Annotated in this window: 96 protein-coding genes and 2 pseudogenes (2 of these 98 cut by a window edge); 61 read left to right on the top strand and 37 right to left on the bottom strand. The window is 37.6% G+C overall.

Features of this window, described 5'->3' with window-relative positions:
- Nucleotides 1–904, bottom strand: partial view of a DUF368 domain-containing protein gene (locus L0B53_RS01060; RefSeq protein WP_235059469.1) — the 5' portion only. It extends 26 nt beyond the left edge of the window; the window shows 904 of its 930 coding nt (coding positions 1–904); it begins with the start codon at nt 902–904; its stop codon lies beyond the left edge, outside the window.
- A gap of 711 nt (nt 905–1,615) precedes the next feature.
- Between L0B53_RS01060 and fdhF the strand changes: the two genes are divergently transcribed.
- Nucleotides 1,616–5,812: a formate dehydrogenase subunit alpha gene (fdhF, locus tag L0B53_RS01055; protein WP_235059468.1), complete on the top strand. Its 4,197-nt coding sequence runs from the start codon at nt 1,616–1,618 to the stop codon at nt 5,810–5,812.
- 86 nt (nt 5,813–5,898) lie between these two features.
- Here the strand turns inward: fdhF and L0B53_RS01050 are convergent, their stop codons facing one another.
- The 3 genes from L0B53_RS01050 to L0B53_RS01040 all read right to left on the bottom strand — a co-directional run bounded on the left by L0B53_RS01050 (nt 5,899) and on the right by L0B53_RS01040 (nt 7,564).
- Nucleotides 5,899–6,447 (bottom strand): RNA-binding S4 domain-containing protein, encoded by a 549-nt coding sequence (locus L0B53_RS01050; protein WP_235059467.1) that lies wholly within the window; start codon nt 6,445–6,447, stop codon nt 5,899–5,901.
- A 188-nt stretch (nt 6,448–6,635) separates the two neighbouring features.
- Nucleotides 6,636–6,881, bottom strand: a complete 246-nt coding sequence (locus L0B53_RS01045) for a hypothetical protein (protein WP_235059466.1) — start codon at nt 6,879–6,881, stop codon at nt 6,636–6,638.
- 179 nt (nt 6,882–7,060) lie between these two features.
- Nucleotides 7,061–7,564 carry a M48 family metallopeptidase gene (locus L0B53_RS01040; RefSeq protein WP_235059465.1) on the bottom strand — a complete coding sequence of 168 codons (504 nt, stop codon included), beginning with the start codon at nt 7,562–7,564 and terminating at the stop codon, nt 7,061–7,063.
- A gap of 154 nt (nt 7,565–7,718) precedes the next feature.
- On the opposite strand from L0B53_RS01040, the gene norR reads away from it, so the two are divergent.
- A complete protein-coding gene (gene norR, locus L0B53_RS01035; protein WP_235059464.1) occupies nt 7,719–9,242 on the top strand; it encodes a nitric oxide reductase transcriptional regulator NorR in 1,524 nt (507 codons plus the stop codon).
- 136 nt (nt 9,243–9,378) lie between these two features.
- Here norR and L0B53_RS01030 read toward each other — a convergent pair whose 3' ends face one another.
- On the bottom strand, nt 9,379–9,894 hold the full coding sequence (locus tag L0B53_RS01030; RefSeq protein ID WP_235059463.1) for a DUF2062 domain-containing protein: 516 nt from the start codon (nt 9,892–9,894) through the stop codon (nt 9,379–9,381).
- Nucleotides 9,895–10,005: 111 nt separating this feature from the next.
- On the opposite strand from L0B53_RS01030, the gene L0B53_RS01025 reads away from it, so the two are divergent.
- The 6 genes from L0B53_RS01025 (at nt 10,006) to L0B53_RS01000 (ending at nt 17,397) form a co-directional block, all read left to right on the top strand.
- The gene (locus tag L0B53_RS01025; RefSeq protein ID WP_235059462.1) at nt 10,006–12,312 is read left to right on the top strand and encodes a DNA internalization-related competence protein ComEC/Rec2; all 2,307 of its coding nucleotides are present in this window, start codon (nt 10,006–10,008) and stop codon (nt 12,310–12,312) included.
- A 34-nt stretch (nt 12,313–12,346) separates the two neighbouring features.
- Nucleotides 12,347–14,131 carry a lipid A ABC transporter ATP-binding protein/permease MsbA gene (msbA, locus tag L0B53_RS01020; RefSeq protein WP_235059461.1) on the top strand — a complete coding sequence of 595 codons (1,785 nt, stop codon included), beginning with the start codon at nt 12,347–12,349 and terminating at the stop codon, nt 14,129–14,131.
- A 25-nt stretch (nt 14,132–14,156) separates the two neighbouring features.
- Nucleotides 14,157–15,191, top strand: a complete 1,035-nt coding sequence (gene lpxK, locus L0B53_RS01015) for a tetraacyldisaccharide 4'-kinase (protein WP_235059460.1) — start codon at nt 14,157–14,159, stop codon at nt 15,189–15,191.
- The gene (locus L0B53_RS01010) at nt 15,172–15,351 is read left to right on the top strand and encodes a Trm112 family protein (RefSeq protein ID WP_235059459.1); all 180 of its coding nucleotides are present in this window, start codon (nt 15,172–15,174) and stop codon (nt 15,349–15,351) included. Before lpxK ends, L0B53_RS01010 begins: the two co-directional genes overlap by 20 nt.
- Nucleotide 15,352: 1 nt before the next feature.
- Nucleotides 15,353–16,105 carry a 3-deoxy-manno-octulosonate cytidylyltransferase gene (kdsB, locus tag L0B53_RS01005; protein ID WP_235059458.1) on the top strand — a complete coding sequence of 251 codons (753 nt, stop codon included), beginning with the start codon at nt 15,353–15,355 and terminating at the stop codon, nt 16,103–16,105.
- Nucleotides 16,106–16,488: 383 nt separating this feature from the next.
- On the top strand, nt 16,489–17,397 hold the full coding sequence (locus tag L0B53_RS01000) for a sigma-70 family RNA polymerase sigma factor (RefSeq protein WP_235059457.1): 909 nt from the start codon (nt 16,489–16,491) through the stop codon (nt 17,395–17,397).
- Nucleotides 17,398–17,659: 262 nt separating this feature from the next.
- Here L0B53_RS01000 and L0B53_RS00995 read toward each other — a convergent pair whose 3' ends face one another.
- The 3 genes from L0B53_RS00995 to L0B53_RS00985 form a co-directional block, all read right to left on the bottom strand.
- Nucleotides 17,660–18,274, bottom strand: coding sequence for a hypothetical protein (locus L0B53_RS00995; protein WP_235059456.1), 615 nt, complete (start codon nt 18,272–18,274; stop codon nt 17,660–17,662).
- 381 nt (nt 18,275–18,655) lie between these two features.
- A complete protein-coding gene (locus L0B53_RS00990; RefSeq protein WP_235059455.1) occupies nt 18,656–19,480 on the bottom strand; it encodes a DUF2797 domain-containing protein in 825 nt (274 codons plus the stop codon).
- A 7-nt stretch (nt 19,481–19,487) separates the two neighbouring features.
- Nucleotides 19,488–20,360, bottom strand: coding sequence for an NAD(P)-dependent oxidoreductase (locus tag L0B53_RS00985; protein ID WP_409202788.1), 873 nt, complete (start codon nt 20,358–20,360; stop codon nt 19,488–19,490).
- Between the two features lie 365 nt (nt 20,361–20,725).
- Between L0B53_RS00985 and L0B53_RS00980 the strand changes: the two genes are divergently transcribed.
- Nucleotides 20,726–21,964 carry a peptidoglycan DD-metalloendopeptidase family protein gene (locus L0B53_RS00980; protein ID WP_235059454.1) on the top strand — a complete coding sequence of 413 codons (1,239 nt, stop codon included), beginning with the start codon at nt 20,726–20,728 and terminating at the stop codon, nt 21,962–21,964.
- Between the two features lie 358 nt (nt 21,965–22,322).
- Nucleotides 22,323–22,895 carry a murein L,D-transpeptidase catalytic domain family protein gene (locus tag L0B53_RS00975; protein ID WP_235059453.1) on the top strand — a complete coding sequence of 191 codons (573 nt, stop codon included), beginning with the start codon at nt 22,323–22,325 and terminating at the stop codon, nt 22,893–22,895.
- 189 nt (nt 22,896–23,084) lie between these two features.
- On the opposite strand, the gene L0B53_RS00970 is transcribed toward L0B53_RS00975, so the two are convergent.
- Nucleotides 23,085–23,519, bottom strand: coding sequence for a DUF3069 domain-containing protein (locus L0B53_RS00970; RefSeq protein WP_235059452.1), 435 nt, complete (start codon nt 23,517–23,519; stop codon nt 23,085–23,087).
- A 463-nt stretch (nt 23,520–23,982) separates the two neighbouring features.
- On the opposite strand from L0B53_RS00970, the gene L0B53_RS00965 reads away from it, so the two are divergent.
- The 8 genes from L0B53_RS00965 (at nt 23,983) to L0B53_RS00930 (ending at nt 31,932) form a co-directional block, all read left to right on the top strand.
- Nucleotides 23,983–24,921 carry a diguanylate cyclase domain-containing protein gene (locus L0B53_RS00965; protein ID WP_235059451.1) on the top strand — a complete coding sequence of 313 codons (939 nt, stop codon included), beginning with the start codon at nt 23,983–23,985 and terminating at the stop codon, nt 24,919–24,921.
- Between the two features lie 42 nt (nt 24,922–24,963).
- Nucleotides 24,964–25,608 (top strand): YceH family protein, encoded by a 645-nt coding sequence (locus L0B53_RS00960; protein WP_235059450.1) that lies wholly within the window; start codon nt 24,964–24,966, stop codon nt 25,606–25,608.
- Nucleotides 25,609–25,789: 181 nt separating this feature from the next.
- Nucleotides 25,790–26,113, top strand: coding sequence for a GIY-YIG nuclease family protein (locus L0B53_RS00955; protein WP_235059449.1), 324 nt, complete (start codon nt 25,790–25,792; stop codon nt 26,111–26,113).
- A gap of 302 nt (nt 26,114–26,415) precedes the next feature.
- Nucleotides 26,416–27,603 carry an amino acid aminotransferase gene (locus L0B53_RS00950; protein ID WP_235059448.1) on the top strand — a complete coding sequence of 396 codons (1,188 nt, stop codon included), beginning with the start codon at nt 26,416–26,418 and terminating at the stop codon, nt 27,601–27,603.
- Between the two features lie 550 nt (nt 27,604–28,153).
- Complete coding sequence (locus L0B53_RS00945; protein WP_235059447.1) at nt 28,154–28,885, top strand: glycosyltransferase family 2 protein; 732 nt, start codon at nt 28,154–28,156, stop codon at nt 28,883–28,885.
- A gap of 6 nt (nt 28,886–28,891) precedes the next feature.
- Complete coding sequence (locus L0B53_RS00940) at nt 28,892–29,551, top strand: TVP38/TMEM64 family protein (protein WP_235059446.1); 660 nt, start codon at nt 28,892–28,894, stop codon at nt 29,549–29,551.
- 131 nt (nt 29,552–29,682) lie between these two features.
- A complete protein-coding gene (locus L0B53_RS00935) occupies nt 29,683–31,269 on the top strand; it encodes a glycosyltransferase family 39 protein (protein ID WP_235059445.1) in 1,587 nt (528 codons plus the stop codon).
- Nucleotides 31,270–31,623: 354 nt separating this feature from the next.
- The gene (locus L0B53_RS00930) at nt 31,624–31,932 is read left to right on the top strand and encodes a hypothetical protein (protein ID WP_235059444.1); all 309 of its coding nucleotides are present in this window, start codon (nt 31,624–31,626) and stop codon (nt 31,930–31,932) included.
- Nucleotides 31,933–32,176: 244 nt separating this feature from the next.
- Here L0B53_RS00930 and L0B53_RS00925 read toward each other — a convergent pair.
- Nucleotides 32,177–33,393, bottom strand: a pseudogene (locus tag L0B53_RS00925) (threonine/serine exporter ThrE family protein).
- A gap of 317 nt (nt 33,394–33,710) precedes the next feature.
- Between L0B53_RS00925 and ftnA the strand changes: the two are divergent.
- Nucleotides 33,711–34,232, top strand: a complete 522-nt coding sequence (gene ftnA / locus L0B53_RS00920; RefSeq protein ID WP_235059443.1) for a non-heme ferritin — start codon at nt 33,711–33,713, stop codon at nt 34,230–34,232.
- Between the two features lie 64 nt (nt 34,233–34,296).
- Here ftnA and L0B53_RS00915 read toward each other — a convergent pair whose 3' ends face one another.
- Nucleotides 34,297–35,196: a DnaJ C-terminal domain-containing protein gene (locus L0B53_RS00915; protein ID WP_235059442.1), complete on the bottom strand. Its 900-nt coding sequence runs from the start codon at nt 35,194–35,196 to the stop codon at nt 34,297–34,299.
- Nucleotides 35,197–36,111: 915 nt separating this feature from the next.
- Between L0B53_RS00915 and L0B53_RS00910 the strand changes: the two genes are divergently transcribed.
- On the top strand, nt 36,112–37,077 hold the full coding sequence (locus tag L0B53_RS00910; RefSeq protein WP_235059441.1) for a pyridoxal-phosphate dependent enzyme: 966 nt from the start codon (nt 36,112–36,114) through the stop codon (nt 37,075–37,077).
- Here L0B53_RS00910 and L0B53_RS00905 read toward each other — a convergent pair.
- Nucleotides 37,074–37,556, bottom strand: coding sequence for a GNAT family N-acetyltransferase (locus L0B53_RS00905; protein ID WP_235059440.1), 483 nt, complete (start codon nt 37,554–37,556; stop codon nt 37,074–37,076). The genes L0B53_RS00910 and L0B53_RS00905 overlap by 4 nt on opposite strands.
- Nucleotides 37,557–37,805: 249 nt before the next feature.
- On the opposite strand from L0B53_RS00905, the gene L0B53_RS00900 reads away from it, so the two are divergent.
- Nucleotides 37,806–37,985: a hypothetical protein gene (locus L0B53_RS00900; RefSeq protein WP_235059439.1), complete on the top strand. Its 180-nt coding sequence runs from the start codon at nt 37,806–37,808 to the stop codon at nt 37,983–37,985.
- A 688-nt stretch (nt 37,986–38,673) separates the two neighbouring features.
- Here the strand turns inward: L0B53_RS00900 and chrA are convergent.
- Entirely contained in the window at nt 38,674–39,834 is a 1,161-nt protein-coding gene (gene chrA, locus L0B53_RS00895; RefSeq protein ID WP_235059729.1) for a chromate efflux transporter, read from the bottom strand.
- Between the two features lie 199 nt (nt 39,835–40,033).
- Between chrA and L0B53_RS00890 the strand changes: the two genes are divergently transcribed.
- The 3 genes from L0B53_RS00890 (at nt 40,034) to L0B53_RS00880 (ending at nt 42,548) form a co-directional block, all read left to right on the top strand.
- A complete protein-coding gene (locus L0B53_RS00890) occupies nt 40,034–40,939 on the top strand; it encodes a LysR family transcriptional regulator (RefSeq protein WP_235059438.1) in 906 nt (301 codons plus the stop codon).
- A 217-nt stretch (nt 40,940–41,156) separates the two neighbouring features.
- Nucleotides 41,157–41,453, top strand: coding sequence for a PTS fructose transporter subunit IIB (locus L0B53_RS00885; protein ID WP_235059437.1), 297 nt, complete (start codon nt 41,157–41,159; stop codon nt 41,451–41,453).
- A 273-nt stretch (nt 41,454–41,726) separates the two neighbouring features.
- The gene (locus tag L0B53_RS00880) at nt 41,727–42,548 is read left to right on the top strand and encodes a PTS sugar transporter subunit IIA (protein ID WP_235059436.1); all 822 of its coding nucleotides are present in this window, start codon (nt 41,727–41,729) and stop codon (nt 42,546–42,548) included.
- Nucleotides 42,549–42,682: 134 nt separating this feature from the next.
- Here the strand turns inward: L0B53_RS00880 and L0B53_RS00875 are convergent.
- Nucleotides 42,683–43,527: pseudogene (locus L0B53_RS00875) on the bottom strand (helix-turn-helix transcriptional regulator).
- Nucleotides 43,528–43,847: 320 nt separating this feature from the next.
- On the opposite strand from L0B53_RS00875, the gene L0B53_RS00870 reads away from it, so the two are divergent.
- Together L0B53_RS00870 and L0B53_RS00865 are read left to right on the top strand one after the other, a co-directional pair.
- Entirely contained in the window at nt 43,848–45,743 is a 1,896-nt protein-coding gene (locus tag L0B53_RS00870; RefSeq protein WP_235059435.1) for a fructose-specific PTS transporter subunit EIIC, read from the top strand.
- 439 nt (nt 45,744–46,182) lie between these two features.
- On the top strand, nt 46,183–47,268 hold the full coding sequence (locus L0B53_RS00865; RefSeq protein WP_409202802.1) for an NADH:flavin oxidoreductase: 1,086 nt from the start codon (nt 46,183–46,185) through the stop codon (nt 47,266–47,268).
- 245 nt (nt 47,269–47,513) lie between these two features.
- Here the strand turns inward: L0B53_RS00865 and L0B53_RS00860 are convergent, their stop codons facing one another.
- The 3 genes from L0B53_RS00860 to L0B53_RS00850 form a co-directional block, all read right to left on the bottom strand.
- The gene (locus L0B53_RS00860) at nt 47,514–48,380 is read right to left on the bottom strand and encodes a hypothetical protein (protein WP_235059433.1); all 867 of its coding nucleotides are present in this window, start codon (nt 48,378–48,380) and stop codon (nt 47,514–47,516) included.
- Nucleotides 48,381–48,394: 14 nt separating this feature from the next.
- Nucleotides 48,395–48,838: a redox-sensitive transcriptional activator SoxR gene (gene soxR / locus L0B53_RS00855; protein WP_235059432.1), complete on the bottom strand. Its 444-nt coding sequence runs from the start codon at nt 48,836–48,838 to the stop codon at nt 48,395–48,397.
- Nucleotides 48,839–49,036: 198 nt separating this feature from the next.
- Nucleotides 49,037–50,557 carry a PTS transporter subunit EIIC gene (locus L0B53_RS00850; RefSeq protein WP_235059431.1) on the bottom strand — a complete coding sequence of 507 codons (1,521 nt, stop codon included), beginning with the start codon at nt 50,555–50,557 and terminating at the stop codon, nt 49,037–49,039.
- Nucleotides 50,558–51,250: 693 nt separating this feature from the next.
- Here L0B53_RS00850 and L0B53_RS00845 point away from each other — a divergent pair.
- Nucleotides 51,251–52,150 carry a 1,4-dihydroxy-2-naphthoyl-CoA synthase gene (locus L0B53_RS00845; RefSeq protein WP_235059430.1) on the top strand — a complete coding sequence of 300 codons (900 nt, stop codon included), beginning with the start codon at nt 51,251–51,253 and terminating at the stop codon, nt 52,148–52,150.
- Nucleotides 52,151–52,254: 104 nt separating this feature from the next.
- On the opposite strand, the gene L0B53_RS00840 is transcribed toward L0B53_RS00845, so the two are convergent.
- Nucleotides 52,255–52,914, bottom strand: a complete 660-nt coding sequence (locus L0B53_RS00840; protein ID WP_235059429.1) for a nitroreductase family protein — start codon at nt 52,912–52,914, stop codon at nt 52,255–52,257.
- A gap of 229 nt (nt 52,915–53,143) precedes the next feature.
- Here L0B53_RS00840 and L0B53_RS00835 point away from each other — a divergent pair, with 229 nt between their 5' ends.
- The 9 genes from L0B53_RS00835 to L0B53_RS00795 all read left to right on the top strand — a co-directional run bounded on the left by L0B53_RS00835 (nt 53,144) and on the right by L0B53_RS00795 (nt 66,614).
- The gene (locus L0B53_RS00835; protein ID WP_235059428.1) at nt 53,144–53,629 is read left to right on the top strand and encodes a VOC family protein; all 486 of its coding nucleotides are present in this window, start codon (nt 53,144–53,146) and stop codon (nt 53,627–53,629) included.
- Nucleotides 53,630–54,020: 391 nt separating this feature from the next.
- Nucleotides 54,021–54,809, top strand: coding sequence for a sulfate reduction electron transfer complex DsrMKJOP subunit DsrO (gene dsrO / locus L0B53_RS00830; protein WP_235059427.1), 789 nt, complete (start codon nt 54,021–54,023; stop codon nt 54,807–54,809).
- On the top strand, nt 54,799–55,872 hold the full coding sequence (gene nrfD / locus L0B53_RS00825; protein ID WP_235059426.1) for an NrfD/PsrC family molybdoenzyme membrane anchor subunit: 1,074 nt from the start codon (nt 54,799–54,801) through the stop codon (nt 55,870–55,872). Before dsrO (L0B53_RS00830) ends, nrfD (L0B53_RS00825) begins: the two co-directional genes overlap by 11 nt.
- 14 nt (nt 55,873–55,886) lie before the next feature.
- Complete coding sequence (locus tag L0B53_RS00820) at nt 55,887–59,000, top strand: molybdopterin dinucleotide binding domain-containing protein (RefSeq protein ID WP_235059425.1); 3,114 nt, start codon at nt 55,887–55,889, stop codon at nt 58,998–59,000.
- 323 nt (nt 59,001–59,323) lie between these two features.
- Complete coding sequence (locus L0B53_RS00815; RefSeq protein WP_235059424.1) at nt 59,324–59,533, top strand: hypothetical protein; 210 nt, start codon at nt 59,324–59,326, stop codon at nt 59,531–59,533.
- A 340-nt stretch (nt 59,534–59,873) separates the two neighbouring features.
- Entirely contained in the window at nt 59,874–61,322 is a 1,449-nt protein-coding gene (modF, locus tag L0B53_RS00810) for a molybdate ABC transporter ATP-binding protein ModF (RefSeq protein ID WP_235059423.1), read from the top strand.
- A gap of 324 nt (nt 61,323–61,646) precedes the next feature.
- Nucleotides 61,647–62,408 (top strand): sulfate reduction electron transfer complex DsrMKJOP subunit DsrO, encoded by a 762-nt coding sequence (gene dsrO, locus L0B53_RS00805; RefSeq protein WP_235059422.1) that lies wholly within the window; start codon nt 61,647–61,649, stop codon nt 62,406–62,408.
- 3 nt (nt 62,409–62,411) lie between these two features.
- A complete protein-coding gene (gene nrfD, locus L0B53_RS00800; RefSeq protein ID WP_235059421.1) occupies nt 62,412–63,506 on the top strand; it encodes an NrfD/PsrC family molybdoenzyme membrane anchor subunit in 1,095 nt (364 codons plus the stop codon).
- 15 nt (nt 63,507–63,521) lie between these two features.
- Entirely contained in the window at nt 63,522–66,614 is a 3,093-nt protein-coding gene (locus L0B53_RS00795) for a tetrathionate reductase subunit A (RefSeq protein WP_235059420.1), read from the top strand.
- Between the two features lie 285 nt (nt 66,615–66,899).
- On the opposite strand, the gene L0B53_RS00790 is transcribed toward L0B53_RS00795, so the two are convergent.
- Nucleotides 66,900–68,114 (bottom strand): MerR family transcriptional regulator, encoded by a 1,215-nt coding sequence (locus tag L0B53_RS00790; RefSeq protein ID WP_235059419.1) that lies wholly within the window; start codon nt 68,112–68,114, stop codon nt 66,900–66,902.
- A 216-nt stretch (nt 68,115–68,330) separates the two neighbouring features.
- Here L0B53_RS00790 and L0B53_RS00785 point away from each other — a divergent pair, with 216 nt between their 5' ends.
- Nucleotides 68,331–68,894: a dihydrofolate reductase family protein gene (locus L0B53_RS00785; RefSeq protein WP_235059418.1), complete on the top strand. Its 564-nt coding sequence runs from the start codon at nt 68,331–68,333 to the stop codon at nt 68,892–68,894.
- A gap of 93 nt (nt 68,895–68,987) precedes the next feature.
- Here L0B53_RS00785 and L0B53_RS00780 read toward each other — a convergent pair whose 3' ends face one another.
- On the bottom strand, nt 68,988–70,043 hold the full coding sequence (locus L0B53_RS00780; RefSeq protein ID WP_235059417.1) for a M48 family metallopeptidase: 1,056 nt from the start codon (nt 70,041–70,043) through the stop codon (nt 68,988–68,990).
- A 238-nt stretch (nt 70,044–70,281) separates the two neighbouring features.
- Here L0B53_RS00780 and L0B53_RS00775 point away from each other — a divergent pair, with 238 nt between their 5' ends.
- A complete protein-coding gene (locus L0B53_RS00775) occupies nt 70,282–70,590 on the top strand; it encodes a helix-turn-helix transcriptional regulator (protein ID WP_311197295.1) in 309 nt (102 codons plus the stop codon).
- A gap of 74 nt (nt 70,591–70,664) precedes the next feature.
- On the opposite strand, the gene L0B53_RS00770 is transcribed toward L0B53_RS00775, so the two are convergent.
- The 8 genes from L0B53_RS00770 to hutW all read right to left on the bottom strand — a co-directional run bounded on the left by L0B53_RS00770 (nt 70,665) and on the right by hutW (nt 81,248).
- Nucleotides 70,665–71,243, bottom strand: a complete 579-nt coding sequence (locus tag L0B53_RS00770; RefSeq protein WP_235059415.1) for a hypothetical protein — start codon at nt 71,241–71,243, stop codon at nt 70,665–70,667.
- The gene (locus tag L0B53_RS00765) at nt 71,243–74,254 is read right to left on the bottom strand and encodes a molybdopterin-dependent oxidoreductase (protein WP_235059414.1); all 3,012 of its coding nucleotides are present in this window, start codon (nt 74,252–74,254) and stop codon (nt 71,243–71,245) included. Before L0B53_RS00765 ends, L0B53_RS00770 begins: the two co-directional genes overlap by 1 nt.
- The gene (locus L0B53_RS00760; protein ID WP_235059413.1) at nt 74,254–75,243 is read right to left on the bottom strand and encodes a hypothetical protein; all 990 of its coding nucleotides are present in this window, start codon (nt 75,241–75,243) and stop codon (nt 74,254–74,256) included. Before L0B53_RS00760 ends, L0B53_RS00765 begins: the two co-directional genes overlap by 1 nt.
- Nucleotides 75,243–76,022, bottom strand: coding sequence for a sulfate reduction electron transfer complex DsrMKJOP subunit DsrO (gene dsrO, locus L0B53_RS00755; RefSeq protein WP_235059412.1), 780 nt, complete (start codon nt 76,020–76,022; stop codon nt 75,243–75,245). The genes L0B53_RS00760 and dsrO (L0B53_RS00755) overlap by 1 nt, the downstream gene beginning before the upstream one ends.
- A 499-nt stretch (nt 76,023–76,521) precedes the next feature.
- On the bottom strand, nt 76,522–78,399 hold the full coding sequence (locus L0B53_RS00750; protein WP_235059411.1) for an ABC transporter ATP-binding protein: 1,878 nt from the start codon (nt 78,397–78,399) through the stop codon (nt 76,522–76,524).
- Nucleotides 78,400–78,540: 141 nt separating this feature from the next.
- The gene (gene hutZ / locus L0B53_RS00745) at nt 78,541–79,098 is read right to left on the bottom strand and encodes a heme utilization protein HutZ (RefSeq protein ID WP_235059410.1); all 558 of its coding nucleotides are present in this window, start codon (nt 79,096–79,098) and stop codon (nt 78,541–78,543) included.
- 119 nt (nt 79,099–79,217) lie between these two features.
- Nucleotides 79,218–79,733 (bottom strand): heme utilization cystosolic carrier protein HutX, encoded by a 516-nt coding sequence (gene hutX / locus L0B53_RS00740; RefSeq protein WP_235059409.1) that lies wholly within the window; start codon nt 79,731–79,733, stop codon nt 79,218–79,220.
- Between the two features lie 15 nt (nt 79,734–79,748).
- Nucleotides 79,749–81,248 carry a heme anaerobic degradation radical SAM methyltransferase ChuW/HutW gene (gene hutW, locus L0B53_RS00735; protein ID WP_235059408.1) on the bottom strand — a complete coding sequence of 500 codons (1,500 nt, stop codon included), beginning with the start codon at nt 81,246–81,248 and terminating at the stop codon, nt 79,749–79,751.
- 190 nt (nt 81,249–81,438) lie between these two features.
- On the opposite strand from hutW, the gene L0B53_RS00730 reads away from it, so the two are divergent.
- The 7 genes from L0B53_RS00730 (at nt 81,439) to L0B53_RS00700 (ending at nt 87,049) form a co-directional block, all read left to right on the top strand.
- Nucleotides 81,439–82,317, top strand: a complete 879-nt coding sequence (locus tag L0B53_RS00730) for an energy transducer TonB (protein ID WP_235059407.1) — start codon at nt 81,439–81,441, stop codon at nt 82,315–82,317.
- Between the two features lie 3 nt (nt 82,318–82,320).
- The gene (locus tag L0B53_RS00725; RefSeq protein ID WP_235059406.1) at nt 82,321–83,067 is read left to right on the top strand and encodes a MotA/TolQ/ExbB proton channel family protein; all 747 of its coding nucleotides are present in this window, start codon (nt 82,321–82,323) and stop codon (nt 83,065–83,067) included.
- Nucleotides 83,064–83,477: a biopolymer transporter ExbD gene (locus L0B53_RS00720; RefSeq protein ID WP_235059405.1), complete on the top strand. Its 414-nt coding sequence runs from the start codon at nt 83,064–83,066 to the stop codon at nt 83,475–83,477. Before L0B53_RS00725 ends, L0B53_RS00720 begins: the two co-directional genes overlap by 4 nt.
- An 11-nt stretch (nt 83,478–83,488) precedes the next feature.
- Entirely contained in the window at nt 83,489–84,433 is a 945-nt protein-coding gene (locus L0B53_RS00715) for a hemin ABC transporter substrate-binding protein (protein ID WP_235059404.1), read from the top strand.
- An 8-nt stretch (nt 84,434–84,441) separates the two neighbouring features.
- Nucleotides 84,442–85,494: a FecCD family ABC transporter permease gene (locus tag L0B53_RS00710; RefSeq protein ID WP_409202801.1), complete on the top strand. Its 1,053-nt coding sequence runs from the start codon at nt 84,442–84,444 to the stop codon at nt 85,492–85,494.
- On the top strand, nt 85,491–86,288 hold the full coding sequence (locus tag L0B53_RS00705) for a heme ABC transporter ATP-binding protein (RefSeq protein ID WP_235059403.1): 798 nt from the start codon (nt 85,491–85,493) through the stop codon (nt 86,286–86,288). The genes L0B53_RS00710 and L0B53_RS00705 overlap by 4 nt, the downstream gene beginning before the upstream one ends.
- Before the next feature lie 113 nt (nt 86,289–86,401).
- Nucleotides 86,402–87,049 (top strand): SDR family NAD(P)-dependent oxidoreductase, encoded by a 648-nt coding sequence (locus tag L0B53_RS00700; protein WP_235059402.1) that lies wholly within the window; start codon nt 86,402–86,404, stop codon nt 87,047–87,049.
- 97 nt (nt 87,050–87,146) lie between these two features.
- On the opposite strand, the gene L0B53_RS00695 is transcribed toward L0B53_RS00700, so the two are convergent.
- Complete coding sequence (locus L0B53_RS00695) at nt 87,147–87,398, bottom strand: hypothetical protein (protein ID WP_235059401.1); 252 nt, start codon at nt 87,396–87,398, stop codon at nt 87,147–87,149.
- A gap of 181 nt (nt 87,399–87,579) precedes the next feature.
- Entirely contained in the window at nt 87,580–89,736 is a 2,157-nt protein-coding gene (locus L0B53_RS00690; RefSeq protein ID WP_235059400.1) for a TonB-dependent hemoglobin/transferrin/lactoferrin family receptor, read from the bottom strand.
- A 204-nt stretch (nt 89,737–89,940) separates the two neighbouring features.
- Between L0B53_RS00690 and L0B53_RS00685 the strand changes: the two genes are divergently transcribed.
- Nucleotides 89,941–90,423: a DUF1456 family protein gene (locus L0B53_RS00685; protein WP_235059399.1), complete on the top strand. Its 483-nt coding sequence runs from the start codon at nt 89,941–89,943 to the stop codon at nt 90,421–90,423.
- A gap of 111 nt (nt 90,424–90,534) precedes the next feature.
- Here L0B53_RS00685 and L0B53_RS00680 read toward each other — a convergent pair whose 3' ends face one another.
- The gene (locus tag L0B53_RS00680; RefSeq protein ID WP_235059398.1) at nt 90,535–93,045 is read right to left on the bottom strand and encodes an MMPL family transporter; all 2,511 of its coding nucleotides are present in this window, start codon (nt 93,043–93,045) and stop codon (nt 90,535–90,537) included.
- A gap of 258 nt (nt 93,046–93,303) precedes the next feature.
- Here L0B53_RS00680 and L0B53_RS00675 point away from each other — a divergent pair, with 258 nt between their 5' ends.
- Nucleotides 93,304–93,588 carry a hypothetical protein gene (locus tag L0B53_RS00675; protein ID WP_235059397.1) on the top strand — a complete coding sequence of 95 codons (285 nt, stop codon included), beginning with the start codon at nt 93,304–93,306 and terminating at the stop codon, nt 93,586–93,588.
- A 148-nt stretch (nt 93,589–93,736) separates the two neighbouring features.
- On the opposite strand, the gene L0B53_RS00670 is transcribed toward L0B53_RS00675, so the two are convergent.
- Nucleotides 93,737–94,732: a hypothetical protein gene (locus L0B53_RS00670; protein WP_235059396.1), complete on the bottom strand. Its 996-nt coding sequence runs from the start codon at nt 94,730–94,732 to the stop codon at nt 93,737–93,739.
- 248 nt (nt 94,733–94,980) lie between these two features.
- On the opposite strand from L0B53_RS00670, the gene L0B53_RS00665 reads away from it, so the two are divergent.
- The 12 genes from L0B53_RS00665 to L0B53_RS00610 all read left to right on the top strand — a co-directional run bounded on the left by L0B53_RS00665 (nt 94,981) and on the right by L0B53_RS00610 (nt 108,961).
- Nucleotides 94,981–96,012, top strand: a complete 1,032-nt coding sequence (locus tag L0B53_RS00665) for a glyceraldehyde-3-phosphate dehydrogenase (protein WP_235059395.1) — start codon at nt 94,981–94,983, stop codon at nt 96,010–96,012.
- Nucleotides 95,967–96,182 (top strand): hypothetical protein, encoded by a 216-nt coding sequence (locus L0B53_RS00660; protein ID WP_235059394.1) that lies wholly within the window; start codon nt 95,967–95,969, stop codon nt 96,180–96,182. Before L0B53_RS00665 ends, L0B53_RS00660 begins: the two co-directional genes overlap by 46 nt.
- A gap of 112 nt (nt 96,183–96,294) precedes the next feature.
- On the top strand, nt 96,295–96,570 hold the full coding sequence (locus L0B53_RS00655) for an HlyU family transcriptional regulator (RefSeq protein WP_235059393.1): 276 nt from the start codon (nt 96,295–96,297) through the stop codon (nt 96,568–96,570).
- 338 nt (nt 96,571–96,908) lie between these two features.
- On the top strand, nt 96,909–98,459 hold the full coding sequence (locus tag L0B53_RS00650) for a Re/Si-specific NAD(P)(+) transhydrogenase subunit alpha (protein ID WP_235059392.1): 1,551 nt from the start codon (nt 96,909–96,911) through the stop codon (nt 98,457–98,459).
- Nucleotides 98,460–98,470: 11 nt separating this feature from the next.
- A complete protein-coding gene (pntB, locus tag L0B53_RS00645) occupies nt 98,471–99,844 on the top strand; it encodes a Re/Si-specific NAD(P)(+) transhydrogenase subunit beta (protein ID WP_235059391.1) in 1,374 nt (457 codons plus the stop codon).
- A gap of 230 nt (nt 99,845–100,074) precedes the next feature.
- Nucleotides 100,075–101,103, top strand: coding sequence for a dihydroorotase (pyrC, locus tag L0B53_RS00640; RefSeq protein WP_235059390.1), 1,029 nt, complete (start codon nt 100,075–100,077; stop codon nt 101,101–101,103).
- Nucleotides 101,104–101,445: 342 nt separating this feature from the next.
- Entirely contained in the window at nt 101,446–102,861 is a 1,416-nt protein-coding gene (locus L0B53_RS00635; RefSeq protein ID WP_235059389.1) for a DUF3404 domain-containing protein, read from the top strand.
- The gene (locus L0B53_RS00630; RefSeq protein WP_235059388.1) at nt 102,854–103,513 is read left to right on the top strand and encodes a response regulator transcription factor; all 660 of its coding nucleotides are present in this window, start codon (nt 102,854–102,856) and stop codon (nt 103,511–103,513) included. Before L0B53_RS00635 ends, L0B53_RS00630 begins: the two co-directional genes overlap by 8 nt.
- A complete protein-coding gene (locus L0B53_RS00625; RefSeq protein WP_235059387.1) occupies nt 103,513–104,391 on the top strand; it encodes a DUF2861 family protein in 879 nt (292 codons plus the stop codon). Before L0B53_RS00630 ends, L0B53_RS00625 begins: the two co-directional genes overlap by 1 nt.
- A 95-nt stretch (nt 104,392–104,486) precedes the next feature.
- Complete coding sequence (locus L0B53_RS00620) at nt 104,487–105,695, top strand: NnrS family protein (RefSeq protein WP_235059386.1); 1,209 nt, start codon at nt 104,487–104,489, stop codon at nt 105,693–105,695.
- A 430-nt stretch (nt 105,696–106,125) separates the two neighbouring features.
- Nucleotides 106,126–108,720 carry an ExeM/NucH family extracellular endonuclease gene (locus L0B53_RS00615; RefSeq protein ID WP_311197281.1) on the top strand — a complete coding sequence of 865 codons (2,595 nt, stop codon included), beginning with the start codon at nt 106,126–106,128 and terminating at the stop codon, nt 108,718–108,720.
- Nucleotides 108,721–108,790: 70 nt separating this feature from the next.
- Nucleotides 108,791–108,961 carry a YoaH family protein gene (locus tag L0B53_RS00610; RefSeq protein ID WP_235059385.1) on the top strand — a complete coding sequence of 57 codons (171 nt, stop codon included), beginning with the start codon at nt 108,791–108,793 and terminating at the stop codon, nt 108,959–108,961.
- A 135-nt stretch (nt 108,962–109,096) separates the two neighbouring features.
- On the opposite strand, the gene nadE is transcribed toward L0B53_RS00610, so the two are convergent.
- Entirely contained in the window at nt 109,097–109,927 is an 831-nt protein-coding gene (gene nadE, locus L0B53_RS00605; RefSeq protein WP_235059384.1) for an ammonia-dependent NAD(+) synthetase, read from the bottom strand.
- A gap of 130 nt (nt 109,928–110,057) precedes the next feature.
- Here nadE and L0B53_RS00600 point away from each other — a divergent pair, with 130 nt between their 5' ends.
- Nucleotides 110,058–110,576, top strand: coding sequence for a nicotinate-nicotinamide nucleotide adenylyltransferase (locus L0B53_RS00600; RefSeq protein WP_235059383.1), 519 nt, complete (start codon nt 110,058–110,060; stop codon nt 110,574–110,576).
- A gap of 6 nt (nt 110,577–110,582) precedes the next feature.
- Here L0B53_RS00600 and L0B53_RS00595 read toward each other — a convergent pair whose 3' ends face one another.
- The gene (locus L0B53_RS00595) at nt 110,583–111,188 is read right to left on the bottom strand and encodes a hypothetical protein (RefSeq protein ID WP_235059382.1); all 606 of its coding nucleotides are present in this window, start codon (nt 111,186–111,188) and stop codon (nt 110,583–110,585) included.
- A 338-nt stretch (nt 111,189–111,526) separates the two neighbouring features.
- Between L0B53_RS00595 and L0B53_RS00590 the strand changes: the two genes are divergently transcribed.
- Nucleotides 111,527–112,633: a 1-acyl-sn-glycerol-3-phosphate acyltransferase gene (locus L0B53_RS00590; protein ID WP_235059381.1), complete on the top strand. Its 1,107-nt coding sequence runs from the start codon at nt 111,527–111,529 to the stop codon at nt 112,631–112,633.
- A gap of 144 nt (nt 112,634–112,777) precedes the next feature.
- Here L0B53_RS00590 and L0B53_RS00585 read toward each other — a convergent pair whose 3' ends face one another.
- The 3 genes from L0B53_RS00585 to L0B53_RS00575 all read right to left on the bottom strand — a co-directional run.
- Entirely contained in the window at nt 112,778–113,827 is a 1,050-nt protein-coding gene (locus L0B53_RS00585) for an outer membrane beta-barrel protein (RefSeq protein WP_235059380.1), read from the bottom strand.
- Between the two features lie 125 nt (nt 113,828–113,952).
- Nucleotides 113,953–114,903: a LysR family transcriptional regulator gene (locus L0B53_RS00580; protein ID WP_235059379.1), complete on the bottom strand. Its 951-nt coding sequence runs from the start codon at nt 114,901–114,903 to the stop codon at nt 113,953–113,955.
- A gap of 114 nt (nt 114,904–115,017) precedes the next feature.
- Nucleotides 115,018–115,343, bottom strand: partial view of an isochorismatase family cysteine hydrolase gene (locus L0B53_RS00575; protein ID WP_235059378.1) — the 3' portion only. It continues 244 nt past the right edge of the window; 326 of the gene's 570 nt are visible here — the last part of the coding sequence; its start codon lies beyond the right edge, outside the window — the gene reads right to left on this strand; the stop codon is at nt 115,018–115,020.

Below are 115,343 nucleotides of genomic sequence, written 5' to 3'. Positions count from 1 at the left end.
CAAATAACTCTAAAGAGCCAACGATAACAATACCTGCAACCATCGCAATAACTGCCCAACCGATAAGGGCTGGTTGACCCGTTACTTGTTCGAAAGTATGAGGCATTAGATTTTGCTCAACTAAAGGCACCTCAACACCTTTAGAGTTTGTTCTCCAAGTTAATACTTCTTTCCATGGCCACATTTTACCTAAAGTGCCAACCATTAACCCGGTTAAGAAGCAGAGGGCGTAATCTCGAGCATGCTTTAGTAACCAAGAGAGAAGATGCGAGAAGCTTAATAGCCCAATAATACAACCGGATAAGAAAAGCAGTAATGTCGTTCCATCGAATGCTTTTACTGCACCGATAACCGGCCCATATAAGCCAAGTAATAATAGGATAAAGCTACCAGAAATACCGGGCAAAATCATTGCACAGATAGCTAATGCACCACCAAACAAAATATTAATATTGGTTGGCTCTAAAGTAATAGGGCTAATAATTGTGATTGTCCACGCAAAGATAGCGCCAATAATCAAAACAACAGCCTTAAAAGCTTGCCATTTTTCAACTTGTCTAAGCATGAAAATGACTGAAATGATAATGAGACCAAAAAAGAATGACCAAAGAGGGATTGGATGTGTCTCTAATAACCAAGTAATCAAACGCGCTAACGTGAAGATGCTGGTAATTATGCCGCCAAAAACAGCAATAAGAAATTTAGCATTAATATGGGTTAAAACAGCGTTTAATCCTTGTTTCTTCCAAAGGCCAAATATGCTTGGATTTACACGGCGAATACTCTCAAGTAGCGTGTCATAGATCCCTGTAATAAAAGCAATCGTTCCTCCAGATACACCTGGGATAACGTCGGCGGCACCCATTGCCATGCCTTTGAAAAATGTTTTAAGGTATTGATTCATTATTTTTTATCGTTGTGGAAAGTTATATTAATTATACAGCGCATTGTTATTTTTTTAATGGTCAATCGTTGGATATTTTTGTCGATATCCATTTTTTATCTAAATTTCAAAAGAAAACAGGCTGTTTGTTGATCATTATTTTGACCATAACGTTAATTTATACTTCTATACCTAAAATAATTGGCGTTGCTAGTAGGCGGTCAATGAGTGCAGCCTCAAGTATAAAGAACGCAAGATGAACGAAATGGGTCGAGATTAATTTAGTGAACAATAAAATATTTTACTTTTTTTGAGTGCCATGGATCACTTTTTTTGGATATGAGTGTTGTTGTGCAATGGTATCAATCGCTTTTTTTTGAATTACTTTCCTTTAAATCACAGTAGTAAGTTTGCAATATTGCGACTCTCAGAGTGATATTTATCTCATATTGATAGCGTATAATGGCTGAGGATGTTGTAAGCGTCACGTTATAACTTTTATACAAGTCACAAATTTATCAATACTTTATCTAAATCAACGTTTTTGGCATTAATTTCGTATAGCGTAGATTAAATATAAAAATAGGCTCCGGCTTATGCTCGTGCTAATGATGCGAGAAAGCCTATATGATTACTTTAAAAAACAGCTAACTAGCATTGATATGCACTGGTTTGCATGTTTCTAATAAGTAGGTATTGAGCTTTCCATAATAACTAAAAATTGAGGCTATCATGGTTCAAGTCGTACTCGATGGAACACAGATTCAGGTAACAGAAAATACAACACTATTAAAAGTGGCAACTGACAATAATATAGAGATCCCTTCTTTATGTGGTCAAAATAGAGATGGGGAAAAAATTCCTTGTGATCTTTGTGTTGTCGAGGTGGAAGGACAAGGAAAAGTCAGAGCTTGTGAGTTTGATTTAAAAGCAACCACAGAGACTTCTGACATTATCAATGTTATTACTCATTCAGAGGCACTCGCACTGCACCGTAAAGAAGCATTAACTCGTATTATGAGTGACCACTATGCAGACTGTCAGGCACCTTGCCAAACAGCTTGTCCAGCTGGTGTAGATATTCAATCATACCTATTTCATATCGCTCAAGGGGATAATAAAAAAGCCCTTGAAGTGATCACTAAAACGCTACCAATGCCACTCTCTATTGGTCGAGTTTGTCCTGCTTTCTGTGAAGCCGAGTGTCGTCGATCTGCCGTTGATGAGCCTATCGCTATTCGTCAATTAAAACGCCATGCGGCTGATGTTGATCTTGAAGGTGGAAACCCTTATGTGCCACCAAAAGGTGAAGAAAAAGGCAAATCTATTGCTGTTGTGGGTAGTGGGCCAGGTGGATTAACCTGTGGTTATTATCTATCCAATGAAGGTTACAACGTCACGGTTTTTGAGTCAATGCCAGAAACGGGGGGTTGGTTACGTTACGGTATTCCTGAGTATCGTCTTCCTAAATCTATTTTGGATAAAGAAGTTGAACATATGTGTGCCAACGGTATGGAGATCAAAACCAATGTGAAATTGGGGCAAGATATCCAGTTAACCGATCTTTCAGCTGAATATGATGCAGTTTGTTTGGCTGTTGGTGCATCTCTTGCTGTAGAGATGAACTATACCGGTAGTGAGCTAGGTGGTTGTTATTTAGGTGTCGATTACTTAAAAGATTATGTGACTGAACAAACCATGGTAACAGGTAAGAAAGTCGCAGTGATTGGTGGTGGTAATACGGCAATTGACTGTGCGCGCACCGCAGCTCGTGCGGGTGCAGATACCACGCTTATCTATCGTCGTACTCGTGAAGAGATGCCAGCCGAAGATTATGAAGTCGATGAAGCTGAACATGAAGGTGTTAAATTCCACTTCCTAACCAACCCGGTAGAAAATATTGCGGATGAAAATGGCAATGTTAAAACCGTGAAGCTTGAGATTATGGCCTTAGGTGCGCCTGATGATTCTGGTCGTCGTCGTCCACAAGCGACGGGTGAATATATCTTTGAAGAATTTGATACGGTTATTGCCGCGGTATCGCAAAAGCCAGATCTAAGCTTCCTTGATGATCAAGATCTGAACATTCCACTAACTCGATGGAATACGGCAGATGCGCATCCATTAAGTATGCATTCCCCTTGTGAGGATGGTAACGCGAATAACTTATTCTCGATTGGTGATTTCCGTCGTGGTCCGGCTACAGCGATTGAAGCGATTGCTGATGGCCGCCGTGCCGCGGTTGCGATTGATCACTTCTTTGCAGGAAAAATGGAAGATATCCCACAAACGCCATTCAATGCTCAAAAAGAGAAAAAGTTAAAGCAAGTTGATACAACCCAACTCAACCATATTAAAGAAGTGGCTCGCGTTATTATGCCAGAGCTGACAACAGCGCAGCGTGAATTGAGCTTTGATGAAGTTGAGTTAGGGTTTGGCAGCGATGAAGCGATGAAAGAAGCCGCTCGCTGTCTAGAGTGTGGCTGTCAGGCTAATACCGACTGTAAACTTCGTGATTATTCAACTGAGTATAAAGTTGAAGAGGGCGCAGCTGAACTCTTTAATGAAGAGCGTCAAAAATTTGTTGTTGATGATAGCAGTGAATTTATTACCTTTGATGCGAACCGCTGTATCAGTTGTGGTCAGTGTGTTTCCGCTTGTGGTGAAGATGCCGCTCACGGTATTTTCAAATTTAAAGCCGGTGAGCCTCAATGCCGTCCAAACTTTGTTGATGGTCATCAAATGGCGGATTCTAGCTGTGTTCAGTGTGGTGTTTGTGTTCAGGCTTGTCCAACCGGTGCATTGGTGGATAAACGTGATAAATCACAAGGTCGTCTAGAGGTATTAAAGCCTGTTGAGACGATTTGTACTTACTGTGGTGTTGGTTGTAAAGTGACCATGTTTATCGATGAGAGCAGCAATCAGATCCGCTATATTGAAGGAACAGATGAGTCTCCGGTCAACGAAGGGATGTTGTGTGTTAAAGGTCGTTTCGGTTTTGACTTTATCACCAGCGAATCTCGTTTAAAAACGCCATTGATTCGCAAAAATGGTGAGCTTGTTCCTGCGACATGGGATGAAGCGATTGAGAAAATTGCCGCTAAATTTGGTGAGATCAAAGAGCAACATGGTGGAGATGCATTGGCTGGTTTCTCTTCTGCGAAAACCACCAACCAAGATAACTATCTATTCCAGAAGTTTATTCGCCGTGAATTAGGTACTAATAATGTCGACCATTGTGCGCGTCTTTGTCACGCCTCGACAGTAACTGGTCTAGAAGCATCGTTAGGTAGTGGGGCGATGACCAATGACATTCCAAGTATTGAACATTCTGATTTGATCTTTATTATCGGTTCAGATACCACATCAGCACACCCTATTATTGGCTCTCATATTAAACGAGCGGTTAAAAAAGGGGCGAAGCTGGTGGTTGCCGATCCAAAACGAATCTTAATCGCCGATGATGCCGATCTTTATGTCGCGCAACGTCCAGGTACCGATGTGATGTTAATCAACGGTATTATGCAGCAGATTATTAAAAATGGCTGGCAAGACAGTGAGTACTTGGCAAATCGAGTTGAAGGTTATGATGACTTTCAGCTAGAGGTGATGTCTGAGCGTTATGCCCTTGATAAAGTCGCTGTTGTCACCGGTGTATCAGAGCAAGATATCATGCAGATGGCAAGAATGTTCGGGCTGTCTGAAAAAGTGGCTGTATATTATTCAATGGGGATCACTCAGCATACGACAGGTCATGATAATGTTCGTTCTATTGCTAACCTACAGTTGATTTTGGGTAACATTGGTATTGAAGGCGGTGGTATTAATCCATTACGTGGCCAATCTAATGTACAGGGTGCCTGTGATATGGGTGCACTGCCGAATAACTTCCCAGGTTATCAGAAAGTTTACAATCCAACCGTACATCAGAAGTTCGTTGATGCTTGGAATGCGCCACATCTATCAAAGGAGTCTGGTTTAACACTAACTGAAATTATTGATGGCATGTGTGATAAGTCTGTTCGTGGCCTTTATGTGATGGGTGAAAATCCGGTATTATCGGATCCTGACCAGCATCACGTATTAGAAGCGATTGATAAAGTGGATTTCTTAGTCGTTCAAGATATTTTCTTAACAGAAACAGCGCAATATGCAGACGTCGTGCTACCATCTTTCTCATTTGCAGAAAAAGAAGGGCATTTCACTAATACAGAGCGTCGTGTTCAACGTTTACATAAAGCGTTAGATGCACCGGGTGAAGCGCGTAATGACTGGGAGATTATCCAGCAGATTGCTCAAGCGATGGGAGCTGATTGGAATTACCAAAACGAACAACAGATCACCGATGAAATCTGTCAAGTTACTCCTCAATATGGCGGCATCAGTTGGCAGCGTGTTGAAGGTGCGGGTCTCCAGTGGCCTTGTCCTGATGATAACCATCCAGGAACGCGAGTGATGCATCAAGAGAAATTTATTCGTGGTAAAGCGGAGTTAGTGCCTGTGGCATTCCGTTATGCTGCGGAATTACCTGATAGTGATTACCCAATGATCTTAACAACAGGTCGTCTATTGGAACAGTTCCATACAGGAACGATGACCCGTAAGACAAAAGGTTTGGAGAACATTGCTGGCCCTCGAATCATGATTTCTGTTGCGGATGCGGAACGACTAAATGTAACTAACAGTCAGCCAATTAAAGTGACGACGCGTCGTGGTAATATTACTGCGCCTGCCTTTATTACTAAACGAATGCAAGCAGGGGTGGTGTTTGTTCCCTTCCATTTTGCCGAAGCACCAGCGAACCGTTTAACGATTGCAGAAGTTGATCCAACAGCGAAGATCCCTGAGTTTAAAGTTGCGGCTGCCAAAGTGGAAGTTGCTGTCGAAGTGGTTGTAGAAAAAGCGACGACTGAGAGCGCATCAGTTTAGTTTTAATACTCTGATATGACATAATAAGAGAAAGTCCACAACATGAATTGTTGTGGACTTTTTTTGTCTAGTTTGAAAAAAAGTAACTAAAAAAAGCTGATTGACTTTCGACCATCGTTGTCAGATTGAGCGTGCTCTTTTTTCTGTTCAGGTTTTGATGTTTGACTGGCTGTCTTTTTTGACTTATCCGTTTTTTGTTGTTTATTTTTGGTTTGTGAACGGTTTTTACTATTACTGGTATTTTTTTTGCTCTTATTGGCTTTTTTCTTTGCTTGTTGAGTTTTTTCTCTCTCTTCAGCTTGAGCATGCATGTCGAGAGCATGTTGTTCTAACAACTCTTCTGACTCTTCAATTGAGACAGGACAGATAACAACAAAATAATCTTGGTTAAACTCGATGACATCACCATCGTAGATTTTACAGCGCTTACGTTGTTCGACTTGGCCATTGACGGCAACATAACCATCAGCAATCAGATTTTTTGCTTCACCACCGCCGCCAACAACATTGGCGATCTTTAATACTTTATAAAGTTCGATTGGCTGGATAGATACCTCAACACCAAGTGCCTCAACTTCAATCTCTTCACCTTCAAATTCTTGTTCTTCAAACTCTGGATAATTATCCATACTCATTCATTCTCGCTGTTTATTGAGTACGACATAATGGAAGTCTTGTGAAAGAGGTATCACGAGTATCAATAGCCCATTGATGTCATTTGACCACAAAGCCTATATATTTGTGTCTAAGGAGTCAAATAACAATTTAAGAGGAGAGAAGAGGGTTGTAATCAGGATTATCGCGTTGGTAGAGGCGATCATTGTCATGAATTTGCTTGATTGACCGATACCGTGAATAGGGTTGCGGCTTCTTTTGAAATAAACTTAGTTAAAAGAGTGGCATGATTATTATCAGAAAGCATTAACAGGTATTCAGAAGGCTGTGGGTACTCTTGATGTTTAACCCAATGAATAATTAATTCTCTGTTTGGAGATAATGCAGTTTCAGTCAACAGAGTCTGTTCACCATTCTTGAGCATAAAGAGTTTTATAAATCCAAATCTGTTCATATTACATTAACACTTATGAAAATAATCTATTGATAAAAAGTTGCTTAACCTTAATATACCACCAGTTTAGGTATTTATTTCACGCTTCGTAAAATATATGGATTTAATTATCTTAATTGTGATGGAGAGCAACAAAACCAATATGCTCTACCTTTCACTTTGCGATTAACCGGCGTTTTTTAGTAAAGATCTGCATGATTCTCAAGGTAAGTGAGAAAAAGGCGAGTATCTAGTTCTAATTGGTGGTATTGAGGTTGCATATGTTGACAAAGTGAGTAGAACGCTTTGTCGTGTTGCTTTTCTTTGATATGAGCAAGTTCATGAACAACGATCATCTCTAATAAGGGTTCGGGCAATTTTTTAAAAATTGTGGCAATCCTGATCTCGTTTTTGGTTTTGATCTTATTGCCTTGGCGTCTAGATACATAACTATGAGTGCCTAATGCGTGATTTATTACTTGAATCTTACTGTCAAAACAGATTTTGGTAATTGGCGCCGATTTCTTCAAATAGCGATTCTTAATTTCGGTGACATATTGATATAAAGCTTTTTCGGATTGAATTGTATGAGCTGTTGGGTAACGTTTGAGCAACCAAACACCCAATTTATCTTGTTTGATTAATGGTTCCACTTGCTCAATAATTTGTTGAGGGTATCCGGCTAAATATTTTAAATTCGACATAAGGTGGTTGATCTAAGATTAAAAATAGAGTGGTATAATACAACAAAATAGAATGAGAAGTCTCACTCACTTGCTGTCTACTAGCAACTCCAATTACTTTAGGTATACTCAACAATAGTGAAAGAACATAACAATTATATTGGATCAATCTAAGATGAAATTATCGACAAGTCGCGTTTTGTTAAATATTGCCCTCGACCTCAGTATTAATATGCCTGAAGGTGAGCACTATCAACGATTAATTGAATCTTTACAGCAAGTATTCCCTTGTGATGCAAGTAGTTTGCTGGTTTTTCATGACAATGGATTATTAACTCCTGTTGCGGTGAGTGGCCTACCATCGACCGTGTTAAGTGCGCAGTTTGACCCTTCTGAACATCCTCGATTGTCTGCAATTTTAGCCTCGAAAAAACCAGTACGTTTTCCTTCAAATTCCGATCTTCCCGATCCTTTTGATGGATTGTTATTAACGGAGGAGCAACAAGCGATTGATATTCATGACTGCATGGGTTGTAGTTTATATGTTGAAGATCAGCTAGTGGGATTGATGACGTTAGATGCTGCTGATGTTGGTGTATTTGATGAGATAGATGATCTCACGTTAGCGTTCTTTGCTGCCTTAGCTGCGGCAACGATTCAAAACCGCTCAATGATAGAAGCCTTACAAAAAGCGAATCAGAAGCAGCAATCGATTAATAAGCTATTGATTGAAGAGGCTCGACAAAAGGGCGGTGAAATGGTCGGTCATAGCCCTAAAATGCTCCAGTTAAGAAATAATATTGAAACGGTCAGTTATACCAACTTTGCCGTGTTAATTAGTGGTGAAACGGGCACAGGAAAAGAGTTAGTCGCGCATCAAGTCCATAGCCATTCGACGCGATCCGATAAACCGATGATCTATATTAACTGTGCTGCACTTCCTGAATCTATTGCTGAAAGTGAGCTATTTGGTCATGTTAAAGGCGCATTTACAGGCGCAACCTCACATCGTGCGGGTAAATTTGAATTGGCGGATGGTGGAACGTTATTTTTAGATGAAATAGGAGAGCTTCCCTTAATGTTACAAGCTAAATTGTTGCGTGTAATTCAGCAAGGTGAGGTTCAACGTGTTGGTTCCGATAAACATTTAACCGTTGATGTGCGGATTATTGCGGCGACTAATCGAGATTTACTGAAAGAGATTGAAGAAGGGCGCTTTCGTTCTGATCTTTATCACCGACTGAATGTCTTTCCGATTGCGGTTCCGCCATTACGAGATAGGGTGATGGACATTACGATGTTAAGTCATCATATTGTCGATAAATTCAAACAGCAATTTAATCAAACCCAACTTTCACTTTCGCAGAATGCGTTAGAAGCGTTGGAGAGTTACTCGTGGCCGGGAAATATTCGGGAATTAGAACATGTTTTGATGCGAGCGAGTTTAAAGGTGATCCAGTCGGGCTCCTTTGTTATCTCTGCTTTTGATGTCAATCTAGATGATAATGAACAACAAGAGCATCTAGAGGTTGTGATTGAACCTGCACAGTTAGATATGAAGGGAGCGGTAGAGCAATGTCAAAAACAGGTGATTAAGCAAGCTCTCGAACAAAGCAATGGAATTTGGGCTCAAGCCGCTAAGTTATTGAAAATGGATAGAGGAAATCTTTATCGTTTAGGAAAGAAATTAGGCTTGTAATTAAAATTAGCTTCAAATAAAAAAAGAGAAATGGAACCGGCTTCTATTTCTCTTTTTTATTTTAATATCTTATTACAAAAACTATCGGCAAAGTTAACAGATATAAATTTGTAACCTTACCAACGGTTTTTAAATCTCATCTCAAGCGTAAACTTCTCTTTTGCCAGCTTCGAACTACTGAATAGCGCCATAATCCTTTAATACCAAAGTAGCCAATAAGAGCTGAAATAGCACCGGTAATACCACAACCAATTAAAAGGGGAACACCAATATGTTGCATCTGATGGATGAGATACTCAATAGAGAGTTCAAAATGGAACGGTTGAGGTGGGGTATGAATAACCCAAGTACCCACCTTGTAAGCGCCATAGAATAGAACTGGCATAGTAAGAGGATTACTGATCCAAACTAAAGTGACAGCAAGTGGAAGATTGACGCCAAAAAGAATCGCGCCTCCTGCTGCAAGTAACATCTGGCTTGGTAGTGGGACAAACGCAATAAATAGTCCAACAGCAAAAGCTCCAGACGCGGAACGACGGTTCAATACCCATAAATTCGCGTTATAGAGCAAGTTGCCAAAGATACGTAAAGCTTTTTGTTCCCGAATTTTGTCGGGATTTGGCATAAAGCGTTGGAGAAATTTTCTAGGCATCTGGAGTTTTGAATAATCCTAATGGTTAAATATCTAGTCGTTGCCTCTCTAACAATAATAAGTTTGCCTTGGTGGCCTGAATTATTGTCTATAAACAACAGCAACTATATAATGTTAATCGCTATCTTACTCAGTTATTACCCAGTCACTCGGTTATCAGCTTTGTTGCTTACCGCAATCCTTGTCGCTAACTTTTCAGCTATACAGTACAAACAAAATTTGGAAAAAATATCTGTTCTACCTAAATATAATATCATAATTGGTAAAATTAATAATATTTATAGATTAAATGATCAAGATAAGCCAATTATTTTTGTTGTTGATCAGTTAAACGATACTATTTTAACTGAAAATAATAAATTAATTTTAAAACTTTATTGGAAACAGCGACCTATTTTAGCTGACGGCCAATATTGGAAGTTAGTCGTTAAGTTAACGCAGCGAAGAGGGTTAAATAATGGGGTGGGTTTTGACCGGGAAATGTTGTTTTTATCACAACAGATTAATGGCTCTGGAACTGTTTATCAGGGCACGTTAATTTCATCGGAAATGTCCGTCAGACAAAAATTATTTAGCGATATAGTATTAAAGACGGATCAACTCTCTCATCAAAGTTTTTTATTAGCGCTTAGTTTTGGCTATAGGCAGCTGATTAGCGACAAACAATGGCAATCTTTAAAGGAGAGTGGAACCATCCACTTGATTGCTATTTCGGGTCTTCACATTGGTTTTGCGATGTTTATTGGTCTTATGATTGCACATTTTATTATAAGAGTGGTTAAACCAAAAGCGGAGTTAATCTATTATCAATGGTTATTATCGATTCTATTTGGTTTTGTTTACTGTTGGTTAGCCGGTTTCTCTATCCCTGCAGTAAGAGCATTAATCATGGCAACGTTAACGCTGATATTGTGGAATAACAGAGCCAAAGCTAAAGGGAGAATGATTTTATTATCTACTTTTACTCTATTACTTGTCGCTGAGCCATTAAATCAATTTTCTGCGGGATTTTGGCTCTCTTTCGGAGCGGTAGGGATCTTGATTTTTAGCCAATATTGGCGCACTTTTCAGGTCTCATATCAAAGTCGTTACCATCAAGTCATTGGAGTGCAACCACGCGATGATGGTTTTCCAGCGCCGATAATTCGCTCAATTATGATTAAACTATTTGATTTGCATAAAGAAGGAATCCGTTATTTATTTGGTAAAATCATCTTATTATTAAAAGTTCAATTGTTATTACTGATTTGCATGTTGCCACTTCAATTAATTTTCTTTTCTGGTTTTGCGCCACTTTCACCGCTTTTCAATTTAATTATTGTGCCTTGGCTCACTTTAATTACCGTTCCATTGATTCTTTTATCATTATTAACACACTTTTTTCCCTTATCTGACTATCTATGGATTATCGCTAATTATTCTTTGTATCCTGTTGTTAAATTAATTAGCCTTTCTGAAGGCTGGTGGTTTGAGGTATTCGACATGACAATAAAAAGTAACATTATTTTATCGCTATTGCTGTTGTTATTTTCTGTTGTTGTTGGGGTTTTGGCTAAAAAGTGGATATCGATATTAATCATGTTGTTAACCTTCGTATTTATCTATTACCGATCGAATCAAGAACAGCCTATTTGGCAAGTGACTATTTTGGATGTGGGGCATGGGCTTGCGGTGGTGATTGAAAAAAATCATCGTGTCATCGTGTATGACACAGGAAATATTTGGCCCGGAGGTTCGATAGCGCAATCCGTGATTAAACCGTTCTTAAAGCGTCAGGGGATTAAAAATATTGATGGGATCATTATTAGTCATGGTGATGGGGATCATGCGGGTGGCTTGCCATTCCTTTTAGATAATTACAAACCGACTTGGGTTAGACAAAGTCAATTTGACCCAGATTCAATGGTTGGAATATCATTACCCTGCAAATCTGGAGAGGCGTGGGAGTGGCAAGGGTTAAGATTTAAAGCGTATTGGCCTCCTAAATTATCGGAACGTGCGGATAATAATCACTCTTGTGTTATTCAGGTGAGTGATGGTCAGTTTAAATTGTTATTAACCGGTGATATAGAGCAGCTAGCGGAGTTTCTTCTCTTACAAAATGACATCGATATTATGAGTGATATTGTTGTTGCACCACATCATGGTAGTCAAAGTTCATCTAGTCAAAAGTGGGTAAGGAGGATAAATGCAAAATTGGTGTTAAACTCTATAGCTAAGGGGAATCAATGGAACTTACCAAGCCAAGATGTTGTCGACCGTTATCGACGCCAAGGTGCCTTTTGGCTAGGTACAGATGAAGTTGGAGCCATTAATATTCAATTTTATCATGATGATTGGCGTTATTTTAACCAAAAGAACCATAAACAGCCCTATTGGTATCGTCACCTAGTTGGTGATATCTCTGGATCAGAGTAGAATAAGCTTTAATAGCTAACAATAAATTAGGTTTATGAAAAATAATAAACAAGCAAAACCAAATGTAGATGTTATTGACCAAGATGAGTCGACCTATCAAACTTTCAAAAAGTTATGGCCGATGATAAAGCAATATAAAGCGGGGCTGATTGTCGCGATTATTGCTTTAATTATAAATGCCTTGGGTGATACTTATATGATTTCATTGTTGAAGCCTCTACTTGATGAAGGCTTTGGCAATACGGGATCTGACTTCCTTAAAGTACTTCCCTTAATTATATTCGTGCTGATGTTAGTTCGAGGAACCAGTGGCTTTATTTCGACGTATTGTCTATCTTGGGTCTCTGGCCAAGTAGTGATGAAGATGCGTCGTCGTCTGTTTCAACACTTTATGCACATGCCAGTGAGCTATTTTGATCAAGAGTCAACAGGGGCGTTACTGTCACGTGTAACCTATGATTCTGAGCAGATGGCAGCCGCAACCAGTAAAGCCCTCGTCACCATGGTACGAGAAGGCGCGAGTATTATTGGCTTATTAAGTTTGATGTTTTGGTATAGTTGGCAGTTATCTTTAATTCTTATCGTTATTGCTCCTGTTGTGGCACTTTTGATCCGAATCATCTCTAAGCGCTTTCGAAAAGTCAGTAAAAATATTCAACAAGCGATGGGTGCAGTAAGTACTTCGACTGAACAGATGCTTAAAGGTCACAAAGTGGTGTTAAGTTTTGGTGGCCAAGAGGTCGAAAAGAGCCGTTTTGATAAAGTGAGCAACGTGATGCGCCAACAGCAGATGAAATTAGTCTCTGCTCAAGCGATTGCTAACCCAACGATTCAGCTTATTGCTTCGTTTGCTTTAATTACGGTGCTTTATTTAGCCAGTTTTGATTCAATTAAAGATCAATTAACAGCGGGTACATTTACGGTTATTTTTTCTGCGATGTTTGGTCTATTACGCCCATTAAAATCATTAACCAATGTAACTTCTCAATTCCAAAAGGGGATGGCGGCTTCTCAAACTTTATTTAAAATTTTAGAGTTAGAGCCAGAAAAAGATTCTGGTATCCATGAAGCTAAAAAAGTTGTTGGTGATCTTCGTGTTGAAGATGTTACGTTCACTTATCCGACCAAAGATACACCCGCGCTTAAGAATATCTCGTTTACTGTACCAGCGGGGAAAACGTTAGCGATGGTGGGGCGTTCGGGCTCGGGTAAAAGTACGATTGCGAATCTATTTACTCGATTTTATGACGTTGATAGTGGTGAAATTCGCGTTGATGATTGTGAAATAAGAGATTATAAATTAACTAATCTTCGAGAACACTTTGCATTAGTCTCTCAAAATGTACATCTGTTTAATGATACCGTGGCAAATAATATCGCTTACGCAACAGATGGACGTTATAGTCGAGAAGAGATCGAGAAGGTCGCTGAGTTAGCTTATGCGATGGATTTTATTAAAAACCTAGATAACGGTTTAGATACGGTGATTGGAGAAAATGGAATTAGTTTGTCCGGTGGACAGCGTCAACGTATTGCCATTGCTCGCGCGCTATTACGTGATGCTCCTATTTTAATTCTCGATGAAGCGACATCTGCACTGGATACCGAATCAGAGAGAGCAATTCAATCGGCACTCGATGAACTACAGAAAGACCGAACCGTAATTGTGATTGCTCATCGTCTTTCAACAATCGAACATGCAGATGAAATTTTGGTTATTGAGGAAGGTGAAATCGTTGAACGAGGCAATCATAAAACATTGTTGAGTCAAAATGGTGCATATTCCCAACTTCACCATATTCAATTTGGCGACCAATAATTACTGATTTAAAGAGATACCTGTCATGGTTGAAAAAATCTGGTTCGAGAGACACTTCTTTTACTATCTGTTGTGGCCTTTATTGTGGCCACTGAGTAAAATTTTTGCTGTGATTAGCCAGCGTCGTCGTAAAGCCTATCAGCAGGGTAAAAAACCGAGCTATCGAGCGCCAGTGCCTGTGATTGTTGTTGGCAATATTACAGCAGGAGGCAATGGGAAAACACCGGTAGTAGTTTGGTTGGTTGAGAAGCTGGTAGCTGAAGGTTTTCATCCTGCTGTCGTCTCTCGAGGGTATGGGGCGAAAGCTCCTTATTATCCATTTATTGTCCAATCAGATTCCAGTAGTGAACAAGTGGGCGATGAGCCCTTACTCATCAAACAGCGTACTGGGGTTCCAATTGCCGTTGCTCCTGTCAGAGCGGATGCTGTTAAGGCTTTATTGGCAGAAAACAGTACGATCGATATTATTATCACCGATGATGGTTTACAACACTACGCACTACAGCGAGATATTGAGTTTGTGGTTATTGATGGCAAACGTCGTTTTGGTAATCAGCAATTTATTCCACTTGGACCTCTACGTGAATCATTACACCGCCTTGATGAGGTTGATTTTTTAATTCGTAATGGTGAAACTGATATCAATAAATTCAACTCGATCTCTGACTCAGAAATTGAAATGAGATTAGCACCAAATCAACTTGTTAATATAAAAACCGGTGAAAAGAGGATGCCAGATAAATTTTCTAATTGTTCTGCAATTGCAGGAATTGGTCATCCTCCTCGTTTTTTTAACACATTAAATGAACTAGGGATTTCATTGGTTTATCAGCAAGGCTTTGCAGACCATCAACAATTTGATAAACAAGAGTTAGCGTCTATTGCTGCGAAAGGTCGTTTCTTATTAATGACAGAAAAAGATGCAGTTAAATGTCGTGAAATAGCCCAAGATAATTGGTGGTACCTTCCCGTTTCAGCAGAGATCTCCTCTGAGAAAGAAGCAATCATTATTACTAGAATAAAAGAGGTTAAAAAAGATTATGGATCATCGTCTACTTGAGGTAATTGCTTGTCCAGTATGTAAAGGCAAATTGAATTACAACAAAGAGAATAATGAACTTGTTTGTAAATTTGATCGTATTGCTTTCCCTATAAAAGAAGGGATACCAGTGATGATTGAACAAGAAGCTCGCCATATGTCCGTTGATGAGGTGATTTAATATGTCTTTTGTTGTTGTGATACCGGCTCGTTATCAATCATCAAGACTTCCAGGAAAACCTTTGGCAGATATTGCTGGTAAACCGATGGTTCAATGGGTTTATGAGCGTGCGTTACAGACAGGAGCTGAAAAGGTTATTGTCGCAACTGATGATCAACGTGTCTTTGATGCGGTGACTGCATTTGGTGGTGAAGTCTGTATGACATCGACAACACATACGTCAGGAACCGAACGTTTAGCTGAAGTGGTAAATCATTATCAGTTTCCAGCCGATAAAATTATTGTCAACGTTCAAGGTGATGAACCCTTAATTCCGCCAAGTATTGTTCGTCAAGTTGCAGATAACCTTGCAAACGTTGAAGCACCAATGGCAACGTTAGGTGTTGAGATCGATTCTGCTGAAGAAGTTTTCAATCCGAATGTTGTTAAAGCTGTTGCCGATAAGAATGGCTTTGCTCTCTATTTTAGTCGAGCAGCGATACCTTGGAATCGTGATGCATTTGCTGAAGATAACAGCGTGATTCATCATAATTTATTACGCCATATTGGTATTTATGCTTATCGTGCTGGTTTTATTAATACTTACCTTGAGTGGGACAGTTGCGCCCTTGAGAAAATAGAGTCTCTCGAGCAGTTAAGAGTACTTTGGCATGGTGAAAAGATTCATATTGATGTTGCTTTAGATCCGCCACCTATTGGGGTTGATACACCCGAAGACCTTGAACAGGTACGAGCTTTAGTGAAAAAGCTGTAATTTTATCGACTTGTCGTTTAAATGCCTTAAATTAAAAAGACCAATCTTTGATTGGTTTTTTTGTTACGTGATTGTTAAATTCCCACTTTTATAATTCGGCCGCCTATATTTATTGAGTTTTTACTCTATTATTTTTGTTGGTATATAAAATTCAAAATTAACCCCCTATTCATTGATTTAAATCAAGTTAATTTATTGGTGGTTGCTTTATGGGGGTTTTTAGTCTTGTAATTATTTCTTTACATTATCTAGTGGAGCGGTTTTTTTTAACTTTTTTTTAATAAATAGCTTGCAGGATGCTATTGAATGATAATATTATGTTAACAAATAAGAATTAATCTTAAAAAATAATATGTTTTACCTATTTATTGAGGAGTAGCATTATGGAAAATACATTGCGTGAATTACCTCTAGAAGAAGTTAATGAACAGACTGAAACTGAAGTCGCTGGTTTAGGAGCCGTTGAGCTTTATTTAAAAGAGATCGGGGCATCAGCATTATTAACTGCGGATGAAGAAAAACTCTATGCCCGACGTTCACATCGTGGCGATATCAGCGCTAGAAAAAAGATGATTGAATCAAATCTACGTTTAGTGGTTAATGTAGCAAATAGATACCGTAACCGCGGTATGGATTTTCTAGATTTAATTGAAGAAGGTAATATTGGTTTAATCCATGCGGTTGAAAAGTTTGATCCAGAAAAAGGTTTTAGATTTTCGACTTACGGCGTGTGGTGGATAAAACAGTCGATTGAACGTGGTATTGCTAACCAAGCTCGTACAATCCGTCTCCCAGTGCATATTACCAAAGAGTTAAGTGTTTATATGCGTGCAGCGAAAGAGCTGTCAAAAAATAACACTGGCGAAGCTTCATATGGAAATATTGCAGATAAAGTTGAGAAGAGTGAAGAACGAGTGAAGAAGGTTTTAAACTTTGACACTTCAGTTTCATCTATTGACCTGCCTATCTACAATGAAGAAGGTTCTGTTTCAATTCAGAATATTATTCCAGATAATTGTCATGTTGAACCTGAACAGGCACTCTCTGGTATGCAATCACACTCTTTAATTGATCAACTACTGTTAGAGCTGCCTGAACGAGATCGTATTGTTGTTGCAAGCCGTTATGGCCTAATGGGACATTCGCCGGCAACATTAGATAGCGTTGCAGAAGAGATTGGTGTTACTCGTGAGCGAGTTCGTCAGATCCAAATTGCAGCGTTGAAAAAATTAAGAGCGATTGCGGACTCTAGAAATATTGACAAAGAAGCTTTCTTTAGTGCATTTGTGTAAATAATTATCAATAATCAGTTATAAAAAAAGCGGTCAACATTGAATACTTTTAAGTTATTTAATGTTGACCGCTTTTTTATCTGAACGTTTCATGGAACAACAACGATTGAAGATTGAGTGTTGAATATATACGCTTCTTACTTGAAGTTGCTAGGTTGTTGGCTGTGTTCATTCGCCCCAATCATATAGAAAACCTAGACTCATGGAGCCTCATTCACTTGCCGCCTACTAGCAACTCCAATTACTTTGGGTATAGGTTGAATTAGCTAAAAGCCAGTTGTGACCAATCACCGAAGTAAGGAAGAATTAATTCATTGCCACTTTCTTTATCATGAATAATCGCTTGATCTGCATTAAACTCAAAGTCTAATTGTGTTAATAATTGATTTAAACGTTGGTTATTATTTGCATTAACAAAAGAGAGTGAATCAAGATCGAGTGTGCTATTTGTATCGAGAGGCACAAGTAACTGCTTAATTTCCTTTTCTGCTTGTTGTATTGCTATCGGCGTAAATAGGTCACGATATTCATCTTGATATTGATAAGCCATTTGCGGTGAGACACCGGTAATTTTAGTGATCACTAAATTAGTTAATGGGGAAAGATTAAACGTTTGATTATCTTTCATCTCATCCATAAATATATTGTACAGAGCATGACCTTCACTACACTCTGGATTTTCTAACTTAATAATTGATCCAGAAGATAACCCATCAAGTGCAATAGAATTAGCATTTTCGCTATTTGATTTAACCAGCACAGATGACGTTGACTTATCGTTAGTCACAATATCTATTGCAGCATTGACATTATATGATGAAAATAAAAACACCAAGGATGCTGCAACAACCGTATTTTTATGAGAATTTAAGGACATAATTATTATTGTTATTCTATTCAATTAAGTGAGTAAGATAATGGCAAATAATTTTTTGGCTGTAAATCAAATTTTAACAACTGAGATCACACTCTGATCAAATAATGACAAAGATTATAAGGTTGGTTAATTATTGAAACTTTTTATAACTATCCGCTTCATACTTGAAGTCGCTAGGTTGTTGGTTGTATTCGTTCGCCCCAATCATACGTCTATACTCATGGGGCTTCACTTACTTGCCGCCGATTAGCAACGCCAATTATTTAAGGTATATTCTTAATCTGTGAGATCTTTTCAATAAGGCAAAAATAGATTAGCACGATTGAATATAGATAAAAAGGAAGCAAAAAATTTTACTTCCTTGAAATAAAAGGGGATATCTTAATCTGTATCTGTGGTGATTTCATAAGAACTGAATTTACGAATATTGATGACACCGGTATCTAAAAGTAAATACTGTCCTTTAATTCCTTGAAGTACGCCTGAAACAACCGGGTTTTTATCAAAATTATGGGAATTGATTTTAGTGGGGAATGCTTCTACAGGGAAGTCGATATCGACAACATTGAGGTCGAGCCGTGTTACTGCATCATTACCCTGTGTTTCTATAATTTCGGTGAGTGCATCTTCAATTTGTGGCATTAGCTCTTCAGCTTGAGCAATCAGATCCATATTGTCATTATTGCCCTTTAGCATAGCGCGCCAATTGGTTTTATCTGCCACCAGCTTTGCCAAAGCTACTTCCACTAAACCAGAAATATAGCGTGTTTTAACTTTAAATATTGCAACGGCTTGTGTCGCACCTTGATCAATCCAACGAGTTGGGATCTGAGTATGACGAGTAATCCCGACCTTTAAACCTGACGTATTTGCAAGATAGACATAATGATCAACCATGCAGTTCTTTTCACCCCACTGAGGTTCTCTGCACGTCCCTGCATCATAGTGGCAAGTTTCCGGCTTCATAATACACATATCACAACTGGCGAGCTTTCTCATACAGACGAAACAGTGACCTTGTGAATAGCTTTTTTTTGTTTTCTTACCACAACTACTACAAAAAATATTTCCCGTGTGTTCTAGAGTGATCGTTTGGCCAATCTTATGGTTTAGATTAATCCTTTCTTCACCAACAGGGAGGTAGTAAGTTACCGTCCCTTTCAGTGATGATTCCATTTTCTTTAATGTTCCGGTGATCGTGCTCATAGTTACCTTATTTTTTGTCAAATTGCTTAATTAGTACTGAAGTATCGCAACGGTTCAATCCGCGTTGTTGTAATTTTTCATATGTCTCATTAACTTGTTTTGTTAATGGTAATTCGACATTGAGATTTTTTGCTTCATCTAAGCAGATATCGAGATCTTTTCTCATCCAATCAATGGCAAAACCAAAGTCAAATTGATCTTGATCCATGGTCGCTGCACGATTTTCCATCTGCCAAGATCCTGCCGCGCCGTGTTTGAGGACATTACTCATCTGTTCGATATCTAACCCGGCGGCTTGAGCTAATTTAATCGCTTCTGAGAGACCTTGTAAAATACCTGCGATACAGACTTGGTTTGCCATTTTACATTGTTGTCCTGCACCATTTTCACCCATTAAACTAATGGCTTTTGCATAGCTATTTATTGCAGGTGTTGCTTGCTCCAAAACAGTTGGATTACCACCGACCATTACAGTGAGTACGCCATTTTCAGCACCAGCTTGACCACCCGAGACGGGGGCATCTAAGAAATGAGAGTGCTGTTTATTTGCTGCTTGAGCTAACTCTTTCGCTAATGTGGCGGAGGTGGTTGTATGATCGACAATAATGGTGTCTGGTTTTACTGTTGAAAGTAAACCGTCATTACCATAAAAGACTGAGCGGACATCATCATCATTACCGACACAGACAAAAACGATATCAGCATCTCGAACGGCGATAGCGGGTGTTTTTGCCCATGTACCTGTAAACTCTTCGCACCATTTTTGTGCTTTTGACGTTGTTCGATTATAAACAGTCGTATTGAACCCTTTTTGTGAAAGATGGCCTGCCATTGGGTAACCCATGACGCCTAACCCGATAAATGCAACTTTAGTTGTCATAATAAACCTTTCTCTTTATGTAATGATTTTGATCTAAGCCTATCATGAATTTAGACTAAGTTAAGCGCAAGTTTAAATCTCATCAATATGCATGGTTATGAATATTTCTTGCGTGACGATAATTAACGTAATAAAGTGTTTGGCTATCTCTTTTCTAGCATAAATGAGTCAATAAAAGAGACTTGACTGTTTTTTCATTAAAATATGAGATTAATTGAATAAAATATTGAATTTTTATCATGATCTTGAGTCGAAGTCATTGTTAATTATAAACCTCTTATTTGCAAAAAACAGATTATAGATTTGTATGATAAGTATTTGTTAGTGAAAAGTAAATTTTTTTAAATGTTGTCAAGGTGAGTAATGTGAGTCGTAAGCTACTTTTAGCCATTTTTGTCGTTATCTTAGCCACCGCTGTTATATTTGGGTTAAGTGGACAAAAGAAGAGCCCAGAATTAAAAAATATCCCGCTAAAAATGGACTCTAGCTTATTATTAAATCAGCGTGGGGATAGTGTTGAATCGGAGGTTGGTACGCCTATATCTACAAGCCATAAGTCAGAGTACATTATAGGTAAAGGTGATACTTTAAGTTCGATATTTTCTAATTTCAGTATCAGTCAACAGCAGATGTATCAAGTATTAGAGGCTGATCTGAATGTGTTGGCTTTAGATACCTTACAACCGGGAAATAAATTAATCCTTACGATTGATAAAGGGGTATTAACAACACTAGAACTCTATTTTAATGCTGCCGATCAAGTCGTGTTTAATCGTGTATCTGAGACCCATTTTGAATATCAAGTGATTAACAAAAAGGGGCAATGGTTTAGTCAACCCTTGGCTGCAACTATTACAGATAATTTTTATAACTCAGCTAGACGAGCAAAGATTACATCGAGTGAAATTTATCTGATCCAGAGCTTATTAAAGAAAAAAATTAATTTTTCACGTGACTTCCGTAAAGGTGATCATGTTGAGATTGTACGTAAAACTCAATATATTCATGGTGTAGCAACCGGTAATAGTGAAGTCACTGCGGTACGAATTCAAAATAGAAAAAGGGTATTATCCGTCTATTTAGCTAGTGATGGTAACTATTATGATCAAAAAGGGCAAAGTTTATTGCAAGCTTTCTCTCGCTATCCAACTAAAAAGCACTACAGAATTAGTTCTCCATTTAACCCTAAACGACGTCATCCTGTCACTGGCCGTATTTCACCACATAATGGTGTCGACTTTGCAACACCAGTCGGAACACCAATTTATGCTACGGGTGATGGTGTGGTGACATTGATACGAAATCATCGTTATGCGGGTAAATATATTGTGATTCAAAACAGTAATAAATATAAAACGCGCTATTTGCACTTGTCAAAATTCCTGGTTAAGAAGGGACAAAGAGTCAGTCGAGGTCAGAAGATTGCATTATCTGGTGCAACAGGTCGAATTACTGGGCCACATTTACATTATGAATTCATTATTAATAATCGACCAGTGAACCCGATGACAGCGAAAATCCCAATGGCGAGTTCAGTGAAAAATAAAAAATCATATAATACATTGATTAAAAAAAGAAATGGCATGATGGATCTTCTCATTTAATCGATGTCATTATCAGTATTAAAATAAAAAATAAACGGTGAGTACCTTTTCTAGCATAGAAAATGTGACTTGCCGTTTTTTTATCTCTAAAAAAGGAAAAAAGCTTTAGTTTCTTAAAAATGTGACAGATAAAGATTCATGCTTATTTATAATCATTATTCATCTTTATTAATAAGTAAGAGGAATTAACGTGACAACTTTACACTTATTGAATAAGACGTTTTGTCTTTTCTCTGCAATGGTATGTAAAATAAAAATAGGTGTGACAAGGTGTATTGGGACAATAGTTAGAGAAATAACTCGTTGCAGATTCAGTTATCGTTTACTCGTAAGCATCGTTATATACACCGCCTCACAAATGGTTTTCTGCCAACAAGTCTTTGCTAAAGAGGAACAATTCCGTCAATTGTTTAATCAGTTAGAGAATAGAAATCAACTCTCTTATCTCGCTTTTTCTGAAGCGATGGAGAACTTAGAGATAGTGGATATTAAAAATCGACGTTGGTTAACGATTATTGATTATCAACAGTCTTCAAAAGATAAGCGATTTTACCTTATCGACTTGAATGATCGTGAAGTTGTCTATAATACGCTCGTTTCTCATGGGGTGAATTCAGGTGATGAATATGTCGATTCCTTTTCAAATCGTTTAAATTCAAAAAAGAGCTCAAAAGGGGTATTTAAAACGGCTGAAAGCTATTATGGAAAAAATGGTTATTCATTACGTCTAGAAGGTTTAGTCAACGGTGTCAATGATAATGCAAGAATTCGAGGTGTCGTTATTCATGGCGCTGATTATGTTTCACAGCAGATAATTGAAAATACGGGCAGGCTAGGTAGAAGTTGGGGTTGTCCTGCGTTACCCATTGCGATGAATAGAGAGATTATCGATATTATCAAAGATGGCAGTTTACTCTATATTCATGGTTAACAAGTTATCCTGTTCATATTTGAAGTTGCTCGGTTGTTGGCTTCGCTCATTCGCCCCAATCATATAGTACACCTATACTCATGGGACCTCATTCACTTGCCACTTACTAGCAACTCCAATTATTTTAGGTATATTTAAGCGTTTAACTTTTCAGCTTAAATAATAATGGTGTCATGTTTGATTTATATTTTATTTTTCAAAAATTTCACGGAATTCACGTTTCATTAATGGTTTAAGACGAGCTTGTTTCATCTGCTTACAAAGGTCTTTTATCGAAGATTGTAGGATCTGATCGAGCAGTTGTGCTTTATACTCTTCTTTTGCTTCATCTGTCATATCTTCAGACAGTTTTAATGTTTCAAATTCAGATAGACAATCGATACCAGCATAACTTTGACTTAGTGCCGCCAAAGCATGGAACTGCTCAAAGTTATCTAAGATATTTTGTGCACTGCGAGGAAGTGCTTCCCAAGTTTGGTAAAGTACCGGCTCAGAGACTTCATAAACAGAAACTAGCATTGGTAATACTTCTGTTGGGACTTGTTCATACGCGATTACTTGCTGTAATTCAGGTGCAAGTGTGGTGATATCGATTGGTTGGTTATTTTCTGTTGATTCTGTCATGATTAATAATTTTAAATAGGAATGATAACTAGATCCTATGTAGCCAAGTGATGGCTGTCAATCATTACTCACTCTTTTTATTTTTAATTCCAAAAAAATCTTTTACCTGACCGTTATTAACGTTATTTTATAATAAACAGATAAAGATAGATTGATTTTTAACCAGTCTTTTATTGGTTATTTTTATAGCTTCTTTATTTGAAATTGTTAAATTGCTGGCGACATTCATCCATCATCATTAAATACCCCCTTATACCCTTCTTATTTGAAGTTGTTAGGTTGTTGGCAGCACTTAATCACCCCAATAATAGAATAATTCTATACTCGCGGCAGCTCACTCGTTTTAATCTTTCTGTGACTTCAATTTCTTTCGGTGCATTAAGGATAAAATGGGCATTAAAACCTCAAAAAATTTAATTGTGCTAGATTTAAAATAGTTGAATTAATTAGCTTAAGGATCTTTATGCGAATACTGCTTGTGGATGATATTAAATTGGAACGTGAATCACTTCGATTACGTTTATCCAAAATGGGACATAAAGTTTTACCTTGTGCAAGTGGTAAAGAAGCGATAGAGCAGTTTTCTGAATTTGTGCCTGATGTGGTTTTGCTGGATATTGCAATGCCTGAAATGGATGGGTATCAAGTTGCAAAAATATTGAGACAAAATAATAGTGGTTGGACACCGATTATCTTTCTTAGCGGCTATGATTCCTCTGATGTTATTGCAAAAGCGATTGATTCAGGTGGAGATGATTATCTTGTTAAACCGGTTGATCGTCTTGTGTTGATCTCTAAAATGAAAGCAATGCAACGTATCGCTCACATGCGAAATGAATTACAAATCGCTAAAAATCAATTAGAACATGCCAACGACCAACTCAGATTATTAGCCAGTGTTGATAGCTTGACGGGGATTGCTAATCGTCGCCATTTAGATCAGTACTTACTAGAAAAAATCCAAGAACATGGGCGTGAAGGTAAGTGCCTGTCTGTTATTATGATCGATATCGATCATTTTAAAGCTTACAACGATACTTATGGTCATATTCAAGGTGACTATACCTTACGACTGGTGGCGCAAACATTGAAGTCTCAATTTAATCGAAGTGGAGAGTTAGTGGCAAGATATGGTGGAGAAGAGTTCTTTGTTGTTTTAAGTCACTGTAATAAAGAGAAGGCTACTCAAGAAGCGGCTCGATTACAAACCTCAATTCATAAACTTAATGAGCCGCATGAAAGCTCGACTACGGCTGATCATATTACCTTAAGTTTAGGGGTGTTATCTTGGCCTACAACCGGTTTAGAAAATGTTGATGAAATCTATAAACTAGTCGATCAACCGTTATATCAAGCTAAATCAGAGGGAAGAGATCGCTTTGTAGTCGCTGATATTGAGTAACTCTGTTATGCTAGATTTTTTCATTAATTTGAGAGCTTTATTATGGAACTGACAAATTTAGATACACGTGTAATAGGTTGTTTATTAGAAAAAGAGAAAACAACGCCGGAGCAGTATCCATTAACGTTAAATGCATTAACCACCGCTTGTAATCAAAAAAGCAGCAGGGAACCGGTAATGGCATTAACGGATGCAGAAGTGTTAGACGTTATCGAAGAATTAAAAGAGAAACGATTAGTTACAGAAGTAACAGGCTTTGGTGCTCGAGTTGCAAAATTTAAGCATCGTTTCTGTAATACTGAATTTGGTAATTTGCAATTTAGTGAACAAGAGCTAGGTACAATTACCATCATGTTACTTCGGGGCCCTCAATCTCCCGGTGAGATTAGAACTCGAACTAATCGTTTAGCTCATTTTAATGATGTCTCTGAAGTTGAAGCCGTATTAACGACTTTAATTGAACGAGGTTTTGTTGTTAAGTTGCCTAAAGAGTCAGGCAAACGCGACTTCCGTTATATGCATCTTTTCAGTGGTGAAGTTGACGTTGAAGCATTAATGGCCACCAGCAGTCAAGAATCTGTTGCAACGACCCCAACTAATCAACGAATTAGTCAGTTAGAAGAAGAAGTTGAGCAGTTAAAAGCTCAATTAACACGACTTCAGCAACGTTTTGATGAGTTCCTATAAGACTTCATTTTATATATACCCAAAGTCATTGGAGTTGCGAGTAGGCGGCAAGTGAATGAGACCCCATGAGTATAGGTGTACTCTATGATTGGGGCGAATGAGCGACGCCAGCAACCTAGCAACTTCAAGTAAGAAGGGTATAAGTATTGCGTTATTAATCATCTGATTTAAAAATACTATTATGCTTCAATTTTCCGATAAATCAGCACAAGTCTGGTCTGTATATTTAATTAAAACCAAGCTAAATACTCTCTATTGTGGCGTTTCTACGGATGTCGCACGTCGTTTTTCTGAGCATTGCCATCTCGATTCAAAGAAAGTTGGAAGTCGTTACAAAGGTGCAAAAGCCTTGAGAGGTAAGATGCCACTGACACTGGTTTGGCAATATCAAGCCGCTAGCAAACAGCAGGCAATGCAGTTAGAGTATAAAATTAAGCGATTGAAACGCTCCGATAAAGACCGCTTAGTTTTGAATGAAAAGAGTGTTTTATCTTTAATTGATTAAGTTTTCACCAATCTATCTTGAGCTGCCGGAGAAATGTAATAATTTCACTCGTATACCCTTCATACTTGAAGCGGCTAGGTTGTTGACTACATTCGCTCATCCCAATCATGCAAGACATCTACACTCATGGAACTTCAGTCACTTGCTGCCGACGAGTAAATCCAACTATTTTAGGTCTATAGCATGCTATTGTAGGCTTTTATGATAATAAATGTGACGAACTTATTGCATTATTATCAAACTATAGCAATATAGGGAAATAATCGGAGCAATATTTATTATAATAAGGAACATTACTGTTTATGTTTTCCCATTTAAAACCTGCTAAGCAAGATCCCATTTTATCCCTTTCTCTATTATACCAAGAAGATACTCGTGAAAATAAAATGGATTTAGGTGTTGGTGTTTACCGAAACAATGACGGCGAAACACCGATTATGTCAGCGATTAAAAAAGCTCAACAAATGCAGGCTGAAACACAGCAATCAAAAGTTTATTTAGGTTTGGCTGGCAATTTAAAATTTAGTGAGCTTTTGACTAAACAATTACTTGATGGTACTTCAGCCCTTGAACGTAGCGTAACGATCCAAACGCCTGGAGGAAGTGGTGCATTAAGAATGCTTGCGGAATTAATCGCAGCTTCACAACCTGATAGTACAGTTTGGTTGAGTGATCCAAGCTATGTAAACCATAAGCCGATTATGGAAGCGGTAGGATTAACCGTTAAATATTATCCTTACCTAAATCGTGAAACATTCCAAGTTGATAGTGAGGCGATGTTAAAAACACTGTCTCAATTAGGTCGTAATGATGTCGTGATCCTACATGGTTGTTGTCATAATCCATCGGGGGCAGATATTTCGTTAGAGACTTGGCAAAAAATTGCTGATTTAGCCAACCAGACTGGCTTTACGCCGTTTGTTGATATGGCGTATCAGGGTTTTGGCGATGGTTTAGAACAAGATGCTGCTGGAATGCGTTTATTGGCTGAACAAGTTGATGAGATGGTCATTGCAACATCATGCTCAAAGAATTTTGGGTTATATCGCGAACGAACAGGTGCTGCAATTGTTATCGCTAAAGAGCCTGTTCAAGCCGGTAATGCCAAAAGTCGTTTACTAAAGATTGCTCGTTCAACTTATACTATGCCGCCTGATCATGGTGCAGATCTTGTCGTTTCAGTACTTTCGGATAAGCAATTATTGGAAGAGTGGCAACAAGAATTACTGGAAATGCATCAGCGAATGATTACCTTGCGTCACGGTCTAGCTGACCGCCTTGCTACGCTGTCTGGAAATCATCGTTTTGATTTTATCAAGCAGCATAAAGGCATGTTTTCTATCTTAGGGTTAACGGTAGAGCAGATCCAAAAATTAAGAAATGAGTTTGCAATTTATTTGGTTGAAGATAGTCGTATTAACATTGCTGGCCTACAAGAGGATAAACTCGATGTCCTTGCTCAAGCAATACACTCTGTAACGACTAAATAATCATTGAAAAGTAAACTGGCTTAGGTAAGAGTTTAATCTCTTGAAAAATATAGCTTATTACTGTTTAAAGGCTCTGTGATTTACAGGGTCTTTTTTTAGGCGTGAGAACTTCATACTCTGAACGATTTGGTAATATTTTACTTGGAACAGTTCTAAGAATGCTGATGGAGTTATGTGATTATAATAGATAATGCTTTTACTTTTTTCTTTTTACCCCTTACTCTATATTTTTATTGTTAATTTTTTGAGGGTGTATATAATTAATTTTTCTATCTATCTGTTTGCAATGATTTTTATTTAAGTGTGATAGCCCATTTTTTTTACAATTTAGTCTAATTTTTGTTCTTTCATAATGGTGCTAAAAGTCATTGAAGCTGTGTATAAGCAGGAAGATGATTGGAGGTTTAAGTAGAAGAACGACTCGATGCTTTTCAATTACTTGTAAATCCTTAATTTTCTAGTTTCTTTGAAGTGTATGAGGGTAGTTATAGCTGATAAAAATTGGTCTATAGTTATATACAAATTATAAAAAATATTTAAAGGGGCATCGATGTCACAACTTGTTTCCGTTGTTATACCTGCAAAAAATGAGCAGGGCAATATTGGTCAACTTATTACCGAAATTAATAGTGCAATTAAAGATATTACTGAGTTTGAGATTGTTATTACTGATGATGGCAGCACTGATGGCACTGTTGATGAGGCGTTTTCAACGGCTAAAGAGCTTGCTTGTGCATTACAAATTGTCAAACATAAGTTTAGTTGTGGTCAAAGTACCGCCGTTCATTCGGCTGTAAAGAGTGCGCGTGGAACCATTATCGTTACACTTGATGCTGACGGTCAAAATAACCCGGCAGATATTCCTGCTATGTTAGAGCTGGCACTGAAAGTTGAAAACCCTCATTACTGTATTGCTGGTTATCGAAACAAACGTAAAGATACCGAATGGATTCGTTTTCAATCAAAAGTTGCCAACAAAGTTCGTCAAAGTTTATTGAATGATGGGGTACCTGATTCGGGGTGTGGTCTTAAAATTTTCCCAAGAGAAACTTTTTTATCACTTCCTTATTTTGACCATATGCATCGTTTTCTTCCTGCATTGATTAAACGTATTGGCGGAGAGATCCAAGTTTCTCCTGTTGATCATCGTGATCGTATGGAAGGGGTGTCAAATTATACGGCTTGGAATCGAGTATGGGTGGGCATCGTTGATATTATGGGCGTAATATGGCTTGTTAAACGAGCAAAGCGTCCTGAATATACCGTTGAACGTTCGGAGTAAAACTTGGTGAATAAGTGGGTAAAGCTGGCTATTTTTGCAGTATTAATTGCCAGTTTATATGGTTTATCTAAAAATGAATTTGCTCAACATCTATTTAATAATGAATGGCTATTTCAATATGTAAATAGTCATGGCACGGCTGGTCATATTACCATTTTCCTTTTTTCAATGTTATTAGTTGGAATGGGGGGCCCAAAACAGATTATCGCCTTCTCCTATGGTTTTATTTATGGCATCAGTAATGGCATTGTTTTAACCATGGCGATTTATATTATTACGGCGGGGTTACTGTACTTTTTTGCTAAGTTCTCTTTAAAGCAAATGTTGATGAATTATCCATCACGTAAACTTCAAAAGTTCCGAAAATTTGTTGAGCATAAAGCCTTTCTTAAAATATTAATATTACGATTATTCCCTATCGGTAGTAATCTAATGACCAATATTTTTGCAGGAAGTTTAAATGTTCCATTTTTACCCTTTATTTCGGCAAGCTTTCTTGGTTACATCCCCCAAGTCATTATCTTCTGTTTAGCGGGAGCTGGTATTGGTGGAACAAGTGAAGTTCAAGTTATCGTTAGTATTGTACTCGCAGTATTAAGTTTGGTTTTAACGGGGTATTTATATCGACATTATATTAAAGACATGGTTAAAAAAGAGATGCAATAAACTTATATACCTAAAGTAATTGGCGTTGCTAGTAGGCGGCGAACGAGTGCAGCCAACAACCTAGCGACTTCAAGTCAGAAAGGTATAATACTACTTTCTACTGAATATATTTTTATTTTGGAGTTGATATTTTGGAACAGATCAATCACCGACAACCTCTGATTATTACTTTAATTGCTGCTCTTACAATCATTTTTGTTGGACTCACTGTGCGTCCACTATTTCCAATTGATGAAACGCGTTATGTCTCTGTTGCTTGGGAGATGTGGATTCATAACAATTGGCTAGTTCCTCATATTAATGGCAATACTTATGCACATAAACCCCCAATGATGTTCTGGCTCATCAATATTGCATGGGGAATATTTGGTGTTTCTGACTGGGTTGCTAGGGCGGTTGTGCCAACTCTTTCTCTGATTAACTTCTTTTTAATTTATAAGCTATCGAAAAACTTATTTCCAGAAAAGAGTAGCGTTGTTTATAGCCCACTAATTCTACTTGGTTTCTCTGGTTGGTTACTTTATACCACCATGACCATGTTTGATCTGTTATTAACCGTGTCAGTATTAAGTTACCTATTAACTAGTTTTAAATTTGCACAGACTGAAAAGCGTTTGTATATCTATTTAGCTGGCATCGCACTAGGCTGTGGGTTATTGACGAAAGGACCTGCTGTTTTTATTTATACCTTACCGTTATTTCTCGCTTACCCGCTTTGGAAAAGTACCGAGATGGTAGAGAAAAAAGTTTGGTATAAACAAGGACTCATTGCCATTATAATTGGTATTGCTGTGATTTTAGTTTGGGTGATCCCTGCAGTGATTTTTGGTGGTGCCGAGTATCGTAATGAACTTTTATGGGGACAAACAGCAGGACGAATGGTGAATTCTTTCGCTCATGCTCGACCTGCTTATTGGTATCTTCAGATGTTACCAGTCTTGACTCTGCCATGGATATTTATCCGATTATTATGGCGAAAAACTACTTGGCGTATAGCTAGCACAGGAGATAGATATACACTCATTGGGTTTATTTCAACCTTTCTTATATTTAGTCTTGTGAGTGGTAAACAGATCCATTACTTATTTCCTGCATTTCCGATGTTAGCGATCTACTTTGCTTCAAAAGTCGATTTACAGCACAAGTTTGTTAAAGAATATTTAGTTGTCGCTTTACTATTGATCTTGTCGTTAGCATTATTAACCAGTCGTTTTTGGATAACTAAAGTATTTAAAACTGCAGATAGCGCTAGTGTCTATGAGATTTTATTTATTATTCCATTGGCGTTTGCATGGTTGATTTATCGTGGTGAAAAGCTAGGAAGGTATTATCTCTCAGTCCTCTTTTTAGCGATGCCTATCACTATTATGACCGTCGTTTCGACAGCGAGCCCAATGTTGCACAAAGTGTATGATATTGAGCCAATGTCGATGGCAATTAAAGCAGAGCAAGATAAAGGAGTGACTGTGGCTTATTGGGGAAAATACCCTAATATTTATCAATTTACAGGGCGGTTAGAGCACTCACTGGTTTTACCTAAAAGCAGCCCTGATGCAATGAAATGGTTACAAGAACATCCTGATGCGTTGGTTGTTTACACTCAAAAACATAAAACAGAAATAGCACAAAAGGCTATCTTGGAGCATCCGTTTAGAAATCGCTATCAAATGTTGGTAAAAGCCTCTGATCTCTATCAACACCTTACTCCATCAAATTAACTGACCATAAACAATTCAGCATATTTGGAACCATCAAACTTATCTATCGATTAGATGATTTTGGTGGTTTTTTATGATGGTTAATCTTTATTTTTAATGCTTTACTTTTTAAATAAAATAGTAATATCTCTTTGTTATTATTAAGTTTCATGAAAGAAATCCGTAATATTATTGAACTTATTTCTTTCGTTGTTTACTAAAGAATACGAGTAAAAAAACTAATAAAATATATGATTACAAGATTAATTTTATAATTTAGTTAAAGGAAATACACCATTAAATATTTTTATAATTTGTTTCAATTATGTTTTTAGTTATATTTTACAGCAATATTTTTGGAAAGGGGGTTTTAAAATGTTTAAGATTTTATTGAGTAATGCATCTAACTTTATTATCAAGGATATTTCAGGCGTCACCAAGTCCCATGGTATGTTAATGTGCTATTTAAACAAACTACTACCGAGCATTCATAAAAAGAGAGAAATTACCTTAAGCGATTCTCTCTATGTGGTTGATTCATTTAATAATCTTTTTAAAATTATAAGAGATAGTGTTTCAGGTTACGCTTTTGATCTTAAACGAATTGGACATCAAGAGTCATTAACGCTAATGGCGAAAATTAATAAAACAGAGAACAAAAGTTCGTTATTATTGACGGTTTAATGAGTTAACTTTCTTACAAAGCAATAAAGCAATAAAGCAATAAAGCCACAGAGGCAAGGTTTAGATTTAATCAACCTGTTCTGTGGCTTCTTTGATCTGATATACCCAAAGTATTTGGAGTTGCTAGTAGGCGGCAAGTGAATGAGGCCTCATGAGTATAGGTGTACGATATGATTGGGGCGAATGAGCGTAGCCAACAACCTAGCAACTTCAAGTAAGAAGGGTATAAAATCTTAACTACATTTTAATGACTTGCTTTAGGTGGATAGAGAGAATAAGCGGTAATTTGACCTGCAACAATCGCTGAAAACATAAATAGAGCAGATAAACCAATGCTTGGAATCGGGATCAATGAAAGATCAAACACTGTTTGGCTTGCACTAAATAAGACTCTACTACCGGGTACTAAAATAATAATTCCTTGCACAATGAAGATAGAACCAGTTAGGTTGAGACGTTTTGCCAACCAAGTTCCATATAGCGTAATCAGTACCGTGGTTAGCCATGTACCAACAACTAAGCTATTATTGATATCTAAATGAAGTGGACCCCACATACCAAGAATCGCAACAGGTAAGCCCAAAAGAATATCCTTAGCTCTCGCATTAAATACAATTCCAATCGCAATTGAAATCATGAATAGGCTCATAATGTGTAGAGGCAATGTAACCTGATTAATATAAGCAACCGTATTACTGGGACCCCAAAATTCTTGTCCAATATTAAGACCAATAATGATTCCGGTAAACAACTTGATCAGAGTCAGTACCGATTGGCCTAACAAACTGGTGCCTGAAACCAGATCGTTAAACGCTAAACACTCCAGAGAGTTTGCAATTGAGAGTCCCGGGACAAAGAGAACAATACTCGCAATACAGAGAGACCAAATTGAAACATCTAACCCCATCTTGTTAAGTAGGGCTACAATAACGCCAGTGAATAGAGCTGCAACAAACTCGACGGCAATTGCTCGTCTTCCTTTACAGAGTAGTTGACAACCCCAAACCATTAATCCTAAGAAAATAGATGCGATAATAGCATCGACGGTGCTGCCTATTAGCATTAGAAAAGCGGGTGGAATTGCCATGTTAGCTATCGCTGTAATCCAAGCTGGATAACGTTTGCACTCTGCATTTAATTGTTCCGTACTTTGATTATTGCTGTTGTTATTGCTGTTGTTATTGCTGTTGTTATTGATGTGGTTGATAGTACTGGCGAGCATCCCTAAATTAATTGAACCCGGAGCGGTACGCGTCATGACTACGGTATTATCACTATCTGGAAATTGATAATTTATGGCAGTTGGTGTCGCTTGAACAATGGTATTAATCTTGTTCTGTTGTGCATAGTAATGAGTATAATCTTCCACTTTATAGGGGGGCAACCACAACGATGAAGTGTATCTCCCATTTTTACAATTTTTTCGATATGTTGTCGGTTTATGGTTTGTTCTGAAGGCATGAATTGAGTAAACCTAATGATAATGAGCGAATATATATTTTGATATGAAATATACACTATATGTTGTTATTCAGAAAGCGGTTGCTCTTTGTTAATTGATGTTAATAGTAACGAAAATAATTATCAAATTTATTTATTGCAACCTACGATAACTAATTGAATATAAATAGAAGAGCTTTCTTGCTGCTAAAACATATTTAGGTTGTATATTCATTTTTTTGGCATAGAATAAAGTAAAGTTAACTAAGATTTTCGTCTCTATACCTAAGTGAAAGAGTATAGAATTGGATGAATAAAATTAAATAGGACGGATAAAAATGCTTAAGCAAACAATGATTGATAAGTTAAATGGTCAAATTAATCTAGAGTTTTTCTCATCAAACCTCTATCTACAGATGAGTGCATGGTGTGAAGATCAAGGGTTTGATGGCGCGGCCTTATTTATGAAGAGCCATGCTGTTGAAGAGATGGAGCATATGCAACGTCTATTTACTTATGTGAGCGAAACTGGTGCGATGCCTTTAATTGGTGCAATTGAGTCACCGAAGTCTAATTTTGATTCATTACTTTCACTGTTTGAATATACTTATGAACATGAGCAGATGATTACGGCTAAAATTAATGAGTTAGCGCATGAAGCATTTTCAACTCAAGATTATTCAACATTCAACTTCTTACAATGGTATGTTTCAGAACAGCATGAAGAAGAAAAATTATTCAAATCTGTTGTCGATAAGATCCGTCTAGTGGGTGAGAATGGGCAAGCTCTGTTCTTTATTGATAAAGATCTGGCACAGATGGCGACGACTCCTTCTGACAGTGTGATGACGGCAGAGTAGAGTAGTTAAACAAATTAATTAAAAAATAGCTCTGTAACTTGGTGTTATAGAGCTTTTTTTATGTTTAAGCGTCCGCGTTAAAACTTGTTTTTAATTGTTCAAACAATGCTTTTTGATCGTCATTAAGTTTCGTTGGTGTTTCAACGGTAATATTAATCAAAAGATCACCGGTTTGTGAGCCTTGGCGGTTAGTGACTCCCTTACCTTTCATCCTAAACTTACGGCCATTTTGAGTACCCGCTGGAACCTTTAATTTAAAGCGGCTATCAAAGAGTTGAACTTCCATCTCACCACCTAATGTTGCAGTGCAGATGTCGATCTTAGCTTGATAAGTTAGGTCATTATCTTCACGAGTGATCGTTGGATGGTCACGAATGGCAATTTTTATTAAGATATCGCCAGCGGGTCCACCATGAATGCCTGCGCCACCTTTACCTGCATATCGAATCTTTTCACCATGACTGATACCTTGTGGGATCTTGACGCTGATTTTTTTCGACTGCCCATCAATAGGAAGTTCGATGACCTGTTCGCCACCTTTGACCGTATCGACCAGATCAACATTGAGAATATATTCGCGATCTTGACCTTTTTGAGGGCGAGGAGCTCGACGGCCTTGTCCAAAAAGATCTTCAAAGCCACCGAATCCACCTTGTTGTTGACGAAAGCCGCCACCAAAGATATCTTCAAAACCACCAAAGCCTTGAGAACGACCGTGGCCGCCGTTTGAACCACCATTTTCAAAAGCAGCATGGCCAAATTGATCGTATTGTTGACGTTTTTCATTGTCAGTTAAGATTTCGTAAGCTTCTTTGACTTCTTTAAAATTAGCTTCTGCTGTTGCGTTATCGGGGTTTTTATCTGGGTGATATTTTATCGCCAGCTTCTTATAAGCTTTTTTGATATCTTTTTCTGTTGCGTCTTTAGAGACACCAAGCACGTTATAATAATCACGCTTTGACATTATCATTCCTTACACTAAATCATGAGTATCTTTGACTCATATATGGCCTAAATATTTTAATTAAACAGCAGTGTAGGGATTTCTGTCAATAACTCAACAATTACTTATTCTATTGTGGTGAACCACGGTATATACCCTTCTTACTTGAAGTTGCTAGGTTGTTGGCTATATTCATTCGCCCCAATCATATAGAAACCTATACTCATGGAGCCTCATTCACTTGCCGCCTACTAGCAACGCCAATTACTTTGGGTATAAGTCGACTATCTCAGAAGAGTTAATGACTTAAATCTTGCAATGAACGCTCAAAAAGACGAGTCAATAATGTTGGAGCTAAGCGTACAAAAGCAAAAATTGCGATTATTGAAACAATCGCCATTAAAATTGGAAACATGTTGCATACCTTTATTATAATTGTTCAGATAGTATATCCAAAAATATTATTTATACTGTGATAGAGAGTTAATATTTAAAATTCATTACAACTTACTCAATAAATATTAGTCTCACGTAAGATTTTTTTAGATTTTAATTCAATAGGTTAAATTTATTCTTATAACTCAATCTGGTTATTTTTGTGGGTAATAATGATCTTGATTAAAGTTTAGGGGAAAGGATTTATGGTATAATTCGTCGATTGAATTTTGGTCTGTATTTTAAATTAGTAATGGCTAGCTGCTTTATTCATGCCTGAATCATATTGTGTAGCGATATTAATGGGTCTATATCTTTCTTACTTGAAGATGCTAGGTTGTTGGCTACATTTGTTCGCCTCAATCATAGAGTACACTTATACTCATGGGGCTTCACTCATTTACCGCTTACTAGCAACTCCAATTACTTTGCGTATAATCCCTTTTTCCTGAGCGAGCGACGCCGCTTACTTTCGTATACTTAACCGATTATTTATCATTCATGAAAATAGAAAATAGCCCAACGACACACCACACTTTTAATGGTTTTAGTTTTTACCTAAAACGGGATGATCAACTTCACCCTACATTTAGTGGTAATAAAGCGAGAAAATTTAGAGCACTTCTAGATGGTTTTTATCCCAATATAACAACGATAATCGGATATGGTTCCCCTCAAGCAAATTCTCTTTACTCATTAGCCGCTTTGGCAAAGTTAAGAGGGTGGAAATGCGAGTTTTACGTTAATCATATTGCCTCTTTTATCAAAGAAAAACCGACAGGAAATTATGCTGCAGCTTTGGCGCTAGGTGCTAAAGTTATTGATATTTCGGAATCGGGTTTAGACCTTCCTACAAACCGTTATATTTCCGATATTCGTCAACCCGATCAAGCTTGTTTAGTGGTGCCTGAAGGGGGACGTTGTGCGCTAGCCGAATATGGTGTCACAGGCTTAGCAAAAGAGATCATTCAATGGAAAGAGCAACAAAAGATATCAAACCTTGTGATTGCTTTACCATCAGGGACAGGAACTACCGCTTTTTATCTGCATCGTTATCTGAAAAATTACGATATTGAAGTGTTAACTTGTCCCTGTGTGGGTGGTGAGACCTACCTTACAGAACAATTTAAAGAGTTGAATTGTGATAGCTCTATTGAGATTACTGCGGATATATCTCCGCACGACTACCCAACCATTCTCACGCTAAAACAATTAAATTTAAATAAAAAGCATCATTTTGGTAAGTTGTACCATCAAGATTACCTTATTTGGCAACAGCTCAACCAACAGACAACGGTCGAGTTTGAGCTTCTTTATGATCCTTTAATGTGGCGTTGTTTGATGGAATGGTTACCGAATCATCAAGATAAAACACTGCTTTATATTCATCAAGGTGGTTTATTAGGCAATGCAACGATGTTACCGCGATACCAACGTAAGTATCCAAACTTGAATACAGAGCGTTAAAGATCTTTAATCATCGCAACATCACAACCATTATGCAGTGTTCCTGATAATGGTTCAGTTAAAAGAGAGAAGCCGATTGATTCATACAGAGCAATGGCTCTCTCCATATTCGATAACGTATCTAAATAGCAACGCTGATAACCAAAATCTTGGGCAGCGTTAATTGCTAATTCAGATATTTTACGGCCAAATCCTAGTCCCCTAGCTTCAGGTAATAAGAATAGTTTTTTTAGTTCACAAATGGTTTCACTCTGGTTGAAACTGGCGACGCCACCGCCACCAACAATTCGACCATTAATAAACAGGATAAAGTATCGGCTTCTATTTTCAGGCTTATAATGTTGGCTCATGTTTAACACTTCTTGATCCGAAGGACCAAATCCTTCCCCAATTGCACCAAATTCTATGCCAACTTTTTTGATTACATCACAGATATCCTGATCATGTTCTGCTACTATTTCTATAATTCGTGAGTTCATTGATTTCCTCGTTTAATGAGATATACCGAAGTAGAAAAAATATAAGTCTAAATCAAGACACTATACCCTTCTGACATGAAGTTGCTAGGGTATTAGCTGTATTTAATCGTTCCAGTCATATAGTACACTTCTACTTATGGGGCTTTACTTATTTTCCGGCTATTAGTAACTGCAATTACTTTAGGCATATAGCAAGTTTTGCTTTATATTGATAAGCTGATATTAAAAATAACAACGAGAAATAATCAGATGGATATAACCCAAATAAAATACTTAACCGATGAAGAGTTAGCCAATGGTTTGGCTTATTGCTTGGAAAATATTCAAGCCAATATCAAACCCCATTTTAATCAAATTTGGTATGATGCGATTGCTGAAGAAATTGCAATGAGGCTATTAAATAGTGATGATCCAAGGTTAAAAGATTAAACCAATGCTTGATCGAAATGTGAGCAATTAAGTGATTAAAATATACTCAATTGCTCATAAGAATGTGAAAAAATAATAACCCGAAGTGAGTGATAGTGTATATATTTTAACCTTGTAAATTTTATCTTTTCTACGTCTTGTTCTATTTGATGCAATATAAAGAAGTAATATACTAATGATCAAGAATAGAGATGCAACAATAAAGCGGATAATATAAGGTACTTGATCTATCTGGAATAAATAATAAATCCAGAGTATGATCTGAATATCTGCTAACCCAAAAAATATTAATTGTTCATTAAATTTAAGTCTCATCTCAATGTATATTCAGTAAATATAAAATGGTCACCTGTATCGCTACAATACAGGCAAGGATAAGTCGTAGTGTATAAATATTAATATTATTTACTCATTCCATTAGGTTTCTTTTATTATAGACTAAAATTAGGATGCTAATATTTGAATTTTTAGGATTGAAAAGGATAGGGTATGGGCTTCGCTTGTTCGTCGTCATCATATATCGCTCTTTCTACTTCAAGTCTATACCCTTCTTACTTCAAGTCTATACCCTTCTTACTGTAAGTTGCTAGGTTGTTGGCTACGCTCGTGCGGCCCAATCATATAGCGTATCTATACTCATGAGGACGTACTTGCTTGCCGCCGACTAGCAGCTCCAATTACTTTGAGTCTATACGATAACGCCTGTGACAGCACCTGACACAACAAAGAGTAAAACAACAATAGCCAAAGGCATATTAAAACGCTTCATTAGAAGTGCGCCAAATAATACCCAAATTAGGTCCACAGTTGATAGTACGGCACTATTGAAAACAGGTTGATAGAGTGCACTCAATAGAAATCCAACTACCATTGCATTAACCCCAGTCAGCGCGCCTGTAATTTGTGTATTATTAGTTATTTTCTGCCAGTTCTTGAGTGCTGAAAGTAGTAGCAGAAAGCCTGGCAAAAATATCGCCAGAGTTGAAACTAGTGCCGCGATAATGGGTTGATCTGGAATAATATGGTATCCAATATATGTCGCTAATGTAAACATTGGGCCTGGAACAGCCTGAGCAATAGCATAACCAGTTAAAAATAGGTCATTGGTGATGGCGTCACCGAGTTGGGATTGCAAAAGTGGAAGAACAACATGGCCGCCACCAAACACTAAAGCGCCAGTTTGATAGAAATTGGAAAATAGTTGTAGCATTGGGTGTTCCGGTGAAGCGAAAAATGGAATAAACAATAGCAGTGAAAAAAATAGCAATAAATATAGAATCGAATATTCAGGCTGCTTTTTAAAACCGAGAGTTTGCTCTTTTTTTCTGTCGGATAAACAAAAATACCCAATGAATAAGGCACCAATCAAAACGATGACTTGAGTCAATACACTCGGTGATAAAAGCAAGATTGCAGCACTAATTATACAGAGAGTGGCGGTTAATTTAGTTCGACAGAAATTTTTATACATCCCCCATGTCGCATCTGCAACGACAACAACTGCGAGCAATTTTAAACTATGAACAATGCTGATAAATATGCTTGAGTTGGTTAGTTGGCTGCTCATTAACGCAATTGACAGCATGATAATGATCGAGGGTAATGTAAAACCTAGAAATGCTAATATTCCGCCTATTAATTTTCCACGTTGATAACCAATTGCAAATCCAATTTGACTGGAACCTGGTCCTGGTAAAATCTGGCTTAAAGCAACAAATTGGCTAAACTTTTGCTCTTCAATCCATCTTTTTTTGACAACAAATGTTTCTCGAAAATAACCAATGTGAGCGGCGGGTCCACCAAAGCTTATCCAGCCCAAAATAAAAAAAGGCCAGAATAGTTCGAAAATTGAGTGAGTATTTGTTCGAAACGATGAGTTGTCGATTTCTTGTTGTGTCATTAGGCGAATCCATTGCAATTAATTTTAACCGCGATACTATCCATTAATGTAAAATGACTCAAATTGATAATATTGGTAGTAAATATGAATGAAAGTAATAGTTCTATTAATGTTCGAAAAAATGATAACTCTAATTTGATATCAGCCAGTGATTGGAAAAAAATGTGATCTTAATTTATTGGTTACTTTTTATTATCTCTATAAAACAAACAGTGTGAGTGAAACCGCAAAACTTTGCTGTTTAAGTCAATCGGCCGTCAGCCATAGTTTAGGCAAGTTACGCGTATTAACCAATGAGCCGTTATTTGAAAGAAAAAAACATCAGATGATTGCGACAACTCATGCCGTTGAATTATTTCCTACTGTAGAGAAGATCCTCTCATTATTTGAGTTAAATATTTTGCCCAAACAGAACTTTTGTCCTAGTGATTATCAGGGAGTGTATAAAATAGGGCTTAGTGATTACGCCGAGTTTATCTTTGCCCCTCAGATTTATGACGCCTTACTTTTACTATCACCAAAAGCCAAAATTGAATTTGTGAATGTTAATCGTCAAAATTACAATATAGTAAGTGAACAGCAAAAACTCGATATTATTATTGGTAGTATTCCCCGTTTAGATGAGAAGTTTCAGCAGCAGAAACTATACACTGAAAAGCATTGTTGTATCTTTGATAGACAAAGAGTGGTGATTGACCAATTAGATATCGATACATTTTGTCAGTATCCCCATGCTTTAGTTAGCCCTGATAGTCAGTTTAGCACTCAAGTTGACCGTTATTTACAAGAAAAGGGCCTACCTAGAGATGTGAATGTTATCTCAAAAAACTTTTTAACTATCGCTCGGTTAGTCCAAGATCGTGCGATGTTTGCGATTATTCCTCGTAAGGTAGCAGAGATTCGTTTATTCACTCAATCACTCACTGCTGTAGAACCTCCGATCCCTGTTGCTGATTTTGATATCAATTTAATCTGGCTTAAACAAGATAATCAAAGAGACAGAACCCAGTGGTTAATTGAACAGTTAAGGTCACTTTTAACTGTTAACTGTTGACAATAAACCGACACCTATTGCGATTTCATATACCTTTCTTACTTGAAGTTGCTAAGTTGTTGGCTACGTTCGTGCGCTCCAATCATATAACGCACCTATACACATGGGGATGCACTTGCTTGCCACCTACGAGTAATTTCAATTACTTTAGGTATTGGTTGTTTACTGTCTTTATATCAATGATAATTAGTTAATTGTCTACTCTGAATGGATTTTTATGAATTTTATCGCAATTACAGCTTGTCCAACCGGCATTGCACATACTTATATGGCGGCAGATATACTTGTTAAAGCAGCAAAAAAAGCGGGTGTTTCAATTAAAGTTGAAACTCAAGGTGCAATGGGGATTGAAAATCTACTTACCCCACAGGATATCGCTAAAGCCGATCATATTTTAATCGCATCTGATATTGAGATTGAGAAGGGTGAACGATTTATTGGTTATAAAGTAAAGAAAGTCTCGATTGAGCACGTACTTATTGAAGGAGAAAAGGTCTTATTATCGATTATTTAGCGATACCCTTTATACTTGAAGTCGCTAGGTTGTTGGCTGCACTCGTTCGACCCAATCATAGAGTACCCCTATACTCATGGGGCCTCACTCACTTGCCGCCTACTAGCAACTCCAATTACTTTGGGTATATTGTTATTTAGTCAGTGTTATTTAATCACTATTATTTAATCAGTCAGATGTTGTGTTAGCGTCGCTACCTCCTTCAAACTTGAAGTCAATTGGCGAAATATATGATAGTCATGGTGTTATCTAAGTAAGTTGAGAAGGCGATTGATGTCAATTTTTAAAACAATCACATTTATTCTTCCTGTTGTAGGGATGCCCAGTTGGAAAATTCACCATTTACAAAAACTGGCCTCTTCTTTTCACTCTATCTTTCTATTTGTTAATGTGACTAAAAATAGTCATGATTCACTTTTTGCAACCTTAGGGCTTATGGCCAATGGCAACAGTGCGGGGGATCTTTGTCAATTGCATATTGAAGGTAAGGATGCTGAGTTAGCCCAAATGGTTCTTCAAGCTTTTATTGAAAAAAACACAATTATCATAAAACCGAAATCACCTTGGTTCCGTCAAGAGCCGTTACATAAAAATAAATCTTTTTTACTCCCTTTTGAGTTAAATTATCATTATTTAGAACTAACTGAGAAAGAGGTAACACAAGCACAGATTTTTAAACAGATAGCTCTAATGGCAACGAAAAATGAGCTTGAACAACATTCTGAAGCTAATAAGCACCAACTTGATATTTCTACTATTACCAATGATTTATTGTTTGCTTTAACGGCTAGGGAAGAGGTTTCATCAACGTATATCGGAGGTGGAATTGCTCTGCCTCATCTTATCAGTCGTCATATAACTTTACCCCAATTAATCATTATACGAGTTAATAATGAGGATGTTTGGTTTAAACAAAGTTCTTTGTTTATTGGATTGTTATTGCCAAAAGATATGCCAAGAGAATCGCTTAAGCATGTGACCTTTTTGACTCGATCTTTACTGAATCCTCATTATCAACGATTAGTTCAACAAGCCGAAAGCGCCGTTATTCTGGAAGCGTTATTAAGGCACAAAATGGCCTATTTTAACGTATAAAATTTACACTATCCTCCTCATACTTTAAGCGACTAGGTCATTGGAGTTAGTGGGATGTGAGCGCGTGTCATCATTACCTTAATCACTTTAATTAAGGTAAATAACAAATGCTAATCAATTAGAAAACTTTATTATTAAGCTAAAGATCGATATTCTTTAGGTGTTAATCCTGTTCTTTGCTGGAAAACACGATAGAAATAATTAACGTCCTTGAAGCCACAACGTTCTGCGATCTCAGCGTGTTTAAGAGGGTATTTACGAAGCATAAATTTACTTCTTTCAATCCGTACCCAAGTTATATAGTCCACTAACGTCATGTGCCCATGTTGTCGAAATAGGCGAGACAAATGGTTAGGCGTCATATTGAATCTATTCGCAATACTGTCTCGATTGATAACTCGATGAAAGTTTTCTTGTATATAGATACAAATCCCTTGATAACGATCTTGAGCAATGGGTTTATTGTTATCTGTTGGCTCAGACAACATATTTTGACAATAGCAAAGAAGAGAAAGTAATAGATGACGATCGGTAGGTATTCGATTATCCTCTTTAGCTAAAGTGTTTAATGCCATTAAAATAGAGTCAATTGCATAGCCTGTGCGATTCGGAATACTGTATTTTTGGACGTCAAAAAAGTCTTGTCGTCCTTTAGCTTTACTAACAAAGCTAAAACCTAGCTGTCTATGACCAAAAAGTAGACTTAATACTGAACATTGATCATCCCACAACGGCTTATTCCAACAGTTTGGTGGGATGTAAAGAATGTCCCCACTTTTTAATCCAACCGTTTCTATCTCTGAATGATGATTCTCTAACTGATTATTATAACTCCCTGTTACAACCATTTCGACCCGTGGAAAATTGACTTGATAACTAAATGAGGGGGAGTTAGGGTATCAGAAGCGAAATGTATTTGGTTTAAATTCTCTTTTTCAGACACAAGAATATCCAGTAATGTATAAAAAATCGTACTCATCATTAATTCTCAAAATATTTTATTGTGATGTAGCTCCCACTCTACCTGGGAAGTAATGCCACTTAAGTCCAGCTTGGTTTTTTACACTAGCTATTTTCGCGAATGGTGCTTTTAGTTTTTCTCGTTATAGTTTGTTGATATTACTACATTTAAATTTTATTTTATCGATTGTTAAATACCAGTTATTGTTAGATCTATATCACACAATGATACGGAGGTTACAATTATCCAGTTAATGTCTCTATTTTACTCTATAGTTTTTGCTTAAAGAAGAAGAAAATAGAGTCATAGTCAATGAAGATGCAACCTAGGAGTGGATAATGATTAATGAATTAATAAATGAGCAGTTAATCCTGTTGGATTTAAAAGCAGAAACCAAAGACCAAGTATTTTCTGAGTTAGCTGAATCCCTTCTTCAGCAAGGGCGAATCAATAATACACAACAATTTTTAACAGACATTTATGCCCGTGAAGAGATAGACAATACTGGATTTGAAGGTGGAATTGCCCTGCCTCATGCAAAAAGTGCCGCAGTCATTAAACCCGCGGTTGCGATTGGTATTAGTCGAAAAGGTATTGAATATGGCGCAGAAGACGGCCAACCTTCTCAATTATTCTTTATGATTGCGTCTCCAGACGGTGGCGCTGATCATCATATTACCGTGTTAGCTGAATTGTCTTCAAAGTTAATCGAACCCGATTTTGTTACCCATTTTATGACTGCTAAGTCGACAAAAGAAGCATTAGAACTCCTGCTTGCAACCAAAGTAAAAAAAGCGAAAACACTGGAAGCAGATAAAGGTTTTTTAATTGGTGTCACAGGGTGTCCTACCGGTGTCGCACACACATATTTAGCTGCTGAAGCGTTAGAAACAGGTGCTGCCGAGTTAGGTTATCAAATTAAAGTTGAAACCAATGGGTCTATTGGTGTGAAAAATAGTCCAACAGATGAAGAGATAGAGAAAGCGGATGCGATACTTGTTTGCTGTGATAAACAGGTAGATCTTAATCGCTTTGCAGGGAAGAGACTAATTAAAACAAGCGTTAAAGCACCGATTAAAGATGCCCAAGGTGTGATTAACCAAGGCTTATCTGCAACGCCATTTAAAGCCGATGAACAGAGTTCTCAAAACGAAGATAAAAAGAGTGATGGACGCTCAAACCTTTATCAATACTTGATGAATGGTGTTTCGTACATGATTCCATTTGTTGTTACCGGTGGTTTGATGATTGCACTTGCATTGGCGATTGGAGGTGAACCAACAGAAGCTGGAATGGCAATTCCACCAGGAAGCCTATGGCAGAAAATTTTAGATGTTGGTGTTGTCGCATTTACCTTGATGATTCCTGTTCTTGCGGGTTATATCGCTTATGCTATTGCTGATCGTCCTGGTTTTGCTCCAGGGTTAATTGGTGGTTGGATTGCCAATAATGGTTCATTTTATGGTGCTGAAGCAGGCACTGGCTTTATTGGTGCGATTATCGCGGGTCTGTTAGTCGGTTATTTTGTTAAGTGGTTAGTGAGCTTTAATTATCACAAGTATATTCAACCACTTGTTCCTATTATGATTGCGCCGATTGTCGGTACGCTATTTATCTCTAGTCTGTTTATCTTTGTGATTGGTGCGCCGATTTCGAGTCTAATGGACAGCTTGAATGCGATGTTAACAAGCTTAAGTACAGGTAACGTTGTTTTATTAGGTATTGTACTTGGTGGCATGGCTGGTTTCGATATGGGAGGACCATTTAATAAGGTAGCTTTCCTTTTCTCTGTCGGAATGATTGCTAATGGTCAAACTCAATTTATGGGTGCGATGGCGTGTGCAATTCCTGTGGCGCCTCTAGGCATGGGGTTAGCGACAATTTTAGGTCGTAAATTAGGCCTATTTGAAGAATCAGAACTTGAAGCAGGTAAAGCAGCTGGCGCAATGGGTTTAGTGGGGATCTCCGAAGGTGCGATTCCATTTGCAGCTCAAGATCCAATGTCAGTGATACCGGCTAACGTACTGGGCTCAATGGTTGCTGCTGTTTTAGCATTCTCATTTGGTGTTACAAATAGTGTTGCTCATGGTGGGCCGGTTGTTGCGTTACTTGGTGCAATGAACTTCCCATTACTTGCATTATTATCAATGGCTGCGGGTACTGTGGTGACAGCGGTTGTTTGTATTACTTTGAAAAAAATGCGTAAGAGTCGTGCTTCAGTAGAAATGGCATAACTTGTTATAAAATTAAAGTAAGAAATTATAAAGCTTAACGTTATCTATCTGGTCTTGGATCTAAATATGATACGTTAAGCTTTTTTTGTGTAAGTTAATGATCCAAATGAAAAGTGTATATATGCCTCATACTTGAAGCTGCTAGGTCGGTGGTGTCGCTCGTTAACCCCAATCATATAGAACACCTAGACTCCTAGGTCCTCACTTGCTTGCCGCCTATTACAACTCCAACTACTTTGGGTATAGATCAATAAATCTATTATGTGAATCTTGTATGATACCGTTTCAAATGAAGTTGCGGCTATAATGGCTTTTTTTTGCTTGCAACTTATTAATGGTTCTTGATTATTTCGGTCTATAATTGGAATAATCCAAGACAATCGTATTTTCTACAGAGGTAAATTTGAAAAGCTTATTTGAACAAACCCAACTTGGTGCAATGAAACTGAAGAATCGTTTTATTCGTAGTGCAACATGGGAAAATATGACAACAGAAGATGGTCATATGACGGATAAACTTTATAAAATTTATGAAGAGTTAGCGCAAGGAGAGGTTGGTTTAATTATTACTGGCTATGCGAATATTGTGGAAGAAGAACAGCCTAATCCCGGAATGATGGGCATTTATAATGATAGTTTTATTGAAGATTATAAAAAGCTAACTGATCTTGTTCATCAATATGATTCTAATATTGTTATGCAACTTGCTTACGGTGGCACAAAAACAACACATAATGTTGGTGAGCGTATTATATTTGCCCCGAGTGAGATACCTGAAAAAGGAACGGGTACTCAAGGCAAAGCGATGACCAAAGATGAGATCGATTATATCGTCAATGGATTTGCAGAAGCGGCGGGTCGTGCAAAACAAGCAGGGTTTGATGGCGTAGAACTTCATGGCGCTCATACGTATCTTATTAATCAGTTTTTAAGTCCTTATTATAATCGTCGCGAAGATGAATACGGTGGTAGTCTTGAAAACCGTATGCGCTTTTTAGTTGAAACCTTTAACGCGACTCGTGATGTTGTCGGCGCTGATTTCCCAATTTTAGTAAAACTTACAGCGACAGAGTTTTTTGATGGCGGATTAACTTTTGCTGAGACGCGTGTAATTTGTCAAAAATTAGAGCAACTTGGTGCAGATGGTATTGAGATCTCAGGTAATATTCACGGTAAAGCAAAAGCGATGACCGGTGAAATGTATGATGGCTTCCAACTTCGTGAACAAGGTTATTTTGTAGAGTATGGTCGTGAAATTAGCGATCTGGTGGATGTTCCGATTATTACCGTCGGTGGTCTATCAAATATTGAAATCATTGAAGAGATCGCAAATACCACCAATATTCAATACTTCGCTCTTGCTCGACCACTAATGTCTGAGCCAAAGCTAATTAAGCGCTGGAAAGAGGGAGATAGAGAGTCAGGGCTTTGTGAGCATTGCTCTAAATGTCGTACTCGCCGCGGCAACTTCTGTGTTATTCATAATAAACGCCGTAGTGCTCGTCAACAAAACGCTGAAAAGTAATATCTGATAACTAAAAAGGCTTACTTTGTATTTATACTCAAATATATATATACCCTTCTTACTTGAAGTTGCTAGGTTGTTGGCGATATTCATTCGCCCCAATCATATAGAAAACCTAGATTCATGGGGCCTCATTCACTTGCCGCCTACTAGCAACTCCAATTACTTTGGGTATAAGATGCAAAGTGAGTCTTTTTTGATTGGGATTTGAGAGATAAATTAAGCGAAACCTGAAAATTTTGAGTTTAATCAAATCGAGTCATATCTGGCATCACACCTAACATCTTGGTTGACCCTAAATTAAATGTCTCGAGTTGAGCTCTTGGGGTTTCTTTAGATTTAATTGAACTGGTATGCATCGACTCATCTTCTGTACTGACAGCATATAGTTGCCCAGAAAAAGGGATCGAGAGGTCATAATTTTCAAACCAGATTGCCATGGCATCGGTTAATTTTTTATCTGATTTATCTACATGAGCAGCATAAGAGGCGGGGTTAGCAAAAAGCCTCAAATCATGTACGAGATTTTTAACTTTTTTATCAGGAAATACCGCCGCCATTAGAATTCCAGGTATTTTATCAAACCAAAGATCGCAAACTGTTTGGAATGTCTCACCTAAAGCTTGCTGTTGTCCCTCTTTAATATAGCGTTGAGTCAAGCCAAATAAAGCTGGGCCATTTTGGTTTCCGCCATCTTCTCGAATAAAACCAGCAGATCCTACCATAAATGTATGATTAATCGATTTGATCTGTTTACTCGTCGCAATAGTTTGTTGATCCCATCCACCGTAGACAGAGAATTGATCGGGATTGGACTCTGTACTGCTATAACAATTAAGTAATGCTTCACAAGCCAGTAATTGTTGGTAAATAGTTGTAAAAGAGGAGTTATCTCGGATCCAAATGACTTGCCAATATAGATCAGGTTCTATTTTGTCGACAAAAGAGAAGATAGCTTTAATGTTTGGCGTACTTTGATAAAGCGTTTCACTGTAATTTTGAAATGCGATTTTATAGTCATCTAATTTATCGGTTTTAATTCGTCGTTGACCATAAAGAATAACCGGTATCATACTACGACTATTTTGTTGTTTAAATTCGATTACTTGCATCTTCTATTATTACCTTAAAATTGAATAATACGCTGTGGGCCATCACCTTGTCGATGTAATTGATCGTCAGGATTTAATAGTTGACAATTTATCATACTCAAACAACCACAACCAATACACCCCGTTAAATTATCTTTTAATGATTGCACCTGAGCTAACTTCTTATCGAGATCATTTTGCCATTTTTTAGCAACTCTCTCCCAGTCTGCTTTTGTGGCTGGTTTATTCATTGGAAGCGAGCTTAATTCGTCACTGATCTCTTCAAGGGTAAATCCAATATTTTGTGCCACTTGAATCAAAGCTATACGACGTAACATTGATAGATGATAGCGGCGTTGATTACCACTGGTTCTAATTGCCGTAATTAAGTTTTTCGTTTCATAGAATCGTAATGCGGAAGAGGCGACACCACTACGCTCAGATAGCTGGCCAATAGTAATAAAGTTTTTATCTGACATTAAGCAATAATCTGAAATATTAAGGTTATTGTAGTTTATCGTAAAGAGAGGGGATAGGTGAGACTTTCTAGTCACTGTTTGCTTTATTCTATTATCAAACTAAATAGAAAAAGCAGCTCTAGCAAGCGGGCTAGAACTGCTTTAATCGATGAGTGATTAAATTTTAATGCTTAAACACTCAGTCATTGTTACTTGAAATTAGACATTTTCTTTTTGTGCAGCCGCTTTTTCTTCTGGTGTTCGGTAATCGAAGAAGAAAATTAGCGCCATAGGTACAATAAATGCCACTGCAATCGCTGTTGCATAAACCCACATTGGATTAAATACCGGAATAGTTAGCAATGAAGTAAAGGCAAAGGCTTTTGTTGTCACACCATTATAGTGAGAACCAAGCGTTGCAATTACAAGACCACCCGCCACACAACCAGGTAACATGCGTGAATAAACACGTTTAAAGCGTAAATGGATACCATATAGAGATGGCTCAGAGATACCACCAAATAGACCCGCAGCCAATGCACCCACAGAGGTTTGACGCATCATTTTGTCTTTTTCACGGATAGAAATCAGTAATACACCTGCAGTTGCACCAAAACATGCAAAGTTCCAAACACCCATTGGACCTTGAATGAAGTCATAACCTAGCGTTTGGATATTAACCAGCATTAATGCATTTAACGGCCAATGTAGACCAAGGGGTACTAGGAATGGGTAAAGTAGTGGAATTAATAGCGCGAATACGAATGGCGCATTAGTATTTAACCAAGCTAAACCTGTACCTAAATCTGTACCGATCCAAACACCTAAAGGACCGATTAAAAATGCCGTTAATGGAATCATGATCACTAACGATAAGAAAGGAACAAAAACCATTTGTACATTTTCAGGGAAGATTTTCTTCAAGAAGCGATAAACAACTGCCAATACCGCTACCATGATTAACGGTACAAATACTTGACCAGAATAATCATTTAACTGCATTGGTAAACCAAAGATATGTGCAACATGAGAAGTAATTCCTAGTGTTGTATCTTTGATTGCCGTCGTTGAAGCCATTGACGTTAACTTTTGGAAGTCAGGTGTCATTAGGGCACCCATAATTGCAGCACCTAACCAAGGGTCAACCTTCAGTTTTTTAGAGGCGTTATATGCAATCATGATAGGGAGGAAATAAAAGACGGTGTGCCACATTGAATCAACAAAAACCCAACCAGCAGACTTAGCACCACGGAAATCGACGACATGTAATGCATCTAATACCGCAGCCATGGCGATAATTAGCGATGCACCTAATAAAATACCAAGAATGGGACGAAAAGAGTCAGAAAGGTATTCAAAGAAACCATCAACCCAAGCAATTTTACCACGAACGCCATTTGAGCGAAGTTCTGCTTTAAGATCATCGTTTGAAGATTCATCTTTTTCAGTAGATTCACTTTCAGCACTTTCAGCACTTTCACCTTTCATTTCAGGAAGATCGTTGATTTGTGCCATCATCGATTGTACAGCACCACCAATGACGATCTGGAAACGATCGCCACTTTGTGGAACAGCGCCCATTACTTCAGGAATAGCATCGATTGCAGCTTTATCCGCATTTTCGCCATTGTGTAGCTCAAAACGGAGACGAGTCGCACAGCAAGTCATAAATTTAATATTACTTGCACCACCCAGACCCTCAAGAATTCTTTGAGGAGCAGACTGTTTATTTTTAGACATTTTATTTTAAACCTTTGATTTAAAAGCACCAGTATATTTATGGTGAGTTACTATTTGTATTAAAATGTTGTCATTAAATAAATACAGATAATAACTAGTTTGATGTTATAAATGAGAGCTAGAATATTTACTAGGTCATTATTAACAATTTATATCTAATGAATTTAATTAGATATATTTGCGGCGAATTTTACCATGTTGTCGAAAAGTAAATACTACTTAAATGACAATCATAGATTTCAAAAGAAGAGTGTAATTATTGAACTTTAATTAGGGGTTTTATTATAAATGAGCTGCTAATGTTAAAACTTATTAGGTAAGTTTATTTCTGATTTAAATTGTCTTTAAATTACGTTTTGATTTCTAATGGGTAGTGTTGATTTCTAATAGAGGGGGTATTTCGTAATTTATTCGTTTTATACCTAAAATAATTGGCGTTGCTAGTCGGCGGCAAGTGAATGAGGTCCCATGAGTATAGGTATACTATATAATTGGGGCGAAGGAGCGATGCCAACAACCTAGTGACTTCAAGTATTAAGGGGGTATACCTTAAAAAGTGATTGAGCGTAGCATGTGTGAAGTAAGTGGTGTTGCTCTTCAAGGATTGTTGAAGAAGAAAAACGCTTATTATTAGTTGACGAAAAAGCAGGTTAGACCTATATTGAAGTTAAATTTCCATAAGTTGAGCTACTAATGACAACAGCAGAAAATCCATTTAATCCAAGCCTTTGGGTTAAAGTACCAAACTTTGATTTTGAAGATATTACCTACCATCGTCATAAAGATCACGGCATCGTTCGTATCGCATTTGATCGTCCTGATTGTTTGAATGCATTTAGACCAAAAACAGTGGATGAACTTTACACCGCCCTTGATCATGCACGTCAATGGTCTGATGTTGGTAGTGTCTTAATTACTGGGAATGGTCCATCGAAGAAAGGTCAATGGTCTTTCTCATCAGGTGGTGATCAGCGAATTCGTGGTAAAGATGGTTATAAGTATGAGGGTGAAGAAGCGGGAACGGCGGATGTAGCTCGTATGGGACGCCTCCATATTCTTGAAGTTCAGCGTTTAATTCGTTTTATGCCTAAAGTGGTTATCGCCGTTGTGCCTGGTTGGGCAGTTGGTGGTGGTCATAGCTTACATGTTGTCTGTGATTTAACGTTAGCGTCTAAAGAGCATGCAGTATTTAAACAGACCGATCCGGATGTTGCCTCATTTGATTCGGGTTACGGTTCAGCCTATTTAGCGAAGATGATTGGTCAGAAACGTGCTCGAGAAATATTCTTCTGTGGTTTTAACTACTCAGCTGAAGAAGCGTTTGATATGGGAATGGTGAATAGAGCGATCCCTCATGCTGATTTAGAAACTGAAGCGATTCGCTGGGCAGCTGAAATTAACAGTAAGTCTCCAACGGCAATCCGTATGCTGAAATATGGTTTTAACTTGCCAGATGATGGTTTAGTTGGACAACAGCTGTTTGCTGGTGAAGCGACTCGTTTAGCTTACGGCACAGAAGAAGCACAAGAGGGACGTGATGCCTTCTTAGAAAAACGCGAAAGAGATTTTACTAAATTCCCTTGGCATTATTAACGGTTTAAATTAATTGTTAATAACGCAAAAACATTGAAAAAACACCCTCTTGATATATAAAAGATAATCAAGAGGGTGGTTAATCTTTGTTGCTGACTTTTTATTTAAAGCTCAACAAGCACATCAGACATTGGAAGACGGGCTTTCGGTAGTCCGAAGTTATAATCCTCTTTATCTTTGTGATAACCCATTGCTAATGCAACTTCACAAACATGCCCATCTAATTCCTTCTCAAACTCTTTTGAAATTAATTCGCTATCGACACCTTCCATTGGGGTAGAATCAATATTTAATCTAGCAAGTACGTGCAATGTATTTCCTAACGCTAAATAAGTTTGAGCTTTAGTCCAATGACCGTTAAAGCCTTTTTCATCAGTATTTAACTCTGCAAAGCTGTATGCACCTTCGATAAACCCATCATACCTTTCTGCTGGCAAATGGCCTGAGCTGACTTCTATATCAGCACGATGCTTATATTTTTCTTTTGTAAATAAAGGATCGTAAGCAAATAAGATAATATGAGAAGCTTCTGTCGCATGACGTTGGTTAAACTGAAATTTATTCGCAAATGTAGAGCTAAAACGCGCTTTAGCTTCTTCACTCCCTAACAAAATAAATTTCCATGGTTGGCAATTGATTGAAGAGGCTGAAAGTCGAATTGCTTCTTTAATTATTTCAATTATTTCAATTGGGATCTTTTTACTATCATCATAATGTTTCGTGGTGTAGCGATGGTTAAGGTCGGTTAGAATCTGATTATTCATCGTTATATTCTTTATTCAGTTTAATCAATAGACACGTATTAAATATAATAGCCAAGAATTTTAAAAATAAAAGATAACACCTGATTATAATTATCAATTTATATTGATAATTTTTTGTTATCATTAGCATCATGTATTATTATTTCTCTTTATTTTTATCACTGACTATACTTCTTTCATCAAGTTTAGGTATCTACTTATCCGTTACTTATAAATAAAGAGAAGTATTATGAAAATGAATCACATTGGAATCATGGTTCCAGATATGGTTAAAGCTGTTGAGTTTTATACTAAAGCATTAGGTTTATCGGTTGTTATGGATAATACGCCAGTGACAGAAGAGCGTGAAACTGCGATTGGTCGTATGTGTATTGCTGTTTTTGGTGAAGGATTTAAAGGTTTTAATATCGCTCATCTATTAACAACCGATGGAATTGGTTTTGAACTTTTTGAGATGAAAGATCATCAAGATCGCCATAACGTAGACTTTTCACGTATCGGTTTATTCCATTTCTGTCTACAAACTGATGACTTTGAAGGCGCGATTGCTCGTACTGAACAATATGGTGGTAAAGTTCGTATGGATATTATGCGTTACCATCCAGAAGATGATAATAAGCCTGCAAAAATGGTTTACCTAGAAGACCCGTTTGGTAACCTATTTGAGTTATACTCTCACCCATATGCTGAGACTTATGCATCTGATTATTCATAATCATAAAATACCTCTATTTTATCTAGCATAATAAATTAAACCGTTACCTCCAATTTAATAATGAGGTAACGGTTTTTTATTATCACAATGTCTCTCCCGATAATCTACATATTTATATCCTCTATTTTTCTTCTAATTTTTAGCTTCTTATTTTCACTGATAATTTAAGATGTTAGTTATTTTCAATTATTTTTAGCTATCAAGTCATATTTTCTCTATCAATGTAAAAATTGATCTAAAACAAGTTTTCCTTCCGTATGTGGAAACCCACAATTGAGTAACTTTTACTGCTGGTTAGAATACCTCCAATGAGTTAATTGAACGCATTAAGACTAAGTTCATTCAATTACGATGCACAAGCTACGTTGCAGAATCAAAAGTGAGTTAACCGATGGATATCACCAAAAGAAAGCTACTAGGTACAATAGGCACGCTCAGTGCAGGTGCCGCCTTAATCCCGATCGCTGGGGCAAGCACACTCTCCAAACAGAAAGTCACGGAATATAATGACATTGCAAAAAAGGGTGATTCAAGTAAACGTTACTCAATGGTGATCGATCTTCGCCGTTGTGTTGGCTGTCAGGCTTGTACTGTCGCTTGCACTATCGAGAATCAACCGCCTCTAGGGCAATTCCGTACTACGGTTAATCAGTATGAAGTTTCAGATAACGATAACCTTGATGCGCCTGCTGCTTTCTTTATGATGCCTCGTCTATGTAACCATTGTGAAACGCCAGCGTGTTTACCGGTATGTCCTACAGGTGCAACCTATCAACGTGATGATGGCATTGTGGTTGTAAATAACGAATGGTGTGTTGGTTGTGGTTATTGTGTTCAAGCTTGTCCTTATGAAGCACGTTTTATCAATCATGAAACCAATACGGCGGATAAATGTACGTTCTGTGCTCATCGATTAGATGCGGGTCTTTTGCCTGCTTGTGTTGAAACGTGTGTGGGTGGCGCTCGTGTGATTGGTGATCTTAACGATCCTAATAGCGAAATTAACCGTCTATTAAAAGAAAACCACAGTGATATTAAAGTGCTGCAACCTGATGCTGGTACTGCACCACGAGTTTTTTATATCGGTATGACTAAAACGTTTCAAGATAAATTATTGGCAGAACCAGGCGTACGAAGCCTAATGAATGCATCTGGAGAGGAGATCCACAATGATCATTAAAGAGATATTCACACCAAGCTTTGATGTCTCATGGTTACCGTGGGCGGTTCAATACTTCTTCATGATTGGTCTTGCTTACAGTGCAGGATTTATTGCCACGATGACTATTTTTTCAAACCTGGATGAGAAATACCGTCAACGAATTTTGTTACTCTCAGGGTTATTAATGATCAGTGCGGGTCTTGTCGGTCCTATCTCTCTACTCGGTGACCTGCACCAACCAGCACGAGCTTGGCATTTCTATATGCAAACTCGAACTTCATCTTGGATGTGGTATGGCGCTTATCTTCTGCCGTTATTTAATATCGCGATTATCCTATTTGGTTGGATGACACTCCGCCCTACACTAAAGAACAATGCTAATAACAGTGATTTAGTTGGAAAAACTTGTCAATTATTATTGGTCGGTAACTGGTCGTCTAATAAATACCTGAAAAAAATTGCGATAATTTCAACCATTTTTGGTTTGGCGATTGCAACCTATACCGGTATGGAAGTGATGTCAGCGAAGGCAAGAGCATTATGGGATACTCCAATGTTGCCATTTATGATGTTAACCACCGCAATGGTTGCAGCTTATGGCGTGTTACTGATATTAAATCGGGTACTTAAAGGTAATGAAGTTGAAGTCAATCGTATTCTCTTAAGTGGGATACGTATGTCATTAACTCTATTTATTTTGACGATTTTGATTTGGACACTAATGGACAGCCGTTCGATTGAGCAAGCCAAGTCTCTGTTTTCATTTAGTCAAACATGGCAACTCTCTGCATTTTGGGTCGTATCGACGGTCATTGTGTTAAATATTCTATTGCTTTTCCGTACTGGAAGTCAGGGTGTTATTTCAATCATCACAGCGTTAATTGCGATTCATTTGAACTGGGGTTTACGTTGGTTAATCTTAATGCAAGCGCAAACTGTGCCTAAATATGGTGCAGGAACCTATATCTACAATATCTCTTGGGGACCAGAAGGGATACTCGGTATTGTAGGAACATTTGGTTTGTGGTTCGCTATTATCTTAATTTTCTCTGAATTCGTTCGCAAAAATTCAAACATTTAATGAGGCTGTAAAAAATGGACAATAATAAAAGACGTTTTTTAAAAGGTGCAGCCGCCGCTGGTGGTGCAGGTCTATTTGTTGCTGGCTATAGCGATAGTATCAAACATATTGCAAATGGCGTGACAAAAGGGACATCAGGTGAAGTCACCAAAAATGCAATCTACGGCAATGCATTAGATGTTGAATATAAAGTTGATCTTAAAGATGGCAACATTACTGCGAATGAAAAACAGCGCGTAGCGAACACCATGTGTTTGGGCTGTTGGAGTAAGTGTGGTGTCCGTGCAAAAATTGATAATGAAACCGATGAGATCTTAAGAATCACCGGTAACCCTTATCATCCATTATCAGGAACAGAAGGGAGTACGCTAAAGTTTGACACTCCGATCAAAGATGCATTTGTCTCGTTAAGTGGCTATCAAGAAGCGGGATTACAAGGTCGTTCAACGGCTTGTGCTCGTGGTAATGCGATGCTTGAGAATTTAACCAGCAAACATCGTGTCACTGAATGTTTAAAGCGTGTTGGCCCTCGTGGTAGTGGTAAATGGCAAGTGATTAGCTTTGAACAGTTAGTTTCTGAAACCGTTAATGGTGGTGATCTATTTGGTGAAGGTCATGTGGAAGGATTAAAAGATATCCGTGATACCAAAACACGCCTTGATCCTAATAACCCTGAATATGGACCAAAGTCAAACCAGCTTCTTGTCACCGATGCCAGTGATGATGGTCGTGAAGTGTTCACTAAACGCTTTACTTTTAATAGCTTTGGTTCACGTAATTGGGGTAACCACGGTTCTTATTGTGGCTTTAGTTATCGTGCCGGTAGTGGTGCGGTGATGGATGATCTAAAAAAATACGCGCATGTAAAACCTGACTGGTCGAACAGTAAGTTTCTGCTGTTTATTGGAACATCTCCACAACAGTCTGGTAATCCATTTAAGCGTTCAGCTCGTGAATTAGCTAATGCGCGTGTAGAAAATGGTAAAGACTTTTCTTATGCTGTGGTTTCTCCGATGTTACCGAATACATCAAATATGCCATGCGCACCCAAAAACCGTTGGATTCCGATTAAGCCAGCAACGGATTCAGCATTAGCAATGGCGATGATCCAATGGATTATTGAAAATGAGCGTTATGCTGACGATTTCTTAACTGCGCCTAACTTTGGTGCTGCTAAGGCCGCAGGCTATAACAGTCATAACAATGCTAGCCATTTAGTGTTTAGTGATACAAAACACCCTAAATATGGCAAGTTAGTCAAAGCGAGCGATATTGGTCTTCCTATCGCAGGTAAGCCAAATAGTCCAAGTGATGATTTTGTTGTTTTAGATGCGAAAAGTGGTGTCATCACTAAAGCCAATGACAGTCAAAAAGCGCAACTCTTTGTTGATTCTGAATTAGAGACAACAAAAGGAAAAGTGGCGGTTAAATCAAGCATGGCATTACTAAAAGCTTCTGCATTTGCCAACAGCTTGCAAGATTATAGCGAGGCGTGTTCTGTGCCTGTTGACGAGATTATTCGTTTAGCTACGGAGTTTACTTCACATGGCAAACAAGCCGCAGTGATCTCTCATGGTGGCACAATGAGTACCAACGGTTTTGATACGGCTTGGTCGATCATGATGTTGAATGTCCTTATCGGTAATCTTAATAGTAAAGGCGGTGCATTAGCGAGCGGTGGTCAATACCCAGCATTCGGTGCCGGCCCGCGTTATAACTTAAAGAAATTTAAAGGAATGGTGAAGCCAAGCGGGGTTTTCCTTTCCCGTTCTAAATTCCCGTATGAGAAAACATCAGAATTTAAACGTAAGGAAGCAGCAGGAGAGAATCCATACCCAGCTCAACAGCCATGGTTCCCTATTTCGCCACCAGTTACGACCGAGCATTTAACTGCGGCTTTAAATGGTTATCCATATAAAGTTAAAGCGTGGATCAGTCATATGACCAATCCAATCTATGGTATGCCGGGTTTAAGAACGGCGTTAGAAGATAAATTACGTGACCCTAAAGTGTTGCCGCTGTTTATTAGTGTTGATGCCTTCATTAATGAAACCAATGCATTCTCAGATTATATTGTGCCTGATACCTTAACGTATGAGTCATGGGGGTGGACCAGTGCTTGGCATGATGTTCCGACAAAAACCTCAACCGGACGTTGGCCTGTGGTTAAACCTCGTGTGGTACCAAATGCTGAGAAAGATACAGTGTGTATGGAGAGTTATATTATTGCTATCTCTCGTGCAATGGGGCTGCCAGGTTTTGGCGAAGATGCAATTAAAGGGCATGACGGTAAGAGTTACCCTTTAACTAAGTCGTATCACTTTTCGCTTTATGGTGGAGCGAATGTTGCTTATCAAAAAGGTAAGCCAGTTCCCCACATTGATAGTGATGATCTTAATTGGTCTGGGGTTGAACGTATTCTTCCTGAACTGACTTCGACCTTAACGGCAGAAGAGGCAGGAAAAGTCGCGTATCTTTATGCCCGTGGTGGTCGATTCCAAGATGCCGATGAAGGTCGTAAACCCAACGGTGATCCAAGTAAAATGTGGATGAAACCGATGATGATCTGGAATCCAACTATTGGTAGCCGTAAAAATAGTATTACGGGCGAATACTTTGGTGGCGTGCCGAGTTATGCGCCAAGTCGTTTAGCGGATGGCACGGAATTAACTGACGCGTTTAAAGAGTTTCCGTTACGGATCTCTAGCTACAAATCCCATACTATGAGCTCAATGAGTATTGGCTCTGACCGCCTACGTCAGGTTCACAGTAATAATCCGGTACGTATTAATGAACAGACTGCAAAACGGTTAGGGATTACGACTGGAGATAAAGTTGAGATCTCAACGCCAAACGGTTCACGTTTTGCTTTAGTTGAAGCGGTGGCTGGGGTACATGAAGATTGTTTAGCGATTGAGCATGGGTTTGGCCACAAAGAGCTGGGTGCCAGTGATGTTCAAATTGGTGATAAAGTGATCAAAGCGAATCCACTTATTCAAGTTGGTATCAACATGAATGATCTGTCGGTTTTAGATACCAGCCGCAAAGGACGTTATCCATTAATCGATGCAACGCTAGGTTCAGCAGCACGTCAGGGATTACCGGCTAAAATTCGTAAAGTGAGTTAATCTCTGCTTGATGTTTTTTCACTATACCTAAAATAATTGGAGTTGCTAGTAGGAGAACAGACTTAGCAAACAACCTAGCAACTTCAAATATGAAGGAGATAACTAAAGTAATTTAAGTTGTTCGTCAATAATAAGTCAAGTAAGTCCTTATGAGTAAAAGTACACCAATATGGTTGTGATGAATCATATTGGTGTTGATAGATTCGTCTCTTTACCTGTATTAATGCGAATCTATCAACACTGATTATTTTATAAAATAAGTTATCTGCTTTGAAAAATATTGACTATAATTGTTTTAGATATATTTCTTAGTGGAGGTCTTGATGGATATTAGTCATGTCAAAAAAGGGCTCGTTGTAGAATGTGATCAAGGGGTAGGTACTATTATGTCCATTGATTATGAGTTAGAGATGGTATTACTATCAAAACAAGAGTCGTCAAAAGATAATAACAGTAATAGTCAAATAACAGTTGCATTTGATGAAATTCAAGAAGACTCGCAATCACACCCTGGTTGTGAAGAATATTATTAGCCCTTTCTTCGTATACCTAGCAACTATGAAGGGTATATGTATTAATCAATGCTGATGAGTAGTATCAACTTTGATAATTTATTCATCAGCTATCATTTCCCCTATTCATCACTTTTATTGATCCCAATATGACCAAGAAGATTTCAATGACAATACGCACTTAATGTTATCTTGTCGGGTACAAGTACAGATGAGTCTGAGTTTTCTGCTTTTAATTACTGATGTTGAATTTATTGTAATATAGATATAATCACATTAAGTTATTCTAAATATACGGATTTAAATGTTATCTTTAAAGCAATAAAAATAGCTATCTTAATGAAAAGTAAAGGACTCATTGATGCAGGTTTTAATTAATGATTTAACGGTCAATACGTTTACGAGCCGATTAAATATTTCAAACTGGACGATTCATTCAGGACAATCTTGGGGTGTGTTCACGACAGGTGGTGATATCGGCTCTGCATTGGGTGCGCTGTTGTGCCAAGAATTAACGATAGATAAAGGAACATTAAGTCTATCAGGAGGCAAAGTGGCACAAGTCTCTCTGGTTGAACAACAACGATTGTTAGATCAAGAACTAGCAAAAGATGATACAGATTTTTTAGATCGGATAGATAATGGCACGACGGTTTATTCTCTGATTTTCGAACAGAGCCAAGATAAGTTACTGACAAACCAATTAATTAATGATCTGGATCTTAAATATTTATCTAACAGTGGATTTCGAGTACTTTCTACCGGGGAAACACGTCGTGTGATGTTAGCAAGAGCATTAGCGGCTAAACCTGATTTACTGGTTTTAGACAATCCATTTACAGGGTTAGATATTGCTCATCGTCAATCTCTTGCTGATTACTTAGAAACACTCTCTCAGTCAATCCAGATGATCGTTGTTTTCAATCGCGAAGAAGATATCCCTGACTGGATTAAACAGATAGCCTTGTTTAACCATGGTCAATTTGATTCGGTTATGGATAGTCAAACATGGCAACAACACCCTGCAATTAATCAAATTAAAGCGCAATCTAAACAACAGAGTGAGGAGATGATGACTTTGATACGTCGTCATCAACATCAAGTTTCCTTCCAAAACCCTATCTTTGAGCTTAAAGAGGGGAAAGTCGAATACACAGACAAAACAATTTTTTCTGGTGTTAATTGGCGAATCAATAAGGGAGAACATTGGCAGGTCAAGGGGCCAAATGGTTGTGGAAAAAGTACCTTGTTAGGGCTGATCTTTGGTGACCATCCACAATGTTATTCTAATGATATTCACATACTCGGCAATAAACGGGGTTCTGGCGAAACCATTTGGGACATAAAGAAAAATATCGGCATGGTGTCATCGGCACTTCATTTACAATATCGTGTGAGTTGCAGTGCGTTAGATGTGATTTTATCGGGTTTTTATGACTCGATTGGTCTCTACCATCATTCAAGCAAGAAAGAGCGACAAATTGCGCAAGAGTGGTTGAGTATCCTTCATATGGATCAATATGTTAAAACACCCTTTAAGCAGTTAGAGTATGGACAGCAACGGTTACTCTTAATTGCCAGAGCGATTGTCAAACAACCGGCGATATTAATTCTAGATGAACCTTATCAAGGCTTAGATTATTTAGGACGACGTTTAGTTAAAAATACTCTAGAGCTCATCGCTAAAGAAAATTTAAGTCAATTGCTTTACGTTTCACATTATGAGGATGATAAATTAGAGAGCATAAAAAATGAGTTGATTTTTACTTTTGATCAGCAACAACAGTACTATGTTGCTGAGTGTAAGTAACTGATTGTATTCTTTAAATAGACCTAATCCTCTTCAATTTCCTGATAACTGAATTGATAATAAGAATAATAGTGAATGGTTTCTAGGGTAACTTCAACGGGAAAGTGGAAACCATTGAAAATAATTGATCTCAGTACTGATAATATTTAATTTAAGTGACTTCTTCAATAAAAACAATGGCTTTAATTTTAATGTAATCCTACTTTAAATCTTCATTAATATTATTAAATATTATGAGTGTTAATATAATCTCGTTTTATTTAATTATTTTCTCATGAATGAATATCTTATGAGTTTATTACAACTGAAGTATTGAGAGGTAATATGGATTCAAATAAACGTCATTTAATTAGTGCGATAACAGCAGGCGCATCGCTTATTCCTATATTGGGAATAAAAACCGCGCATGCATCAACTGTTATTAAAAATAATAATGAAGATAACCGTAAAGGCGAAATAGGAAAACGTTATGCAATGGTTATTGACCTAAGAAAGTGCGTAGGCTGTCAAGCTTGTACAGTTGGTTGTAGTATCGAAAATCAAGCACCGATTGGTCAATTTCGTACAACCGTTAAACAATATGAAGTCACGTTAAGTAATGGTGATAAGAGGACCAAAGAATCTAAAGCCTTCATGCTTCCTCGTCTTTGTAATCATTGTGATAATCCACCTTGTGTTGCGGTTTGTCCTGTTCAAGCAACATTTCAACGTGAAGATGGCATTGTTATGGTTGATAACAGTCGTTGCGTTGCTTGTGCTTATTGTGTTCAGGCATGCCCTTATGATGCACGATTTATTAATGAGGAAACGTTAACAGCTGATAAATGTACCTTTTGTGCCCACCGTTTGAAAGATGGCTTGTTACCTGCTTGTGTTGAAACTTGTGTCGGAGGAGCACGTGTTATTGGCGATATAAAGGATTCAAATAGTAAGGTATCTCAATTACTTCTTAAACATAAAGATGATATTAAAGTTTTAAAACCTGAAGAGAATACGCATCCTCATGTTTTTTACATTGGAATGAATGAGAGATTTACCTCTTATATTGAAGGTAAAGCGGCAATTTATGAGCCTAAAGGAGAGTAATCAATGAATATAACTGAAGTTTTAGTTCAGCCACAACCTGTCGCGTGGCTTCCTTGGGCAGTGCAATACTTTTTCTATATCGGATCTGCTTATGCAGCTGCAATTTTATTTTTTATTGCTTTGATATGTAAAACAAAAGTATCACATTATTTTCGTTCTTCATTAGCGTTAACGCTTGCAATTGGGGCAGTTGTTGGCCCATTAGCGTTAACCGCTGATCTCCATCAACCGGGTAGAGCATGGCATTTTTACACAAATTTGACACCTTGGTCATGGATGTCTATGGGGTCTATTTTCTTACCTATATTTAGTGGACTAGCTGTTGTTACTGCATGGTTATATTTACGTAATGATTTAATGTTATTAAGAAAAAGTGATAATTTTATATCGAGAAAGTTTTCACTTTTATCGTTAGGTCAATGGCAAACATCTTATAAATTATTAGTAATGGTTTCTTTACTAACCTTATTATCAGGTCTCTCTATTGCGCTCTATACTGGTGCCGAAGTTGCTGTCCTTCATTCACGCCCTTTATGGAACCAACCAGCATCACCATTATTATGGTTTGCATCCTCATTTCTTGTAGCGATTGGCTTTAGTTTGATCATTTATTTAATGATAGCAAAAGGTAAATTTAAACTATCGTTGACTGATATTTGTATAATTAAAAGAACCATCATCATAAGCTCTTTATCATCGGGTGCTCTATTATCACTATGGGCGACACAAAGCTCTCACCTCTCTTTATATAATAATTCTATGTGGTTAACCTCTCTTTTATGGTTATTCACTATTTTTATTATTTGTACTGTAGTTACGTTGATTTTAATAAATGAAAATTACAAAGTAGTGAGTTTAATTGTTCTTTCTATTCTAACTCTTTTATCTGCTTGGTACATACGTTGGGTAACATTAATTGATGTTCAGCTTATTCCTAAATTTGATGTGGGACTTTACCCTTACCATTTAACAACGGGGAGTGGTGGTATTCTTAGCATTATTGGGATGCTTGGTTTATGGTCTGCATTAGCATTACTTGGATCTGAGTTAATTTCATCAAAATGTAGTACTTCAACTTTTTCACATCATAACCATTAATAAGAGGCTGTCACAATGGATAATAAACGTCGTCAATTTTTGAAATCAGGCCTTGCGGTTGGAGGTGTGGGTGCATTTGCGGCTGGATATGCAGCAACTGCAAATCATTTAGTTGAAGGAGCGATAGAAGGGACATCAGGTAAGAAAACTAAAGATATTCATCATGGAAACTCACTGTCTACTGAATATAAAGTGAATCAGAAGGGAAATTTAATCGCAAATCCAAATCAACGTGTTGCACCTTCAATGTGTTTTGGTTGTTGGTCTTTATGTGGTTTACGTGTTCGTATTGATAATAAAACGGATAATATTTTGCGCATATCAGGTAATCCATATCATCCGCTATCTAACGAGCAGCAGATCCCATTTAAAACGCCTGTTAAAGAAGCTTATCTAGGAATGGTAGGAGAAGCTGGGCTTGATGGTCGTTCAACAGCTTGTGCTCGTGGTAATGGGATGTTGGATATTCAAAATAGTCCATATCGAATTACTCATCCAATGAAACGGGTAGGTAAGCGTGGAGAAGGAAAGTGGCAACAAATTAGTTATGAGCAACTGATTAAAGAAATAGTCGAAGGTGGCGATCTTTTTGGTGAGGGACATGTTGATGGCCTGCGTGCAGTGAGAGATCTTAAGACACCACTTGATGTCAACAATCCAGAATATGGGACAAAAGTAAATCAACTCTTAGTAACTAATGCAGGTAACGAGGGACGAGATGATATTTTAAAGCGATTTGCTTTTAATAGTTATGGTACTCGAAATTTTGGGCACCATGGGTCATATTGTGGTTATGCTTTCCGTGCTGGCAGTGGTGCATTTATGAATGATTTGAAAAAATATGCCCATTTAAAGCCTGATTTTGAAAATACGGAATATATTATTTTTATTGGTATGTCCCCAGCGCAAGCCGGCAATCCATTTAAGCGTCAAGCTCGTCAAGTTGCCAAAGCACGTACTGATGGAAAACTAAAGTATACGATTATCACGCCAAATCTACCTGCTGGTTCATCGAGTTTGGCGGCAGGCGATAGAAATAATTGGATACCGATTAAAGCGGGTACAGATTCGGCTCTGATTTTGGGCATGATTCAATGGATTATCACTAATAAGCGATATAATGAAAAGTTTCTTTCTCAACCAGGCGTTGAGTCTATGAAAAAAGCAGGAACGCCACATTGGTGTAATGCGACTCATCTGGTGATTAGTGATGAATCACATCCTGATAATGGTCGATTTTTACGTGCATCTGATCTTGGTTTGCCTTTTTCTGGGGACGCATTATCAAAGCAAGATCCACACATTATTGTGGATAAAAAAAGCCATGAATTAGGGTTGAGCACGCAGGTTGACCCTGCGGATTTATTTGTGACACGAACAATCTCTATAAAAGGAAGAGATGTTGAAGTGAAGTCATCACTACAACATTTAAAAGAGCAAGCATTTAAATATGATCTTGCTTTTTATAGTCGACAGTGTGGTATTCCAGAAGATGAAATAACGGCATTAGCTAAACGTTTCACCAGTTATGGGACAAAAGCAGTTATTGATACTCACGGTGGCAATATGCACACCAATGGTTTCTATAATTCATTTACGATTTTAATGCTGAATGCACTTATTGGGAACATCAATATGAAAGGTGGCGCGATGGCAAGAGCTGGTGGATATCCAACATCAGGCTCTGGACCTCGTTATAACTTTACTCAATTTAAAGATAAAGTTAAGCCTAAAGGTATTTACCTATCACGTAGTCGATTCCCTTATGAAAAGACCAGTGAATATAAGCGTAAAGTTTCAGCAGGCAAGTCGGCTTATCCAACTCGAGCTCCTTGGTATCCATTTTCTGCACCACTATTAACCGAACATCTATCGGCGGCAATTGATGGTTATCCTTACCGTGCAAAAATTTGGATTAACCATATGGCAAACCCGATTTATGGTATTCCAGGGTTAAAAACATTACTGGAAGATAAATTAAAAGATCCAAAACAGCTTGGCTTGATAGTTTCAATTGATGCCTTTATTAATGAAACAACGACGTTATCTGATTACATTGTGCCTGATACCGTAACTTATGAAAGCTGGGGAACGACAGTACCTTGGCATGATGTACCGACAAAAACACTGACTTTTCGTTGGCCTATTGTTGAGTCACGAACAGCAAAAACAGCAGATGGACGTTCTATTTGTTTAGAAAACTTTGTCATTGATGTGGCTAAAGAGATGGATCTTGGTGGCTTCGGGGATAATGCTATTCAGGATCATGATGGTCAATGGCACAGTATTCATTGTGCGGAAGATTTTTATTTACGTGCCGCTGCTAATCTTGCATATGTTAAAGGTGGCGTGCCTAGTGTGAACGCTGAAGATATTGCATGGTCTGGTCTAGAACGTTTAATGCCGATGATGCAAAAGACATTAACAGCTGAAGAGATGAGGCGTGTAGCGTTTATTTTTGCACGAGGTGGACGTTTTGAAGATGCGTCAGAGACATATCAAGGGGAATTGATGAAGCATAAATGGGATAGACCCATTGCTATTTGGAATGAAAAGGTAGGGACATCTCGCAATAGTTTATCTGGCGAATATTATTTGGGATGTCCAACTTGGCATCCACAAAAGTTAGCTGATGGAACCCCAATTTCAGAAAAGTATCCAGAAGCAGATTGGCCATTTACATTAACGAACTTTAAATCGAATATTCATAGTGCGGTCTCTAATTTATCACCACGCTTAAATTCAGTGAAAGGTGAAAATCCAGTGTATATTCATCCGGCAGATGCTGAAAAATTTGCTATTAAGACAGGTGATCAGTTTGTTATTGAAACGCCAAGTGCAAGTATGACAGCGAGAGCCATGATATTAGATGGAATTGTACCTGGTACATTAGGTATCGAGCATGGGTTTGGTCATACGGAATTAGGTGAGCGATCTCATTGGATTGATGGTAAACAGCAGCCAGTAAAAAAATTCAGTGGAGAAGGGGTCAATATTAATGATGTAGGTTTAATTGATCCAACCCGAGAAGGTAAAGGTGTGATGTTAGAATGGGTTGTTGGCGCTGCGGCTAGACAAGCTTTGCCAGCAAAAATCTGCAAAGTATAACGTTGTTATTAATAAAAAGGCCGCTGAATAGTGGCCTTTTTGGTTCTGTCGTAAATATTTCAACCTATTGTTTAATTAAGCAGCCTATTAGGATAAAAATAAGAAAACTTATACCCCTCATACTTAAAGCTGCTAGGTTGTTGGCGTCGCTCGTTCACTTGCCGTCTACTAGCAAATCAAATTACTTTGGGTATACACTCGTTTCCCCAACACTAGACAGTATCTTTACTTATGGATCTCATTTGATTTCTGCCTGTTAGCAACGTCCATTATTTTAGGTGTAGTCTAACATTTTTGTAATATAAACATATGATAACCAAACTGATGCGAATATTCTGTACAAAGGCTAACTTCCTTCTCAATATCTTTAAATGCTGCGGACTCCGACATTTCGTTTTCTAGTTCTTTAACTCGTTTTCCTAGTGGCGCATAATAGTTTAACCATGCTTCTTCACTTTGTGGAAAGTGATTGATAACACGGTATCCCGCGACTTCCATCTGTTTAAGTCTTGTTTCTACTTGTTGAATGTCAGGGTATTCACTGTTCCAAAATTCAATAGCAGCTTGACTTGGGCTTGCTGTTTTCCAAACCATATCACTAACCATTAAATAACCATGTTGTTTAATGAATGGTTTCCATAACGATAATGCTTTTTCAATCCCTATTATGTAAGCACTTCCTTCTGCCCATAATAGATCAAAGCTCTCTTTATCGAAGGGTAATTCGGCCATGTTGGCACAGACTGTATTTAAGCGAGATAATGGCGGTTTCTCTTCAGATCCTTGTTTGTGAGAACCTTGTTCTTCAATATCTTGTTCAATAAATCTCTGCTGAAGTCGATCAAGGGCAGATTGCTCATTATCAATTGCGGTAATTTGAGCTGGGGTTGATTCCATTAAAACTTCAGTTGCAAGACCTTTACCACATCCAATCTCTAATAGGTTCGAAGGCGTCGTTGGTAGGGCATTTATCGCTTGGCGAGTATCTTTTTTACTGCCCGGCCCCCAGCGTTCTAGTGTTTCGAAAACTGTCATAAAGTCGTTCATATATATGTCGTGTTCATTCATATTTTTTGATAGCCATTTTAAGTGTAATGCCTCTTTATCGCTGAAACCTTGGGTTGATAACCATTCAAGATGAGCGTCAGGGGCGAGTTGATCTAATTGTTGATGCCAAACTTTAAGGTCACCTTGACCGGCAATTGCCGCAAGTAATTCTCTTGCTTGTTGTTTTTGTTGGATTTCTTGGTCAAGAGCATTGAGGCGATCCTGTATCATTGCTTTGTCTATTTTTGTCTCTAAACACGCTTTACACTCTTTGAGCGTTAACCCACCGAGTTGCAACTGTTGGATTAGACGAATACGTTGAAGATCATTGTCGTTATAGACTCGATATCCATTATCTAAACGTTTACCTGTTATTAATTGAATTTTCTCATAATAGAGGAGCGCTGTTCTTGAAAGTCCAACTTTTTCGGCAAGCTCAGAGATTTTATACATAACAAAGGCCTTAATAAATTTTTCGCTAATCACGGTAATACCCATTGACGATATAGAAGGTTAAACTATAAAGCAGTAGACATGTCAACGTTTGTTTCAATTGAGCTTCAGCATTTAATCGTCAAAATCACAATCTGGAGGGTGGATGATTAATCATTTTGCTCAGTTAAGGTACCATTGGTCGTTCTATTATCTTTAGTTAAACCGAGGAAATTGATGATGAAATGTACTGTATTTATTGCAACCAGTGTCGATGGCTATATTGCGGATAAAGCAGGTAGCGTGGATTGGTTACATACCGCTGGCAATACAGCTGCTGAGATGGGTGATCAGGTCGATATGGGCTGGAATCAACACTTTGCTTCTTTCGATTGTTTAATCATGGGGCGAAAGTGTATGGAGGTGATATCAAATATGAATCTCACACCAGAGCAGTGGCCTTATGGTGATAAAAAAATCATCGTCTTGAGTCGAACGTTAACAGAAGCACCAGAAAATATGCGAGATAAAGTAGAGCTCTATTCAGGTGATATTAATCAATTAGTCAATCAATTGGCGGAGCAGGGGTATCAACACGCTTATATTGATGGCGGCACTACAATTCAACACTTTCTCAATTTACAGCTTATTGATGAGATGATTATCACTCGTGCACCTATTTTATTAGGAGGAGGAATTCCATTGTTCGGTCAGATGGATGTATCGATAAAATTAGAACAGGCTAACTCAATTGTATATCCGAATGATTTTGTGCAGGTGAAATATAAGGTGAGTTATTAAGATGTTATAAATATAGACCTCCAATCGAGCATTCATAATGATACAAGATAGAGGTCACAATTTTTCAGTCGACATTTTTTAGTTGATATTGACTTATTGCAAATTAAACTTTTTCTTTAGATTCTCTACCGCAGACTTAGGTGCAACCTTTTCAAGCGCAACCATACATTGTGCAGATTTTCTATTACCTGTTGTTAAGTAGTTCTCACACACCGCATAAAGATGCTCTGGTGAGCCTGATAATAAATAGGCTTTTTCAAACAAAGGTGTTGAGTTTTTGATATCAATATCTTGTTCCATAATCGCGTACAAATACCAATAATAGCTGTTGGTTTTCGCTAACTCTGCAGCTTTCTTAATCTCTTTTAATCCGTCCGCTTTATTTTTCTCTCTAACTAAAATTAATGACTTTGCATAATGCAGTTTTGCATTATCAGGAACGTGCTTTATCCCTTCATTTATCATCTTTAATGACTGTTGATTATCTTGCAGCACTCGATAGTTCTCAGAGCTGTTGATCCACACATCAGGATTTTTGGCATCCTTGATTTGTAGTTCTTGGTAGATTGGCTCGGCACTTTTAGGGTCATTATGCCAACGATAAATATCAGCCAGTTTAAGCTTAGTAGCGGAGTTACCTTTACCAAATAGCGAAGTAATTAGATTGTTATACTCTTTATCCATGATCGCTTTTTGTTTTGGGATCATTGACATGTAATTTGGCATTAACTCTGAGGTTACCGCAATACGAATTTCTGGCTCAGGATCATTAAACAGAGGCTCAACAACACGAAAACGATAGTCAAAGTTAAAGCCACGAGAACCGATTAACGCCGCCATTCTAATTTCGCTATTTGGCTCTTTAATGGCACGAGCAACAGCAATAAAGCTATTTTTATTCGGAAAACGTTGTAGAGCAGCTAAAGCTTCGGTTCTTTTAGCAACGGTTTCTTGCTTATTTTGCGCAGTATAAGCCAGTTTATCCGCTTCAGTACGTACTTGAGCTGGTGGCTGATGGGCTGTTTTTACCGAGCTTTGTGTTTGATTAGACGGAGGTGTCATTAGGAGTGGAGCATTGGTTGGGCTTGCCGAAGCCATATTCGCATAAGAGAGAAGTAAGGCATTGGCGAGGATTATCGCTTTTTTCATGTTAAGGCATCTCTGAAAAATAGGGGCACTATAAATTTTATCACTGTGAATAAAGAAAAATAGTTGTAGATTTTCTAGTTTTCAACTTTCAAGCAGTAATATCGAATAAAAATTATAGAAATGAGCATAATAAAAGCAAAAACGTGACAATAACTGATCTAGATCAACTGAATGCTCTTCTGTATATAAGTTGATTACAATCCTGAAACGTATAATGATGGCCGATATATTAATGAGTATTACAAATTTATCTGAAATATTAAAAGCAATTAATAATCCAGTTAGAATGGATATTTTACGATGGTTAAAAGATCCAAAAAATAACTTTAATGTATCGGAACAACTTGTTGATGCTGAGATAGAAGATGTATGCGTCAGCATTATTCAAGAAAAATCACAGCTCTCACAATCGACAGTCTCGTCTTACCTTACGATCTTGCAACGCGTAGGTTTAGTGAATTCTAAACGCATCGGCTCTTGGACGTATTATAAAAGAAATGATGAGAATATAGATAGATTTACAGAAGCATTGAGCCAAATTTTGTAGGTTTGGGCTTTCTAAGATAAGCAATATTAATGAGCCTCTAATTCGATCTTTCGAGTTAGAGGCTTTTTTAATCTCTATGGTTTAATCAGTAACTCAAGCTGAGAGAGTGTATCGGCGAGTAGCTCGGAAACAAAACAGATGTAGGGTTGCTGGCTAGTGGCTAATAATCCCTGATAGAAAGCAAGTCCAGCAAGTCGGTGCTCTAAGAAAGAGATGAGAAGCGGGTAACTTGCTGAATTCGAATCTAGATTAGCAGCATTAAAGGTATGGCTAATAAAGAGTAAAATATAGCCAAAATGGTCTAAAGGAAGATGCTTCCTTAAATCTGTCCCCGTTACCGATAAGTTGGCAGGGTTAAAATGGAATTGTTGATATATCTCATTCAACTTATCCCCACCATCAAACTTGGCCATTGGAAATGAAAAATTCCCTTCCAAGTTAGAGACTTGATTACAGACATGCTCAAAAGGCGGAATAAACAGCCCTGAGTGAGCAAACACCATGGTATCGTTAAAAGCTTTTTGACTCTCCTCTAACGATAACGTTAAAGAGTGGCTCTGATTAATATGGTCAATGAGAGCCTGTTCTGGGCTATTTAAGAGCAAGCTCCCCGCCATTTGGCTGAGAGCTTGAATATACTGATAATCAATCATTAGGCTTTATATATCTTCGCTTTAGTATCAAAGAAACATGAGCTCCCGCCCACCATATCCATTAACGGCATGCCCCAAACATCAGGATCAGTACGCATAATTGGATTTAAGTTTACACCTGCTCGGCGGATTTTACTCCCTTTTATACGCTTACCGCTAATATCCATATCGGTTGCGCCATATCCCCAATGGCCATAACCTACGGTAAAGGTAATCACATTTGGAGCGACACCTTGGCGAAGTTTTACGCTACATTTACGCTTACCTTCATGAGTCTCAACAATCACTTCATCACCGCTTTTCAGCCCTAAACGTTGACCATCGTCGTAGTTCATTTCAGCCCAGTTGGTTGGGTTGATTTCACGAATATAGGTATTCGATGCCAAACGTGAATGTGATTGTAATGCCGTTTTACGGGTTAAAATAGTAAATGGCAATTCACGATCTAATGACGATAATGGTGTACCCGATGAGGTTGTTGATGGTTGCCAACCAGCACCACCATTAAACTTCTTACCAGTTTGACTATTAACGTGCTTTGCTAACTTTTCATTATACGTATGTAAAACACCATTATATTGGTGAGTTAACTGATTGCCTTGACGACGATTATCGACCGATTCAAAACGGCCACCACGAGACATAACATATAAAACTTTAGACCACTGATGCGGTTCCAATTTTGTCTTATTAGTTTGGTAATAGCTATCAAGGCCGGTGATACGTAAGTCATCCTCTGACACATCTTTACTACCTTGCCCTTCGAAAGCTAAATTAGCCGTTGCCTTAAGGTAATAGTCACTCATGGTATCTAAAGGCCATAATTTGCCATCTGTGGCTTTAATTGCATTTTTACCAAAGCCCGGCATCTTCAGTTCTTTTGCTACATCGATAAGGAACTGTTCATAGCTCATCGCATAACCATCAGCTGTTTTACCTGTTAATGGCTCAATAACTGGAGAGCGAACCGCGGTGCCTTTTATTAAGGTCGCTTCCATCATTGGGTGATGAACATATTGCTCTAGGTAAGTCAGGTCAGGGATAATATAGTCAGCATACATACTGCTATCACCAACAACGATGTCACTGGCAAGAATTAATGGTACATTCTTTGGGTCTGAAACCGCTTTAATCATCTCATCACGCCCCATTGATGGCGTACTATAAAATGGGGTACACATATGCCACATTAGGATATCGGCTTTATACGGATAACCTTCAATGATAGATGGAATAATCTCAGAGAATACATCTTTAGTGAGTGGGAACCAAGGACGTGGAGCAGGATAAGGATTAATGCCTTTCGCCACTTTATTCTTAAACTCAACAGTATCTTCATACGCCATCTGCTCGCGAGAGATATGAACACCAAAGTCTGCTTTAACTAACCCCGGGATCTCTTTAAGCTGATATTGACCGCTATTGTAGTTTAGACCGCCACCACCAAGGGATGCTCCGCCCGTCCAGTTTAAGTTACCGACCATTAGGTTTAACTGATAAATCGTAAAGCCAGTTGCGTAACCATTTGGATGCTGTGCAATACCTCGGTAAAGTTCAACCGCAACCTTACGACCATGGCTAGTAAATTCGTTAGCAAGGTAAATAATGTCATCAACAGTTACCCCACTGATCTCAGCATACTCTTGTAAACTATGTTTAGAGACAGAGACTTTCATTAATGAGAAAGAAGTGGCAACCTGAAGTCCATTAACGGTACCTTCAAACTCAATTTGAGCTTGATTTACTGTTTCTGCATCAGCTGGCTGACCATGTTGATCGATAACCACATGCTCTTTTCCTTTTATCCCAGCTTCTTTTGCAGTTAGGAATTGACCGTAATTTTTATGGCCTGCCGCAGTAATGATTAAGTGGCTAGCATCGGTATGGTTTAATTCACCTGCTTGCTTAGCCGCAACAGCATTTGGACGGCTTAAGAAATTAGCATTATAACGTGCATTCCCTATGATCCAACGCAACATACCTGAAGCAATTGCACCATCTGTACCTGGTTTAGGCGCAATCCAACGCATATTCTTATCGTTAGTCATCGTTCTTGGTAGAACAGGATCGACAACCGCAATCTTACAACCATTCGCACGAGCTTGGGCTGAGTATTTCCCCATTGTCTGCATTGGGAAGTTAGCTTCACCTGGCGCTGTGCCAAAAAATAGTGCAAATTCAGCTTCACAGAGATCTGATTTCAGGTTGTGTTTTCCTGCGTAGACAGCACCGGTTGCGATATGATGGCTAAGTTCACAAATATTGGTATGTTCAAAGTTATTCACAGTACCAAACGATTGACAAAAACGAGTCTGAAAATCTTTACGAGACTTAACGATACGACCTGCTTGTAATACAAACTTGTTAGTCTCACGTCCTAAGTCATGATTATTGTTATCAATCCACTGGTCGCGTTTGCTATAAAGATCTTTAAAACCTTTAACGACTAAGTTTTGACTGTTCGTATCTGTGGTATCAGCGAAGATCTTTCCACCATGAGCCACCTCTTTAATCAATTGTTCCCAACTGATCTCTGTCCATTCATTGCTACCACGTTTTCCTGCACGCTTCAGTGGTGTCGTTAAGCGATATGGGTCATAAGCCGTTTGTAATCCAGCATTACCACGCGCACATAATGTCCCATTTGTTGTTGCTGTATCTGCGATTGGGGTATCGTTATCAATATACTCAACTAAGGTATTTGGGTGATAGGGATTACCAAATAAACGCTCTAATTTACCCGTTTCTCGGTTAACTTTGGCACGAATACCACACTCACTGTGACACTGTAAGCAAGTACTGTGTTTAATCATATATTCAGCATTAACTTTGTGCTGATTATATTTATTCAGTGTCCATTCAGGAGTATGTGAATCCCCATAAAATTGGTAATTTGCCTTTTCACCACGATCAGAGAAAGATAATGAACGAGCAAAGATATTGCCATATGCAGCCGTACCAGCTCCGATACCAATAGCCGCTGCACCAGTTAAAAATTTACGACGGTCCATTATGCGTTACCTCGATTTAGTTGTGAAAATTTAGATGTTAATTTATCTTTAATCAGGAGAAGTAGAGCGAAAACCCCCACCATAAACAGTAAGCTTGCAGCAGTATAAAAGAACTCTTGATGATCAGGTGTAAAGATTAAGAATCCAGCTTGACTCCGGCTGACACCTTCACCACCGGCAACAAAGAGGTAGCGTAATAGGTAGCCTGAGATGAGCGAAGCAATTAAAGTGACCACACGACTTGATTTTGCTGGGCATTGAGCAATAGGAATCACGGTTGCAATGATAAAAGTAATCAGTGTTAACCATTGCATGCCATTAAAGTGTTGATCCAGTAATGAGAATGAATCTGCTAACATAACACCCGCGAACAGATGCCCCCACCAGCTTAAAAGTAGAGAGAAAATTAACGCAAGTAATGTTAAGCCAAAACCAATGTAGTAAGCGATTTTATCATTTTCTCGTTTGTCAGAGCATAACGAGTAGACAAATGCGCCTGATGCAATGCCAGTTAGCATGGTCATTAATGGAGATAGTGGTGTATTCCAAAGCGCGATACCGTGTTCATTCATCATAAAGATACCTGAATACATGGTCAGGAATAGCGCAACCAGTAACATCGCAATTTTAAGTAAACGATCAATGACTTTGTTATATTTAACAGGAAGTAAAAATAGAACTAATAGGCCACATAATGCCGGAATACCTAAAATACCGAACTTAATGATTGAGCCATACCAATGTTCCCAACCATAAATAAAGCCATAAATTAAACGACCTTGTTGTTGAACTTCAGCTAATACATTTAAAACACCACCAATACTTAACGTTAACGCTAAGATTAATGGTGTAAGGTTATGACGCTTTGCACTATTCCAATTAAGGAGTACCCAACAAATAGCAAGACCACCAGCGATACCTAGTAGGAGTGAGTAATTGACAAAAAGGAGACCAAATGGTGATTGATGCATAATATTAACCAGTGACATTATTTTGCTCCTTTAAATAGTAATTCTTCACCAAAAACTTCTTCAAATTCGGTGGCCCAATTATTATCTTTTGCTTGGCGTGCTACTGTCGCTAAGTTATCTAAACCGATATAAAAGACGTTGGGATTATTTCCTGTTTCAGGCTTTAATACAGACGTTGGGTGCTTTTTGATTAGTTGGCTAACTTCACTATTTTTATCGTTAAGATCACCAAAGATACGTGCGCCACCAACACATGTTTCCGCACAAGCAGGTAATAACCCTTGCTCTAAGCGGTGAGCGCAGAATGTACATTTATCGGCAGTTTTTGTTTCTTGGTTGATAAAACGAACATCGTAAGGACAAGCAGTCACACAAGCACCGCAGCCCCAACACTTTTCGTTATCGATGAGTACGATACCGTCTTCACGTTTAAAGGTTGCACCCGTTGGACAAACAGGAACACAAGAAGGATTATCACAATGGTTACAAAGGTGAGGAAGAAACTCACGCTTAGTTTCTGGGAAGGTTTTTACTTCAATATCAGAAACCCAAGTTCTAAATTTACCAACAGGTGCATTGTTTTCAATTTTACATGCAACAGTACAAGCTTGGCAGCCAATACATTTACGTAGATCAATGACCATACCCCAATGATGGTTTGAGGTTTTTTGCGTATTCGGGGTATTTTTATTTCCAGTTTTAGCCATCACAGAGGTGGCTTGAACAGCAGCAGCGCCTAACGCAAGTTTACTTAGCAACTGACGACGACTAACTTTAGTTTTATTCTCTTCACTCATCGAAAAGATCTCTTATTTTAAAGGGGGTATATGAATTTCTGTATATATATTACCTTAGAGGTATAAGGGTGGGGATAGTGAATAGATAGAAGTTACTTTTCATTTTTGAAAAATACATATACATATATGAAATTGCATATGTTTTGTTTCTGTCCGGAATATTTGACGGTTAATTTAATACTAATAATTGTTTTTTGATGTTTATCAAGGCTTATCGGGGCGGCCATAAATTAACAAAAAAGAGTATTTTTCCATTAAGTTTTCTATTAAGAATCTTCTTTTAGTTGACGTTATTAGGTTGTTGCCTGCGTTCATTTACCCCAATCATATAGAACATCTATACTCATGAGATCTCATTCACTTATCGTCTACTAGCAACGCCAATTATTTTAGAGCAGGCTTTTGGTCGATAGGGAAGTTTGACCTGCTCTATGTCATTTTAGGTATGATTAAGCTAGTTATTAAACCTAGCCATTAATTATATTATTAAAGACGATGATTAAGTGCCATAAAGGGTTTGATAAAGCCCCTTATCTTTGACAAGACTATCATGATTACCTGATTGTGCGACTTTGCCATCCTCAAGCACATAGATTAAATCCGCTTGTTTTACTGCCGTTAATCGATGGGCAATGATTAACGTTGTACGATGAGAAAGAAACTCATGCAATGCCTTATGTAACTTAGCTTCAGTTTGAGTATCTAAGGCTGACGTTGCTTCGTCTAGGATTACAAATTTAGGATCAGTTAACACCATTCGAGCAATGGCTAACCGCTGTCTCTGTCCTCCAGAGAGTCGAACCCCTTGTCTGCCTAATGGTGCATCTAATCCTAAAGGTTGCTGAGCAACAAATTCACTTAATTGTGCCACCTCTAAGGCATTAAAAAGCTGTTGGTCGCTATACTCTGCACCTAAAGTTAAATTTCCTTTTAAAGTATCATTAAATATGGTGGGTTGTTGCAATACCGCCGCGAAATTTTCACGTATTTTTGGATAACCTACATCATCAATACTGTGACCATTAATGTAAATTTTACCGCTCTGTTTTTGATAGATCCCTAATAACAGCTGAACTAAGGTGGTTTTACCGCCGCCAGATGCGCCAACCAAAGCTATCTTCTTTCCTGCTGGGATAGTGAGGGAAAGGTTATTAATGACCTGTTGATAGTTATCTAGCTGATCTTGTTTAGATGAAGAGTGGTATGAAAAATTCACATTCTCAAAGCAAACCGAGACTTGAGGCGTTCCATTATTTCGTTGTTTATTGTTTGCCTCTTTATTATCTGTTTCTTTATTCGTATGAACGGTTGCAGATAAGAAAGGGTCAATTAAAGGCGTTGGTCGTGGTTCTTCATCCAATTCTAGCAATGCATTAAGGCGTTTCATTGCTGCACTTGCACTAAACCAAGCATATTGGATATTTAATAACTCTTGAATGGGAGAGAGCATAAACCAAAGATAACCGAAAACGGCAAAAATCTGCCCAACGGTGAGATCGCCAAAGAAAACCAGAACAATAGCGGCAGCACGGAATATTTCAAATCCGACTAAAAACATTAAAAAGGAGAGACGACTTGCAGCATCAGATTGCCAAGCGAAACGATCGGAATCATAACGGATAGCGTTGGCATCTTCTTTCAGACGATTGAGAAAGTCGAGTTCTCTGTTTGCTGCACGAAGTTGATATAGACCCTCTAGAGTTTCAACTAAACGCTGCTGAAAACGTTCAAAGGCTTGGTTCTCCTTCTTCTTTAACTTTTTAACTCGACGACCCATAGCTTGTGACAAAAAGACAATCACAGGATTAAGTAGAATGATAAACAGCGCCAGTTTCCAATCTAACCATAATAAGATCCCCGCAATACCGATAATACTTAATAGGCTAATGACAACCCGACTTAATGAACTGCCAATAAACTTATCAATGGTTTCAATATCCGTCACTAAAAGAGAGGTTAAGCCACCACTGCCTTTAGCTTCGTATTGCTGCATGCTGATCCGACCTAATTTATCGAGTAAGGCTTCTCGGATCTGACAAGTAAGTTGTTTTGCGATCAAGGTAAATTGACGAGTTTGTAGAATGTTCAGTGCTTGACTGACAATACGCATGCTGACCACAAGAAAAGTGACCATCGCAATATAACCCATCGCCGACTGCCAACTATCAGGCATCATCGCGTTGAGAATCGCGATTCCACCCGCTGGTTTTTCTAATAACACTTCATCCACTAATAATGGCATGAGAAGCGGAATAGGGACACTAATTAAGGTGGCGATAAGGGCAATAATATTGGCAAAAATGAGTCGCCGTTTATATTTTAATGCTTTATCAAATAGCCATTGGGTCGTAATCGTTAACGGATTCGAAGTTGACACTGACGTTCCTTTTTCAACAGCGGAATAGTATTTATAAGAGTAGTTCAAAATTGGAGCCACAGATGAAGACTCCAATATTGTCTCAATAAAGTATGTATCTAGGGTGAGTGAGTTAGAGGGCGGTTGAGTTTAATTGCTCTTTTATTTTTTATCTTTAAGTTCTTTTTCTTTTATCTCTTTATCTTTCATTTCTTTAACATGGCCTTCAGTCAAATGAATAATATCTAACATCTCATCGCCAGAGACATTGAAAGCTTGGCCAAACCCTTTGACATAGCGACCTTGCTGTGGCGTAAGTTGATAAAGGTTAAAATCACCTAACTGACTAAGGTTTTCAACCAATTCACCAAAACGTGCGATTAATTCTTTGATTGCTCGTTGACCTAATGGTGATTGTTTCTCAATGTGTTGAGCAATCGTATCAAAAGTGAGACGTTTGCGAGCATGAACTGATTTTGCCGAACTTTCATCTTCAATCATCATAATTGAAACATGCTTTGATCGTTTTAGATTCTGTCCATGCTGGGCAAGATCACTGATCAAGATATAATAACCGGTTTCATTGCAGATAAAAGGTGCATAACTGACATGAGGAAGATTATCTGTTAAAGAGGCGATCTGAATCGTTTGACACTGTTGCTTAAACTCTTGAATTTCTGGGCCTAAGCGGTTTTGTAAACGTTCTTGTTTGGTCGTCATTTTATGTCCTTGGGTCTCTTTGCATGGTCGTTGTTATAGAGTACTTAATGGTAAGTCATTAGTGATTATAGTTTCAGGGGTAACAATTAAAGGTAACTACGCCTTCGTAATAATGAAGATTAACAATACTGTTGTTTCATTTTTCTAAAGGCTGCTATCTGTTCAGGAAATAGGGATCTCGCTTTGTCACGACCGACATACACTTTAAATACACATTCCCCCAGTTCGGTAAAGAAGCCAATATAGTGACTCTCCATATCTCGGAAAGGCTTGCTAACAAAAGCGATATGATTAATAGCACTGATGTTTAAGTGTCCATGTAACCCTTCTTTCCCCATTATATTGTAGTATCCATAACCGACTTTCCCTTTTGGAAACGGGTTTTTGAATTCAAAGATCGAGCCACATGAATGAACAATGGTGGTCACTTTTCCCCAAGATGGTAATTCAGTTAAGATAGCTTCAGTATGTTGACCATCTGCTGCACTCACTTGATTATCGGGGAGTGCAAAGGTAATTGCTCCTTCGGTTAAGTTGAGCTCTTCAGCTAAACTTGATACTGGCGTTCCACTCTCTTGTTCTAACTTTTGTTTAATCAGGTTTTTAACCTCTTGTTTAGTTTGTCTTGTGTACATAACGACTCCTTTTTATTAGGCTAAAATTAGTTGTGCTTTATGTGTATTACTTTGTTTATCTTTTGATGACTGATTGCTAATTACATTTTCCTGTAACTGAGAAAGTAGTGAATCCCAGTTTTGTTGTAGCACACTGATTAAACTTTGCGCTAAAGTTGTAGACCAAAATTGTCCCGCAAGGGTTAATGAGAGGTAGTTATCTTGATTGATGGCTAGACCATTCTGTTGCCACTTATCAAATAGAGGCTGCAAGCTGCGATATAAGGCACAATTAGGGACGTTTAATGGTTGGGTATTTTCAATAAGCTGCGATAAAGTTTGATTGGTGACGTTATTCAGCATCACGCCACTCATCACGCCATGGTCAAATGCTGACTTGATATATTTAATAATCGGATCATTGTCTCGGCTTTTCATTGCTCCCATCACCGGATGTTGTTTCTCTTTAATACTCTTTATATAGCTCTCCATCTCACGGGATTGCATCATATTTAATCCCATAATATTGCCGCCAGCCCCCGCACCGATTGGTAGAACTTCTGCGGTTGTTTTTGCCAGACTATTGTAAATGCTGCGTTCGCGGTTGCTGGATGCCCAATGGTTGACACTTAATCGACGCTGGTGGTGTTTATTCATAAATTCAACGCCCATCTTATACATGGTCGCTTTTGTCGGTGTATCAGCTGGGTGAGGAAGTTTACCTTTGGCAACGGCGTCGGCCATTGGAAGTCCTTGCATTTCGATTAGCTGATAAAGATCGACGCCATCAGCCCCTAATGCTAAGTAGTTCTCTAGATCTTGTTGCCAATTATCTAAATTTTGATAAGGAAGACCATAGAGTAGGTCTAATACAATCGGTGCACTTTTATAGCTAATAAAGTGTTGTAAGCGATTGAAAACATCTTCTCCATCATCAAGACGTTTGGCACTTCTGCGTACTTGGGTATTAAAACTTTGCACCCCAAAAGAGAAACGATTAAATCCTCCCTCAAGTGCTGATTCAAATTTGTGATCATTAAAGCGGTTAATTCGGCCTTCTAAAGTCATTTCGCAATCTGGTGTCAAAGGGAAGTAATCATGGATCGCGTTACCTAATTGTTTTAACTGGATAGCACTTAGATCAGTCGGTGTTCCGCCTCCAACATAGACGGCTTGAAAAGGGGCGGCTTGTGTCCATGGTTGAGCGGCTTTCCATTTTATCTCTTCAAGTAAAATCGCAAAATATTGTTCAATCAGTGTTTTAGAGGATGCATATTGGAAAAAATTGCAATAAGTACAACGAACGCGACAGAAAGGGATGTGAATATAGAGGCAACGATTTCGTTCAGTTAAGTGAGCGTGTTGCAAGGCAGCATTTATTTGTTGTTGGATCTGAACGGGTGGCACCATTGCCATATTTCCGCCGGCATGAGCACCACGCTTATGGCTAAAGGCAAATCGTAAAGGGTCAGGTGTTGAGCGGCCAACCAAATCTAGATCCATTAAATTGATAGAAAGTTGAGGTGTAAAGTCCATTTCGAGTCTTATTATTTTTTGTAGGTAGCTCAATAATACATAACGCAAATAATATTGCAAATGAAAACTATTTGTATTTGCATTTAGTGCTTATTGTGGCAATATGGTCAACGTTATCTGTCAATGAAGTTGATTGTTAAGACTTTTGTTATCGGTTTGAGTTTTGATTTTAGGATAAGTTGGATTAAGGATGAATATTTCAAAGGTGCATGCTTCAAAGGCGAATCGTTCAAGGCTAAATCTTTCAAGGTATGGGGCCTTAAAGTATCTAGTATTTACAGGTTTGAGTTTATTGCTCCATGGTATCGCTTTTTCAGCTATCAATAAAAAGGATGATGACAAAACAATTCAAATTGCATTATCTGCCCTGCCTCAACAGGATTCTGTGAGTGTTCAGTTTATCTCTCACGCTGCCCCGATTAAGCCAAAGAAAGAGAAGGTAAAAAAGGAGACTCCAAAACAAGTTGAGTCAAAAAAAGCGACTAAACAATCAAAGTCAAAAGAAAAACCTGTAAAAGCATCAACCCCAGTTACCAAGCCAAAAGCTAACAAGCCAAATGTGAAGAAATCAGAAATTAAACAAAAAGACGTTGTGAAGCCAGAACTTGATAAAGAACTTAAGAAAGAAGTAAAAAAAGAGCCTAATAAAGAGGTGTCGCAAAGTAAGCAAAAACCGATTGAACAGCCAGCGCCTAAAATCGCAGAGGAGGTTGCCAAACAAGATAACCCCCAACAAGAAAAAGTAGTTGAACAACTAGAACAATTAACTTCTGCCTCTCAAAATACAGCGCCTAAACTGGTTAAACCAACATTTAAAGTTAAACCAACTCCGATTAAATACCCTCGTTTAGCGAAGAAAAGAAACCTACAAGGTGAAGCGATAATTGAAGTTTGGTTAGATAAAGAGGGGAATCAGATCAAGCAAGTTCTGCTTACTTCAACAGGGCATCAAATATTAGATAAAGCCGCACTCAAAACCGTTGCCAAATGGAAGTTTGGTGAACAAGTCGATTCTGGCAAAACCATCGCACATCGTGTGCATATCCCAATTAGATTTAAACTGGATTAAAAAATGGAATACTTTACCCATATTACCGTTCAATTAGGCATGATGACATGGCCGCTTATTGCGATGTCGACGTTAGGATTAGTGATCATTCTTGAACGCTCGTTATTTATTTTGATGAACTCTCGCAATAAAGGAACCCAGCTGACGGATGAACTTTATGACCGTAAAGAGGTAACGGTTGATTATTTAAAGGAGACGTCGCAACGATTGTTAAAAAGTCGAGACACCTTTGAACAAGGCGCTGGCATGCTCTTGAGTCATCATGAATTCTCTAAACATTTAAGAGAAGAGACCGTTTCACTCTGGCTACAAAAAAAACGACTTAAATATACATCAGGGGTGAAAATTCTATCCATTATCGGTGTGATCAGTCCACTAATTGGTCTTTTAGGAACGGTATTAGGATTAATTACCATGTTTTCTAGCCTCTCTGATACCACTGGAGGAATTCAACCTGCAGATCTTGCCGATGGATTGGGTTTAGCGATGGCAACAACGGCGGCGGGGTTAATTATTGCTCTACCAGCGATCACCTTTGCACAACTCTTTACACTTTGGGCTAATTATACCTTGGCCAAAGTTGAACATGGTTTAAATCATTGCAACTTATTTCTAGAAGGTGTCTGTGTTGAAGAGTCTAAGATAGAACAGAAAATTCATTGTGCTTATCGAAGTAAAAGCTCTTCATATAAAAGTGCAAACAATAAACCTGACGCTTCTGAACTCGTTCCAGAAGGAAAGTTGGCATGATTTATAGCTATTCAAATCAAGAGCTCGATGATTTTAAGCCTGACTTAACGCCATTACTGGATATTATCTTTATTGTGATGGTCTTTCTTCTACTGACGTCAAATATCGCCATTAATACCTTAAAAGTTGATGTCCCGGAGACGGAGGAGAGTGCGGTACTACAAGACATTGAGTCTGAAGTTATCGTCATTAATATTTTGGCTAAACAAGGTTGGGCTGTGGAAGGTGAAAAAATTAAAGATTGGCAAGGCGTAAAAAAAGCCCTTTTAGAACAGCATCAATTATCTCCAAATAAAGAACTTGTCATTAGTGCAGATAAAAAAGCGCCGATAGATAAAATGATGAAGTTATTGGCTTTTTTACAACAGAATAAAATTAAAACAACCAGTGTCACGATGGATGAAGAGTAAAGGAGTGGACGATGAAATATAAACTTAATAAAGAATTTGGTTATACAAAAGCCTTAATGACGTTAATTATGAGCAGTGTGATGTTATCCGCGGCGAGTGTTGCCGAACAACCGTTAAGAATTATCAGTGCAGGATCGAATGTGACTGAACTTATCTATGCGTTAGATGCTCAAGATAAGCTGGTGGCTGTTGATGTGACGAGTCGTCACTTTATTGAGCCTACTCAGGAGCCAGATCCAGCATCAAAAACAACAGAGATCGCGCAGTTAGGTTATCATCGTCAGCTCTCAGCGGAAGGAATGATGGCATTGAATCCTTCTCATCTGATTGGTTCTAAAGAAATGGGGCCTGAAACAACCTTATCGTTATTAAAAGCCAGTGATGTTGATGTGATGATCGTGTCGGATGGTAGTTCAATTGAAGCTTTTGAACAGCGAATCGATCTTATTGCTGAGTTAACCGAGACAGAAACAAAAGCAAACATTATCAAGCATCAAGCTGAACAAGATATTGCAGAGTTAGAGCGGAAATCAGCGCAGTTTGAACAGCAACCCAATACTATTTTTTTGATGATTAATAAAGATCGTCCAGCGACAGCCGCAGGAACAGACACACCGATTGATCGTATTATTGAACTGTCGGGTGGTAGAAACAGTGCCAATGAGACAATACACGCTTATAAGCCTCTCTCTTATGAGGCAATCATTAATCTCCAGCCTGACTATATATTGATTAGTGAACGAGTATGGCAGCAGTATGAAAACAGTCAGCAGTTACTTACCGATTTCCCTCTGCTCAAGGCGACGCCAGCAGGCAATAACGGTCAAATTATTCCGATTCCAAGTCGTGCGATTATTGGTGGATTTGGACTTGAAAGCATCAAGTTAGCGCAATCTCTTCAGCAACGTTATCTCGGTGATAAAGTTGCTATTGAGAATGATCAAGAGAGTCAATAATGAGTCAGATGTTTCGTTCATTAATGAATAATCGAATTAAACTTTTCACGGTTACCGGCTTTGTTTTACTCTATTTTGCCTCGATTGCTTCGATTACACTTGGCCCGATGGATATTAATTTTAACCAAAGTATGAAAGCACTGTTTCCTTTTTTTGATTATTCAGTGCAATTACCCAGCCATATAGAGTTAGTGATTCAACAAATAAGGTTACCACGAACGTTATTGGCGATTAGCGTAGGAGCAATTTTAGCAATTTGTGGTGTTGTGATGCAGGGATTATTTCGTAACCCATTGGCAGATCCTGGGATTATTGGTGTCTCTTCAGGAGCATCATTAGGGGCGGCGATTGCGATTGTACTTTTTGGCTCGATAGCTGAATCTTACCCGTCATTATTGGTTTTTGGTGCCGTCCCTTTTTTCTCATTTATGGGCGGTGCATTAACCACAATCTTAGTTTATCAGTTAGGCACTGGCGCTAATGGAACTTCTGTGACGATGATGTTATTGGCTGGTGTGGCAATTAGTGCTTTGTCCGGTGCTGGTTTAGGGTTAATGAACTACTATGCCGATGATCAAGCGTTAAGAGATCTTTCGCTCTGGACGATGGGATCGTTAGCAGGCGCGAATTGGGGAGGGATTTTACTTTCATTTACGACGCTTATTATTCTATTTCTTATCTTCTTCCGTGATGCTGATAAATTAAATGCCCTTTTATTGGGTGAATCAGAAGCGAAACATCTAGGAATAAAAGTTCAACGATTAAAAAAGAAGTTGATTATATTGACAGCTGTCGGGGTTGGCGTGACAGTGTCACTTGCTGGGATGATTGGATTTATTGGTTTGGTTGTCCCTCATTTAGGACGAATGTTGATTGGCCCAAGCCACAAAACCTTATTACCAATCTCGATGATCATTGGTGCGTTATTGTTGTTAATTTCGGATATGTTGGCAAGAACTCTCGTCGCACCGCTTGATATGCCAGTAGGTATTATAACGGCTTTAATTGGCGCCCCTTTCTTTATTTATCTACTGATTAAGCAAAAAGGGCGTCTGTCATGATAAATCTAACGACAAAAAAGAAAGCGATTGAGATTAATCATGCTTCGCTAAAGTTTGGCAATAAAGTGGTGCTGGATGATATCTCCATCGACTTCCATAAAGGTGAGTTGACTGCATTATTGGGCCCGAATGGAACAGGGAAGAGTACCCTTTTAAAAGTGATGACCAGAGAGTTAGCCAGCCATAATCCAAAGACGTTTTCACTTTCAGTATTTGATAAACCCGTTAATGATTGGCAGACAGAGAGTCTAGCGAGACATTTAGGGGTATTACCTCAATCGAGTAGTTTAACGTTTAATTTTACCGTGCAAGAAGTGGTTGAGTTGGGGGCGATTCCTCTCTCTTTATCGAAAAAAGAGACGGAAGAAGTCGCTAAAAAGATGATGATAGAAACAGGAGTAGAGCAATTAGCACAACACAACTATCCCAATCTGTCGGGAGGAGAGAAACAGCGTGTTCATTTGGCTCGTGTATTAACTCAACTTTCTCAAAGTGGCGATGATAAAATTATTTTGCTCGATGAACCCACTTCAGCGTTAGACATTGAGTATCAACACAAGACCTTAAAACTTGCTAAATCATTGGCCAAAAATGGCGTCAGTGTGGTGATCGTCATTCATGATCTCAACTTAGCATCACAATATGCTGACCGTATTGTGATGTTAAACCGAGGGAAAGTGGCTGCCGATGGAACACCTTGGCAAGTGCTCACTGAGGAAAATATTTGGCAGGTTTACAATCATAAAACCATGGTGATACCTCATCCTGAGTTAGGTGTACCATTAGTGGTTTAAGGTGTTTGTTATTTGAAGTTATGGACTTTAATGGTCGACTTCAATTGTCGTCTTTAGTTATGGACTTTAATTATTACCATTAGTTATCTGAAATAAATTAAAAAGAGATTAATATGAATAATATCGCTATTTTTGGTGCGGGAAGTGGCTTAGGCGCCGCAATGGTTGAGCACTTTTTTAATCAAGGTTATCGTGTCATTGCTGTAACTAGAACGCCTAATAACAATTTATTTATTAATAATCCATTTATTAATGAATATCAGATTGAGTCTATCGTTTGTGATGCCACAGATCCTCAACAGGTCAATGATGCGGTTAAAACACTGCCTGAAAACTGTTGGGTAATTTCGACCATGGGGAGTTTTGGTGCTGATATACCGGTTGATTATCTTGGTCATCGTTATCTAATTGATGAGTTAGAAAAACGAGACATTGTCCGTTTTCTATTAATCACCTCTTTGGGGTGTGGCGATTCGTGGCGATACCTTTCTGAGCGTTCAAAATTAGGTTTTGGATCCGCAGTAAGAGAAAAATCTTTGGCGGAAGCGTGGCTGCAAAGTAGTCGCCTAGATTATACGATTTTACGTCCTGGAGGTTTAAAAGATGGAGAAGCAACTTTAACCGGAGTAATATCCCAACATAAAGAGGTTCATGGCGTGATTCATCGTAATGAAGTCGCTCGTTTAACTGAACAGCTACTCAAGAATTACCAAACAATAGGGCAAATTTATCAATGTGTTGATCCCACTTTAGTTTATTAACTTTTTGGCTTTATTGAGAGAAATGAAAGATAAAGTTGCTGAGAATATTCGTTGTTAATGGTATGGCGAGTATATCAGCAACTTTAAATGGTAAGGATTAAATTTTTATTAACTCGTCTCTAGCTTGTATATTATTTTGTATATTAAGTTCGCATTGTTCAAGACCAATCTCTGTTAATTTAACAATCTTTTGTTGATAAGAGACACATTTTTTTCTTTTTAATTGTCTTATTGCTTGTTTTATTTCATTTTTATTTAAAACTAGCCTTGTTTCATCAACAATATCATCAAGGTATTGCATTCCTGATTCCGAGTGATAAAGGATATTCAAAACGATAAATTCATTCATGTAGACATTCCTTTTCTTACATTTCTTATTCATCATACTATAACTATCTTAAATTTCTCATCGAATAAAATGGGGCTAGTTCACAGCTTTTATATATTTCTCGATACAAAAAAAACCTTATCTACTTAACAAATAAGTGAGATAAGGCTTACGTTCAATCAAAATTTAATGATGAGAATATTTAGAATGAATACTCAATATTGACACTCCAATTACGTCCTGGCTGGCTGTAAAACTGCGGATTATTTCTCGTTGAAGAGGTTTTTCCTGAAATATCACTGTAGAGCGAATACTCTCTGTCAAATAGATTAAATATGCCAGCTCTAAGGATTAAATCTTCAGCTGGGATATAATAAGCCGTAAGGTCGACTACCGTATATCCAGCGGTATTCCAGTTATCTGCTTCTTGCCAATCGGTTTTTGCATCAACCATTTTAATGTTGGTCATTGCGCCGTAATTATCACGATCAATACCCAAGCCTAAGACACTGGTTAATGGAGCAATGGAATCTAAAGTATCACCGGTTTTTTTATCTTCTCCATCGGTATAGGCGATTGTGAACCGTGAGTACATACCTTCCGGTGCATTAAATGCAGTATCTAAGTAGAGAGTTGAACTGAATTCAGCACCGTATATTTCGACATTATCTAGATTAACTCGTTCGTAAACATCTTTACCATCCACATTTTCACCTGTTGCTCGATCATTAATAAAATCTTTATAATGATTGTAGTATGCAGAAAGTTCAAAATTAATCGCTTCAAAACCACCTCTAAGGCCTGTTTCATAAGAGATGCTTCGTTCCGCTTTTAAATCTGGATTAGCTTCAATAATCGCGCCTTGATCATAGTAGTAATAGAGGTCATAAACGGTCGGTGCTTTAAAACCTTGGCTAATTTGACCATAAAGAGATAGGTTATCATTGAAGTGATAAACTGTACCTAATCTACCTGTAAATGAATCATCTTGGTTCTTGTCAAAAGAGCGAGTGTATCCTTCATCTGTTGATGGGTCGGCGACAAAATAATCATAGCGAAGTCCTGTGGTAACCACCAATCGTTCTTCCAATAAAAATGCTTGGTCTTGAACAAATATCCCCCATTGCTGCATCGTGGCATCGGGCATGCCTGTACTTCCTGGCGTCACCGTACCTAAATCAAATTTGTAATCAGTATTAGAGAGATCAAAATCATTGTGCGAATAATTCACGCCATAAGTAATTTCATGTGAACTATTATCTGCATCGATAATTTTTGTTAGCTGACCATCAAATTGGATCGCTGTATCATTGGCTTTACGTTCACGAAGACGTCTACCGTTGAAATCAGTGGTGTCGTAATTTTTATTAGTGACTTTGTTCTCTTGGTAGTTCAAAGACCAATCTAAGGTATCTGCGATTACCATGTCGGTATTAATTTCGTGTTCGACACCGACTCGTAAACGTTGAGTATGATCTTTATTGTAATTATCGGTATAGACAAACCCAGGCATGATTTCATAACCGTTGTAATTGAGCTCCTCTTCATTATATTTAGAATCATAGTACTCAACGGTTAGACCGACATTTTGTTGATCATTGATATGGTAAATAGTTTTACCTAATAAATTGCCTAATTTCTTATCTGCAGGGTTAGCAGCACCGCGTTCAGAACCTTCAACCCTAGATTCAGAGTCGTAAGTTTTGGTTTCACCTCCTTCTGCATAGGTTGCCATTAAAAGTGTTTCGACTTTATCTTTTCGTGCAGCCCAGTGGAGTGTGGTTTTAAAGGTTTCATCCGCAGAGGTATAACCTGACTTAAACCCAAAGCGTTGTTCATCGCCGTCTGTTTTTAACAAGTCACTTGGATTTTTAGTTCTTAAAACAACTGCCCCCGCCATTGCGTCAGAGCCATATAGTGTGGAGGAGGGACCTTTATTGATCTCTATGGCTTGCAATGTATCGATTTCAATGGCATTAGGATATTGACGCTGTTCATTGGAGCCTGGGTTGTAAGGTGTTGGTTGCTGTACTCCGTCGATCATCATTTTGACTTGATCAGCGTCCATACCTCGTATGTTAAAGCCTGAAATACCAAATCTTCCTGTTCCCTCAGCATCGACTCCGGGAGTATATTTTAAAGCTTCTTTAAGATCGCTGGACATTGTTTCATCAAGATCACTGGCAGAGATAGTTTCAATGCTGCTTGAAACATCTTTTTTACTTTGCTCCGTTTTTGTTGCGGATACGACAACTTCATCAAAGTAGGAGATACCTGAGTTAGTGTTGGCAAATGCTGGAAGTGTGAGAAGTATTGATGTGGTTAAAAGTGTTTTTTTAAATGTTTGTTGAAAAAGCATAATTTTTACCTTAATAATCCCTATTAATTAATTCAACTAAATACTATCAAATACAAATGATAATTACTATCATTTGTATTATTGTTATGTAATTAACTTCTAGATCATTAAAAAAATAGGTAAGGAGTATCAGCTGTGTTACAGTCTTGCCTTAAAATTTTTGTATTTAATGTTTCATCCCCCTTAACTTTTAGGACTTCTATTTTGACTAATAATGATATTTTACGCCGAATTCGCTATACCTTTGATTTTAGAGATGCAACTATGGTTGAAATCTTTGCTGCGGCAGATGTTGAAGTGACTCGCGAACAGGTGATTAATTGGCTTAAAAGAGATGATGATCCAGATTTTTGCAAAATGAGAGATGTTGATCTGGCAATATTTCTAAATGGTCTTATTAATACAAAACGTGGTAAACGTGAAGGTGAGCAACCTGAGCCTGAGAAACGTTTAACCAACAATATGATTTTCATGAAATTACGTATTGCATTAAACATGAAGGCAGATGATATTATTGAAGTTTTAGAAGGTGTAGACTTCCGCTTTGGTAAACATGAGCTGAGTGCTTTTTTCCGCAAGCCAGACAATAAGCATTTCAGAGAGTGTAAAGACCAGATCCTACGTAACTTTTTATCGGGTGTTCAACGTCAATTACGCCCTGAAGATAAAGAAGGCTTTGAAGGTTAATTTAAAATCGAATAAAAAATATTAAGCCAGTGATTGACTTTGCTACTGCTCTACTTGGGTAGTAAAGTTAATCACTGGCTTTTTATTTTCCTGTATTTAATAGCGGAAATCTTATTTGGACGAATATTTTTTCGCACTAAATAGTAAAGCAGGGAGAACCGTTAAGCTATAAAACAGCAATAAAGTAATAGCAATGGTTAATAAGAAGCCAATTGAGTACATTCCTTGGTGATCTGCTAACATCAATGCACCAAAGGTTGCCATTGTCGTCAACGAACTTAAGATTGCCGCTCTCGGTGTTGATGAACGATAAAAAGCCCTCGCGCTTCCTTCTGCTCTAAATCGTTCTACAATATGAATTCCATTATCCACCCCTAAACCAAAGATCAGTGGAATGACAATGATATTCGCCATATTTAAAGATTGACCTGTCCAATAAGCGATAGCCATCGTTGAAATAACGGTTAATGTTAGTGGAATAAAAGCTAAAAATGCATCCCGTTTATAAGGCAGGGCGAAAAGCAAAATAAGAAAGATTAAACTTAATGAATAAGTTGTGGCTTGGTAAAATGCTGAAATGACAATTTTCCCAACTTCTTGTTCTGCTACTGCACGTCCGGTTGCATTTGGGGCAACACTTTGTACTGCGGTGATAAATTGGTCGAGTTGATTGACATCGTGCATATCACCAGCCGGGTAGGCAATTAACAGTTGATTATCACCACTTAAATAACGACTTGATATTGCATTAGGGAGATCGGTTTTAGTTAATGCTTTAACGTGACTGATCCCTTGTAAGGATTGTTGCAAATTCGACAACGGCAATAATAGTTGGTGGTTTATTTTCTCATTGATTTGTTCTTGAGGTGTTTGGTGCAACCAATGTAGTATCTCTTCTGCCATTTTCTTATTTTCAGCTGTACTTACAGACGTTGAAAGATAGGTATTTAGTGCGACCTCAAATTGTTGTACGGTGCTTGGGTTTGCGATATTTGGTTGGGCGTTGCTTAAGGTCGATAATAACTGTTGCTTTCGCGGTTCCATATTTTTTGGAATAAATGAATCAATAGCAAGAACTTTACTCACCTCTGGCTTTGATTGTAGCTCAATCTTCCATTTTTCTGCTTGTTGATCAGAATTGGCAAGCATCATCATTTGATAACTTGATCCTAATCCCTGTTGTTGTAACTCTTCTAGTGTTTGTACTGATTCAGATGTCTTTGATTTAAGCACTAACGTCGAGAAATCAAAGCGTAAATGAGATGCGCCAAATCCCATCACAATTCCAACGATTACTGTCAATGCAATGACTGTTTTATAGTGATTTGGCAACCAAAAATTTAAATCATCAAAATGATGATCAACTTTAACTGTTTTTCTTCGAGGGTAGCCAAAAAAGAAGAAAAAAGTAGGTATCACGACAAAGGTGGCGATTAATCCCATTAACATCCCGGCTGCAGAGATGATACCTAATTCAGCTAAACCGGTGTAATCGGTTGGATAAAAGCCTAAAAATCCGATTGCAGAAGTCAGGGCGCAGAGAGATAGTGGCGTGAAAGAACCTTTAATCGCTTTGGTTAAGCAAAGTTTGCTATCCTCGCTTTTTTCGCGCTCTTCTTTTATGCGTAAACAGAAATGAATGGCAAAATCGACACTTAAACCGATAAACATCACCAAGAAGACGATAGAGATCGTATTATAAGAGCCAACTAGCAGTAAACCCGCGGCAATTGTCCAAGATAGACCAAATAAAACAGCGGCATAACTGGCGAGAATAATTCGTAATGAGCGGATACCAAAACCTAATACGAGAATTAGACCAATTAATGAGACGGTTCCAGCTAGAGTAACACTCTGATTTGCGGCATGGATTTCATCGTAATCTAATGCGGTTTGTCCTGTGACTTTGACAGTGACGTTATCATTACTGACTTGGTTGATGATTGACTTGACTCTCTCCATAATCACTTTGTTTGGCTGTTTTTGATCCAATTGTGGATGCGCGGATAGCCCTATAGTTTGATAAAAAGGCCCTTTTGGTGATGGGATTAAAGATTGTAACCAAGGATATGTTTGATTGTTTGTCAGTATAGTATGCAGTGGCGTTAATGCGTTTGTAAGGTGCTGCTGGTCTTGACTTTGTAAAGCGGATATTAAAGTACCATAATAAAGGGGTTGTTGCGCTTGCTCAGGGGCATTGACTAAAGGCAATAAAGACGGCAATTGTTGTGATAAGTTTGACGAAAACTGGTTGAATCTATCTTGAGGCAGAAACCATAAACCATTCTGTTTAAACCAAGCGAGTTGTGTCGGTACATAAATGTTTGAAAAAAGTGGGTCTTGATTAAATTTATCGGTTAAAGCTTTAACGTTAGTCTCAACATCTTTTAAGTTGTCACCATTTACAACAACGATCAAACTATTATTTGTTTTACTGAATGTATCACTAATGTGGTCTAGATTACTTCGCCAAGGAGCATCCTGTTTAACTAAGTGATTTAAATCCGCGTCTATCTTAAAGTGTTTAGAACTATAATTGATTGAAATACCTGTCACTATCACCATTATTAGTAATAAAAAGTAATAACGAATTGCTTGTTTTGATAAATACTTATTAGCCACTTTAAACCCTATGCATTATATGGATGAAATATATTATCATATTAATGACAAATTGTGTCTACTTTCATAACTTAGGTTTGATAACTAGTTAATATAAATATTATTTATGCTCCAGTGTTTGTTTATAAATTAAATATGAAATTTCATTATTAGATACCTCCATATTTGTAGATGTTAAATTTCAATTTTCAATAATAAAAAAAGTAGCTTTATTAAAAATTAAGGCGTAATTTACATACTTAATTAGGAGATTTTATAATGATTAAAATAAATACAAATAACGTTGAGCTTAGCCCTTCAGCTGAAAGAGTTATTTATAAATACTATGATGAACTAGTCAATAAGGAATTACAGTTAACAGATGGTTTTATTGTTACGGTAAAGTTACATCGTACGACAAATGTTTATGAAATTAAAATTAACACTGAAGTTAATGCAGAGTATTTTGAGGTTTTTGGTCAATCCATCCAATTTGAACAAGCGGTACAATTTGCTTTTCTATCATTGGAACAAGATGTTATCGCATTAGAGTCCGTTGTTTAGATTAAGATAGAGCAGCTTGTTAGCTGCTCTATCTTTTAAATCATAGCGCACTATAACTATATGCGGTTTTTGTGATTTAAATAAATATATAAATAAAAAAAGATATACTATTGAAAGCATCTCTTTTTAGGTAATAACTAAATTTTTATTACTCTATAGTAATAGAGAAATTTAACTGGGAAGAAGTATGTTGGATAAAAGCCAGTATCTCTTCTATCACTAAATTATTACAATTAGCAGAGAATAGCGGAATGTTGATAATTAATTTATCAGAATTATTCGTGTTAATATTTGTTGAAAGTATCACAGAGGTATATTCGTTGCTTTCAATAGTAATTAATAAATCTGAGATATTAGTTTGATTATTTGCAATGAATAATTCAACTTCAGAAACTGCGGTAAGCTTCAAAGCATTAGTAATAGCATCAATTATCGGTTCAGGATCTCCAATATACTCAAGCTGAATACTAGGAAAAGCGTCTGTTAGTCGCTCTCCTAGTCCATTCATTGCTGCATCGGCATGATCTTTTAGTTGCCAGTTATCATCAAACCAACTCATGGCAAGGTCAATGAAATTAGGGCTTGTTACCACCATTTCTAAAAAGAAAAGCTCAGTTAGTTCTTCAGAGGTAATGGCAGTATTGAAAATAATTGTACCATCCGCATTAATACGATTTACCGCGTTAATTCGATGGACTAACGGGTTAGTTGATACTTGAGCCAATGTTAATAATTGTGGATTAATTGAAAATTGACTTTGTTGATCTGACAATCCATGTTGAGAAAAAATTTCAATTAACTGATTACAATCACCCTGACTAAGATTTAAGGGGGCAGTGGGTTCAGCTAATAGGATAGGGATATAAAGAGTTGTTGCATCAATTCCCGTTGTTGGAACTGTTGTAACCGGTGCTTGGTCAAATAAAAACTGAGTAATCAGATCTGCATCATCTTGATCATCAATATCTTGCATTAATTGTGTGTAAAAATCAGAATTGTTATTTAAAGCAATTTGATTCAATATTGTATTGAGATCTATCTCCAGATCATCAAGTGTTTCAGAATCCTCAACTTTGAGTTCGTTAATAATATCATTACAAAGTTGATAAAATTCTTGGTAGGTTGATTTTTGTGCTGCGTTCATTTTTTCTTCACTATATATTGAATTTACTCTCTATTTTACATCAAAATAAGCTAAGTTGCTGACTACTTATCCCTAAAATAATGGGTGTGAACGAGCCAAGTCTACAAGCTAGCAATTCCAAGAGAAAGAATATTTATCTAAAGATTACTTGAAGTATCTCACACTAGCCTGAACTCAAGATATTGTTGAAAAATAGAGTATAGTTAATAAAAACAATGAAAATTTTTATTAATGTAAGGTATCAATGTATGCAAAATAGACACGAACACTCTCTGTTGCATTCCATTCTTATTTCAATTTTGATGCTTACCCCAATATTATCTTCTGCTAATTCTTTTACAGATTCTATTGATAAGCAGTTTGATATTGGTGAGTACCTTGCTGAAAATGCATATGGATTTCTCCCGATCCCCATCATTTTAACTGAACCCGCAACGGGCTTTGGTGGGGGAATGTTAGGGTTATTTTTACATGAGTCAGATGCTCAAAAAAATAAACGCCAAAAATTAGCGGAATCTAAACTTGGTGGTGGAGCACACCTCCTAACTCCAGCTCTTTCTTTAATTGGTGCTTATGGTACAAATAATGGAACTTGGGCGGTACAAGCTGGTCATCGTCGAACTTGGCATCGCGACCATATTCGTTACACTGTTAATGGTAAATATGGCGATACTCACATGTCCTTTTATCCCTTTATTAACAGTGATACCTTACCAAATGATAAATTGAAGTTGGGAAATAAAGAGTGGAAGGTTAATCAGTTATTGCAGTTCAGAGTACTCGATAGCCCACTATTTATTGGTTTTTCTCAAGAGTATTATCATTCACAGTTAACTATTGAAGATAATGCCGCTTATTGGGAAGAGATAGCATTACAGTATAATTATGATAATTACTCCCCCAACTTATCGGCACTCGGGCTTTTCATTGAGTATGATACGTTAAATTCTTATTTATACCCAACAGCGGGAGCAGACTATACACTTGAATACAAATTTTATCGTTCAGGTTTTGGTAGTGATTATACGTTTGATCTCTTAAACTTAACCACAATAAATTATTTTTCACCTCTAGAAAATAAAAATTGGATCTTTGGTATCAAAGGTCAATTAGCGTCAGTCATCGACGCTAATCAGCTGCTACCACCACCGACCTATCCTGATATTAATCTACGTGGTATTCCAAAAAACCATTATCAAAACCAGAATACATCATCAATTGAAGGACAAGTTATGTGGAAAATAACCAATCGTTGGGTCGTTTCTGTATTTGGGGGTTAGGTTCTGCAACCCAAGATTTTGATGATCTATTCTCCAAGAATAACCATTATGCAGCGGGTACTGGTTTTCGATACTTGATGGCTAGACGTTATGGTCTACATTTGGGGTTAGATTTTGCTGTCAGTGAAGACGACAATGCGTTATATATTAAATTAGGCACTGGATTCTAAATATCATGCTTAAGAAACCAAAATAAAAGCTAATTAATGAAAAGGTATTGTTTTTGTAAAGATAATTCGAATATGATAAGGACAATCAAGTACATTAAATTTAGGAGAAAAAATGAGTTTTTGGCGCAAATTATTTGGACAAAAAGAGAATAATAAATCTCAAATAGAGCCTATTGAATATAACAATTTTCTAATTTATCAGGAAGCTCAGCCTGATTCTGGCCAATATCGTATAGCAGGCCGAATTACAAAAGAGGTTGATGGAGAATTAAAAGTCCATAAGTTTATTCGTTCTGATCTTTTATCTTCGAAAGAGATGGCCAATGAGTTGATGTTAAATAAAGCGAAATTGTTTATCGATCAAAACAATGGTGAAATCTTTAAATAATATTTACTAACTTAAAAATATCAACTATTTTTGTAATATTAGCTGACGTAAAAATCAACAAATATTTTATTAAAATGTGACAAATGTTCAACATTGTTACGCGGGGTTTATGTAATATAAACGTTACGCTTGATTCGTGTTTCGTTCTTACTGACTGATTTAAATTGATTTTTTTATCTTGAAACATGAAGCATACTCTTGGCGGTTTTTTCAATGAATGAAAGGTGTTTAATTTCATATGTTGATTTTATCCGCTGTAACTTTACAAAGTTAGAGTGATTAAGTTTGCAAGTTGAGAAATAAATCACTCTTTAATGCCAATGTACAGGGATAAATATATGCAGATTGGTGTACCTAAAGAGATATTTAATGATGAAACAAGAGTTGCAGCCACGCCCAAAACAGTGGAGCAGCTAATTAAACTTGGGTTTAATGTTGTCATAGAAGATAATGCTGGCATCCTCTCAAGTTTTAATAATGATAGTTATCAACAAAGTGGAGCAACTATTGCCTCCTACCAAGATGTTTGGCAATCCGATATTATTTTAAAAGTTAACGCCCCAATAGAGACAGAAGAACGAAATGAGTTAGCGTTATTAAAAGAGGGTTCAACTCTTATTAGTTTTATCTGGCCAGCACAAAACCCCGAATTATTAAATAAGCTTAGTGAAAATAAAATTAATGTATTGGCAATGGATTCTGTACCAAGGATTTCTCGTGCTCAATCTCTAGATGCGTTGAGCTCTATGGCTAATATTGCGGGTTATCGTGCTGTCGTTGAAGCGGCTAATCTGTTTGGTCGTTTTTTCACTGGACAGATCACCGCTGCGGGAAAAGTACCACCAGCCAAAGTATTAGTTGCTGGTGCTGGTGTTGCTGGACTTGCAGCCATTGGTGCAGCAGGAAGCTTAGGGGCAATCGTTCGATCTTTTGATGTCCGCCCTGAAGTAAAAGAGCAAGTACAGAGTATGGGAGCTGAATTTTTAGAAGTTGACTTTAATGAAGATACTTCTAGTGGTGATGGCTACGCAAAAGAGATGTCTGAGGCGTTTAATCAAGCAGCTGAGAAGCTTTATGCAGAGCAAGCTGAAGATGTAGATATCATCATTACCACCGCTTTAATCCCAGGTAGGCCAGCGCCTAAATTGATCACCAAAGAAATGGTTGATTCGATGAAGCCTGGTAGTGTGATTGTTGATTTAGCTGCAGCGAATGGCGGAAATTGTGCTTACACCGTCGCAGATAAAGTGATTACAACCGATAATGGGGTTAAAATTATTGGTTATACTGATATGGTGGCACGACTTCCAGCACAATCATCACAGCTATACAGTACTAATTTAGTTAATTTACTTAAACTATTAACTAAAGAAAAAGATGGTGTGATCAATATTGATTTTGATGATGTTGTACAACGTGGTGTAACCGTTATTAAAGAGGGTGAAATCAGTTGGCCACCGCCTCCTATTCAAGTTTCCGCTCAACCTAATTTGCAACAAAAACCTAAATTAGGTAAAGAACCAGTACAACCTAAAGAGCCAAAATCACCAATTAAGAAGGTGATTGGAACTATAGTGGCTGTGGGTGCTTTTGCTTGGATAGCTTCAGTGGCTCCCGCTGAGTTCTTATCTCATTTAACCGTATTTATTCTCGCCTGTATTGTTGGCTATTACGTTGTTTGGAATGTTACCCATGCACTTCATACGCCTTTAATGTCGGTAACCAATGCGATCTCTGGCATTATCATTGTTGGTGCACTGTTACAAATCGGACAGGGAAGTGGTGTCGTATCATTTCTCGCTTTTATCGCTATTCTCATTGCAAGTATTAATATTTTTGGTGGTTTTACTGTCACTAAACGTATGCTTGAAATGTTCCGTAAAAAATAAGGGGTAACATCATGTCTGCAGGATTAGTACAAGCGGCATATATTGTTGCTGCGGTTCTTTTTATTATGAGTTTAGCGGGATTATCAAAGCAGGAGTCAGCACGTACCGGTAACTATTACGGTATTGCGGGTATGGCGATTGCTTTAATCGCAACGATTTTTGGACCTTATTCATCGGGCATTGGCTGGGTCATTGTCGCTATGGTGATTGGTGCTGGAATTGGTATCTATTACGCTAAAAAAGTTGAAATGACAGAAATGCCTGAATTAGTAGCCATTCTTCACAGTTTTGTGGGATTAGCCGCTGTATTTGTAGGGTATAACAGCTTTTTGCATCACGGCGAATTATCTGGTGCACTATTAACCATCCATCATGTTGAAGTCTTTTTAGGGATCTTCATTGGTGCGGTGACATTTACGGGGTCTATTGTCGCCTTTTGTAAATTAAGAGGATTAATTTCATCTTCACCGCTTATGTTACCTCACAAGCATAAATTAAATTTGCTTGCTGTTGTGGTCTCTTTCTTATTGATGGTGAATTTTGCAAGTGGGAATGACTCGGTCTATATTTTGATTATTATGACTTTGATAGCATTTGTATTTGGTTATCACTTAGTGGCCTCAATTGGTGGAGCTGATATGCCAGTAGTGGTCTCAATGCTTAACTCTTATTCTGGTTGGGCAGCGGCGGCGGCAGGCTTTATGTTAGCGAATGATCTATTGATTGTAACGGGTGCGCTTGTCGGATCGTCAGGAGCTATTCTGTCATATATTATGTGTAAAGCGATGAATCGCTCGTTTATTAGTGTTATTGCCGGCGGTTTTGGCCAAGAAGTCGTTATTTCAGAAGATATAGACCAAGGAGAACACCAAGAAATTAGTGCGTCTGACGTTGCTGAAATGTTGAAGGAATCCCGTTCTGTCGTGATTACTCCGGGATATGGTATGGCAGTTGCTCAAGCGCAATATCCTGTATACGAGATCACTGAAAAACTCCGAGCACAAGGTGTTAATGTGCGATTTGGTATACACCCTGTCGCAGGGCGTTTGCCGGGACATATGAATGTGCTGCTCGCTGAAGCGAAAGTCCCTTACGACATAGTATTAGAGATGGATGAGATCAATGACGATCTCTCTGACACAGATACGGTGTTGGTTATCGGTGCCAATGATACAGTTAACCCATCAGCACAAGATGATCCAAATAGCCCAATTGCTGGAATGCCCGTTCTTGAAGTTTGGAATGCCAAAAATGTGATTGTGTTTAAACGATCAATGAGTCCAGGTTATGCCGGTGTCCAAAATCCGCTGTTCTTTAAAGAGAACTCACATATGCTGTTTGGTGACGCTAAAGAGTCGTGTGTAGCTATCTCTTCTCATTTATAAAAAAGTTTAATTTATCACTAATTTAAAAGAGGGCTTTGGCTCTCTTTTTCTGTTTTTACGTATTAAAAAAACAAGGATAATCGACAGTAAACTAATGGAATTAGATAATGGTTTTTATTAAAAATCACGTGCAAAGCCTCAATATTTGAACTATCATCTTCGAAATTTATTCTGTAGTAAAACTGCTTAAGTGATTGAATCTTAGTGTAGTGATAAAAAGGAGTTTGAAAATGACAACATTACAAATTACTCGCCCTGATGATTGGCATGTTCATTTACGTGACGGTGATGTGTTAACCGATACTGTTCGTGATATTAGTCGTTATAACGGTCGTGCACTTATTATGCCAAATACTGTACCACCAGTAACAACCACTGAAATGGCTATTGCATATAAAGAGCGAATCATGGCTGAAAAGCCTGCGAATAATTTCACTCCTTTGATGGCTTTGTATTTAACAGATAAAACAACACCAGATGAAATAAAGAAAGCCAAAGCATCAGGTGCCGTGGTTGCGGCAAAATTGTACCCTGCAGGTGCAACAACAAACTCTGATTCAGGTGTGACATCAGCACAAAAAATCTACCCTGTGCTTGAAGCAATGGAAGAAGTAGGGATGTTGCTGTTAGTTCATGGTGAAGTGACAACCCATTCTGTTGATATTTTTGATCGTGAGAAAGAGTTTCTAGAGACTGTTTTAGCACCGATCGTTAATGATTTTCCAAACCTAAAAATTGTATTGGAACATATCACCACCGCAGAAGCGACTGAGTTTGTTAATAATGCCAATGAAAATGTGGCAGCAACGATTACTGCTCACCACTTATTGTTTAACCGCAATCATATGTTAGTGGGCGGAATTAAACCTCATTTTTATTGCCTACCAATTTTAAAGCGTAATACACATCAACAAGCACTTATTGCTGCGGCAACATCAGGTAGCCCAAAGTTCTTTATTGGCACCGATTCCGCACCACATGCCAAAGATAAGAAAGAGAATGCATGTGGTTGTGCAGGATCTTATACGGCTCATGCAGCTGTAGAGCTTTATGCTGAAGTGTTTGATAAAGAAGGTAAACTAGAAAATCTTGAAGCCTTTGTTAGTTTAAATGGCCCAACATTCTATAATTTACCTGTTAATCACGACAAACTGACACTCACTAAGTCTGCTTGGACAGTGCCAGAGACAATGTCATTTGGTCATGATGTTGTTGTGCCTATCCGTGCTGCTGAAGAAATAGAATGGTCGTTAAGTTAATCTATTCCCCTTTTAACCTAAAATAACTGGAGTTGCTAGTAGGCGGCCAGTGAGTGAGGCCCCATGAGTATAGGTGTACTATATGATTGGGGTGAACGAATACAATCGTTACTGTTATTCTACCTAACCTAGTCACTTCAAATAAAAATGGGGATGATACAACGCTAAGTGATAAGTGGATTTTCACTTAATTTAGTGTTGCATCCAACTCACAAGATATTCCTACATTTTGATGGCATTATAAACAATAATTTTTTCATTCAATGATTCCCATGCTAATCCTGACATAACAATCACAAATAATTCATTTCAGAACATTTTCACTAGTGTTAGAATTCTGCCATGCGCTCACTCTTTATTGTCTTAATTATTACTTTTAGTCCATTGACCATGGCTGCTATAAATATTCCCCAGCAGTTAGAACAGTTGCGTCTGGAGTTAATTAACTCGAGTTCATTAGCAAGCTACAATAAAAATAATATAGAGAGAGACTATCCACCCCAATTACTCTTGCCGGATAGTATGCTACCTCAAACGGATAAATACCCACTTCGTGCATTAATTCAACTATATAAAAATAGTGAAACGTGTGATGGACCTTGGCCTGTTACCCCATTGTTGACTCAACCGTTAGTCTTTACGCAAGCGACTTGTGCACAACGTCAGTTACCCATTGGTTGGTTTGCGCGTTCAGGTTATATCCATCCAGGTGGTGGAACTTATGCGCAACGTTATATACATAAATACCCTAATTTGAGACCTTTAATTCAAAAATACCGACATATTAAAGAACGTCCCACTGCGGTAGCGACTTCTCTTTTAGGTCGTCTTCAACGAATGGATCAATCTGCAATGAGTGCTCTGTTAAAGGGAAGTGATACCTTTCTCTCTGATGGTGAATTGTGGTTGCGTAGTGAAGATATTTACATGGTATTTAAAACCAGTATCTGGCAAAGTGCGGCAAGTAACAATCAGCTGTCACTTAAATTGAAAAAAAATGCTGATTTCTGTTCATATCAAACAGGAAATATCTGTTGGAATAGTGATAGTTCATTTGAGCCAAACTTCATTATTGGTCTATTAGCGTCACTGAATGTCATTTTATTAGTGGGGTGGCTGATATATCGTTGGAAAGTGAAACGCAGAGAGTTTCAACAACGAACACTTATTCTTCAAATATTAACTCATGAATTGAGAACCCCGATTGCAAGTTTAGGTATGACAGTAGAACAATTTAGGCGAGATTTTGATCTGATGCCGGAAGATTTTTATGACCCTTTTCGACGACTATGTGAAGATTCGGTCAAATTACGTCAGTTAGCAGAAGCAAGTAAAGATTATTTACAAGCAGATCAAGAAGAATTACGCCGAGATGAGTTGGAATCTATTAATGATTGGCTAGAATATATAACAGAAGAATTAGATATTACTTTAGATCTAGCTGAAGATCGTTCAGGTAGTCTAAATCAATACTGGTTAAATAACTGTATTGAAAATCTAGTCAAAAATGCAAAAAAATATGGGGTTGGTGAAGTAAAGCTCACGACTCAATACAAGAAAAACAAGCTTCTTATCTCTGTTTCTGATGAAGGCATGTTATCGGCTAAGGATTGGCAAAAAATTAGAGCACCATTTGAAACGAAAAGTGGCCTAGGTTTAGGTCTTACAATCGTTGAATCAATGGTCAAACGGATGGGCGGAAAAATTAAACTAGAAGGCCCACCAACAACATTTATCCTGGAGATCCCTTATGAATAAGATCCTACTAGTTGAAGATAATATCAATTTAGCTCATGGATTAATTGCAAGTTTAAAACAAGCTGGCTATAGCTGTTTTCATGCCGATAGTATTAGTCAAGTTTCTGGATTATGGGAAAAAGCTGATCTTGTTGTTCTTGACCGTCAGTTGCCTGATGGTGATTCGTTGAATTTTTTACCGAGTTGGTTAGAGCTTAAATCTATTCCTGTTATTGTTTTAACTGCTATGATTACTGTCAATGAGCGTGTTGCTGGCCTTGATTCAGGTGCAACTGATTATTTAACGAAACCTTTTGCCGAAGCTGAACTATTAGCTAGAATTCGAGTACAGCTGAGACAAGCTGGCTCTTTAGTTGATACCAGTGATCAATTGATTATTAATGACTTAACGATAGATACCGCAAGCCGTGATGTGACATTTAATAATGAATCGATTTTCTTGACTAGAACTGAGTTTGATTTACTGTTCTTTTTAGCTAAAAATTGCGGCCGTGTGTTTACGCGTGATGAGTTATTAGATCATGTTTGGGGATATAATCATTTTCCAACAACCCGAACCGTTGATACACATATATTACAACTACGTCAAAAATTACCTATGCTGTCAATTGAAACATTGCGAGGCGTAGGGTATAGAATGAAATCAAAATAATGCGTAAATATTGGCTTATCCTCCCTCTTTTGTTATCACTTCCAAGTAAAGCTGATGATTGGTTTCTCGATCATGATCAGTTGACTGATACACATCAATACTTCTTACAAGGTAATGATAGTTTAGGGTTTGAATCCATGATTAAATTATGGCAACAACATCCTAATGTGGAGATCGAGGATAATCTAATAAAGCTTCTAGATAGTATTCTCTCTTATAATTGTGGCGTGGAGCTAACCTCCACCGAGCCCAGTGTTTTACTTTCCAAACTTAAAATTGATCGTGTCGTTACATACAATCGTTCAAATGTCACCTATAGTTATAGAGTTTCAGGTTATTCAAAACTCGACTTTGAAAATATTTATTTGATTGATAATCGGGATCATAAAATAAGTATTGATAAGTTTACCCATGGCATCAATGGGTATTTTGAAATTCGTAATGAGGGTAATAAGCGACCGTTAAAAGCAGGGTTTTATCAACTAGTCATTGAAGGGGAAGAACAAACGATTAAACAACCAATAATTCTGAATCCACAACAGACATCAACGCCATTATATTGGGTTTCTATGACAAATTGGGGCATTGATCGCACAGAGTTTAATTTCCCTAAAAGCTGTGGTTCTCCGACTGTTGATATTGAGTTATTTGATAACAGTTCAGATGAAAATGATAATAAGTTAGTTTACTCACAACGTTTTACTAAGCAATATCCTCAACAGTTAAATATCGATGAGTTAAATCAAGAGTTAAATCCTGGGCATTATTGGTTAAAGGTGAACTTATTTCAACGCCATTACCAGGGGGATATCATTATTGATGATATTCAGCAAATTGCAAAACCGTTTGAATTGACCGTTCTGAAACAAGAGAAATAACATAAAAAACAACAAGATAAAATTTATTCATTTTTAGTGTTTATTTTAATTTAAAACATGTAAAATATATGCAACTTTAAGATGAGGTATTAATTATGATGCAAATTACCGATACAGCCAAAGAACAGGCGATAACTCCCATTTTTAGATTAGCTTTTCGTCCCCTGTTTTTGTTTTCCGGTATATTTTCTTCCTTAGCTATTTTGTTTTGGACCCTGTATCTCAATGGTAATATTGCTTATACCCCTGCAAATAATCCGATTTGGTGGCATAGTCATGAGATGATTTTTGGTTTTATATTAGCCATTATCCTAGGTTTTTTATTAACTGCGATTCAAACATGGACAGGGATCCCTGGAGTCAGAGGTAAAAAACTGGCTCTAATTGCACTGTTATGGCTGGCAGCACGGGTTTTAAATTTTATTGTTCCGCCGAATCTACTTACAATGGCGGTTGATATTAGTTGGTTAATAATTGCTATTTATTTTGTTGCACGACCGATTATCCTACGACGTCAATGGAAGAATCTATTTTTCACCCCTGTCATTTTGTTATTTATTGTGTTTGATATTGTGAGTTTCTATAGTGCTAGTCAATTCAATATGTTGTTACTTGAAAAAATCAACACGATGGCTATCTTACTGATCTCTATTGTTGTATTAATTGTTGGTGGCCGTGTTATTCCTTTTTTCACATCAAGAGGTACACAAACTACACCGATTATCCGTCATATTTGGTTAGAAGTTTCGGCATTAGTGACTGCTTGGCTAAGTCTATTATTCACGGGGTTAGCATTATTTGTATTTGATTTACCCATGACAAACTCATTATTAGCGATTAGTTATGCGGCTGTAGCAATGACTAATTTCGTACGTTTAGCCACATGGCGTAGTCATTTAACAATTAAAGTTCCACTATTATGGTCTTTGCATTTGAGCTATTTGTCGATGATTGCCGGCTTTGTTCTTTTAGCGATTAACAGCATCAATGGTGATATTGGACTGAGTATCTCTCTTCATATGCTATCCGTCGGTGGTATTGGTGGTATAATTTTGGCTATGATTGCTCGAGTATCTCTAGGGCATACGGGACGTAAGTTAGAAATTAAACCTATTATAGCATTTGCCTTTTCCACCATATTTATTGCTGTTATCTTTAGAACCGTGGCGATTCTGCTTTGGCCAAACTCTGCTGCACTATTTATTACTATTGCAGGTTTAGCCTGGTTTATTGGATTTGGGATTTGGAGTATTGTCTACTTCTCTATTTTAAGTAAACCGAGAATTGATGGACACCCTGGATAATTGTTCACTTTTATTTAGCAAGCCCACACAGAAAATGAGTGGGCTTTTTTATATCCAGTACTTAAGCACAGCTAATAACTGTAAAGATTTTTTCATCACTCCTAACCATACCAATAATCTATATTTATCGAGTTTTACTCAATCGACGCTTACTATACTCAAAGTAATTGGAGTTGCTAGTAGGCGGCAAGTGAATGAGACCCCATGAGTATAGATGTACTGTATGATTGGGGCGAATGAGTGACGCCAACAACCTAGCAACTTCAAGTATGAAGAGTATATAAACTCCATTTACTTTGGGTATATACCTATGTGATGATTTTGTAAATCTTTTGGTAATACTTCACAGAATGAGCAATATAAACAGATAGTTAATGTTTTTTAAAATAAAATAATACTTCATAAATATATTATTAATGGAGTATTACCAATGAGTAATGGAATTTCACGGACTCTTCTTGCTTTAACAATTGGTGGTGTATTTACAGCCCCAGCTTATGCCGATGTGATCATTTCGCAATATATCGAAGGCGCAAGTTATAATAAAGCCATCGAAATAGTGAATACAGGTGATGAAGCGGTATCATTGGATAATTTTATTTTAGCAAAATCGGCTAATGGTAATGGAGAATGGGGGGCACAAAGATCTCTTACAGGCATTACTTTAGGTGCACAAGAAGTTTTAGTTTTATCTCATAAAGATGCCAATGCTCAAATCCAAGCAATAACTGATATCACAGACAGCCATGTTATCAATTTCAATGGTGATGACCCAATTGCATTATTGAATAGTGATGGATCTGTTCATGATATAATTGGCGAAATGGGAGATGTTAATTTTGCTCAAGATCAAACCTTAATTAAATTTTCTGACCAAATGACCCCATCTTCAGTCTATAATAAATCTCAATGGTCTACCTTAGAAAAAGATAGCCTAGAGGGCTTAGGCAGCCCAGAGGGAGCAGAACCTGTAGAACCTTTTTCTTGTTTAGTTAATGGTACAACACCTCAATTTACAACGATTCAAGAAATTCAAGGTGAAGGAAAAACATCGCCATTTATCTCAGGTTATCCATATATCACCGAAGAAGAGTATTACGTTAAAGGTGTTGTTACTGCTGTTACTACCGGGATCTCCAAAGGCTTTTATCTACACGCTTTAGTCGATGATCAAAATAATCAAACTTCAGAAGGTCTCTTTGTAAATACAAGTCAAACTGACGATATTTCAGCAGGTGATGTAGTTTGTGTTAAAGGTAATATTCAAGAGTATTACGATAATACCCAACTTAAAGCATCAACAGGGAATACATTAGTACAAAGTCAACAAGCCGTGCCTCAGGCAGAAACTATTATTCTAAAACCATCAGATGAGAGCTTTTCTGACACATTAGAGCGTTATGAAGGAATGTTGGTTGCTACCGATAAAGCGTTAGATTTACGCATTACTCGTACTTTTGGTTATGATTATGACGGTCGTCGTAATAATTTAGTTGTTGCACAAGGGGAAGTAAATTTACAACCGAACCAGATTTATGTTGCTAACTCAGAGCAGTCACATGCGCAACGTCAAAAAAATGCGGAACAACGTTTATTTGTAGAAACAGATCAAAAAGCGGCAGATGGTACCGTTCCTTTTTATCCTAATTTTGGTCGAACAGACGCAGATCAGAATGGTACAACCGAAGATGTATTGAGAATTAATGACACGATTACCGGTTTAGAAGGTGTTATTAATTATAGCTATAATGAGTATCGATTAATCACAACGAATACGATCACACGTGACGATATTATTTCTAATTCGCCTAGAACTGAGTCGCCAGCAGAAAAACAAGGTGATTTACGTGTCGCAACATTTAATGTTTTAAATTATTTTAATTCACCATTTGGTGGCGATCAAAACCCATTGAATCAGAATCGTGGTGCAAATAATCTAGAAGAGTTTGAAAGACAACAAGCTAAGATTGTTTCCGCTATCGTTAAACTGGATGCTGATATTATTGGCTTAATGGAGATTGAAAATAATGGCTTTGGTGACGGTAGCGCAATCAAACAGTTAGTTGAACAAATTAACGCTAAGATCAATAGTAAGAAAGACCAATATCAATATATTTCAGTCGATTCAAATCAGGATGGACAGTTTGATGAATTAGATTCTGTCGGTACGGATGCAATCAGTGTTGGGGTGATCTATCGGGTCAAGAGTGTTAAGCTTATTGAATCCCAGGTTATTGAAATGCCGCGTCAACAAGCACCTACTGTTTATGATGATAGTGGCGACGAGATTGAAAGTGGTCTAAATTATCAGCGAGATACTCTTGCCCCAACGTTTAAGATTAAAGGTGGGAATGATAAAGAACCTAGTGAATACTTAACCGTTGCAGTTAATCATTTAAAATCAAAAGGTTCTAAATGTTGGGAAGATGCAGCACCCATTGATCAAGGTGGTCAAAATCAACAGGATCTAGACTATCAGGGGTCATGTGAAAACTTCCGAGTTGCAGGGGTTGTAGCTTTAGGTGAAGCATTAAATCATATTGATGAGCAACAAAAGAAAAATCAAGTACATCATACGATTATACTCGGTGATTTAAATGCCTATGGGCAGGAAGATCCACTACTAATCTTGACGGATTACTCTAAAGATAAGTATCAGAAAGAGATTCGTGCAGCTCGTGATACTTATATTGGCGATAAAATTCAATATGGTGAAGAGGGTGCAGTGATTAATCAGAACTTTGGTTATATCAATGCAGTTTCTAAGTTACACCCAGTAGGTTGGAGCTACTCTTATGATGATGAAGTTGGTTCACTTGACCATATTTTGATCTCACCAACACTTGAAAGTAAATTAGTCAATGCAACGGAATGGCATATCAATGCAGCTGAATCAACTTTGTTTGATTATAACGGAGAATATAAGGGAGATTTCCCCCATTATTTAGATCACTACCGTTCATCAGATCATGATCCAGCGATTGTAGATTTAAATATTTATCATAATCAAAAAGGAAATCATTAACCTTTAGTTGATGACAACTTAAACGATATCCATTAAACTCGCGCTTAATTATGATAATTTGAGAGTAACGATGCGAAACAATGAACCTGTATTAAACCACAATGAGCAACAGATTGCCGCTGAAAAAATTCAGAAGCTGATGGCTGAAGGTATGCCAAGTGGGGCAGCGATTATGCAAGTTGCGAATGAATTACGTGAAAAGCATCAAGCTGAGAAAAACGCTCAACAAGAGAGTGAATGATATCAGTATCAAGTTTGATAAACTTGAATATATTAGTTAAATGATTGATTTAAATAAAAGAGCAGATTAAAAACTGCTCTTTTTTTATAAGTTAATTTTGAAAAGCTCAACTATTATTGAGTTATTATTTCAGAGTTAATCATAGATCGTAGGAATAGGGCGACGTTTATGTTGAGTACGTTGATAAATAGTGATTAATTTCTCTTTCACTTCTGGGTCTTCACACTTTCCTTCAAGAAAATCATCAATTTGCTCATAAGTTAATCCTAATGCTGATTCATCAGTTTTTTGTGGGTCAAGCTCTTCTAAATCTGCGGTTGGCGCTTTCTTAACCAATGTTTCTGGTGCACCAAGAACATCGGCTATTTCTCTAATTTGTCGTTTATTTAAACCGAATAAAGGGGCCAAATCACAAGCACCATCGCCCCATTTAGTATAAAAGCCTGTGATGTTTTCAGCGGAGTGATCCGTTCCGATAACTAGCCCATTAGTTAAGCCAGCAACTTCATATTGAGCAATCATGCGAGTTCTCGCTTTGACATTGCCTTTATTGAAATCCAATGACGCTTGATCTGAATGAAGCAGCGATGCATTTGATAAAGCGAACAGGGTATTTTCGTGAACACCATTTGCACCATCGGCAATATTTATACTAATTGATTGTGAGGGTTGGATAAATGACAGAGCTAACTGAGCCTCATCTTCATCTTTTTGAATATCAAAAGGTAGACGAACGGCAATGAATTGGTATTTATCTGTTGCTTCATCTTTATTTAGTTTATCAATAGCAAGTTGAGCTAAACGACCACAAGTTGTCGAGTCTACGCCGCCACTAATCCCTAAAACTAGTGTTGATACATGGGCAGTTTTAACCGTCTTAATGATAAAATCAATTCGTCTTTCAATTTCAAATTGAGGGTCAATTGAAGGTAAGACACGCATCTCTTCAATAATCTGTTGTTCCATAATAGTACCTATTTACGAATTAAATTTAATACTAAATCTAATATTTTTCGGTGAATAAACGAGATGAATTGAATGAACAATTCAGTATAATACATTGTAACATTATAAAAATAAAAGTGAGACAGATTAGATGAAACAACAAATTGCAATTTTTGGCAGTGCGTTTAACCCACCAACCATCGGACACCTGTCTGTTATTAATCATCTCCTACATTTTGATAAAATTCTCATCGTACCAAGTATTGCCCATGCTTGGGGGAAACAAATGTTAGATTTTCAATTACGCTGTTCGTTGGTTGAAACATTTATTTCTGATATTGCCAGTAGCAAAGTTGAAGCTTGTTTTGACGAAGAACAGTTATTAGGAGAAAATAAAGCTGTAACTACCTATATGTTATTAAGCCATTTACAAAATATCAACCCAGATGCAGAGCTTACCTTTGTGATCGGGCCAGATAATTTATTAAACTTCTCAAAATTTAGCCAAGCGGAAGAGATTGTTAAAAAATGGAAAGTCTTAGCATGTCCTGAAACGGTACAAGTGAGAAGCAGTACCGTAAGGGAGGCGATTAAAAATCAACAGTCTATTGATTCAATGCTTACTAAATCAGTAGCTAAGAAGATAATTCAAAGCCACTGTTATCAATAAAAAGTGCTATTTTGTCTGTAATAAATCGTCGATAAAATCTGGAGAACAATATAACTTCAATAATTCCAGAAGTGAAGCTTCACTCAATTGATGATGGTTTCTACAAATTGAACTCCATTTTGTTCCAGACTTTCGCTGTTTGACCACTTCTTTACAAAGATTAAACTCTTTTATGTTCTCAATATTATGATTAAGTGCTCGACTAAGATCTTTTTTATTTAAACTGATTGTTTGGTATTTTATCTGTTGAAATAGAACATTTAATAATTGATGCTCTTCATCAGTACTTGAATGATGGCTTGCTAAAGTAAATAATAATTGCTCGAAAAGAGCAGAGATTAAAAAACCACTGACAATCGGAAGTTGTCCAATTAATCTGGGTGAAAACAGCACCTCATCATAAATTGTATCAGGAGTTGATGTTACCGCATGTAGACAATCAAATGGTAGCCAAAATGATTCACCTTCACGTATTAATAACTCATTTTTCCCTAGTCTAATAAATAACGCACCTTGGCGAACAGTAATTAATTTAGCCATGATTGTGGCTTTGCGTGGACTAATCGTTAGGTACTGAGTATGGTGTTGGTTATATTCAATCTTGTAATTCATTAAGTAACCTTTAATTTAAGGGAGAATGACCCTAAGTTTGACGCGAGGATAACTATACCGTCTGACTTGAAGTTGCTAGATTGCTAGCTACACTTATTTGCGCATATCCTATAGTATACCAAAGCCTGACCTTGCTGCTGGTTCACTAACAACGCCAATTATTTTAAGTATATATTGGCGATTTTATTCTTATAGGTCAATATTTAAAGTTACTATAATGGAAAGCAGATCTGACCAGTGATAATATCATGAACAATCTCTATTTTTTGGCTGTTAAGTTGATAAAATTTTGAACGAATAAGATATAATGCCTGCGTATCTTTAATTGATGAAAAAAAATGACCGATAAATATAAAGAGATTCGTCCTTTCAATGATAATGAAGTTGAAGAGGCTATTAAGCGATTAATTCATGATGATGAATTTACTGATGCGATTATTAAATATCGTTTCCCACGCCTTTCAAATAGTTTTGGTTGGTTACTAAAACCGATTATTTGCCGCTTTTTACAAAAAAAGTGGTCAAAAGTTCAAACAGTACGAGATGTTCAACTCGCTGTTGCAGCTTACATGGATAATATGATTAAAACCAGTACTGATGGTGTAAGCTATTCAGGTATTGATAATCTAGATCCAAATCAATCTTATGTTTTTATTTCTAATCATCGAGATATTGCCATGGATCCCGCATTTGTGAATTGGGGGTTACATACTTCTGGACGTGATACATTAAGAATCGCTATTGGTGATAACTTATTAAAGAAACCTTGTGCGACTGAATTAATGAAATTAAACAAAAGCTTCATTGTTAATCGTTCAGCAACGGCACCAAGAGAGATGTTAAAGGCATTAACTCAACTTTCCGGTTATATTAAGTCATCTTTGGATGAGCACCAATCAATTTGGATTGCCCAACGAGAAGGTCGAGCAAAAGATGGGGATGATAAGACAGAACCTGCTATCTTAAAAATGCTTTTTGTTAATGGTAAGAGAGAAAAGATTCCTTTTTCTGAATATATGCAATCATTAAACATTGTTCCTGTCTCTATATCTTATGAAGATGATCCTTGTGATATTGCAAAAGCTCAAGAACTTTATCAAAAGAGCCAAACAGGCAGTTATGATAAAAGTGAATTTGAAGATATAGAAAGTATTATCTCTGGTATTACTGGATATAAAGGAAAGGTTCATGTTAGCTTTGGTGATGCAATCAAAGATGAATTTGAAACACCAGAAGATTTAGCCTTAGAGATCGATCGGCAAATCACGAATAATTATCAGTTATACGCAAATAACTTTATTGCAGCAAAGGTTGAAAGTGACATTGTAACAGATAGTAAGCGTGTCGCGTTTAATAATAAGTTAGCAGCGTTGGAACCTGGTGTTGCTGAGATTGTACGAAAAATGTACGCATATCCGGTACTGAAGCAGCAAGATAATAATTGATCTATCACTAAGATTCTTAGTACAAAATTAAATCACAAGAAAGAAGCATAATCCCTAAATGAGATCATTTTTTAGAGATTTGCTTCTTATATTTGTTCTCTTTGACTATAAAGTCAAAAGATTAAATGGTGTTAATTAATTTGATTACTTTGGTTGAACAACAAAACTTGGGGTATAAACTTCAACACGACGGTTCTCTGCTCGTCCTGCTTCTGTTTTATTTGTCGCGACAGGTTGTGATTCACCACGTCCTTCAATCACCATTCTATTTCTTCCAATTGAATAATTACTTGAAATTGCTGCAGCCACTGCTTGTGCACGTTCTTGGGATAACTGTTGGTTATAAGCTTCCGTGCCTCGACTATCAGTATGGCCCACGACAAATAATTTGCTTTGGGAATACTGATTGACTCTTTGAATAACAGGATCTAAACGACGCTTACTTTCTGCCGATAATCTTGAACTATCAAAAGCAAACGGTAGATCAACACTTAACGAATCAATAGTGATAGGTGTAGGTTTTACGATTGGTTTTACAATGGGTTTAGGGATGATGACTGGTTCTGGCTCAGGAATAATGATAGGTTCAACGACAAGAGGTTGTGCTTTTGCTCCAAAATTATAAGCAAAACTAATCCCATAGAAATGAACATCGGATTCACCAACTTTATCATCATTACCAACATTGGGATACATTTGATACTCTAAGCGTGAAGAAAAGTTAGGAGTGAAATAATATTCTAAACCTGCACCGAATGTTGGCCCTAGATCCCAATCACTTTCTGATTCATTCCAATTAGAATTTGAAGTTTCAACATGGGAGAATGCAGCTCCAGCTTTCGCAAATAGATCTAAAGACGAGGTTAGATCTGTGGAAAACTTACCAACTAAATCAATAGTTTGTGCTTTATAATCAACAGAAGGGTTACCATATTTATCGCTATGTGGAGATAACTCGGCTTCGCCTAAATAAGTATAACCCGTTTCTAAAGCAAAGTAGTCGGTGAAATTATAGCCAAGATATAAACCTCCACCAATATCATCCTTGTCACAAGATTCATTGCCCAGTTCACAAGCATTGCTGAAATGAGTGCCACCTACTCGCAAACCACTATACCAATTAAAATCATTGGAAGCTGCTGCGGGGAAAGTAAGTAATAGCGTTAATGGTAATACTGCTTTAATTGTTGTCATGATATTTCCTTATTATGTTTATATTGCCAACAGGCTATAAACTAAAGGATTTATCATTTACTACAATATTTTAACGGTCACTTATGCGCCTATTTTATAGCAAGTATCATAATTGATATTAATTGCTATAATAAAAACCAGAAATAATATTTATTATTTAAAAAGATTATTATCCCAAAAAGGGGATCGCCAATCTGTTGAACCATAAAGTCGATAAAACATCGCATTTTAGGAGCTAAAAACTGCCTACGTGGATAAACTAAATAAATCGGAAGGGGCATATCTGCTTCCCAATCAGCTAGAAGTTGAACTAATTTATTCTCAGCAAGTTCGTTATTTAACAAATAAGTGGCGATATAGGCAACACCCATTCCAAGCTTTGCAGCCTCACAAATCGCAGGAGCATTATCTACTCGATATTTCCCATGAACATGAATCGATTGGTGTTCATCATTTTTGGTGAATTCCCATTGTTCATATTTCCGTCGTTTACCATAATAAGTAATGCAATTATGTTCCGTAAGATCTGAAGGTTGTCTAATTGTCGGATGTTGAGCGATATACTCTGGTGAAGCCACTGTAATAAATCGACATTCAGCTAATTTTCTTGCAACCATTCCTTCAGGTAAGGTTTCATGGACGGCAATCCAACAGTCATAACGTTCTTCTAACAGATTAGGTTTTCTGTCAAATAGATTAATTTCAAGTGAAACATCGGGATAATGTGTTTGAAATTTTTGTAGTAAAGGGGTGATCTGATTTAAACCGAAAGATTGAGCCAGTCCAATTCTTAATGTACCTTTAACTTGATCACTATATCCGGCAGCTAATGCATCGGCTTCATCCATCGTTTCGATTAAGTGTTCGCCAAAGGAAGCATATTGTTTACCAATATCTGTTAGGATGACACTTCTTGTACTTCTTTGCACTAATTGACAGCCAAGTCGTACTTCAAGTTGCTTAAGTATTTTACTTACCTGAGATTTAGATATATTTAACTGCTCAGATGCACGAGTAAAGTTTTTCTCTTTAGCGATTGTTGCTAAAACAACCATCTGTTGTAAATTATTAAACATTTTAACCAATCAAGTAGGTAAAGAAAGTAAACGAATTATACTTTGATAATGGTAGATTATGAAATAGTTAACTTGGCCACAATCTTAAAATTCAAGAACACTCATAACGAATGATTACTTTATTAGTGTATCAACATTAATACAATCAGCCAGTCGACTAATCATTTCTAATGAAGCTTGATGTTCAATCTGAGTAGAAGCTGCGCATGCATCTTGAATCACAGTCAATTGATAATCACGGTCATGGCCATCACGAACGATCGATTGGATAGCCCAAGTCGTACTTACGCCTGAAATAAGTAGAGCATCAATTTTATTGACACGTAAAATTGCGTCTAATTGAGTATTATAAAAAGGATTAATACGCGGTTTGATCACAATAAGATCGTTATCAGAAAAATCAAGATCTTGATGAAACTCAGTTCCCCAATGGTTCAATT

It is taken from the genome of Vibrio sp. SS-MA-C1-2 (assembly GCF_021513135.1).
Lineage (GTDB): Bacteria > Pseudomonadota > Gammaproteobacteria > Enterobacterales > Vibrionaceae.
This window is presented reverse-complemented; position numbering and strand designations above follow the sequence as displayed.

Coding starts and splice junctions, on each gene's coding strand:
- fdhF (WP_235059468.1), top strand. CDS start 1,616: ATGGTTCAAGTCGTACTCGATGGAACACAGATTCAGGTAACAGAAAAT.
- L0B53_RS01050 (WP_235059467.1), bottom strand. CDS start 6,447: ATGAGTATGGATAATTATCCAGAGTTTGAAGAACAAGAATTTGAAGGT.
- L0B53_RS01045 (WP_235059466.1), bottom strand. CDS start 6,881: ATGAACAGATTTGGATTTATAAAACTCTTTATGCTCAAGAATGGTGAA.
- L0B53_RS01040 (WP_235059465.1), bottom strand. CDS start 7,564: ATGTCGAATTTAAAATATTTAGCCGGATACCCTCAACAAATTATTGAG.
- norR (WP_235059464.1), top strand. CDS start 7,719: ATGAAATTATCGACAAGTCGCGTTTTGTTAAATATTGCCCTCGACCTC.
- L0B53_RS01030 (WP_235059463.1), bottom strand. CDS start 9,894: ATGCCTAGAAAATTTCTCCAACGCTTTATGCCAAATCCCGACAAAATT.
- L0B53_RS01025 (WP_235059462.1), top strand. CDS start 10,006: ATGTTAATCGCTATCTTACTCAGTTATTACCCAGTCACTCGGTTATCA.
- msbA (WP_235059461.1), top strand. CDS start 12,347: ATGAAAAATAATAAACAAGCAAAACCAAATGTAGATGTTATTGACCAA.
- lpxK (WP_235059460.1), top strand. CDS start 14,157: ATGGTTGAAAAAATCTGGTTCGAGAGACACTTCTTTTACTATCTGTTG.
- L0B53_RS01010 (WP_235059459.1), top strand. CDS start 15,172: ATGGATCATCGTCTACTTGAGGTAATTGCTTGTCCAGTATGTAAAGGC.
- kdsB (WP_235059458.1), top strand. CDS start 15,353: ATGTCTTTTGTTGTTGTGATACCGGCTCGTTATCAATCATCAAGACTT.
- L0B53_RS01000 (WP_235059457.1), top strand. CDS start 16,489: ATGGAAAATACATTGCGTGAATTACCTCTAGAAGAAGTTAATGAACAG.
- L0B53_RS00995 (WP_235059456.1), bottom strand. CDS start 18,274: ATGTCCTTAAATTCTCATAAAAATACGGTTGTTGCAGCATCCTTGGTG.
- L0B53_RS00990 (WP_235059455.1), bottom strand. CDS start 19,480: ATGAGCACGATCACCGGAACATTAAAGAAAATGGAATCATCACTGAAA.
- L0B53_RS00985 (WP_409202788.1), bottom strand. CDS start 20,360: ATGACAACTAAAGTTGCATTTATCGGGTTAGGCGTCATGGGTTACCCA.
- L0B53_RS00975 (WP_235059453.1), top strand. CDS start 22,323: ATGGTTTTCTGCCAACAAGTCTTTGCTAAAGAGGAACAATTCCGTCAA.
- L0B53_RS00970 (WP_235059452.1), bottom strand. CDS start 23,519: ATGACAGAATCAACAGAAAATAACCAACCAATCGATATCACCACACTT.
- L0B53_RS00965 (WP_235059451.1), top strand. CDS start 23,983: ATGCGAATACTGCTTGTGGATGATATTAAATTGGAACGTGAATCACTT.
- L0B53_RS00960 (WP_235059450.1), top strand. CDS start 24,964: ATGGAACTGACAAATTTAGATACACGTGTAATAGGTTGTTTATTAGAA.
- L0B53_RS00955 (WP_235059449.1), top strand. CDS start 25,790: ATGCTTCAATTTTCCGATAAATCAGCACAAGTCTGGTCTGTATATTTA.
- L0B53_RS00950 (WP_235059448.1), top strand. CDS start 26,416: ATGTTTTCCCATTTAAAACCTGCTAAGCAAGATCCCATTTTATCCCTT.
- L0B53_RS00945 (WP_235059447.1), top strand. CDS start 28,154: ATGTCACAACTTGTTTCCGTTGTTATACCTGCAAAAAATGAGCAGGGC.
- L0B53_RS00930 (WP_235059444.1), top strand. CDS start 31,624: ATGTTTAAGATTTTATTGAGTAATGCATCTAACTTTATTATCAAGGAT.
- ftnA (WP_235059443.1), top strand. CDS start 33,711: ATGCTTAAGCAAACAATGATTGATAAGTTAAATGGTCAAATTAATCTA.
- L0B53_RS00915 (WP_235059442.1), bottom strand. CDS start 35,196: ATGTCAAAGCGTGATTATTATAACGTGCTTGGTGTCTCTAAAGACGCA.
- L0B53_RS00910 (WP_235059441.1), top strand. CDS start 36,112: ATGAAAATAGAAAATAGCCCAACGACACACCACACTTTTAATGGTTTT.
- L0B53_RS00905 (WP_235059440.1), bottom strand. CDS start 37,556: ATGAACTCACGAATTATAGAAATAGTAGCAGAACATGATCAGGATATC.
- L0B53_RS00900 (WP_235059439.1), top strand. CDS start 37,806: ATGGATATAACCCAAATAAAATACTTAACCGATGAAGAGTTAGCCAAT.
- L0B53_RS00885 (WP_235059437.1), top strand. CDS start 41,157: ATGAATTTTATCGCAATTACAGCTTGTCCAACCGGCATTGCACATACT.
- L0B53_RS00880 (WP_235059436.1), top strand. CDS start 41,727: ATGTCAATTTTTAAAACAATCACATTTATTCTTCCTGTTGTAGGGATG.
- L0B53_RS00870 (WP_235059435.1), top strand. CDS start 43,848: ATGATTAATGAATTAATAAATGAGCAGTTAATCCTGTTGGATTTAAAA.
- L0B53_RS00865 (WP_409202802.1), top strand. CDS start 46,183: ATGAAACTGAAGAATCGTTTTATTCGTAGTGCAACATGGGAAAATATG.
- L0B53_RS00860 (WP_235059433.1), bottom strand. CDS start 48,380: ATGCAAGTAATCGAATTTAAACAACAAAATAGTCGTAGTATGATACCG.
- soxR (WP_235059432.1), bottom strand. CDS start 48,838: ATGTCAGATAAAAACTTTATTACTATTGGCCAGCTATCTGAGCGTAGT.
- L0B53_RS00850 (WP_235059431.1), bottom strand. CDS start 50,557: ATGTCTAAAAATAAACAGTCTGCTCCTCAAAGAATTCTTGAGGGTCTG.
- L0B53_RS00845 (WP_235059430.1), top strand. CDS start 51,251: ATGACAACAGCAGAAAATCCATTTAATCCAAGCCTTTGGGTTAAAGTA.
- L0B53_RS00840 (WP_235059429.1), bottom strand. CDS start 52,914: ATGAATAATCAGATTCTAACCGACCTTAACCATCGCTACACCACGAAA.
- L0B53_RS00835 (WP_235059428.1), top strand. CDS start 53,144: ATGAAAATGAATCACATTGGAATCATGGTTCCAGATATGGTTAAAGCT.
- dsrO (WP_235059427.1), top strand. CDS start 54,021: ATGGATATCACCAAAAGAAAGCTACTAGGTACAATAGGCACGCTCAGT.
- nrfD (WP_235059426.1), top strand. CDS start 54,799: ATGATCATTAAAGAGATATTCACACCAAGCTTTGATGTCTCATGGTTA.
- L0B53_RS00820 (WP_235059425.1), top strand. CDS start 55,887: ATGGACAATAATAAAAGACGTTTTTTAAAAGGTGCAGCCGCCGCTGGT.
- L0B53_RS00815 (WP_235059424.1), top strand. CDS start 59,324: ATGGATATTAGTCATGTCAAAAAAGGGCTCGTTGTAGAATGTGATCAA.
- modF (WP_235059423.1), top strand. CDS start 59,874: ATGCAGGTTTTAATTAATGATTTAACGGTCAATACGTTTACGAGCCGA.
- dsrO (WP_235059422.1), top strand. CDS start 61,647: ATGGATTCAAATAAACGTCATTTAATTAGTGCGATAACAGCAGGCGCA.
- nrfD (WP_235059421.1), top strand. CDS start 62,412: ATGAATATAACTGAAGTTTTAGTTCAGCCACAACCTGTCGCGTGGCTT.
- L0B53_RS00795 (WP_235059420.1), top strand. CDS start 63,522: ATGGATAATAAACGTCGTCAATTTTTGAAATCAGGCCTTGCGGTTGGA.
- L0B53_RS00790 (WP_235059419.1), bottom strand. CDS start 68,114: ATGTATAAAATCTCTGAGCTTGCCGAAAAAGTTGGACTTTCAAGAACA.
- L0B53_RS00785 (WP_235059418.1), top strand. CDS start 68,331: ATGATGAAATGTACTGTATTTATTGCAACCAGTGTCGATGGCTATATT.
- L0B53_RS00780 (WP_235059417.1), bottom strand. CDS start 70,043: ATGAAAAAAGCGATAATCCTCGCCAATGCCTTACTTCTCTCTTATGCG.
- L0B53_RS00770 (WP_235059415.1), bottom strand. CDS start 71,243: ATGATTGATTATCAGTATATTCAAGCTCTCAGCCAAATGGCGGGGAGC.
- L0B53_RS00765 (WP_235059414.1), bottom strand. CDS start 74,254: ATGGACCGTCGTAAATTTTTAACTGGTGCAGCGGCTATTGGTATCGGA.
- L0B53_RS00760 (WP_235059413.1), bottom strand. CDS start 75,243: ATGTCACTGGTTAATATTATGCATCAATCACCATTTGGTCTCCTTTTT.
- dsrO (WP_235059412.1), bottom strand. CDS start 76,022: ATGAGTGAAGAGAATAAAACTAAAGTTAGTCGTCGTCAGTTGCTAAGT.
- hutZ (WP_235059410.1), bottom strand. CDS start 79,098: ATGACGACCAAACAAGAACGTTTACAAAACCGCTTAGGCCCAGAAATT.
- hutX (WP_235059409.1), bottom strand. CDS start 79,733: ATGTACACAAGACAAACTAAACAAGAGGTTAAAAACCTGATTAAACAA.
- hutW (WP_235059408.1), bottom strand. CDS start 81,248: ATGGACTTTACACCTCAACTTTCTATCAATTTAATGGATCTAGATTTG.
- L0B53_RS00730 (WP_235059407.1), top strand. CDS start 81,439: ATGAATATTTCAAAGGTGCATGCTTCAAAGGCGAATCGTTCAAGGCTA.
- L0B53_RS00725 (WP_235059406.1), top strand. CDS start 82,321: ATGGAATACTTTACCCATATTACCGTTCAATTAGGCATGATGACATGG.
- L0B53_RS00720 (WP_235059405.1), top strand. CDS start 83,064: ATGATTTATAGCTATTCAAATCAAGAGCTCGATGATTTTAAGCCTGAC.
- L0B53_RS00715 (WP_235059404.1), top strand. CDS start 83,489: ATGAAATATAAACTTAATAAAGAATTTGGTTATACAAAAGCCTTAATG.
- L0B53_RS00710 (WP_409202801.1), top strand. CDS start 84,442: ATGTTTCGTTCATTAATGAATAATCGAATTAAACTTTTCACGGTTACC.
- L0B53_RS00705 (WP_235059403.1), top strand. CDS start 85,491: ATGATAAATCTAACGACAAAAAAGAAAGCGATTGAGATTAATCATGCT.
- L0B53_RS00700 (WP_235059402.1), top strand. CDS start 86,402: ATGAATAATATCGCTATTTTTGGTGCGGGAAGTGGCTTAGGCGCCGCA.
- L0B53_RS00695 (WP_235059401.1), bottom strand. CDS start 87,398: ATGAATGAATTTATCGTTTTGAATATCCTTTATCACTCGGAATCAGGA.
- L0B53_RS00690 (WP_235059400.1), bottom strand. CDS start 89,736: ATGCTTTTTCAACAAACATTTAAAAAAACACTTTTAACCACATCAATA.
- L0B53_RS00675 (WP_235059397.1), top strand. CDS start 93,304: ATGATTAAAATAAATACAAATAACGTTGAGCTTAGCCCTTCAGCTGAA.
- L0B53_RS00670 (WP_235059396.1), bottom strand. CDS start 94,732: ATGAACGCAGCACAAAAATCAACCTACCAAGAATTTTATCAACTTTGT.
- L0B53_RS00665 (WP_235059395.1), top strand. CDS start 94,981: ATGCAAAATAGACACGAACACTCTCTGTTGCATTCCATTCTTATTTCA.
- L0B53_RS00655 (WP_235059393.1), top strand. CDS start 96,295: ATGAGTTTTTGGCGCAAATTATTTGGACAAAAAGAGAATAATAAATCT.
- L0B53_RS00650 (WP_235059392.1), top strand. CDS start 96,909: ATGCAGATTGGTGTACCTAAAGAGATATTTAATGATGAAACAAGAGTT.
- pntB (WP_235059391.1), top strand. CDS start 98,471: ATGTCTGCAGGATTAGTACAAGCGGCATATATTGTTGCTGCGGTTCTT.
- pyrC (WP_235059390.1), top strand. CDS start 100,075: ATGACAACATTACAAATTACTCGCCCTGATGATTGGCATGTTCATTTA.
- L0B53_RS00635 (WP_235059389.1), top strand. CDS start 101,446: ATGCGCTCACTCTTTATTGTCTTAATTATTACTTTTAGTCCATTGACC.
- L0B53_RS00630 (WP_235059388.1), top strand. CDS start 102,854: ATGAATAAGATCCTACTAGTTGAAGATAATATCAATTTAGCTCATGGA.
- L0B53_RS00625 (WP_235059387.1), top strand. CDS start 103,513: ATGCGTAAATATTGGCTTATCCTCCCTCTTTTGTTATCACTTCCAAGT.
- L0B53_RS00620 (WP_235059386.1), top strand. CDS start 104,487: ATGATGCAAATTACCGATACAGCCAAAGAACAGGCGATAACTCCCATT.
- L0B53_RS00615 (WP_311197281.1), top strand. CDS start 106,126: ATGAGTAATGGAATTTCACGGACTCTTCTTGCTTTAACAATTGGTGGT.
- L0B53_RS00610 (WP_235059385.1), top strand. CDS start 108,791: ATGCGAAACAATGAACCTGTATTAAACCACAATGAGCAACAGATTGCC.
- nadE (WP_235059384.1), bottom strand. CDS start 109,927: ATGGAACAACAGATTATTGAAGAGATGCGTGTCTTACCTTCAATTGAC.
- L0B53_RS00600 (WP_235059383.1), top strand. CDS start 110,058: ATGAAACAACAAATTGCAATTTTTGGCAGTGCGTTTAACCCACCAACC.
- L0B53_RS00595 (WP_235059382.1), bottom strand. CDS start 111,188: ATGAATTACAAGATTGAATATAACCAACACCATACTCAGTACCTAACG.
- L0B53_RS00590 (WP_235059381.1), top strand. CDS start 111,527: ATGACCGATAAATATAAAGAGATTCGTCCTTTCAATGATAATGAAGTT.
- L0B53_RS00585 (WP_235059380.1), bottom strand. CDS start 113,827: ATGACAACAATTAAAGCAGTATTACCATTAACGCTATTACTTACTTTC.
- L0B53_RS00580 (WP_235059379.1), bottom strand. CDS start 114,903: ATGTTTAATAATTTACAACAGATGGTTGTTTTAGCAACAATCGCTAAA.